Source organism: Kitasatospora sp. NPDC048365, assembly GCF_043200835.1.
Classification (GTDB): Bacteria; Actinomycetota; Actinomycetes; order Streptomycetales; family Streptomycetaceae; genus Kitasatospora; species Kitasatospora terrestris.
This window is the reverse complement of sequence record NZ_JBICYJ010000028.1, coordinates 1-115,343: the sequence shown is the minus strand read 5'-3', so window position 1 is coordinate 115,343 and position 115,343 is coordinate 1. Positions and strand designations below refer to the sequence as shown.

80 protein-coding genes and 1 tRNA gene (1 of these 81 running past the window's edge) are annotated in these 115,343 nt (G+C 74.3%); 54 read left to right on the top strand and 27 right to left on the bottom strand.

The features are described 5' to 3' along the window. The 9 genes from ACGFX4_RS26485 to ACGFX4_RS26445 form a co-directional block, all read left to right on the top strand. Nucleotides 1-564: the final stretch of an MFS transporter gene (locus ACGFX4_RS26485; protein ID WP_393079109.1), read on the top strand. The gene continues 693 nt to the left of window position 1, outside the view; the window shows 564 of its 1,257 coding nt (coding positions 694-1,257); its start codon lies off the left edge, out of view; it ends in the stop codon at nucleotides 562-564. A gap of 155 nt (nucleotides 565-719) precedes the next feature. Then, the gene (locus tag ACGFX4_RS26480) at nucleotides 720-1,715 is read left to right on the top strand and encodes a TauD/TfdA family dioxygenase (protein ID WP_393079107.1); all 996 of its coding nucleotides are present in this window, start codon (nucleotides 720-722) and stop codon (nucleotides 1,713-1,715) included. Continuing rightward, nucleotides 1,712-2,695, top strand: coding sequence for a TauD/TfdA family dioxygenase (locus ACGFX4_RS26475; protein ID WP_393079104.1), 984 nt, complete (start codon nucleotides 1,712-1,714; stop codon nucleotides 2,693-2,695). The genes ACGFX4_RS26480 and ACGFX4_RS26475 overlap by 4 nt, the downstream gene beginning before the upstream one ends. A gap of 178 nt (nucleotides 2,696-2,873) precedes the next feature. Next, nucleotides 2,874-3,698: a thioesterase II family protein gene (locus tag ACGFX4_RS26470; RefSeq protein WP_393079101.1), complete on the top strand. Its 825-nt coding sequence runs from the start codon at nucleotides 2,874-2,876 to the stop codon at nucleotides 3,696-3,698. Between the two features lies 1 nt (nucleotide 3,699). Then, complete coding sequence (locus ACGFX4_RS26465) at nucleotides 3,700-9,540, top strand: amino acid adenylation domain-containing protein (RefSeq protein WP_393079099.1); 5,841 nt, start codon at nucleotides 3,700-3,702, stop codon at nucleotides 9,538-9,540. A 60-nt stretch (nucleotides 9,541-9,600) separates the two neighbouring features. Beyond that, nucleotides 9,601-11,382, top strand: a complete 1,782-nt coding sequence (locus ACGFX4_RS26460; RefSeq protein WP_393079096.1) for a fatty acyl-AMP ligase — start codon at nucleotides 9,601-9,603, stop codon at nucleotides 11,380-11,382. Then, the gene (locus ACGFX4_RS26455) at nucleotides 11,379-13,118 is read left to right on the top strand and encodes an acyl-CoA dehydrogenase family protein (protein WP_393079093.1); all 1,740 of its coding nucleotides are present in this window, start codon (nucleotides 11,379-11,381) and stop codon (nucleotides 13,116-13,118) included. Before ACGFX4_RS26460 ends, ACGFX4_RS26455 begins: the two co-directional genes overlap by 4 nt. After that, on the top strand, nucleotides 13,115-14,842 hold the full coding sequence (locus ACGFX4_RS26450) for an acyl-CoA dehydrogenase (protein ID WP_393079091.1): 1,728 nt from the start codon (nucleotides 13,115-13,117) through the stop codon (nucleotides 14,840-14,842). The genes ACGFX4_RS26455 and ACGFX4_RS26450 overlap by 4 nt, the downstream gene beginning before the upstream one ends. A 34-nt stretch (nucleotides 14,843-14,876) precedes the next feature. After that, nucleotides 14,877-15,134 carry an acyl carrier protein gene (locus tag ACGFX4_RS26445; RefSeq protein ID WP_393079089.1) on the top strand — a complete coding sequence of 86 codons (258 nt, stop codon included), beginning with the start codon at nucleotides 14,877-14,879 and terminating at the stop codon, nucleotides 15,132-15,134. A gap of 80 nt (nucleotides 15,135-15,214) precedes the next feature. Here the strand turns inward: ACGFX4_RS26445 and ACGFX4_RS26440 are convergent, their stop codons facing one another. Next, complete coding sequence (locus ACGFX4_RS26440; RefSeq protein WP_393079087.1) at nucleotides 15,215-15,976, bottom strand: BTAD domain-containing putative transcriptional regulator; 762 nt, start codon at nucleotides 15,974-15,976, stop codon at nucleotides 15,215-15,217. Nucleotides 15,977-16,514: 538 nt separating this feature from the next. Between ACGFX4_RS26440 and ACGFX4_RS26435 the strand changes: the two genes are divergently transcribed. From ACGFX4_RS26435 to ACGFX4_RS26415, 5 genes are all read left to right on the top strand, one after another. Continuing rightward, complete coding sequence (locus ACGFX4_RS26435; RefSeq protein WP_393079125.1) at nucleotides 16,515-19,529, top strand: BTAD domain-containing putative transcriptional regulator; 3,015 nt, start codon at nucleotides 16,515-16,517, stop codon at nucleotides 19,527-19,529. A gap of 62 nt (nucleotides 19,530-19,591) precedes the next feature. Next, nucleotides 19,592-20,623: a 2,3-diaminopropionate biosynthesis protein SbnB gene (sbnB, locus tag ACGFX4_RS26430; RefSeq protein WP_393079084.1), complete on the top strand. Its 1,032-nt coding sequence runs from the start codon at nucleotides 19,592-19,594 to the stop codon at nucleotides 20,621-20,623. Between the two features lie 9 nt (nucleotides 20,624-20,632). Beyond that, on the top strand, nucleotides 20,633-21,622 hold the full coding sequence (sbnA, locus tag ACGFX4_RS26425; RefSeq protein ID WP_393079082.1) for a 2,3-diaminopropionate biosynthesis protein SbnA: 990 nt from the start codon (nucleotides 20,633-20,635) through the stop codon (nucleotides 21,620-21,622). 40 nt (nucleotides 21,623-21,662) lie between these two features. After that, nucleotides 21,663-22,184, top strand: coding sequence for a YbaK/EbsC family protein (locus tag ACGFX4_RS26420; RefSeq protein ID WP_393079080.1), 522 nt, complete (start codon nucleotides 21,663-21,665; stop codon nucleotides 22,182-22,184). A gap of 112 nt (nucleotides 22,185-22,296) precedes the next feature. Further along, on the top strand, nucleotides 22,297-22,503 hold the full coding sequence (locus tag ACGFX4_RS26415) for a hypothetical protein (protein ID WP_393079077.1): 207 nt from the start codon (nucleotides 22,297-22,299) through the stop codon (nucleotides 22,501-22,503). Nucleotides 22,504-22,574: 71 nt separating this feature from the next. Here ACGFX4_RS26415 and ACGFX4_RS26410 read toward each other — a convergent pair whose 3' ends face one another. From ACGFX4_RS26410 to ACGFX4_RS26400, 3 genes are read right to left on the bottom strand one after another with little or no spacing between them, the layout of a single operon-like run. Further along, the gene (locus ACGFX4_RS26410) at nucleotides 22,575-24,596 is read right to left on the bottom strand and encodes a dipeptide ABC transporter ATP-binding protein (RefSeq protein ID WP_393079075.1); all 2,022 of its coding nucleotides are present in this window, start codon (nucleotides 24,594-24,596) and stop codon (nucleotides 22,575-22,577) included. After that, nucleotides 24,593-25,495, bottom strand: coding sequence for an ABC transporter permease (locus tag ACGFX4_RS26405; protein ID WP_393079073.1), 903 nt, complete (start codon nucleotides 25,493-25,495; stop codon nucleotides 24,593-24,595). Before ACGFX4_RS26405 ends, ACGFX4_RS26410 begins: the two co-directional genes overlap by 4 nt. Then, nucleotides 25,495-26,478: an ABC transporter permease gene (locus ACGFX4_RS26400; RefSeq protein ID WP_393079071.1), complete on the bottom strand. Its 984-nt coding sequence runs from the start codon at nucleotides 26,476-26,478 to the stop codon at nucleotides 25,495-25,497. The genes ACGFX4_RS26405 and ACGFX4_RS26400 overlap by 1 nt, the downstream gene beginning before the upstream one ends. Nucleotides 26,479-26,737: 259 nt before the next feature. Between ACGFX4_RS26400 and ACGFX4_RS26395 the strand changes: the two genes are divergently transcribed. The 4 genes from ACGFX4_RS26395 (at nucleotide 26,738) to ACGFX4_RS26380 (ending at nucleotide 32,838) form a co-directional block, all read left to right on the top strand. Continuing rightward, complete coding sequence (locus tag ACGFX4_RS26395) at nucleotides 26,738-28,438, top strand: ABC transporter family substrate-binding protein (protein WP_393079068.1); 1,701 nt, start codon at nucleotides 26,738-26,740, stop codon at nucleotides 28,436-28,438. Nucleotides 28,439-28,827: 389 nt separating this feature from the next. Then, on the top strand, nucleotides 28,828-29,976 hold the full coding sequence (locus ACGFX4_RS26390) for a low temperature requirement protein A (RefSeq protein ID WP_393079122.1): 1,149 nt from the start codon (nucleotides 28,828-28,830) through the stop codon (nucleotides 29,974-29,976). Nucleotides 29,977-29,985: 9 nt separating this feature from the next. Continuing rightward, the gene (locus ACGFX4_RS26385) at nucleotides 29,986-30,624 is read left to right on the top strand and encodes a pentapeptide repeat-containing protein (protein ID WP_393079066.1); all 639 of its coding nucleotides are present in this window, start codon (nucleotides 29,986-29,988) and stop codon (nucleotides 30,622-30,624) included. 162 nt (nucleotides 30,625-30,786) lie between these two features. Beyond that, nucleotides 30,787-32,838 carry a phosphocholine-specific phospholipase C gene (locus ACGFX4_RS26380; RefSeq protein ID WP_393079063.1) on the top strand — a complete coding sequence of 684 codons (2,052 nt, stop codon included), beginning with the start codon at nucleotides 30,787-30,789 and terminating at the stop codon, nucleotides 32,836-32,838. A gap of 69 nt (nucleotides 32,839-32,907) precedes the next feature. On the opposite strand, the gene pflA is transcribed toward ACGFX4_RS26380, so the two are convergent. The 3 genes from pflA to adhE all read right to left on the bottom strand — a co-directional run bounded on the left by pflA (nucleotide 32,908) and on the right by adhE (nucleotide 38,679). Continuing rightward, complete coding sequence (pflA, locus tag ACGFX4_RS26375; protein WP_393079061.1) at nucleotides 32,908-33,681, bottom strand: pyruvate formate-lyase-activating protein; 774 nt, start codon at nucleotides 33,679-33,681, stop codon at nucleotides 32,908-32,910. A gap of 25 nt (nucleotides 33,682-33,706) precedes the next feature. After that, nucleotides 33,707-35,947, bottom strand: coding sequence for a formate C-acetyltransferase (gene pflB, locus ACGFX4_RS26370; RefSeq protein ID WP_393079060.1), 2,241 nt, complete (start codon nucleotides 35,945-35,947; stop codon nucleotides 33,707-33,709). Nucleotides 35,948-36,060: 113 nt separating this feature from the next. Further along, nucleotides 36,061-38,679 (bottom strand): bifunctional acetaldehyde-CoA/alcohol dehydrogenase, encoded by a 2,619-nt coding sequence (adhE, locus tag ACGFX4_RS26365; protein ID WP_393079057.1) that lies wholly within the window; start codon nucleotides 38,677-38,679, stop codon nucleotides 36,061-36,063. 259 nt (nucleotides 38,680-38,938) lie between these two features. Between adhE and ACGFX4_RS26360 the strand changes: the two genes are divergently transcribed. Beyond that, nucleotides 38,939-39,148: a hypothetical protein gene (locus ACGFX4_RS26360; RefSeq protein WP_393079055.1), complete on the top strand. Its 210-nt coding sequence runs from the start codon at nucleotides 38,939-38,941 to the stop codon at nucleotides 39,146-39,148. 98 nt (nucleotides 39,149-39,246) lie between these two features. Here the strand turns inward: ACGFX4_RS26360 and ACGFX4_RS26355 are convergent, their stop codons facing one another. Next, nucleotides 39,247-42,447, bottom strand: a complete 3,201-nt coding sequence (locus tag ACGFX4_RS26355) for a S41 family peptidase (RefSeq protein ID WP_393079053.1) — start codon at nucleotides 42,445-42,447, stop codon at nucleotides 39,247-39,249. 253 nt (nucleotides 42,448-42,700) lie between these two features. Here ACGFX4_RS26355 and ACGFX4_RS26350 point away from each other — a divergent pair, with 253 nt between their 5' ends. Together ACGFX4_RS26350 and ACGFX4_RS26345 are read left to right on the top strand one after the other, a co-directional pair. Next, the gene (locus ACGFX4_RS26350; RefSeq protein WP_393079051.1) at nucleotides 42,701-44,380 is read left to right on the top strand and encodes a chitinase; all 1,680 of its coding nucleotides are present in this window, start codon (nucleotides 42,701-42,703) and stop codon (nucleotides 44,378-44,380) included. A 119-nt stretch (nucleotides 44,381-44,499) separates the two neighbouring features. Continuing rightward, nucleotides 44,500-44,880, top strand: coding sequence for a VOC family protein (locus ACGFX4_RS26345; RefSeq protein ID WP_393079049.1), 381 nt, complete (start codon nucleotides 44,500-44,502; stop codon nucleotides 44,878-44,880). 65 nt (nucleotides 44,881-44,945) lie between these two features. Here ACGFX4_RS26345 and ACGFX4_RS26340 read toward each other — a convergent pair. Together ACGFX4_RS26340 and ACGFX4_RS26335 are read right to left on the bottom strand one after the other, a co-directional pair. After that, a tRNA-Lys gene (locus tag ACGFX4_RS26340) sits at nucleotides 44,946-45,019 on the bottom strand. 26 nt (nucleotides 45,020-45,045) lie between these two features. Beyond that, nucleotides 45,046-45,819: a hypothetical protein gene (locus ACGFX4_RS26335; protein ID WP_393079047.1), complete on the bottom strand. Its 774-nt coding sequence runs from the start codon at nucleotides 45,817-45,819 to the stop codon at nucleotides 45,046-45,048. A 291-nt stretch (nucleotides 45,820-46,110) separates the two neighbouring features. On the opposite strand from ACGFX4_RS26335, the gene ACGFX4_RS26330 reads away from it, so the two are divergent. Continuing rightward, entirely contained in the window at nucleotides 46,111-47,691 is a 1,581-nt protein-coding gene (locus tag ACGFX4_RS26330) for a Na+/H+ antiporter (RefSeq protein ID WP_393079045.1), read from the top strand. Nucleotides 47,692-47,917: 226 nt separating this feature from the next. Next, a complete protein-coding gene (gene pgi, locus ACGFX4_RS26325; protein WP_393079042.1) occupies nucleotides 47,918-49,579 on the top strand; it encodes a glucose-6-phosphate isomerase in 1,662 nt (553 codons plus the stop codon). A gap of 12 nt (nucleotides 49,580-49,591) precedes the next feature. Here pgi and ACGFX4_RS26320 read toward each other — a convergent pair whose 3' ends face one another. Beyond that, nucleotides 49,592-49,873, bottom strand: coding sequence for a hypothetical protein (locus ACGFX4_RS26320; RefSeq protein WP_393079039.1), 282 nt, complete (start codon nucleotides 49,871-49,873; stop codon nucleotides 49,592-49,594). 172 nt (nucleotides 49,874-50,045) lie between these two features. Between ACGFX4_RS26320 and ACGFX4_RS26315 the strand changes: the two genes are divergently transcribed. From ACGFX4_RS26315 to ACGFX4_RS26265, 11 genes are all read left to right on the top strand, one after another. Then, nucleotides 50,046-51,110 carry a 3-oxoacyl-ACP synthase III family protein gene (locus ACGFX4_RS26315; RefSeq protein ID WP_393079036.1) on the top strand — a complete coding sequence of 355 codons (1,065 nt, stop codon included), beginning with the start codon at nucleotides 50,046-50,048 and terminating at the stop codon, nucleotides 51,108-51,110. Then, the gene (locus ACGFX4_RS26310; protein ID WP_393079034.1) at nucleotides 51,107-52,999 is read left to right on the top strand and encodes an HAD-IIIC family phosphatase; all 1,893 of its coding nucleotides are present in this window, start codon (nucleotides 51,107-51,109) and stop codon (nucleotides 52,997-52,999) included. Before ACGFX4_RS26315 ends, ACGFX4_RS26310 begins: the two co-directional genes overlap by 4 nt. Continuing rightward, the gene (locus ACGFX4_RS26305) at nucleotides 52,989-53,231 is read left to right on the top strand and encodes an acyl carrier protein (protein ID WP_345697218.1); all 243 of its coding nucleotides are present in this window, start codon (nucleotides 52,989-52,991) and stop codon (nucleotides 53,229-53,231) included. Before ACGFX4_RS26310 ends, ACGFX4_RS26305 begins: the two co-directional genes overlap by 11 nt. Beyond that, complete coding sequence (locus ACGFX4_RS26300) at nucleotides 53,228-53,986, top strand: 2-oxo acid dehydrogenase subunit E2 (protein ID WP_393079032.1); 759 nt, start codon at nucleotides 53,228-53,230, stop codon at nucleotides 53,984-53,986. The genes ACGFX4_RS26305 and ACGFX4_RS26300 overlap by 4 nt, the downstream gene beginning before the upstream one ends. Beyond that, entirely contained in the window at nucleotides 53,983-55,233 is a 1,251-nt protein-coding gene (locus ACGFX4_RS26295) for an FAD-dependent monooxygenase (protein ID WP_393079029.1), read from the top strand. Before ACGFX4_RS26300 ends, ACGFX4_RS26295 begins: the two co-directional genes overlap by 4 nt. An 80-nt stretch (nucleotides 55,234-55,313) precedes the next feature. Then, on the top strand, nucleotides 55,314-61,538 hold the full coding sequence (locus tag ACGFX4_RS26290; RefSeq protein ID WP_393079027.1) for an SDR family NAD(P)-dependent oxidoreductase: 6,225 nt from the start codon (nucleotides 55,314-55,316) through the stop codon (nucleotides 61,536-61,538). Nucleotides 61,539-61,580: 42 nt separating this feature from the next. Then, nucleotides 61,581-70,565 (top strand): SDR family NAD(P)-dependent oxidoreductase, encoded by an 8,985-nt coding sequence (locus ACGFX4_RS26285; RefSeq protein WP_393079026.1) that lies wholly within the window; start codon nucleotides 61,581-61,583, stop codon nucleotides 70,563-70,565. A gap of 16 nt (nucleotides 70,566-70,581) precedes the next feature. After that, nucleotides 70,582-73,041 (top strand): beta-ketoacyl synthase N-terminal-like domain-containing protein, encoded by a 2,460-nt coding sequence (locus ACGFX4_RS26280; RefSeq protein WP_393079024.1) that lies wholly within the window; start codon nucleotides 70,582-70,584, stop codon nucleotides 73,039-73,041. Next, nucleotides 73,038-74,090 (top strand): DUF5988 family protein, encoded by a 1,053-nt coding sequence (locus tag ACGFX4_RS26275; protein WP_393079022.1) that lies wholly within the window; start codon nucleotides 73,038-73,040, stop codon nucleotides 74,088-74,090. Before ACGFX4_RS26280 ends, ACGFX4_RS26275 begins: the two co-directional genes overlap by 4 nt. A gap of 9 nt (nucleotides 74,091-74,099) precedes the next feature. Next, on the top strand, nucleotides 74,100-74,276 hold the full coding sequence (locus ACGFX4_RS26270; protein ID WP_393079020.1) for a hypothetical protein: 177 nt from the start codon (nucleotides 74,100-74,102) through the stop codon (nucleotides 74,274-74,276). Between the two features lie 151 nt (nucleotides 74,277-74,427). After that, nucleotides 74,428-75,033, top strand: coding sequence for a response regulator transcription factor (locus ACGFX4_RS26265; RefSeq protein WP_345697210.1), 606 nt, complete (start codon nucleotides 74,428-74,430; stop codon nucleotides 75,031-75,033). Between the two features lie 15 nt (nucleotides 75,034-75,048). Here the strand turns inward: ACGFX4_RS26265 and ACGFX4_RS26260 are convergent, their stop codons facing one another. The 4 genes from ACGFX4_RS26260 to ACGFX4_RS26245 all read right to left on the bottom strand — a co-directional run bounded on the left by ACGFX4_RS26260 (nucleotide 75,049) and on the right by ACGFX4_RS26245 (nucleotide 80,429). Further along, nucleotides 75,049-76,287, bottom strand: coding sequence for a sensor histidine kinase (locus ACGFX4_RS26260; protein ID WP_393079018.1), 1,239 nt, complete (start codon nucleotides 76,285-76,287; stop codon nucleotides 75,049-75,051). 110 nt (nucleotides 76,288-76,397) lie between these two features. Further along, nucleotides 76,398-77,849: a SagB family peptide dehydrogenase gene (locus ACGFX4_RS26255; protein WP_393079016.1), complete on the bottom strand. Its 1,452-nt coding sequence runs from the start codon at nucleotides 77,847-77,849 to the stop codon at nucleotides 76,398-76,400. Between the two features lie 37 nt (nucleotides 77,850-77,886). Next, entirely contained in the window at nucleotides 77,887-80,187 is a 2,301-nt protein-coding gene (locus ACGFX4_RS26250; protein ID WP_393079013.1) for a TOMM precursor leader peptide-binding protein, read from the bottom strand. Continuing rightward, nucleotides 80,184-80,429: a hypothetical protein gene (locus ACGFX4_RS26245; protein WP_393079011.1), complete on the bottom strand. Its 246-nt coding sequence runs from the start codon at nucleotides 80,427-80,429 to the stop codon at nucleotides 80,184-80,186. The genes ACGFX4_RS26250 and ACGFX4_RS26245 overlap by 4 nt, the downstream gene beginning before the upstream one ends. 239 nt (nucleotides 80,430-80,668) lie before the next feature. On the opposite strand from ACGFX4_RS26245, the gene ACGFX4_RS26240 reads away from it, so the two are divergent. From ACGFX4_RS26240 to ACGFX4_RS26205, 8 genes are all read left to right on the top strand, one after another. Then, complete coding sequence (locus tag ACGFX4_RS26240; protein WP_393079009.1) at nucleotides 80,669-81,487, top strand: BTAD domain-containing putative transcriptional regulator; 819 nt, start codon at nucleotides 80,669-80,671, stop codon at nucleotides 81,485-81,487. Nucleotides 81,488-81,520: 33 nt separating this feature from the next. Further along, a complete protein-coding gene (locus ACGFX4_RS26235) occupies nucleotides 81,521-82,783 on the top strand; it encodes an acyltransferase domain-containing protein (protein WP_393079006.1) in 1,263 nt (420 codons plus the stop codon). A 37-nt stretch (nucleotides 82,784-82,820) separates the two neighbouring features. After that, complete coding sequence (locus ACGFX4_RS26230; protein ID WP_393079004.1) at nucleotides 82,821-83,087, top strand: acyl carrier protein; 267 nt, start codon at nucleotides 82,821-82,823, stop codon at nucleotides 83,085-83,087. 158 nt (nucleotides 83,088-83,245) lie between these two features. Further along, a complete protein-coding gene (locus tag ACGFX4_RS26225) occupies nucleotides 83,246-85,024 on the top strand; it encodes an acyl-CoA dehydrogenase (RefSeq protein WP_393079001.1) in 1,779 nt (592 codons plus the stop codon). Between the two features lie 74 nt (nucleotides 85,025-85,098). Beyond that, nucleotides 85,099-85,929, top strand: coding sequence for a 4'-phosphopantetheinyl transferase family protein (locus ACGFX4_RS26220; RefSeq protein ID WP_393078999.1), 831 nt, complete (start codon nucleotides 85,099-85,101; stop codon nucleotides 85,927-85,929). A gap of 13 nt (nucleotides 85,930-85,942) precedes the next feature. Further along, on the top strand, nucleotides 85,943-86,746 hold the full coding sequence (locus ACGFX4_RS26215; protein WP_393078996.1) for a BTAD domain-containing putative transcriptional regulator: 804 nt from the start codon (nucleotides 85,943-85,945) through the stop codon (nucleotides 86,744-86,746). Nucleotides 86,747-86,774: 28 nt separating this feature from the next. Then, nucleotides 86,775-91,040 carry a hypothetical protein gene (locus tag ACGFX4_RS26210; RefSeq protein ID WP_393078994.1) on the top strand — a complete coding sequence of 1,422 codons (4,266 nt, stop codon included), beginning with the start codon at nucleotides 86,775-86,777 and terminating at the stop codon, nucleotides 91,038-91,040. Between the two features lie 26 nt (nucleotides 91,041-91,066). Next, entirely contained in the window at nucleotides 91,067-91,852 is a 786-nt protein-coding gene (locus tag ACGFX4_RS26205; protein ID WP_393078992.1) for a DUF2785 domain-containing protein, read from the top strand. Here the strand turns inward: ACGFX4_RS26205 and ACGFX4_RS26200 are convergent. Beyond that, entirely contained in the window at nucleotides 91,849-92,055 is a 207-nt protein-coding gene (locus tag ACGFX4_RS26200) for a dTMP kinase (RefSeq protein WP_393078990.1), read from the bottom strand. The genes ACGFX4_RS26205 and ACGFX4_RS26200 overlap by 4 nt on opposite strands. Nucleotides 92,056-92,210: 155 nt before the next feature. Beyond that, nucleotides 92,211-92,654, bottom strand: coding sequence for a hypothetical protein (locus ACGFX4_RS26195; RefSeq protein WP_393078988.1), 444 nt, complete (start codon nucleotides 92,652-92,654; stop codon nucleotides 92,211-92,213). A 341-nt stretch (nucleotides 92,655-92,995) separates the two neighbouring features. Between ACGFX4_RS26195 and ACGFX4_RS26190 the strand changes: the two genes are divergently transcribed. From ACGFX4_RS26190 to ACGFX4_RS26155, 8 genes are all read left to right on the top strand, one after another. Continuing rightward, on the top strand, nucleotides 92,996-94,012 hold the full coding sequence (locus ACGFX4_RS26190; protein WP_393078986.1) for a ketoacyl-ACP synthase III family protein: 1,017 nt from the start codon (nucleotides 92,996-92,998) through the stop codon (nucleotides 94,010-94,012). Nucleotides 94,013-94,257: 245 nt separating this feature from the next. After that, nucleotides 94,258-95,529 (top strand): beta-ketoacyl-[acyl-carrier-protein] synthase family protein, encoded by a 1,272-nt coding sequence (locus ACGFX4_RS26185; RefSeq protein ID WP_393078983.1) that lies wholly within the window; start codon nucleotides 94,258-94,260, stop codon nucleotides 95,527-95,529. Continuing rightward, entirely contained in the window at nucleotides 95,526-96,758 is a 1,233-nt protein-coding gene (locus ACGFX4_RS26180) for a ketosynthase chain-length factor (protein WP_393078980.1), read from the top strand. The genes ACGFX4_RS26185 and ACGFX4_RS26180 overlap by 4 nt, the downstream gene beginning before the upstream one ends. 208 nt (nucleotides 96,759-96,966) lie before the next feature. Beyond that, nucleotides 96,967-97,230, top strand: a complete 264-nt coding sequence (locus tag ACGFX4_RS26175; RefSeq protein ID WP_393078977.1) for an acyl carrier protein — start codon at nucleotides 96,967-96,969, stop codon at nucleotides 97,228-97,230. A 172-nt stretch (nucleotides 97,231-97,402) separates the two neighbouring features. Beyond that, nucleotides 97,403-98,422, top strand: a complete 1,020-nt coding sequence (locus ACGFX4_RS26170; protein ID WP_393078975.1) for an acyltransferase domain-containing protein — start codon at nucleotides 97,403-97,405, stop codon at nucleotides 98,420-98,422. A 128-nt stretch (nucleotides 98,423-98,550) separates the two neighbouring features. Beyond that, on the top strand, nucleotides 98,551-99,333 hold the full coding sequence (fabG, locus tag ACGFX4_RS26165) for a 3-oxoacyl-ACP reductase FabG (RefSeq protein WP_393078972.1): 783 nt from the start codon (nucleotides 98,551-98,553) through the stop codon (nucleotides 99,331-99,333). Nucleotides 99,334-99,354: 21 nt separating this feature from the next. Continuing rightward, nucleotides 99,355-100,314 (top strand): aromatase/cyclase, encoded by a 960-nt coding sequence (locus tag ACGFX4_RS26160; RefSeq protein WP_393078969.1) that lies wholly within the window; start codon nucleotides 99,355-99,357, stop codon nucleotides 100,312-100,314. Between the two features lie 110 nt (nucleotides 100,315-100,424). After that, nucleotides 100,425-101,162: an SDR family NAD(P)-dependent oxidoreductase gene (locus tag ACGFX4_RS26155; RefSeq protein WP_393078967.1), complete on the top strand. Its 738-nt coding sequence runs from the start codon at nucleotides 100,425-100,427 to the stop codon at nucleotides 101,160-101,162. A 95-nt stretch (nucleotides 101,163-101,257) separates the two neighbouring features. On the opposite strand, the gene ACGFX4_RS26150 is transcribed toward ACGFX4_RS26155, so the two are convergent. From ACGFX4_RS26150 to ACGFX4_RS26140, 3 genes are all read right to left on the bottom strand, one after another. Further along, nucleotides 101,258-102,550 (bottom strand): acyltransferase family protein, encoded by a 1,293-nt coding sequence (locus ACGFX4_RS26150; protein WP_393078965.1) that lies wholly within the window; start codon nucleotides 102,548-102,550, stop codon nucleotides 101,258-101,260. Nucleotides 102,551-102,683: 133 nt separating this feature from the next. Continuing rightward, a complete protein-coding gene (locus ACGFX4_RS26145) occupies nucleotides 102,684-104,186 on the bottom strand; it encodes an MFS transporter (RefSeq protein WP_393078962.1) in 1,503 nt (500 codons plus the stop codon). A 122-nt stretch (nucleotides 104,187-104,308) separates the two neighbouring features. After that, entirely contained in the window at nucleotides 104,309-105,853 is a 1,545-nt protein-coding gene (locus tag ACGFX4_RS26140) for a class I adenylate-forming enzyme family protein (RefSeq protein ID WP_393078960.1), read from the bottom strand. Between the two features lie 207 nt (nucleotides 105,854-106,060). Between ACGFX4_RS26140 and ACGFX4_RS26135 the strand changes: the two genes are divergently transcribed. Then, entirely contained in the window at nucleotides 106,061-106,513 is a 453-nt protein-coding gene (locus ACGFX4_RS26135; protein ID WP_393078957.1) for a nuclear transport factor 2 family protein, read from the top strand. A gap of 59 nt (nucleotides 106,514-106,572) precedes the next feature. On the opposite strand, the gene ACGFX4_RS26130 is transcribed toward ACGFX4_RS26135, so the two are convergent. The 7 genes from ACGFX4_RS26130 to ACGFX4_RS26100 all read right to left on the bottom strand — a co-directional run bounded on the left by ACGFX4_RS26130 (nucleotide 106,573) and on the right by ACGFX4_RS26100 (nucleotide 113,344). Beyond that, on the bottom strand, nucleotides 106,573-107,688 hold the full coding sequence (locus tag ACGFX4_RS26130; protein ID WP_393079119.1) for an acyl-CoA dehydrogenase family protein: 1,116 nt from the start codon (nucleotides 107,686-107,688) through the stop codon (nucleotides 106,573-106,575). 66 nt (nucleotides 107,689-107,754) lie between these two features. Beyond that, nucleotides 107,755-108,258: a flavin reductase family protein gene (locus tag ACGFX4_RS26125; protein WP_393078955.1), complete on the bottom strand. Its 504-nt coding sequence runs from the start codon at nucleotides 108,256-108,258 to the stop codon at nucleotides 107,755-107,757. Between the two features lie 5 nt (nucleotides 108,259-108,263). Further along, nucleotides 108,264-109,037: a cyclase family protein gene (locus ACGFX4_RS26120; RefSeq protein ID WP_393078952.1), complete on the bottom strand. Its 774-nt coding sequence runs from the start codon at nucleotides 109,035-109,037 to the stop codon at nucleotides 108,264-108,266. Between the two features lie 118 nt (nucleotides 109,038-109,155). Next, complete coding sequence (locus ACGFX4_RS26115; RefSeq protein ID WP_393078949.1) at nucleotides 109,156-109,689, bottom strand: DUF1772 domain-containing protein; 534 nt, start codon at nucleotides 109,687-109,689, stop codon at nucleotides 109,156-109,158. A gap of 185 nt (nucleotides 109,690-109,874) precedes the next feature. Then, entirely contained in the window at nucleotides 109,875-111,323 is a 1,449-nt protein-coding gene (locus ACGFX4_RS26110; RefSeq protein ID WP_393078946.1) for a DHA2 family efflux MFS transporter permease subunit, read from the bottom strand. Further along, a complete protein-coding gene (locus ACGFX4_RS26105; protein WP_345697182.1) occupies nucleotides 111,320-111,496 on the bottom strand; it encodes an MbtH family NRPS accessory protein in 177 nt (58 codons plus the stop codon). Before ACGFX4_RS26105 ends, ACGFX4_RS26110 begins: the two co-directional genes overlap by 4 nt. A 36-nt stretch (nucleotides 111,497-111,532) precedes the next feature. Continuing rightward, nucleotides 111,533-113,344, bottom strand: coding sequence for a non-ribosomal peptide synthetase (locus tag ACGFX4_RS26100; RefSeq protein WP_393078943.1), 1,812 nt, complete (start codon nucleotides 113,342-113,344; stop codon nucleotides 111,533-111,535). A gap of 166 nt (nucleotides 113,345-113,510) precedes the next feature. Here ACGFX4_RS26100 and ACGFX4_RS26095 point away from each other — a divergent pair, with 166 nt between their 5' ends. From ACGFX4_RS26095 to ACGFX4_RS26085, 3 genes are all read left to right on the top strand, one after another. Continuing rightward, entirely contained in the window at nucleotides 113,511-113,903 is a 393-nt protein-coding gene (locus tag ACGFX4_RS26095) for a hypothetical protein (protein WP_393078940.1), read from the top strand. A 97-nt stretch (nucleotides 113,904-114,000) separates the two neighbouring features. Then, on the top strand, nucleotides 114,001-115,035 hold the full coding sequence (locus ACGFX4_RS26090) for a ketoacyl-ACP synthase III family protein (RefSeq protein WP_393078937.1): 1,035 nt from the start codon (nucleotides 114,001-114,003) through the stop codon (nucleotides 115,033-115,035). Between the two features lie 37 nt (nucleotides 115,036-115,072). Next, on the top strand, nucleotides 115,073-115,343 hold a 271-nt coding region (locus ACGFX4_RS26085), incomplete at its 3' end, for a carboxyl transferase domain-containing protein (protein WP_393079116.1).

The following is a 115,343-nucleotide window of genomic DNA, read 5'->3' as shown; positions in this document are numbered from 1 at the left end:
CAGCGCTTCATGCGGGCCGCGGTGGCGCTGGTCGCCGGCACCAACGTGCTGTTCCAGATCATGGGCCTGACCCTGGTGGTGACGGTCGAGCGGGCCGGCGGCTCGCCCGCCGTGCTCGGCGGGATCGGCGTGGTCTCCGGCCTCGGCGGCATCCTCGGCGCGCTCTCCGGCTCGTTCTGGATGAAGCGCTTTTCGCCCTCCGCCATCATGACCGCCGCGTTCGCCCTCTGGGCGGTGCTGATGGCCTCGGTCGCGCTCACCGCCAACCCCTTCGCGCTGGCCGGCCTGTACGCCGGGATGAGCGGCGTCGGCGCCGCGATGAACGTCACCGCCGGCGTCTACCAGGCCCGCATCTGCCCGGACGAACTCCAGGGCCGGGCCGCCAGTTTCGCCGTCCTCGCCTCCTCCGGCGCCAACTCGCTGGGCGCCCTCTCGGCCGGCTTCCTGCTGGCCGCGCTCGGCCCCGCGCACACCGCGCTCGGCGCGGGCGCTGTGATGGCCCTGATCGTCCTGCTGGCCCTCGCCAGCCCCGCCGTCCGCAGCGGCCGGGAGATCATCGGCTGACAGCTCCCCCCGAACGCCTCCACGGGCACCGGTCGCACCCGCGACCGGTGCCCGTTCGCATGCCTACGGCCCGCCCGATAGGCGGGATACAAGGAAAAGATAGGCCGCCTTGGAAGGGTCGGGCGTGCACGGCCCCTACTGGAGAGAGAAGACAGATGAACGCGGATCTGAACTGGCGGCCGCTGGAGATCGGACCGTCCGACACCGGCACCGCGGCCTCGGCCGAGGGCCTGGCCGCCCACCTGCGCGCCTTCGGCGACCTCGAGGGCCTGCTGGTCCAGGAGAAGGCCGTGATCTTCCGGGGCTTCCACGTCGCCCCGGGCGAGCTCGACGGCGTCCTCGACCTGCTGCTGCCCAACCGCCTCGCCTACGTGCACGGCAACTCCCCGCGCACCAAGGTCGGCAAGAACGTCTACACCTCGACCGAGTACCCGCAGGAGTACACCATCTCGATGCACAACGAGATGTCGTACGCCCACCAGTGGCCCGCCCGCCTCGCCTTCTACTGCGAGATCGCCGCGGAGACCGGCGGCGCCACCCCGGTGGTGGACGCCCAGCGCTGGCTGGAGTCGCTCGACGACGAGGTCCGCGAGGCCTTCGCCGGCGGCGTCCGCTACACCCAGAACCTGCACGACGGCTACGGCCTCGGCAAGAGCTGGCAGCAGACCTTCGAGACCGAGGACCGCGACGCCGTCGAGGAGTTCCTCGCGAACGCCGAGGCCGGCTGGGAGTGGAAGAAGGACGGCACGCTGCGCGTCACCCAGCTGCGCCGCGCCACCACCAAGCACCCGGTGGACGGCACCGAGGTCTGGTTCAACCAGGCCGACCAGTGGCACGTGGCCGGCCTCGGCGACGAGACCGCCGCCACCCTCGCCAAGATCCTCCCCGAGGAGGACCTGCCGCAGTCCGTCACCTTCGCAGACGGCCGCCCGATCCCCGCCGAGTACGTGCTGCAGATCCGCGACCGCGGCCTGGAGAACGCCGTCGACTGCGACTGGCGCACCGGCGACCTGATGCTGATCGACAACGTCATGGTCGGCCACGGCCGCCGCCCGTTCACCGGCAAGCGCCGGGTCCTGGTCGCGATGAGCAACAGCGAGGCGGACGCCGCCCGCGCCGCCGAGCTCCAGGCGGCGGTGAGCGCCGCATGACCACCGCCGAGGCCCCGGCGTCGGCCGACCTGCTGCCCTACCTGGTGGAGCACACCGAGGGCGGCCCGGCGCTGACCGAGCTGATCACGGCGCAGCGCGAGGAGCTGCGCCGCCGGCTGCTGATCGACGGCGCGCTGCTGCTGCGCGGCTTCCCGGTCGACGGCGTGGCCGGCTTCGAGGACGCGGTCCGCGCGCTGTCCGGCGAGCCGCTGAAGTACACCGAGCGCTCCTCCCCGCGCTCCACCATCGCCGGGAACGTCTACACCTCCACCGACTACCCGCCGGACGAGGAGATCTTCCTCCACAACGAGAACTCCTACCAGGCCAGTTGGCCGCGCCTGCTGTACTTCTACTGCGACGTGCCGGCCGAGACCGAGGGCGCCACCCCGCTCGCCGACATCCGCGAGGTGTACCGCCTGGTCGACCCGGCGGTCCGCGAGGAGTTCGAGCGGCGCGGCTGGCAGGCGGTGCGCAACTTCCACCCGCAGTTCGGCGTGGAGTGGCGCTCGGTCTTCAACACCGAGGACCGCGCGGCGATCGACGCGTACTGCGCCGAGCGCGGCATCCGCACCGAGTGGACCGGCGACGACGGGCTGCGCACCATCGCCACCCGGCAGGCCGTGCACGTCCACCCGGAGACCGGCGACCGGGTCTGGTTCAACCACATCACCTTCTTCCACCACACCACGCTGGCCGCCGAGGTCTCCGAGGGCCTGCTGGAGCTGTTCGGCGAGGAGGGCCTGCCCACCAACACCTACTACGGCGACGGCGCGCCGATCCCGCGCGAGGTCATGGACCACCTGCGGGACTGCTACCGCAAGGCGTCCCGGCGCTTCGACTACCGGCAGGACGACATCCTGGTGGTCGACAACATGCTGGCCGCCCACGGCCGCGAGCCGTTCACCGGGCCGCGCCGGATCGCCGTGGCGATGACCGACCTGTACGACCCGGCCACCGGCCGCGGCGTCCTGGGTTATTAGGGGCTGTCCGACAATTCCCGCCGGGCGGCCGCCGCCGGAGCACGCACCTCGCCGGCTTCTCGTCGGTCGCAGATGATCCGCATCAACTCCCTCCTCGGCACCGCCGATGCACGCACTCCAACGACGCCCGCTGATCCGACGCGAATTGTCGGACAGCCCCTACAGGAGCCGGACCCCCATGCTGTCGCACCGCCCCGCCCCGAAGACGTCCCCCTGGCTGCGGACCTTCCTGCCGCGCCCGGGGGCCGCCGTCCGCCTGGTCTGCTTCCCGCACGCCGGCGGCGCCGCCAGCTCGTTCCGCGCGCTGGCCGGACTCCTGCCCCCCGAGATCGAACTGACGGCCGTTCAGTACCCGGGCCGGCAGGACCGCTACCAGGCGCCGTTCGTCACCGACATGGACGAGCTGGTCGCGGAGATCCACCAGGAGCTGGCCGGCCGCCTCGACCGGCCGACCGCCTTCCTCGGGCACAGCATGGGGGCCACCGTCGCCTACGAGACCGCGCGGCTGTTGCGCCCGCGCTTCCCCTCGCCCCTGCTCGCGCTGTTCGCCTCCGCCCGCCGGGCCCCCGACCGGTGCCGCCCCACCGGCCTGGACTTCACCGACGACGCGGTCGTCCGCGCCTTCATCCGGGAGCTCGGCGGGGCCGGTGCCGACCGGCTCGACGACGAGGACGACCTGTGGCAGCTCACCCTGCCGATGCTGCGCAACGACTTCCTGCTCGCCGAGGCCTACCGGCACCGGCCCGGGCCGCCGCTCAGCTGCCCGATCGTGGCGGTCTCCGGTGACGGGGACAGCCGCTGCACCCTCGACGAGGCCCGGCACTGGTCCGGGCACACCATCGGGGCCTTCGAGGCCCACGCGCTGCCCGGCGGCCACTTCTACACCGAGGAGTGCCCCGACCGGCTCGCGGCCCTGCTGACCGGCGCCCTGGCCCGGTACGGCGCACCGGTGCCCGCCGACCCCCTGCCCGCCCTGCCCGCCGACGTCCTCGTGGAGAGCTGAGATGTCCCACCCGTACACCGCGCGCCTGCCGCTCACCGCGGCCCAGGCCGGGGTCTGGGCCGCGCACCAACTCGACCCCTCGGAGCGCCGGTTCACCATCGGCGAGTACCTGGAGATCCCCGAGCCGATCGACCCGGCCACCCTCGCCGAGGCCTGGCGGATCACCGTCTCCGAGTGCCAGGCGCTCCAGGTCCACGCCATCGGCGAGGACGAGACCGGCCTGTGGCAGCTGGTCGACCCGGCCTCCGCACCGCCCTGCGCGCACCTCGACTTCTCCACCCTGCCCGACCCGGAGGCCGCCGCCCGCGCCTGGCTGCGCGCCGACCTCGACCACCGCGCCGACCTCTCCTTCGGGCCGCTGTCCTCCGCGACCCTGCTCCAGCTCGGCGAGCGGCGGTTCTGGTTCTACCACCGCTACCACCACGTGGTCGCCGACGGCATCGGCTACTCCCTGGTGCTCGGCCGGCTCGCCGCCGTCCACCGCGCCCTGCGCGCCGGGCAGCCGGTCGGCGACAGCCCGTTCAGCCCGCTCGCGGTCCTCGTCGAGGAGGACGCCGCCTACCGCACCTCCGCCCAGTACGAGGAGGACCGCCGCTACTGGACCGAGCGCCTCGCCGACCGGCCGATGCCCGCCCGGCTCACCCGCCGCACCCTGCGCACCGAGCCGCCCGCCGACCTGCTCGCCTGGGAGCGGGCCCAGCGGATCCGCACCGAGGCGGTGTTCAGTGCCGCCACCATGCAGTCCGTCCGGGCCGCCGCCCGCCGCGGCCGGACCAGCTGGCTCACCGTGCTGATCGCCGTCACCGCCGCCTACCTGCGCCGGATGACCGGCCAGGACGACATCCTGCTCGCCCTCCCGGTCGCCGCCCGCACCACCGCCGCGTCCCGCCGCACGCCCGCGATGGTCACCAACACCGTCACCCTGCGCCTGGACGTACCCGCCGGGGCCACCCTGGACGGGCTGCTGCCCGCGGTGGACGCCGAGATCCGCGCCGCCCTCGCCCACCAGCGCTTCCGCCACGAGGACCTGCTCGCCGAACTCGGCCTCTCCGGCAGCGACGTCGGCTTCCTCGGCGCGATGGCCAACCTGATGTCGCACAACCCGTCGCTCAGCTTCGGCGACCTGCCGATCGTCCCGACCAACCTCTCCTCCGGGCCCGCCCCCGACCTGACCTTCTCGGTCCAGGACCGCGGCGACGGCGGCGAGGGCGCCAAGCTCGCCTTCGACGCCAACCCCGGCCACTTCGACCGGGAGGAACTGCTCGGCCACCGCGACCGCTTCCTGCGCCTCGCCGAGGCCGCCCTCGCCGCCCCCGGAACCCCGATCGGCGACCTGGAACTGCTCGGCGCCGACGAGCGGCAGCGGCTGCTGGTCGACTGGAACGACACCGCGGCCGACAACGAGGCCGTCTGCCTGCCGGCGCTCTTCGAACGCGCCGCCGCCGAGCACCCGGACGCCGTCGCGGTCTCCCAGGACGGATCGTTCCTGACCTACCGGCAGCTCGACGAGGTGTCGGCCGAGCTCGCCGGACGGCTGGCCGCCCGGGGCATCGGACCGGAGGACTACGTCGCCGTCGCCGTGCCGCGCTCGCCGCTCTCCATCGCCGCCACCCTCGCCGTGCTGCGGGCCGGCGCCGCGTACCTGCCGATCGACACCGGGTACCCGGTCGAGCGGATCGCCCAGATGGTCGAGGACGCCGCCCCCGCGCTGGTCCTCACCACCGCCGAGGCCGCCGACCGGCTGCCCGCCGACGCCCCGCGGCTGCTGCTCGACACCGCCTCCGACGGGACCGTGGCACCGGTCCGTGCGGCCGACCCCGCCAACCCCGCGTACCTGATCTACACCTCCGGCTCCACCGGCCGCCCCAAGGGCGTCGCCGTGCCCCACCAGGGCATCGTCAACCTGGTCCTGGACCACGTCCACCGCCTGCGGACCGGCCCCGGCAGCCGGGTCACCCAGCTCCTCTCACCCGGCTTCGACGCCGCCGTGCAGGAGATCTGGCCCTGCCTCGCCTCCGGCGCCGAACTCGTCCTCCCGCCGCGCGACGGCGTCCCCGTCGGCGCCGACCTCGCCGACTGGCTCGCCGACCGCCGCGCCACCCACATGACCCTGCCCCCGGTGCTGCTCACCGCCATGCCCGAGGCCCACCTCCCCGACCTGCGCTCCATCGTGGTCGGCGGCGACACCACCGAACCCGAGGTGATCCGCCGCTGGGCACCCGGCCGCGAACTGCGCAACCACTACGGGCCGACCGAGATGAGCTGCACCGTCTCCGGCTCCGACCCGCTCACCGGCGACGAACTGCCGCCGATCGGCCGGCCGATCCGCAACACCCGGCTGCACGTCCTCGACGACGCGCTCGCCTTCGTCCCGGCCGGCGTCACCGGCGAGCTGTACGCCACCGGCGCCGGCATCGCCCGCGGCTACCTCGGCCGGCCCGGCCAGACCGCCGAACGCTTCCTGCCCTGCCCCTACGGCCCGCCCGGCAGCCGGATGTACCGCACCGGCGACCTGGTCCGCCGCCGCCCCGACGGCCGCCTCGACTTCCTCGGCCGCGCCGACGGCCAGGTCAAGGTCCGCGGCTACCGCATCGAACTCGGCGAGATCGAAGCCGTCCTCGCCGCCGTCGACGAAGTCGCCGACGTCGTCGTCACCGCGCACGGCACCCGCCCGCAGGACCGCAAGCTCGTCGCGTACGTCACGGCCGCCGACGGCCGCGACCTCGACCCGATCGCCCTGCGCGCCCACCTCGCCCGCATCCTGCCCGACTTCATGGTGCCCGCCGGCATCGTCGTGCTCGCCGAGCTCCCCGTCACCCCCAACGGCAAGGTCGACCGCAAGGCGCTGCCCGCACCCGACTTCGACTCGCAGACCTCCGCCCGCGCCGCCCGCAACCCGCGCGAACAGCTGCTGTGCGAGCTGTTCGCCGAGGTGCTCGGCGTTGCCGCGGTCGGCGTCGACGAATCCTTCTTCGACCGCGGCGGCGACTCCATCCTCGCCATCCAACTCGTCGCCCGGGCCCGGCAGTCCGGCCTGCGACTGAGCGCCGGCGAAGTCATGCGCCACCGCACGCCGGAAGAGCTCGCCACCGTTGCCCGCAGCGACGACCAGGCCACCGCCGAAGCGGACGGCGCCGGAATCGGCCCCGTCGAACGGACCCCGATCACCGGCTGGCTCGCCGACCTCGCCGGCGACGTCCGGGCGGTCACCGGTTTCAACCAGTCGGTGGTGCTGCGGACCCCCGCGAACGCCGACCCCGCCACCCTCGCCGCCGCGCTGCAGGCGCTCACCGACCACCACGACGCGCTGCGGATCTCGCTCGCCGAGGACTGGACGCCGAGCGTCCGGCCGGTCGGCGCGGTCACGGTGAAGGTGCGTCAGGCCCTGTCCGGCGCGGACCGCCGGGCCGAGGCGGCCGCCGCCCGCGACCGGCTCGACCCGCGCGGCGGGTCGGTCCTGGAGGCGGTCCTGTTCGACGGCGGCGAACTGCTCGTCGTCGCCCACCACCTCGCCGTCGACGGCGTCTCCTGGCGGATCCTGCTCGCCGACCTGGCCACCGCCTGGGCGGCGCTCGCCACCGGCGCCCGGCCCGTCCTGCCGCCGGTGGCGACCTCGCTGCGCACCTGGGCCGGCCGGCTCGCCGCCACCGCCCCGCAGCGCCGCACCGAACTCCCCGCCTGGCAGGCGATCGAAGCCACCCCGGACCCGGGCTCCGCCGACCTCCCCGCCGGCCCGCTCCACCAGCTGACCCGCACCGTCCCGCCCGCCCTCGCCGCCCGCCTCCTCACCGACCTCCCCGCCACCCTCAAGGCCGGCGTCGACGAACTCCTCCTCACCGCCCTCGCCACCGCCGTCCCCACCTGGCGCACCGAACGCACCCACCCCGCTGTGCCCGGCGCGGCCGTGCTGATCGACCTGGAGTCGCACGGGCGGCAGGAGGGGGCCGTGGGCTCGCCCGCGGTCGACCTGTCGCGGACGGTGGGGTGGTTCACCGCCGTGCATCCGGTGGCGTTGCGGGCGGATCCGGCGGGTGACCGGGCGCGGTCGGTGAAGCTGGTGAAGGACCAGCTGCGCGCGGTGCCCGGTGACGGCCTGGGCCACGGCCTGCTGAAGCAGCTGGACGGCGCCGACGGCCTCGGCGGTGTCACCCCCGAGCTGGCGTTCAACTACCTGGGCCGGTTCCCGGCGGGCACCGGCGCGGACTGGGAGATGCTGCCCGGTGACGGCCCGCTGGTCGACGGGTTCGACCCGCGGATGCCGGCGGCGCACGCGCTGGAGATCACGGTGATCGCCTACGACCGGGCGGACGGCCCGGAGCTGCGGCTGACCTTCGGCTGGCCGGTGGACCGTTTCACCGAGGCGGAGGCCGCCCGGCTGGCGGACCTCTGGCTGGCGGAGCTGGCGGCGCTGCCCTCCCACGCGCCCGGTCTGGTGCCCACGGACGTGCCGCTGGTCGGCCTGGACCAGGCCCGCCTGGAGGCGCTGGAGGCGGCCCACCCGGGGCTGTCGGACGTCCTGCCGCTGACCCCGTTGCAGGAGGGGTTCCTCTTCCACACGCTGATCGACGGCCGGGAGAGCGACGCGTACCTGACCCAGCTGGTGCTGGACCTGGACGGCCCGCTCGACCCGGTGGCGCTGCGCACGGCCGCCCGGCGCCTGCTGGACCGCCATCCGGCGCTGCGCGCGGGGTTCGTCCACGAGGGTCTGCCGCACCCGGTGCAGGTGGTCCGCGAGGGCCTGGAGCTGCCGTGGTCGGAGGGGGACGTGTCCGCCCTCCCGGCGGGCGAGCGGGAGGCGGAGCTGGAGCGCCTGACCGCGGCCGAGAAGGACCGCCCGTTCGACCTGGCGGTGCCGCCGCTGCTGCGCGTGCTGCTGCTCCGCAGCGGTGAGCGCAGCCACCGCCTGGTGCTGACCAACCACCACATCCTGTGGGACGGCTGGTCGACGCCGGTGCTGCTGGGTGAGCTGTTCGCGCTGCTGGGCGGCGCGGAGCCGGGTCCGGCCCGGCCGGTCGGGGAGTACCTGGGCTGGCTCGCCGGGCAGGACGTGCCGGCGGCCCGCGAGGCGTGGACGGCGGCGATGGCCGGTCTGTTCGAGCCGACCCACCTGGTGCCGGACGCGGCGCACACCGACCCGGTGCCGCAGCGCCAGCTGCGGGTGGAGCTGCCGGAGGAGTTCACCGCCCGGCTGACCGGGCGGCTGCGTTCCCTCGGGGTGACCGTGAGCACCCTGGTGGAGGCGGCGTGGGGCGTCTTCCTGGCCCGTACGACCGGCGCGGACGACGTGGTCTTCGGGACCTCGGTCTCCGGCCGGGACGCCGAACTGCCGGGCGTGGAGCGGATGGTGGGCATGCTCACCAACACCCTGCCGGTCCGGGTGGCGCTGCGGCCCGAGGAGACCCTGGCCGAGTTGCTGGTCCGGCTGCAGGACGAGCAGAACGCGCTGACGCCGCACCACCACCTGGGCCTGGCGGAGATCCAGCGCGCGGCGGGTCTCGGCCCGCTCTTCGACACCACCACGGTCTGCCTCAACTACCCGCTGGACCTCGCGGCGCTGGAGCCGCTGCTGCCGGCCGGGCTGCGCCTGACCGGGCTGGACGCCCGGGACGGCACCCACTACCCGCTGCGGATGGCCGTCATCCCGGGGCCGCGGCTGCGGCTGTGGCTCGGGCACCGGCCGGACTGCTACCCGGAGGAGGAGGCGGAGCAGTTGCTCGCCCGGTTCCGCCGGCTGCTGGAGGCGTTCGCCGACAGCCCGGACACGCCCGTCGGGGAGATCGACATCCTCACCGCCGAGGAGCGGATGCGGCTGCTCGTCTCCTGGGGCGGCTACGGCGACTGACGCCGCGCCCGGCGCACCCACAGACGTTCCCCCGTACCCACACCACCGAGAGAGACGGTCATGACCACCGACTTCTTCGGCCACCGCAACGTCGGCGAGGCCTTCGCCGCGCGGGTGGCCGCGCACCCGGACCGGGTCGCGCTGACCATCCACCTGGGCCCGCACGGCCCGGAGCCCGAGTCGCTGACCTTCGCCGAGCTGGACCGCCGGTCCCGGCTGCGCGCCGCCGAGCTGGCCGAGCGGCTGGCGGTGGGGGAGCGGGTGCTGCTCGCCCTGCCGACCTCCAGCGAGTTCGTCGAGACGTACCTGGCCTGCCTGATGGCCGGCCTGGTCGCGGTGCCGGTGCCGGTGCCGGGCGGTTCGGCGCACGCCACCGCGCGGGTCGCGGCGATCGTCCGCGACTGCACCCCGGGCCTGGTGCTGACCACCCGCCGCGACCAGCTGGACCTGAGCGAGTGGTTCTTCGCCCAGGGCCTGGAGGTGCCGGTGGAGGCGGTCGAGCGGGTCGCGGACGGCGAGGCGCCGGCCGGCCCGCTGCCGGTGACCGGGCCGGACACCCTGGGCGTGCTGCAGTACAGCTCGGGTTCGACCGGTACGCCGAAGGGCGTGATGCTCAGCCACGGCAACATCATCGCCAACGCCGAGGCGTTCTCGGTGGACGGCGGGTTCGGGCCGGACTCCCGGTTCGGCAACTGGATCCCGCTCCACCACGACATGGGCCTGTTCACGCAGTTGACGACCGCGCTGCTGCTGGGCGCGTTCAGCGCCCTGATGCCGCCGGCCGAGTTCGTGAAGCGCCCGGTGGAGTGGCTGCGGATGATGGACCACTACCGGATCACCACCAGCGCCGCCCCGAACTTCGCCTTCGACCTGTGCCTGCGCCTGGTGAGCGACGCGCACCTGGCCGAACTCGACCTGTCCTGCCTGACGTTCGTCGCCAACGGCTCGGAGCCGATCCACGGCCCGACGCTGCGCGCCTTCATCGAGCGCTTCGCCGCGGCGGGGCTCGCGCCCAACGCGATCGCGCCCGGCTACGGCCTGGCCGAGGCGACGGTGTTCGTCTGCGCCAAGGCGCCCGAGCCGAACCCGAACATCCTGACCATCGACGAGGCGGCCGCCGAGCGCGGCGAGATCCGCACCGCCGCCGAGGGCCGCGAACTGGTGGGCCTCGGCCGGCCGGGCGGCTTCGAGTCGGTGATCGTCGACCCGGAGTCCCGCCGCGAGCTGCCCGAGGGCCGGGTCGGCGAGCTGTGGCTGCGCGGGGCGAGTGTCGGTTCCGGCTACTGGAACCGCCCGGAGCTGACCGGGCCGGTGTTCGGCGCCCGGATCGAGGGCGGCGACGACCGGGTCTGGATGCGCACCGGCGACCTGGGCACGCTGATCGACGGCGAGCTGTTCGTCACCGGCCGGCTGAAGGAGATGCTGGTGGTGCGCGGCCGCAACCTGTTCCCGCAGGACCTGGAGCAGGAGGCGCGCTCCGCCCACCCGGCGCTGGTCGGCTTCTTCGGCGCGGCGTTCGCGGTGCCCGCCCCGGACGAGCGGATCGTCCTGGTGCACGAGGTCAGCCCCAAGGTCCGGGACGCCGAGCTGCCCGCCGTGGCGAGCGCGGTGAAGCAGGGCCTGACCGGCGCGCTGGGCGCCCCGCTGCGCAACGTGGTGCTGGTGCGCCGCGGTTCGGTCCGCCGGACCACCAGCGGCAAGATCCAGCGCACCACCATGCGGGAGCTGTTCCTGTCCGGTGAGCTGACCGCGGTCCACGCCGACCTGGAGCCGGCCGTCCGGCTGCTGGCCGCCGCCGAGCCGGTCGCGCCGGCCGCCGTCGTCCTGGGCGGTGCCGCATGACCGAGCCGACCCTGCCCGCCGCCGGCCGCCCCGACCAGGAGCTGGACGCCTGGCTGGCGAAGACCGTCCCGGCCGGCGTCCTCGCCGAGCTGGACCGCGCGGAGGAGTTCCCGGCCGGGATCCTCGACCTGCTCGACGAGTTCGACCTGCCCGCGTACTACGTCCCGATCGAGGACGGCGGACTGCTGGACGACCACGAGGAGCTGCTGCGGCTGTGGCGCTCGCTCTCCCGGCGCGACCTGACGCTGACCGTCGCGCACGGCAAGACATACCTGGGCGCGGCCCCGGTGTGGATCGCCGGCGACGCGGCGCAGCGCCGCGAGCTGGCGGCCGCCGTGCTCGGCGGCGCCCGGGTCTCCTGGGGCCTGACCGAGCCGGGCCGCGGCGCCGACCTGCTGGAGAGCACCACCACCGCGGTCCGCACCGCCGACGGCTGGCGGCTGGACGGCGTGAAGTGGCCGATCAACAACGCCACCCGGGGCAGCCGGCTGACCGTGCTGGCCCGGACCGGCGAGGGCGGCGGCGGCCGGGCGCTGAGCCTGCTGCTGGTCGACAAGGAGAAGCTGGCCCCCGGCTCCTTCCGCACCCTGCCGAAGGAGCGCACCCACGGCATCCGCGGCGTGGACATCTCCGGCATCGAGTTCACCGGCGCCGAGCTGCCCGCCGACGCCCTGCTGGGCGCCGAGGGCGGCGGCGCGGAGACGGTGCTGCTCGGCCTCCAGCTGACCCGCACCATGTGCGCGGCGCTGTCGCTGGGCGCGGGCGAGCAGGCGCTGCGGATCACCACCCGGTTCGCCGCCGAGCGGATCATCCAGGAGCGCCCGCTGGCGGACCGCCCGCAGGTCCGCTCGGTGCTGGCCCGCAGCGCCGCGCTGCTGGCCGCCACCGAGGCGGCCGCGCTGACCGCCGCCCGCTCGGTGCACGCCCTGACCGGCGAGCTGAGCGTGATCTCCGCGGTGGTCAAGAGCCTCGCCCCGACCCTGGTCGACGGCCTGATCGGCGAGCTGGCCGAGCTGCTGGGCTCGCGCTCCTTCCTGACCGCCGAGTACGCGGACGGCCTGTTCCAGAAGGTCTGGCGCGACCACCAGATCGTCGCGATCTTCGACGGCTCCACCCCGGTCAACCGCAACGCGCTGGCCCACCAGTTCCCCCGGCTGGTGCGCGGCTTCGCGGCCGGTACGGCGGACGCCGCGGCGCTCGCCGAGACCGCCGCGGTCGGCACCGCCCCGCGTCCGCTGGACCGCGGCGCGCTGTCGCTGCTCTCCCGGACCGGCTGCTCCACCGTCCAGTCGCTGCCCGCGCTGGTCGAGGAGCTGGCGGACGCCGGCGCCCCGGCGGGGCTGCTGGCGCAGGCCCGCGAGCTCACCGCCGCCGCCGACCGGCTGCACTGGCTGCTGGCCGAGGTCCGCCCGGCCGCGCACCCGCCGATCGAGGTGTACGAGCTGGCGGCCGGCTACGAGCTGCTGTACGCCGCCGCGGCCACCCTGCGGCTGTGGCACGCCACCGCCGACCAGCACGAGGGCGAGCCGCTCTGGGCGGACGGCCTGTGGGCCCGCGCCGCGCTGCGCGAGCTGCTGGCCCGGCTGGCGCCGCTGACCGGCGCGACACCGGCCGCCCCCGCCGAGGACGACCGGCGGATCACCGACCTGCTGGTGGACGCGGTGGTGGCCGCCGCCCGCGACGGCGCGCCGATCACGCCGTTCGGCACGGCACTTCCCACGGAGGACCGCTCATGACCACCGCCCCCACCGCCCCCGCCGGCACCGCCCTCGCCGCCGACCGGCTGGACGCCGCCCTCGGCGACCCCTGGGACGAGGCCAACCCGGTCGGCTTCACCGGCATCCTGGCCGCCGACGAGCGCCAGGAGATGTTCGCCGAGGGGGAGGCCCGCCTGGACGCCTTCCGGATGAACGCCGAGTTCGTCCCGGCCCGGCACGGCGGCCGGCTCACCCAGGTCGACCGGCTGGCCGCCGCGCTGCGCACCCTGTGGCGCCGCGACCCCTGCCTGGGCCTCGGCTACGGCTTCTCCTCGTTCATCGCCTCGGTCAACGTCTGGAGCGCCGGCGACGAGGAGCAGCAGCGCACCGCCGCCGGGCTGCTGCTGGACAACCGCAAGATCGCCTCGGTGTACCACGAGCTGGCGCACGGCAACGACTTCGCGCACGCCGAGTTCTCGGCCGCCCCGCGCGCGGGCGGCGGCTGGCTGCTCAACGGCACCAAGGAGGTGGTGACCAACTTCCGGCGGGCCGACGCCCTGGTGCTGTTCGCCCGCACCGACCCGGCCCGCGGCTCGCGCAGCCACAGCCAGTTCCTGGTCCGCAAGGACGGCCTGCCCGAGGGCGCGCTGGAGTACCTGGACCGCTTCCCCAGCTCCGGGATGCGCGGGGTGCAGCTCGGCGGCGGCCTGTTCACCGACTGCCCGGTGCCGGACGACGCGCTGCTCGGCACCCCCGGCCGGGGCATCGAGACCGCGCTGAAGTCCTTCCAGCTGACCCGCAGCGTCATCCCCTCGATGTGCGTCGGCCCGCTGGACACCGCGCTGCGCAGCACGCTGGCCGCCGCCCTGGAGCGCCGGCTGTACGGCGGCGCGGTCGCCGACCTGCCGTACGTGCGCTCGGTGCTGGCCCGTTCCTTCGCCGACCTGCTGGCGGTGGACGCCTTCTGCACCGTGGTGATCCGCGCGCTGCAGGTGCTGCCGGAGGAGACGGCGGTCTTCGCCTCCGCCTCGAAGTACCTCAACTCCCGGCTGCTGCTGGACGCCTTCGAGGAGCTGCGCTCGGTCCTCGGCGCGCAGTCCTACCTGCGCGGGGGCCGGTACGGGATCTTCCAGAAGATGGCCCGGGACGTCGCCCCGGCGACCTTCGGCCACGCCTCGCGCTCGGCCTGCCTGGTGACGATCCTGCCGCAGCTGCCCCGGCTGGCCCGGCGGTCCTGGTTCTCCGACCCCGGGGCCCCGGCCGACCTGTTCGACATCGGCGGCGAGCTGCCCGACCTGGACTTCGACCTGCTGGCGGCGGGTTCGCCCCGCTCCGACCGGCTGGCCGGCACCCTGGTGGAGATCGCCGACCGGCTGGGCGGCGAGGGCCCGATCGGCCGGCTGGCCGCCCGCTTCCGCGCGGAGCTCTCCGAACTGCGCACCGAGTGCGCCGCCTTCGCACCGCAGGACCTGGCGATCGGCGCCTCCCCGGCCGCGTACGCCGCCGCCGGCCGGTACACCGTGCTGCTGGCCGCGGCCGCCTCGCTCGGCGTCTGGTGGCACGGCCGCTCGGCCGGCGAACCACTGCTCGGCGACAGCGAGCTGGTGGCCGTCCTGGACCGCCTCGACCGGCGCCTTCCCGGCGCTCCCGTGCTCACCCCGGCCGAGCGGGCCGAGGCCGAGCAGTCCCTCTACGAGCAGGCCGTGGCGCGCTTCGAACAGCGCCGCCTCTTCGACCTGACCGCACGTCACATCCCCGGCTGAACCCGGCCCACCCACCGAAACCAAGGAGACATCCATGTCCACCACCACCCTGCAGTCCGCCGAGCAGATCCGCGGCTGGCTGGTCGAGCGCGTCGGCTACTACCTGCAGCGCCCGGCGGAGGAGATCGACCCGGCGGTCGCGCTCACCGAGTACGGCCTCGACTCCGTCTACGCCTTCGCGCTCTGCGGCGACATCGAGGACACCCTCCGGCTGTCGGTCGACCCGACGCTGGTCTGGGACGTCAACACGGTCGACGCGCTCGCCGAGCACCTCTCCGGCCTCGCGAACTGAGCGGGAAAACGAGCCCGGGCGGGCCACCGGCCCGCCCCAACCCCCGTTCGTACAGCAAAAACCCCGTTGGTCGTACCGCCTCAGGACGCCAGCTGCTGCGGCATCAGGGTGCGCACCTCGCCGGTGAGCACCGCCTGGTAGGTCCGGGCCAGCAGCAGCCCGGGCTCCACGCCGAGCTCCTCGGCGAGCAGCCGGCGCCCGTCCAGGTAGGCGGTCAGTGCCTCCGCCTGCCGGTCCGAGCGGTACAGCGCGGTCATCAGCAGCGCCCGGAAGCGCTCCCGCATCGGGTGGTGCCGGACCAGGCCGGTCAGCTCGGAGACCAGCTGGCGGTGCCGGCCGAGGATCAGCTCGGCCTCGATCCGGGACTCCAGCGCCTCCAGCCGGAACTCCTCCAGCCGCGGGCGCTCGGCGAAGACCATGTGGTCGGTGGTGTCGGCGAGCGCCTCGCCCCGCCACAGCGCCAGCGCCTGGCCGAGCCGGGCCGCGGCCAGCTCGTAGTTCTGCACCCGCAGGGCCCGGTGGCCCTCGTCCGAGAGTCTGCCGAACTCGCGGTAGTCGTACGCGACGTGCTCGGCCATCAGCTGGTAGCCGGTGCGGATTCTGACCAGTGGCACGTCCGGTCCGAGCCGGCGGCGGATCCGCGAGGCGTAGGTGTGGATCTGGGCCGGTGCGGTGCTCGGCGGGTTGGTGTCCCACAGCATCCGGCCGAGGTGCTCGTCCGAGAGCGCCCGGCCGTCGGTGAGCAGCAGCGCGGCGAGCATGGTCCGCTGCTTGCTCCCGCTGAGGGCGTCTTCGTGCTCGCCGGTCCGAACACGGACCGGGCCGAGGATCCGGAACTCCATGACAGCCTTCTCTCTTCCCGACGGTGGGTGCGGCCGGCGAGGGCACTCGCCGACCCGACACCGCCAGGCTAGGAATCGGCCGCATCGACTTTTTATCGGCCGATTATCGATCCCCCCGAACGGACATCGGCCTCCCCCCACCGCCCCACTGTGAGGAAGAGCTGAATACGCGGGCTATGCGGCTTCGGTCAGGGTGGTTGAGCGCGTGTCGAGCGAGGTCTCGTAGGTGATGGGACTGCGCCGGCCGGACGGCTGTGTCGTCGGAGGTGAGGGTGAGGGCTTTCTTAGCGCTTCCTGAAGATCGCCCCGAAGGGCGTTCCGGCAGGTGGGAGGGCCATATGCTCATCTCTGCCCGATCGGTGGACGACCCTGTTCGATAAGGAGTGCGTCACCACGGGTGTGGAGCTATCGTGTGGGGCTGATGGGGCCTTCCTCCGTGGACGGTCCCATCGGTCTGCCACGGGGGCAGGTTGGTGCATGCTGGATCGACCTTGGGGGCTGGGCTTTGCTGTCTTTCGGAGTGCTCGGCCCATTGTCCGTGACCTGCGAGGACAGGCAGCTTCCGATCGGCGGTCCCCGGCAGCGGACCATCCTCGCGTTACTCCTGCTCTCCCCCGACCGGATCGTTCCGGTCGACACGCTGGTGGACGCGGTCTGGCAGGGGAGCCCCCCGGCGACCGCCCGCACCCAGGTGGCGATCTGCATCGCCGCACTGCGCAAGACCTTCAAGTCCGAGGGCTGCGGTGAGGACGTCATTTCCACCGCCCACCCCGGATACCGGCTGAACACCGCCGGCCACCGGCTGGACCTCCTCGACCACCAGCGGCTGTCCGCCTCCGCCGCCGAGGCGGCCCGCGCCGGGCGCGGCCCGGAGGCCGCCGAGGCCGCCCGGCAGGCCCTGGACCTGTGGCGCGGCCCGGTCCTGCACGGGGTGGTCGGCCGTCGGGTCGAGGACGAGGCGCAGCGGCTGGAGGAGCTGCGGCTCGCCGCGTACGACGAGTTCGCCATCCTCCAGCTCGGCCTCGGCCGGCACCGCGAGCTGATCCCGCAGCTGGCCGCGCTGGTCCGCGAGTACCCGCTGCGGGAGAGATCCCGCCAGTCGCTGATGCTGGCGCTGTACCGCGGCGGCCGCCGCGCCGAGGCGACCGAGGTCTTCCGGGACGCCCGCCGGCACCTGATCGAGGAGCTGGGCCTGGAGCCCGGCCCGGAGCTGCAGGGGCTGCACGACGCGATCCTGCGCGACGACCCCTCGCTGGCCACGCCCGAGCAGGCCGCGCCGCCGGCGCCCGCCGAGCCGCCGGCCGCCCCCGCCGAGCGGGCCGAGCGGCCCGAGGAGCCGGAGCCGCTGCCCCCGCACCGGCCGCGCGAGGCGGTCGCCCCGCCGCCCTCCGACCTCCCGCCGAACATCCCGGCGTTCACCGGCCGGGCCGCCGAACTCGCCGCCCTGGACGACCTGCTCACCGAGCGCACCGACGACGAGCCGCCCGCGGTCGCCTTCATCACCGGCGTCGCGGGGGTCGGCAAGACCGGCCTGGCCGTGCACTGGGCGCACCACGCGGCCCGGAACTTCCCCGACGGCCGGCTCTTCGCCGACCTCTGCGGCCACGACCCGGACCACGAGCCGACCTCCGCCAACGAGGTGCTCGGCCGCTTCCTGCGCAGCCTGGGCGTGCCCGCCGAGCAGATCCCCACCGAGCAGAACGAGCGGATCTCGCTGTACCGCAGCCTGCTGGCCGGCCGCCGGGTGCTGCTGGTGCTGGACAACGCGCGGACCTTCGCCCAGGTCCGGCCGCTGCTGCCGGCCAGCGGCGGCTGCACCGTGGTGGTCACCAGCCGCGACCCGCTGGAGCAGCTGGTGCTGCGGCACGGCGCGGTCCGGGTCCACCTCGGGGTGCTGACCGCCCAGGAGGCGGGCGAGCTGCTGCGCCGGATCGTCACCGGCGACCGGCTGATCACCGACCCGGAGCCGGCCCGCCGGCTCGCCGAGCTCTGCGACCACCTGCCGCTGGCGCTGCGGATCGCGGGCGCCCGGCTGGCCTCCAAGCCGCACTGGACGGTCCGCCAGCTGGTCGCCCGGCTGGGCGACGCCAAGCGCCGGCTGGACGAGCTGACCCTCGGCGAGTCCCAGGTGCGGGCCAGCTTCGCGCTCAGCTACCGCTACCTGCCCAGCGACGCCGCCCGGCTGTACCGGCTGCTCGGCATCCTGGAGGTCCCGGACTTCACCACCTGGGTCGGCGCGGCCCTGCTCGACTGCGACGCCTTCGAGGCGGAGCGGCTGATCGAGGCGATGGTCGACGCCCAGCTGCTGGAGGTGGTCGGCACCGACGCCACCGGCCAGATCCGCTACCGCTTCCAGAACCTGCTGCGGCTGTACGCCCGCGAGCTCGCCCAGCAGTTGGAGGACCGCGACGAGCAGGCCGCCGCCCTGGACCGGGCGCTGGCCGGCTGGCTGACCGTGGCCGAGCGGGCGCACCGCAAGGAGTACGGCGGCGACTACGGGCTGATCCACGGCACCACCCCGCGCACCCCGGTCGACCCGGACCTGCTGGACGAGCTGACCTCCGACCCGCTGGCCTGGTTCGAGGCCGAGCGCCGCTCGCTGAGCGCGGTGGTCGAGCACTCCGCCCGGCTCGCCCAGGGCGAGGGCAGCGGCCGGGGCCTGGACGAGCTGGCCTGGGACCTGACGCTCTGCCTCGGCGTGCTCGGCGAGACCCGCAACTACAGCGAGGAGTGGCGGCGCTGCTGCGACCACGCGCTGGCCGCCACCCGGGCCTGCGGCAACCCGCGCGGCGAGGGCGCGGTCCTCGCCGAGCTCGGCGGGCTGCTGGTCCAGCAGCTGCGGATGGCCGAGGCCCGGGCCTGCCTGGAGCCGGCGATGGAGATGCTGGAGCGGATCGGCGAGAAGCACGGCTGGGCGCTGGCGCTGGCCCGGCTCTCCGCCGTCGACCGGCACCTGGGCGACTACCTGCGGGCGGAGCGCCGGCTGCGCGAGGCGCGCGAGGTCTTCCACCAGGTCGGCGACGCCTCGGCGGAGGCGCACGCGGTCAACAACCTGGCCCACCTGGCCCTGGAGCAGGGCCGGACCGAGGAGGGCGTCCGGCTCGGCGAGGAGGCGGTGGTGCTGGCCCGCCGGATCGGCGAGAACCGGGGGCTGGCGCAGGCGGTGCACCGGCTCGGCCGGGCGTACCTGACGGTCGGCCGGCTCGCCGAGGCCGAGCTGATGCTCGCCGAGGTGGCCCGGATCGTCCGCGCCAAGCAGGACCTGGTCGGCCTGTGCTACGCGCTGCTCGGCCTGGCGGAGATCCGGATCAGGGACGGCCGGCCCGAGCAGGCCGAGGACGGCCTGAACGAGGCGCTGGCCGTGCTGGAGACCCTGGACAGCCCGCTGGTCGAGGGCCGGGTGCACCTGGTCCGCGGCGAGCTGCAGGACGTCCTGGGCCGGGCCGCCGAGGTCAGACGGACCCTGGAGCAGGCCCGCGACGCCTTCGCCCGGGCGGGCTCCCGGTCCTGGCAGGACCGGGCCGAGGCCGCGCTGCTCGCCCTGGATTCTTGAGCCCCGGCCGATATTTTTTCGATTATGTAATTCTGATAGAGCAACGACATAGCTTCGGCCGCATGTCTACGCTTTCCGTTCCGTCGTTCTCCGTCATCGGCGGCGCCGAGGTGCAGAACGCCCTCGAAGGCCGGCACAAGGAGATCGCCGACATCATCGAGTCGGCTTATCTGCTGCACGGCCGCGGCGATACCGTCAATCCGCCCTCCTATTTCCTGCGGTTCCCCGACCGGCCGAGTTCCCGCATCATCGCGCTGCCCGCCTCGGTCGGCGGGGAGTTCGGGGTGGACGGCATCAAGTGGATCTCCAGCTTCCCGGACAACGTGGTGGCCGGCATCCCGCGCGCCTCGGCGGTGCTGATCCTCAACGACCGGACCACCGGCTACCCGGTGGCCTGTCTGGAGAGCTCCATCATCAGCGCCACCCGGACCGCCTCCTCCGCGGCGCTGGCCGCCGACCGGCTCACCGCCGGCCGGGAGCGCCCGCGCCGGATCGGCTTCGTCGGCACCGGCCTGATCGCCCGCCACATCCACGCCCACCTGCTCGGCACCGGCTGGGAGTTCGACGCCGCCGGGATCTTCGACCTGTCCGCCCAGCACGCGGCCGGCTTCGCCGACTATCTCGGCCGGACCTCGGGGAGTGCCGGGATCACCGTGCACGAGTCCGCCGAGTCGCTGATCCGCGGCAGTGACCTGGTGGTCTTCGCCACCGTCGCCGGCACCCCGCACGTCCACGACCCGGCGTGGTTCGAGCACAACCCGCTGGTGCTGCACGTCTCGCTGCGCGACCTGGCCCCCGAGGTGGTGCTGGCCGCCGCCAACGTGGTCGACGACGTGGAGCACTGCCTCAAGGCGGACACCTCCCTGCACCTGGCCGAGCAGCGGCTCGGCCACCGGGAGTTCGTCGACGCCACGCTGTACGACGTGCTCACCGGTGACTGGACGCCGCCCACCGACCGGCCCGTCGTCTTCTCGCCGTTCGGCCTCGGGGTGCTCGACCTGGCGCTCGGCAAGCACGTGCTCGAAACCGCCCGCGCGGCGGGCTCGGGCACGGTCGTCGACGGCTTCTTCCACGAAGTGCGGCGCTACGGTTAAGGAGACACAGTGCCGGTCATCTCCAACCCGCAGGATTTCAACGAGGACGAGCTCTTCCTCGACCTGCGGGCCTCCCTCGGAATTCCGCTCTACGTCAAGTGTGAAGGGCTGAATTTCGCCGGATCCATCAAGCAGAAAGCCGCCGTCGCCATGGTCGAGGCGGCCGAGAGGTCCGGGCTGCTCGGCCCGGACTCGATTCTGGTGGAATCCTCGTCCGGAAATCTCGGGGTGGCGCTCTCGATGGTCGCCGCGAGCCGCGGGTACGGATTCCTGTGCGTCACCGACTCCCGCTGCAACCTCGCCACCCGGCGGCTGATGGAGGCGTTCGGCGCCCGGGTGCACACCGTCACCGACCCCACCCCGGACGGCGGACTGCTCGGCGCCCGGCTCGACCACGTCCGCCGGCTGCTCGCCTCCGACTCCCGGTACGTCTGGCTCAACCAGTACCTCAACCCCAGCAACTGGCAGGCGCACTACCGCACCACCGCGCCCGCCATCGCCCGGCAGTTCCCCGGCCTCGACGTGCTCTTCGTCGGCGCCGGTACCACCGGCACGCTGATGGGCTGCGCCCGCTGGTTCCACGAGCACCGGCCGCACGTGCGGATCGTGGCCGTGGACAGCGTCGGCTCGGTGATCTTCGGGACCGAGCCGGGCACCCGGATGATCCCCGGCCTGGGCGCGGGGGTCAGGCCGCCTCTGCTGGACGAGTCCTACATCGACGAGGTGGTCCACGTCGCCGAGCTGGACACCGTCCGGACGTGCCACCGGCTGGCCGCCCGCGGCTTCCTGCTCGGCGGCTCCACCGGCACGGTGGTCAGCGCCGCCGACCGGTGGCTCGCCGAACAGCCCGGCGGCGGCCGCGACCTGACCGCCGTCGCGATCTCCCCGGACCTCGGCGAGCGCTACCTGGACACCGTGTACCAGACCAACTGGGTCCAGGAGCTGTACGGGCCCCAGGCCCTGGAGTACACCGCCGGCGTCGTCCACGAACCCGCCTGAGCGGCACACCCGCCCACGACCCAGAAGGAGGTGGTACCGGATGGCCGAGGCGACCGCCCTGCTGACCCGGCCCGCCGAGGCCGCCCCGCCGGCCGAGGACCTGCTGCTCGACCTGCTCGCCGGCGCACCGCACCGGGTGATCGACCACCCGGCCGAGGGCCGCACCGACCTCGCCAGCGCGCTGCGCGGCCACCCGCTGGGGCAGGCCGCCAAGTGCATCGTCACCCGGGTGAAGCTGCCCGGCCGGGCGGTGCGCTACGGCCTGGCCGTGGTGCGCGGCGACCACCGCGTCGACCTCGGCGCGGTGGGCCGGATCCTCGGCGGCACCAAGGCCGGCTTCGCCGACGCCGGCACCGCGGAACGGCTCACCGGCTGCGTCAGCGGCACGGTGGTCCCGTTCTCCTTCCACCCGGAGCTGCGGCTGCTGGCCGACCCCGGACTGCTCGACCAGGAGGAGATCTACTTCAACGCCGCCCGTCTCGACCGCTCGATAGCGCTGCCCACCGCGGCCTATCGGCGGCTCGCCGACCCCCGGGTCGAGCCCATTGCGGAGGCCATATAACCGCAGGTCAGAGGGCGAAAACGGATCGATAAGGGACCGAAGCCGCCGCTCCATACCTTCATTCCCGGCGGGCAACGACGACGCCACACACCAAACGGGAGAGACGGTTCAGATGACCTTCATCGGCAGCACCTTCGCGCAGCGTGTCAGCGTCCTCGTCCTCGTGCTCGCGGCCCTGGTGGGCATCGGCGCGCTGACGGCCTCGCACGGCGGCTCGGTGCTGGCCGGTGACGTCACGACCACCACCACGACCACCACGAACAGCACCCCGACCACTCCGCCGGCCACCCCCAACGGCGGCAACCAGGACTGGGTGTGACGCCTCCCCAGCGCCGCACCCCCTGCTGAGCCCCTCGGATCTCCCCCGACCGAGGGGCTCCGCCCTTTGCGTCAGCCCTGCTGCGGGTGATGGCAGGCGGCGACGTGGTCCACCCCGGGCCCGGCCGGCTCGGCCGCCGGTGACTCCCGCTCGCAGCGCGCCCGGTCCGCCGGGTCGCCCAGCGCCGCGTAGACCGGGCAGCGGGCCCGGAACCGGCAGCCCTCGACCCGCTCGCGCGGCGACGGCGGGTCGCCGGGCAGCAGGATCCGGCTCCGGCCCCGCTCCGCCGTCGGATCGGGCAGCGGCACGGCCGACAGCAGCGCCCGGGTGTACGGGTGCCGGGGCCGCTCGAACACCTCGGCCACCGCGCCCGCCTCGACCGTACGGCCCAGGTACATCACGCTGACCCGGTCGGCCAGGTGGCGCACCACCGACAGGTCGTGCGAGACGAACAGGTACGCCAGCCCCAGCTCGGCCTTCAGCCGCTGGAGCAGGTTGAGCACCCCCGCCTGGATCGACACGTCCAGGGCCGACACCGGCTCGTCCAGCACCAGCAGCCGCGGTCGCACCGCCAGCGCCCGGGCGATCGAGATCCGCTGCCGCTGGCCGCCGGAGAACTGGTGCGGGTAGCGCCCGGCGTGGTCCGCCTCCAGGCCGACCTGGCGCAGCAGTTCGGGCACCCGGCGGTCGATCTCCGCCCGCTCGGCGCCGTGCGCCCGCAGCGGCTCGGCGACGATGTCGCCGACCGGCATCCGCGGGTCCAGCGAGGCCATCGGGTCCTGGAAGACGATCTGCACGGCCCGCCGCAGCTCCCGGACGCCGGCCCGGTCGAGGCCCGCGACGTCGCGGCCGAGCAGCTCGATCCGGCCGCCCTCGGGCCGCCGCAGGCCCAGCAGCTCGTACAGGGTGGTGGACTTGCCGGAGCCGGACTCGCCGACCAGCCCGAGGGTCTCCCCGCGGCGCACCGCCAGGTCGACGCCGTCCACCGCGTGCACGGTGCCGACCCGCCGCTTGAAGACGGCGCCCTTGAGCACCGGGAAGGTCTTCACCAGGCCGTCGACCCGCAGGATCTCCTCGCCGGGCGGCTCGGCGGCGGGCACCGGCGGCACCGGGTAGACCTCCTCGGGCCGGGGCCCGCGCACGGCCAGCTCCTCGGAGCGGACGCAGGCCGCCAGGTGCCCGTCCGCCCCGGCGAGCGGCGGCTCGGCGGTGCGGCAGCGGTCCTCCACCAGCGGGCAGCGCGGCGCGAACGGGCAGCCGGTGACCGTGCCCGGCGCGGGCGGGCTGCCGGGGATCGGCACCAGCGGCCCGCCCCGCCCGTCCAGCCGGGGCACCGCCCCGATCAGCCCGAGGGTGTACGGGTGCCGGGGCCGGGCGAAGAGCTCGTCCACCGGCGCGGTCTCCACCACCCGGCCCGCGTACATCACGGCGACCCGGTCGGCCGTCCCGGCGATCACCCCGAGGTCGTGGCTGACCAGCACCAGCGCGGCGCCGGTCTCCCGCTGCGCGGTGCGCAGCACGTCCAGCACCTGGGCCTGGATGGTGACGTCCAGGGCGGTGGTGGGCTCGTCGGCGAGCAGGATGTCGGGGTCGTTGGCGATCGCCATGGCGATCATCGCGCGCTGGCGCATGCCGCCGGAGAACTCGTGCGGGAAGGCGTCCAGGGCCTTGTCCGGGGCGGGGATGCCGACCAGGTCGAGCAGCTCGGCGGCGCGCCGGCGGGCGGCGGCGCGGTCCAGCCGCCGGTGGATCCGGATCGCCTCGGTGATCTGCTCGCCGATCCGGTAGACCGGGGTGAAGGCGGAGAGCGGGTCCTGGAAGACCATGGCGACCCTGCGGCCGCGCACCTTGGCGAGTTCGCGGCCGGGCAGGCCGACCAGCTCGCGGCCCTCCAGCCGGACCGAGCCGCGCACCCGGGCGGCCTTGGGCAGCAGGCCGAGCACGGCGAGCGCGGTGACCGACTTGCCGGAGCCGGACTCGCCGACGATGCCGAGGGTCTCGCCGCGGCGCAGCGTCAGGTCGACGCCGCGGACGGCCGGGGCGTCGCCGAAGTCGACGGCCAGGCCGCGGATGTCGAGGAGGGGGGTGGTCACGTGCCGCTCCGGTCGGAGGTCGGGTCGAGGGCGTCGCGCAGTCCGTCGCCGATCAGGTTGACCGCGAGGACGAAGAGCACCAGCAGCCCGGCGGCGAAGTAGAACAGCCAGGGGAAGACGGGTGCCTGGTCGGTGCCGGCGGCGAGCAGGGTGCCGAGCGAGACGTCCGGCGGGCGGACGCCGAAGCCGAAGTAGGAGAGCGCGGTCTCGCTCATCACCGCGCCGCCGACCGCCAGGGTGGCGTCGATGATCAGGAAGGAGGAGACGTTGGGCAGGATGTGCCGCAGGACGATCCGCAGCGGTGCCACGCCCATGTAGCGGGCGGCCCGGACGAATTCGCGGTCCCGCAGGGAGAGCGCCATGGAGCGGACCACCCGGGCGGTGACCATCCAGTTGAACAGCGCCAGCAGCAGCACGAAGGCCGGCCAGCCGGCGCCGCGCAGCTTCGGCGAGACGATCGCGATGACCAGGAAGCTGGGGAAGATCAGCAGCAGGTCGACCAGGAAGATCAGCACCCGGTCGGTCCAGCCGCCGAAGTAGCCCGCGCAGGCGCCGACCAGGCCGGCCAGCCCGGTCGACAGCAGGGCCACCAGCAGGCCGATCACCAGCGACTTCTGCAGCCCGCGCAGGGTCTGCGCGAAGACGTCCTGGCCGATCCCGTTGGTGCCGAACCAGTGCGCGGCGGACGGCGGCTGCCGGATCGCCGTGTAGTCGGGCGCGGCGTAGTCGTACGGCGTCAGGTACGGGCCGAGGAAGGCCAGCGCGAACAGCAGCAGCACGATCGCGCCGCCGACCAGCACGCCGCGGGCGGCCCGCAGCCGGGCCAGCACCAGGCGCAGCCGGCCGGTCGGGACGGCGGGGCGCGGTTCGGCGGGGGCGGTGGGGAGGACGGCGGTCATCAGTACCTGACCCTCGGGTCCAGGGCGGCGTGCAGGGCGTCGGCCAGGAAGCCGGCCGCCAGCACCGCCACGGCGGCGAACAGGTTGACCGCGACCACCGAGTTGACGTCCTGCTCGTTGATCGCCTGGATGAACCACTCGCCCATGCCGTGCCAGGCGAAGATGGTCTCGGTGAAGGCCGCGCCGGTGAGGATCGCCAGGAAGTTGTAGGCGAACATGGTCGACATCGGGATGATCGCGGTGCGCAGCCCGTGCCGGAGCAGCGCCCGGCCCCGGGTCAGCCCCTTGGCCTCGGCGGTGCGCAGGTAGTCGGAGCCGAGCACGTCCAGCATGGTGGAGCGCTGGTAGCGGCTGTAGGTGGCCAGCCCGCCGAGCGCCAGCGCGAGGGTGGGCAGCAGCAGGTGCAGCCCCCAGTCGGCCAGGTGGGCGCCGGCGCCGCCGGTCAGCCCCGGGGTCTCGTACCCGACGAAGGGGACCACCTCGTGCCCGGCGGCGTCCTTGGCGGCGATCGCGCCGTTCTTCAGGAAGAGGGCGACCAGGAAGACCGGCATGGACAGCAGGACGAAGGAGAGCACGGTCAGCGCCCGGTCGGAGAAGCGGTACTGGCGGACCGCGCCGAAGGCCCCCGCGGCGACGCCGAGGACCATGCCGAGCAGGCTGCCGAGCAGCAGCAGCCGCAGCGAGACCCAGATCCGGCGGCCGAACTCCTCGTTGACGGAGGTGTCGTGGATGGTCCGCCCCAGGTCGCCGTGGAGCAGCAGGCCCTCGGACCAGGTGGCGAAGCGCTCCACCACCGGGGTGCGGTCGTTGATGTTGAGCGCGGTCAACTGCCGGTCCACCGAGGCGGCGGACGGCCTGGGCTGCTTCGCCTCGAAGTAGGTGCGCGGGCCGAGGGCGGCCGAGGAGAGCGCGTACGCCAGGAAGACGGCGGCCACCAGGAGGACGGCGTAGTAGCCGAGACGCTTGGCGAGATAGCGAATCACTTCGCACACCTGCGGTACATGGTCGTATGCCTTCGGTCGGGTGAACGGGCAGGTCAGAGTTTTGCAGCGGACTGCTGACGGGACATTGCGGAAGTGTTGCGCAGCGTTTCCGTCTGATCAGGAATGAACTCCGGTATCTGGTCGTGGTGTTGTTTCACTGTTAGCTTCTCCGGGCAGGGCATCCACTTGAATGCCCACGTTCAACTGTCGCCACACCTGACAGCCCGCCACTCCTCGACAACCCCCTGGGGGCACCCTCATGAGCGCATCGACCACCACCCGCAGACTGGGCCGCGCCGCGGCCGCCGCCCTCGCCGTGGCGCTGGCCGCCACCGCGTGCGGCTCCGGCTCCGGCGGCTCCGGCGACGTGGCGAAGAACGTGGTGCCCACCCAGGACGCCGAGGACAACAACCCCCAGCCGGTGGAGAACATCAAGGACGGCGGCGAGTTCCGCCCGCCGCTGCAGCAGTGGATCACCCAGTGGAACCCGTACCAGGTCGACGGCACCTACGGCGACGCGGTCGAGATCATGGGGTACCTGGAGGCCAAGCTCTTCCGCAGCGACGCCAAGGGCGTCTTCCACGAGGTGCCCGAGTACCTGCAGTCGGCGAAGGTCACCTCCACCTCCCCGCAGGTGGTCACCTACAAGCTCAACCCCAAGGCCAAGTGGTCGGACGGCAAGCAGCTGGGCTACCAGGACTTCAAGGCGGTCTGGGAGGCGTCCAACGGGAAGAACGCCGCGTACAACCTCTCCGACTCCTCCGGCTACGAGCAGATCTCCGCCGTCGAGCAGGGCGCCGACCCGACCGAGGTCAAGGTCACCTTCGGCGAGCCGTACGCGGACTGGCAGAACCTCTTCAACCCGCTGCTGCCCGCCTCCGGCCTGTCCACCCCGGAGGCCTTCAACGAGGGCTGGGTGGAGAAGGTCCCGGTCTGGGGAGGCCCGTTCAAGCCCGGCACCCTGGACAAGGCCGCACAGACCATCACCCTGGTCCCCAACCCCGACTGGTGGGGCCCGAAGCCCAAGCTGGACCGGATCACCTACCGGGTGCTGGCCTCCCCGGCGATCACCCAGGCCTTCCTCAACAACGAGGTGGACTACGCGAGCGCGGGCGTCGCCTCCTCGTACGGGCAGCTCAAGGATGCCAAGGACGGCGTGATCCGCACCGGCACCCCCTGGGACGAGGTGCACATCTCCTTCGGCGGCAACGGCGCGCTGGCCGACCAGGGGGTGCGCCAGGCGCTCGGCAGGGCACTGGACCGGGCCGCCCTCATCAAGATCGTGAACCAGGGCGTGCCGGTGGAGTTCAAGCCGCTCGGCAACCACCTCTTCATGACCAACCAGAACGGCTACCGGGACAACGCCGGGGACTGGGTGAAGTTCGACCCGGCCGCCGCCAAGGCCCTGCTGGACAAGGCCGGTTGGAAGGAGGGCGCGGCCGGTCAGCCGCGCACCAGGGACGGGCAGCCGCTGGAGCTCCACTACGTGCTCAGCGACGGCTCCACCCAGGCCCAGGTCGACATGGCCACCGCCGTGCAGAACATGCTCCAGCAGGTCGGCGTGAAGCTCTCGGTCGACAAGGTGCCCAGCAAGGAGTACTTCACCAAGTACGTCAACCAGGGCAAGTTCGACCTGGCCAGCTGGCGCAACACCGGCTCCTTCCCGCTCTCCAAGGGCGTCGCCAACTACCGCGCCCCGCAGGGCGACAACGTCTTCGGCAACTTCTCCAAGCTGGCCACCCCGGAGATCGACGCCCTGCTGAAGAAGGCCGCCGCGACGCTCGACCCGGCCGAGGCCGCCAAGCTCTACAACGAGGCGGACGTGAAGATCTGGGAGCTCGCCCACACCGTCGAGCTCTACCAGCGGCCCAGCATCGTCGCGGTCCGCAAGGGACTCGCCAACTACGGCGCCGGAAGCCTCGCCGACACCGACATCACCAAGGTCGGCTGGCAGAAGTGACCCGCGTCCCCCCGGGGACGACGAACAGCAGGCGGCACTGGCGGACAGCGCGGTGATCGCGAGGAGTTCAGGCAGACGGACGCGGGGAGCGGCGGTCCCGCCCCCGTGTCCGCTCCATCGTCCTTGACCTTCCGCGTTGCCCGCAGACCGCCCGTGTCGTCGTTCCACTTCCGGAGGGAATCTAGCGGGCCGATCGGGGCGGACGGGACAACGTGCACAGGCGCGTCCCAGGTGTCACCCGGTTCGCGCACTACGCCGTCAACTCTGCCTGACGATTACTCATATCGGGTGGAACCGGACGCTTCGGCGTGCCGTGTCGCTTGCGGGCGGCCGGGCCGGAGCGGTGCCAGGATCACCCCGTGACCGAACCCTTCCAGGTGCTGCGCCCGATGCGTGCCCGCAGCCGCGACGAGGACCACCGGGCCGCCACCCCGCTGGAGCTCTTCTTCGACCTCTGCTTCGTCGTCGCCGTCGCCCAGGCCGGCAAGCAGCTCGCCCACGCCGTCGCCGAGGACCACGTCGGACACGGCGTCTACGGCTACTTCCTGGCGTTCTTCGCCATCTGGTGGGCCTGGATGAACTTCACCTGGTTCGCCTCCGCCTACGACTGCGACGACGTGCCGTACCGGATCACCACCCTGGTGCAGATCGCCGGCGTCCTGGTCCTCGCGGCCGGCGTGCCGCGACTGTTCGACCAGCAGGACCTCACCCTCGCGGTGGTCGGCTACCTGCTGATGCGGCTCGCCATGGTCACCCAGTGGCTGCGCGCCGCCCGCTCCGAGACCGGCGGCGCCCGCACCATGGCGCTGCGCTACGCGGCCGGCATCACGGTGGTCCAACTCGGATGGGTCGCCGTGCTGTTCGTCCCCGAGGGGGCGGCCCGGACGGCCGTCGTCCTGCTCTGCATCCTCGCCGAACTCGCCGTCCCCGCACTGGCCGAGGCCAAGGTGCAGTCCAGCTGGCACCCGCACCACATCGCCGAACGGTACGGGCTGTTCACCATCATCGTGCTCGGCGAGACCGTCGCCGCCGCCACCGTCGCCATGCAGACCGCCCTCGACGAGCACGAGGCCCTCGACGAACTGCTGCCGATCGCCGGCGGCGGCCTGCTGATCTGCTTCGGCGCCTGGTGGATCTACTTCGCCGAGCCCATCCACCAGCACCTGCGCTCCAACCGCCAGGCGTTCCTCTGGGGCTACGGCCACTACCTGGTGCTGGGCTCCGCCGCGGCGGTCGGCGCCGGCCTGGAGGTCGCCATCGAGCACGCCGTGGGCCAGGCCCACCTCTCCGCCGCCGCCGCCACGGCGGCCGTCACCGTGCCCGCCGCGCTCTACCTGCTCACCGTCTGGGCGCTGCACTCCCGGCACGTGAAGCAGGGCGCCGCCCAGGCCGTCCTCCCCGTCTCGGCCGCCGCGGTGCTGGCCTGCACCGCCCTCGGCCAGGCCGGGGTGCTCGCGGCCGGCCTGGTGGTCGCCGCCACGGTCGCCGTCGGCACCGCCCTCGCGGTGCGGGGGGCGACTGTCCGAGGCCGTCCGTAGGATGCGGTGGTGCAGCTCGAAGACCTTCCGTACGCCCACCTGCTCCAGCCCCACGCGGGCCCGCTGCGCGCCGACGCGCGCTACGACACCGTCCACTTCGACGGCCCGCAGAGCGGCTCCGCCACCGGCGCCCGGTTCCTGGAGTGCGCCTTCACCGGCACCGCCCTGGACGGGGCGAAGCTGCGGACGGCCGCCTTCAACGAGGTCTGGGTGCAGGGCAGCCGCTGGGTCGCCTGCGACCTCGCGGACAGCGACTGGCAGGACTCCCGGCTGGAGGGCACCGTGCTGGCCGGCATCGCCGGGTACGGCTCGGCGCTGCGCCGGGTGGTCTTCCGCCAGTGCAAGCTGGAGGCGGTCAACCTGCGCGGCGCGACCCTGCGCGACGTGGTCTTCGAGGACTGCCTGCTGCGCGACGTGGACCTCGGCTCGGGCGCCGGGCTGACCGACGTCTCCTTCCCCGGCTCCACCCTGGAGGAGGTCCGCCTCGGCGGCTCGCAGCTCAAGCAGGTCGACCTGCGCGGCGCCGTCCGGATCGACCTCCCGGACGCCGCCCGCGGCCTGGCCGGGGCGATCGTCTCGACCGGCCAGCTCTTCGACCTCGCGCCCCAGTTGGCGGCTGCCCTGGGCATCGAGGTCAAGGATCGTTAACCCGCCCGCCGCTCGGCGATGACTCGGTGAACAGTCCAACAACCCTTGACGCAAAGTCATAGCCATACGGCCCGACCTGCGTGAAGATGCTCGGCGTTCGATGGCGTGAGCACAACGTGTGTGAACAACATCATCACCGGGTCGAAGGGACGGACGGGTCGGATGGCTGCTCTGAGTCGTAGGAAGTTCATGGCGCTCTCGGCGAGCGCCGCCGCGGGTGCGGCAGTGGCGGGTACCGGCGCGGTGGCGGGCTCGTCCCCGGCCGCGGCCGCGGGGCTCTCCACCACGGGCACGATCACCGATGCGAAGCACATCGTGATCCTGATGCAGGAGAACCGCAGCTTCGACCACTACTTCGGGATGCTGAAGGGCGTCCGCGGCTTCGCCGACCGCAGCGCGATCCAGATCGCCGGCGGCTACAGCATCTTCAACCAGCCGAACGGCCTGTCCCGCCAGTACCCGTGGCAGTTCAGCCTGACCAAGCCGGCCGGCGGTGCCGACCCGGAGCGCCTGGCCCAGTGCAACGGCGACCTGGCGCACGGCTGGTCCGACCAGCACAAGGCGTGGAACAACGGCAAGCTGGACTCCTGGGTCTCCGCCAAGGGCAACGTCCGCACGCTGGGCTTCCTGACCCGCCAGGACATCCCGTTCCACTACGCGCTGGCCGACAACTGGACCATCAACGACGCGTACCACTGCTCGGTGATCAGCGCGACCGGCCCGAACCGCACCTACCACTGGTCCGGCCAGATCGACCCGGCCGGCACCGCGGGCGGCCCGGCGTACGACGGCGGCGACGAGAGCGGCCTGCGCTGGCAGACCTACGCGGAGGCGCTGGAGAACGCCGGCGTCAGCTGGAAGGTCTACCAGAACGCCGCCGACAACTACGGCGACAACGCCCTCGCCTACTTCACCGCCTTCACCTCGGCCCCGGCGGGCAGCCCGCTCGCGGTCAAGGGCATGGGCTCCGTCCCCAAGGTCACCGGCAGGACCCCGGACGACATCGTCGCCGCCATCAAGGCCGACGTGCTGGCCGGCACCCTGCCCCAGGTCTCCTGGATCGTCCCCGACCAGGGCTCCTCCGAGCACCCGTACTCCACCCCGGCCGACGGCGCGCACTTCGTGCACAACGTGATCGACGCGCTCAACGCCGACCCGAACGTCTTCAACTCGTCGATCATGTTCCTCAACTACGACGAGAACGACGGCTTCTTCGACCACGTCCCGCCGCCGGTCGCCCCGGCCGGCACCGCCGGCGAGTTCTACAACGGCACCAGCATCGGCCTCGGCTTCCGCGTCCCGATGATCGCCATCTCGCCCTGGACCCGCGGCGGCTGGGTCAGCTCCGAGGTCTCCGACCACACCTCGGTGCTGCGCTTCCTGGAGAAGTGGACCACCGCCATCGGCAAGCCCGCCGGCTGCGTCAACATCTCCGACTGGCGCCGCAAGGTCTGCGGTGACCTGACCGGCATGTTCGACTTCGCCAACCCGGTGTACGGCCTGCCCGCGCTGCCCGACACCTCGCAGACCATCGGCATGTCCGCCTGCGGCCCGCTGCCCAATCCGGCGCCGATCGACAACAAGCTGCCGCTGCAGGAGGCCGGCACCCGCCCGGCCCGCGCCCTGCCGTACCAGCCGGTCGCCAACCTGGACCACCTGGAGTTCGGCTCCGGCGGGGTGATGAAGGTCTGGCTGAAGATGACCAACCAGGGCACCGCCACCACCCACTTCGCCGCGTACGTCAACGCCTACCGCTCCGGCGGCCCGTGGCAGTACACCGTCGACCCGGGCGGCTCCACCAGCGACTTCTTCAACTGCGGCACCAACTTCGGCAACGGGCCGTACGACCTGTCGCTGGTCGGCCCCAACCGCTTCCTGCGCCGCTTCAAGGGCGACGCGACCAAGGCGGGCAAGGACGTCGCGGTCACCACCTCGTACGCGGCCGCGCCGGACACCGGCAAGCTCGCGCTCTGGTTCAAGCTCGCCAACACCTCCGCCGCCGCGGTGACCTTCACCGTCACCTCCAACGGCTACCGCTCGGACGGCCCGTGGACCTACACGGTGCCCGCCGGCGGCTCGGCGAACGACTACTTCAACGTGGTCGCCTACGCCAACGGCTGGTACGACTTCACCGTCACGGTGAGCTCGGACAGCAGCTGGTCGCAGCGCTTCACCGGCCACCTGGAGAGCGGCGCGGCCTCGATCAGCGGCTGACCCGGCCACGCGGCGGACGGGCCGGGGATCGGCGGCGATCCCCGGCCCGTCCCCCCGTCTCCGGGCTCCTCAGATCGCGTTCAGCCCGTGCGCGGCGAAGACGTCCCGCGCGGCGCCGACCTGTTCGACGGTGGGGGAGGGGGTGTCGGCCAGGGTGAACTCCCGGCCCAGCGCCGCCCACTTGGCCGCCCCCAGCTTGTGGAAGGGCAGCACGTCGACCCGCGAGACGTTGCCGAGCGAGGCGGCGAAGGACGCCACCCCCTCGACGTTCTCCACCGGGTCGGTCAGCCCCGGCACCAGCACGAACCGCACCCAGACGTCCTTGCCGAGGTCGGCCAGGCGCCGGGCGAAGTCCAGGGTCGGCTCCAGCGGCCGCCCGGTGACCCGGCGGTACAGCTCGCGGTCCCAGGACTTGATGTCCAGCAGCACCAGGTCGACGTCGGCCAGCAGCCCGTCGCTCGCCCGCGCGCCGAGGAAGCCGGAGGTGTCGAGCGCGGTGTGCATCCCCAGGTCGTGCTTGAAGCGGTGGAACAGCTCGCCGGTGAACACCGGCTGCAGCAGCGGCTCGCCGCCGCTGACGGTGGCCCCGCCGCCGGAGGCGTGGATGAAGGTGGTGTACTTCGCGGCCTCCGCCACCACCTCGTCGGCGGCGGTGCGCCGGCCGTTGCGCATCGCCATGGTGTCGGGGTTGTGGCAGTACAGGCAGGTCAGCGGGCAGCCGGCCAGGAAGGTGACGAACCGGGTGCCCGGCCCGTCCACCCCGGTCGACAGGTCCCAGGAGTGCACCGAGCCGGCGACCTGCGGGCCGAGCGGGATGTCGGTGCCGAGCAGTACCGCGGTCATGGCAGGGCCTCCTGGCCGGTGGGGATCAGAGGGACGCGTGGAAGGTGCGGGCGATCACGTCCAGCTGCTGCTCCCGGGTGAGCCGGACGAAGTTCACCGCGTAGCCGCTGACCCGGATGGTCAGCTGCGGGTAGTCCTCCGGGTGCTCCATCGCGTCCAGCAGGGTGTCCCGGTCGAGCACGTTGACGTTCATGTGGAAGCCGTCGGAGGCCGTGTAGCCGTCCAGCACGCCGGCCAGGTTGCGCACCCGCTCCTCGGGGGTGCGGCCCAGCGCGTCGGGCGTGACGGTGTTGGTCAGCGAGATGCCGTCCTCGGCGGAGGCGTACGGCAGCTTGGCGACCGACAGCGCGGCGGCCACGTAGCCGTGGCTGTCCCGCCCGTTCATCGGGTTGGCGCCGGGGGAGAACGGCTCGCCGGCCCGCCGCCCGTCCGGGGTGGCACCGGTCTTCTTCCCGTAGACCACGTTCGAGGTGATGGTCAGCACCGACTGGGTGTGTTCGGCGCCCCGGTAGGTGGGGTGCTTGCGCACCTTGCGCATGAACTCCTCGACCAGCCACACCGCGATCGCGTCCGCCCGGTCGTCGTTGTTGCCGTACGCCGGGTACTCGCCCTCGACGACGTAGTCCACGGCCAGCCCGGTCGCGTCGCGGACCGGCCGCACCGTCGCGTACCGGATCGCGCTCAGCGAGTCCGCGGCGACCGCCAGGCCCGCGATGCCGCAGGCCATGGTGCGCCGCACGGCGCGGTCGTGCAGCGCCATCTCCAGGCGCTCGTAGGCGTACTTGTCGTGCATGTAGTGGATCACGTCGAGGGCGTGCACGTAGGTGGCCGCCAGCCACTCCATCTGCTCGTCGAAGCGGGCCACCACCTCGTCGTACTCCAGGACGTCGGCGGTGATCGGGCCGGTCTCGGGCCCGACCTGGACGCCGGACCGCTCGTCCCGGCCGCCGTTGATCGCGTAGAGCAGCGTCTTGGCGAGGTTGACCCGGGCGCCGAAGAACTGCATCTGCCTGCCGACCTCCATCGCGGAGACGCAGCAGGCGATCGCGGTGTCGTCGCCGAAGCGCGGCCGCATCAGCTCGTCCGACTCGTACTGCACGCTGGAGGTGTCGATCGACACCTTGGCGCAGAAGTCCTTGAAGCCCTGCGGGAGCCGGGGCGACCAGAAGACCGTCATGTTGGGCTCGGGGGCGGGCCCGAGGTTGTAGAGGGTCTGCAGGTAGCGGAAGGAGGTGCGGGTGACCAGCGGGCGGCCGTCGCTGCCGATGCCGCCGATCGACTCGGTGACCCAGGTCGGGTCGCCGGAGAACAGCTCGTCGTACTCGGGGGTGCGCAGGAAGCGGACGATCCGCAGCTTGACGATGAAGTCGTCGACCAGCTCCTGGGCCTGCTCCTCGGTGAGCACGCCCGCCGCGAGGTCCCGCTCCAGGTAGACGTCGACGAAGGTGGAGGTGCGGCCGAGCGACATCGCCGCGCCGTTCTGCTCCTTCACCGCCGCCAGGTAGGCGAAGTACAGCCACTGGATCGCCTCGCGCCCGTTCGACGCCGGGCCGGAGACGTCGTACCCGTACGCCAGCGCCATCGCCTTGAGCTCGCCCAGCGCCCGGATCTGCTCGGCGAGCTCCTCGCGCTCGCGGATCACCTCCTCCAGACGGGAGGCGTCGGCGGGCAGCGGGTCCAGCTCCGCCTTCTCCGCCAGCTTGGCCTCGATCAGCCGGTCCACGCCGTAGAGCGCGACCCGGCGGTAGTCGCCGATGATCCGGCCCCGGCCGTAGGCGTCCGGCAGGCCGGTGACGACGCCGGCCTTGCGGGCGGCCCGGATCTCCGGCGTGTAGGCGTCGAAGACCCCGGCGTTGTGGGTCTTGCGGTACACCGTGAAGACCTTCTCCAGCTCCGGGTCGACCGGGTAGCCGTACGTCTCCAGGGCGCCCGCGACCATCCGCCAGCCGCCGTTGGGCATGATCGCCCGCTTCAGCGGGGCGTCGGTCTGCAGGCCGACGATCAGCTCCCGGTCCTTGTCGATCCAGCCGGGCGCGTGCGCGGTGATGGTGGACGGGACGTCGTGCGCGACGTCGTACACGCCCTTGGCGCGCTCCTCGGGGAAGCGGTCGGTGATCTGCCGCCACACCGCGAGGGTCCGCCCGGTCGGGCCGGCCAGGAAGGCGCCGTCGCCCTCGTACGGGGTGTAGTTCCGCTGGATGAAGTCGCGGACGTCGACGGCCTCCTGCCACCGGCCGCCCTCGAAGCCGTCCCACGCGCTCTTCATGGTCCTCAACTCCCGCCTCGGATGCCCGCTGCAGCTATTGTGAATCCGTTCACAAGGCCGTGCGGGCTCGAAAAGTCCTCTGCTGCAGGGACCTCGGTCCCTCGTTCCCCCGGTCAGGCGGCCTGGTCGCCGTAGTACGCCTGGCGCATCAGCTGCTGCATGTCGTCGAGCATCGGCATCCGCGGGTTGGCCGGCGCGCACTGGTCCTCGTACGCGTTCATCGCCTGCTGCGGCAGCGCCGCCAGGAACGCCGTCTCGTCCACGCCCGCCTCCTTGAAGGAGCGCGGGATCCCCACCCGGTCGCGCAGCTCCTCCACCGCCCGGGCCAGCGACTCCACGCCCTGCTCCGGGCTGTCGGCCGGCAGGCCGAGCATCCGGGCGATCTGCTGGAAGCGCTCCGGCGCCACGTACGTCCGGTACTTCGGCCAGCTGGTCACCTTGGACGGCGCCGCGCCGTTGTACCGGATCACGTGCGGCAGCAGCAGCGCGTTGGTGCGCCCGTGCGCCACGTGGAAGGTCGCGCCCAGGGTGTGCGCCATCGCGTGCACCACACCCAGGAACGCCGAGCCGAACGCCATGCCCGCGATGGTGCCGGCGTTGTGCATCTTCTCCCGCGCCACCGGGTTGTCGGGGCCCTCGGCCACGGCCTGCTCCAGGTTCTCGAGGATCAGCCGGATCCCCTGGAGCGCCAGCCCGTCGGTGAAGTCGTTGGCGTAGACCGACACGTAGGCCTCGATGCAGTGGGTCAGCGCGTCGAAGCCGGAGTCCGCGGTCACCGCCTTCGGCAGGTCGGTGGTCAGCGCCGGGTCGACGATCGCGACGGACGGGGTGAGCGCGTAGTCCGCCAGCGGGTACTTCTGGCCGCTCCCGGTGTCCGTGATCACCGCGAACGGGGTGACCTCGCTGCCCGTCCCCGAGGTGGTCGGGATGCACACCAGCTTGGCCTTCTCGCCCAGGTCCGGGAAGGCGAAGGCGCGCTTGCGAATGTCGAAGAACTTCTCCTTCAGGTCCGCGAACTCCACCTCCGGGTGCTCGTACATCAGCCACATCACCTTGGCCGCGTCCATCGGCGAACCGCCGCCCAGCGCGATGATGGTGTCCGGCCGGAAGCCGCGCATCAGCTCCGCGCCCTTCTCCACCGTCTCGATCGACGGGTTGGGCTCCACGAAGTCGATCACCCGGGTCTCCACCGGCTCGGTGCGCCGCAGCAGCATCGAGCGGACCCGCTCCAGGTGGCCGATCTCCACCATCGTCCGGTCGGTCACGATGACGACCTTCCGGGCGCCGCGCATGTCCGCCAGGTACTTGATCGAGTTGCGCTCGAAGAAGATCTTCGGTGGGACCTTGAACCACTGCATGTTGGTGTTGCGCCGCCCGATCCGCTTGATGTTGAGCAGGTTCAGCGCCGACACGTTGCCCGACACCGAGTTGTGGCCGTAGCTGCCGCAGCCCAGCGTGAGCGAGGGCATGAAGGCGTTGTAGACGTCGCCGATGCCACCCTGCGAGCTCGGCGCGTTCCAGATCACCCGGCACGCCTTCACCGCGTGCCCGAACTCCTCGGCGAACGCCGCGTCCTCGGTGTGCACGGCGGCCGAGTGGCCCAGGCCGTGGAACTCCACCATCTGCGTCGCCAGCCGCAACCCCCCGGACCGGGTCTCCGCCCTCAGCACGGCCAGCACCGGGCAGAGCTTCTCCCGGGTGAGCGGCTCGTCCTCCCCGACGGACCCGACCTCGGCCAGGATGATCGAGGTGTCCGCCGGGACCTCGAAGCCCGCCGCCTCGGCGATCCGCACCGGCGACTGCCCGACCACGGCGGCGTTCAGCTCCGCCCCCGCGCAGTTGCGCTCCTCGCCGACCCCGAAGACGTACCGCTCCAGCATCGCCTTCTCGGCGGGCGAGGCCAGGTACGCCTTCAGCTTCCGGAACTCGGCGAGAGCGGGCGCGTAGATCTCCTGGTCCAGGATCACCGCCTGCTCGGAGGCGCAGACCATGCCGTGGTCGAAGGACTTGGAGAGCACCACGTCGTTGACCGCCCGCTGCAGGTCGGCGCTCTTCTCGATGTACGCCGGGACATTGCCCGCGCCCACCCCCAGCGCCGGCTTCCCGCAGCTGTACGCCGCCCGCACCATCGCGTTGCCGCCGGTGGCCAGGATCGTCGCCACCCCCGGGTGGTTCATCAGCGCGCCGGTCGCCTCCATCGAGGGCCGGTCGATCCACTGCACGCAGTGCGCGGGCGCGCCCGCCGCGATCGCCGCGTCCCGGACGATCCGGGCCGCCTCGACGGAGCAGCGCTGCGCGGCGGGGTGGAAGCCGAAGACGATCGGGTTGCGGGTCTTCAGCGCGATCAGCGCCTTGAAAATGGTGGTCGAGGTGGGGTTGGTGACCGGGGTGACCCCCGCGACCACGCCGACCGGCTCGGCGATCTCCACGATCCCGTCGATCTCGTCCCGGCGGACCACGCCGACCGTCCGCATCTGCGCCATCGAGTGGGTCACATGCTCGCAGGCGAAGACGTTCTTCACCGCCTTGTCCTCGAACACGCCCCGGCCGGTCTCCTCCACCGCGAGCCTCGCCAGCCGGGTGTGCGCGGCCAGCGCCGCCAGCGACGCCTTCCTGACGATGTGGTCGACCTTCTCCTGGGTGAATCCGTGGTACTCCTGCAGGGCCTTCAGCCCGTTCTGCACCAGGGCGTCGACGGCGGCTTCGGCGGACGCGGCTTGCTCGGTTGCCATGCTCGCTCACCTCGGAGATCTGCGGTGGTGGGTCCATCTGCTGACGGATCCACCCTCTGTCGGCGGGTGATGAGGCGGCTACGGGCCTTCGGCGGCTCGGCCACGGGACCTACGACCCCTTTCCGCCTGACACAGGGCATGTGGCCGTTTCGGCCAAGTCCGGGCCGGGATCCGCCGGACGGGTGACGGGTCGGGGTGCGGCGACCGGGTGCCGGTGACATGTTGGTCGGGAAGGGGACGGCCCACCCGAGGAGGAGACATGGGCATCTTCGACAGGTTCCGCCACAAGGCGCAGCCGGCGGACGCCGACCCGGCCCAGCGTGCGGCGCTCGCCCACGACGAGGCGGCCGACGCGTTCGGCGACAGCACCGAGAAGGCCCGCCAGAGCGCCGAACGCGACGCCGAACTGACCGAGCAGGACCGCCAGGCGGCCCGCGACATGACCGCCGAGGGCGATCCCTGGGACTAGCTTTCGTACAAGGGCATCGCCAACAGGGGCGCGAGGGACTGCGCGACCAGCCATGCACTCACGTAGAGCGGTGGCTGGTCGCGCAGTCCCTCGCGCCCCTATTGGCGAGGTGGTAGCGGGGGTCGCTGGAGGTCCGGCCGCGGGGCGTTGCGGGGCGGGGGTTCGGCCGCGGGGTGGGTGGCGAGGAGTTCCAGGGCGAGGCGGGTCGCGGCGCGGAGTTCGGTGTGCTCGCCGGTGGCCCAGTCGTGCGGGGTGCGGACGACCTCGACGTCGGGTTCGACGCCGTGGTTCTCGACGGTGAAGCCGATGCCGCCGGTGAACCAGGAGGCGTTCTTGGGGACGGAGATCTGGGTGCCATCGCCGAGGGCGTGCCGGCCGGTCATGCCGACCACGCCGCCCCAGGTGCGGGTGCCGACCACCGGGCCGAGCCGCAGTTCCTTGATCGCGGTGATGATCACGTCCCCGTCCGAGCTGGTGGCGTGGTCGGCGAGGGCCACCACCGGGCCGCGCGGCGCGTCGCGCGGCCACCGCACGGGCTGCCGTCCGCGGGTGAAGTCCCAGGCCAGGACGCGTCGGGCGAGCTTCTCCAGGACCAGCTCGGAGACGTTCCCGCCGGCGTTGCCCCGGACGTCGAGCACCAGTGCCGGCCGGTCGAGCTCGCGCCGCAGGTCGCGGTTGAACTGCGCCCACCCGGAGCCGCCCAGGTCGGGGATGTGCAGGTAGCCGCACGTCCCGTTGCTGAACTCGCGGACCAGTTTGCGCCGTTTGGCCACCCAGTCCTGGTACCGGATCGGCCGTTCGTCGGTCAGCGGGGTCACCGCGATCCGCCGCAGGGTGTCGCCGCGGCGCAGGGTCAGTTCGACGGTGGTGCCGCCGGTCCCGGCGAGCAGCGGCAGCGGCCCGCGGACTGGGTCGAGCGGCCGGCCGTCGACGGCGAGCAGCTCGTCGCCGTCCTGGACGCCGTACCCGGCCAGCGGGGCGCGGGCGCGCGGGTCGGAGGACTCGCCGGGCAGCACCCGGTCGACCAGCCACCGGCCGTCGGGGTCGCGGTGGGCGCCCGCGCCGAGCAGGCCGAGCGGCTGCTGGGCGAGGGCGGGGCCCTCGCCGCGCCGGGAGGGGGTGACGTAGGCGTGCGAGGTGCCGAGTTCGCCGAGGAGTTCGCGGAGCAGGTCGGCGAAGTCGTCGGGGGAGGCGATCCGGTCGAGCAGCGGGGCGTACTGGTCGACGAGGCTCGGCCAGTCCAGGCCGCACATGTCGGCGTCCCAGAACTGGTCGCGGACGATCCGCGCGGCCTCGTGGTAGGACTGCCGCCACTCGGCGGGCGGGTGGACGGTGTGGGTGATCCGCCGCAGGTCGACCGGCAGCGGTGAGCCCGGGGCGGCGAGCGGGTGGAGCTTGAGCGTGCCGGCGGAGAAGACGGAGATCGCCGAGCCGTCGCCGGAGACCGCGAAGCCGTCCAACTGGTCGACCAGGGTGGTGCGTTTGCCGCGGGCCAGGTCGAAGTACTCCAGCGCGGGCCGCCCGGAGGTCTCCTCGGGGTTGGCGAAGGTCTGGCCGAGGGCGCCGGAGATCGGCCAGCGCAGCCAGATCACGCCGCCGCGCACGGCGGCGGTGGCGGAGTACTTGGAGGCGATCACCGGGAAGGGCACCAGCCGCCGGGTGAGGCCGGTCTCGTCGACCCGGACGGTGCCGTCGCCGGTCGCCTCCTCCGGGTCGAGGCCGACCGGCGGCCGGCCCTCCACGGGGGCGGCGAACGGGGAGGGGGTGTCGGCGGCCAGCGGCACCAGGTAGGGGCGGCAGCCGAGCGGGAACGAGAGGTCGCCGGTGTGCACGTCGTGCACCGGGTCGAAGCCGCGCCAGGAGAGGAAGACCAGGAAGCGGCCGTCCCGGGTGAAGACCGGGTGCTCGTCCTCGAACCGGCCGTCGGTGACGTTGATCGCCCGCTCGGGGGTGTCGACCCGGGCGAGCTGGATGGTGCGCAACGAGCGCCCGGCCACCGGCTGGGACCAGACCACCCACTGCGCGTCGGGGGAGAAGGCGGGGCTGGAGACCGGCCCGTACGGGGACGCGGCGAGCGGGGTCACCTCCCCGTCGGCGGTGCGGACCAGCAGCAGCCGGCCGTCGGAGCAGGCGACCGCCAGCAGGGCGCCGTCGGGGGAGGAGGTGAGCTCCAGGACCCGGCCGAGGCGGCCGGCGGCGATCCGGCGGGGCGGGGTCTCGGCGCCGTCGCGGGCGGGCAGCGGGGCGATCTCGACGGCGTCCTCGCCCTCGGCGTCGGTGACCCAGGCGACCTGGCCGCTCCAGCCGAGCACGGCGGGCAGCCGGCAGCGCACGCCGGGGGTGTCGGCGAGCGCCCGGGCCGGGCCCTCGCGGTGGGTGAGCCAGTAGAGGCTGCCGCGGACGTTGACCACGCCGGCCCGGCCGGTGGCGTCGCAGGCGAGGTCCTTGACGTTGTTGGCGGCGGAGACCTGGTACGGGCGGCGGCCGGCCCGGGAGCCGCCGAGCGGGACGTCCAGGCGGCGCGGGGCGGGGGCGTTCAGGTCGTCCAGCAGCCACAGGTCGCCGGCGTGCTGGTAGACGACCCTGGTGCCGTCCGAGGACGCCTCGCGGGCGTAGTACGCGGCGTGGTCGGTGTGCCGGCGCAGGTCGGTGCCGTCCAGGGCCACCGAGTAGAGGTTGCCGACGCCCTCGTGGTCGGAGAGGAAGGCGACCCGTCCGCCGACCGGCATGGGGGAGGCGAGGTGGCCGGGCAGGCCGGGCAGCAGCTGGGTGCGGTCCAGCCAGAGCCGGCCGGTGGCGCCGCCCCGGTAGCGCTTCCAGGCGGCGGGCTCGTGCGGGGCGGCGGCGGTGAGCAGCACGGTGTGCTCGGCACCGACCTGGGCGTCGGCGACCGGGCCCCAGGGCATCCGGCGGGCCGGTGCGCCGTCCGGGGGCAGCTCCCAGGCCCAGGTGTAGTGCGCGAAGGGCTCGTGGAACGAGGTGACGGCCAGCACCTCGCCGTTCGGCAGCCAGCCGCGCACCCGGGTGTCCTGGCTGCCCCAGAAGCTCAGCCGGGCCGATTCGCCGCCCTCCACCGGGGCGGTGAACACCTCGGGGGTGAGCGCGGCCCAGCTGGTCCAGGCGACGGTGGTGCCGTCCGGGGAGAGCCGGGGGTTGCCGACCCGGGTGCGGTCGCAGCTGATCCGCCAGGCCCGGCCGACGGTGCCGTCGGGTGCCAGGGGCGCGGCCCAGACGTCGTCCTCGGCGGTGAAGGTGAGCAGGCCGCCGCGCAGGTGGGGGTGGCGCAGGTATCCGGGCACCTCTCCATGGTTCGGTCTGCCGCGGCGCCGGGCAACCGGGGCACGGCCCGTCGGGAGGGCACCGGCGGAGGGCGGTGCCGGAGGGCCGGCCAAGTCGCTTCCGAGCCGGTTCCATTGACATCCGGTCGCGGATTCGCTTCATTGGTCCAGTCCAATTGAGGGAGCGTGCCGGTGTGCGGCGGCGCGCCCCTCGGCCGACCCCACCTGGCCCTGGACGTCCCCCACACCTGATCGAGGCAGGAGCATCCCCACAATGCGTACTCCCCGAAAGCGGCTGGTCGCCGCCGGTACCGCCTGGGCCGTCGCGGCCGCCGGTGCCGTCGCGCTCAGCTTCGGCCTGGCCCCCGCGGCCTCCGCCGGCGAGTTCCTGGTCAACGGCGGCTTCGAGAGCGGCCAGCTCGGCCCCTGGAGCTGCACCGGATCCACCGGAAGCGTGGTCACCGGACAGGCCCACACCGGCACTTACGCGCTGGCCGGCGCCGCCTCGGCGAGCGACAGCGCCCAGTGCACCCAGACCGTCACGGTCGCCCCCAACACCACCTACACGCTCAGCTCCTGGGTCAAGGGCGCGTACGTGTACCTCGGCGTCAACGGCGGCACCTCCACCTGGACGCCCAGCACCGGCGGCGCCTACCAGAAGCTCTCCGTCAGCTTCACCACCGGCGCGAGCCAGACCAGCGCCACCGTCTTCACCCACGGCTGGTACGGCCAGGGCACCTACTACGCGGACGACGTCTCGCTGGACGGCCCCGGCGCGCCCACCGCCTCCCCGTCCCCGTCCGGCACCTCCTCGTCGCCGTCGCCCTCCGCGTCGGCCTCGACCTCCGCCTCCCCGTCCACCTCGGCGTCCGCCTCCACCAGCGCCTCGCCGTCCACCTCGTCCTCGCCGACCGCCCCGCCCGGCGGCGGGCTGCCCGCCCACGCCCTGGTCGGCTACCTGCACGCCAGCTTCGCCAACGGCGCCGGCTACGTGCGGATGGCCGACATCCCGGCCTCCTGGGACGTGATCAACCTGTCCTTCGGCGAGCCGACCTCGGTCACCTCCGGCGACATCCGGTTCAACCGCTGCCCGGCCACCGAGTGCCCGACCGTCGAGTCCGACGCCGACTTCAAGGCCGCCATCCAGGCCAAGCAGGCCCAGGGCAAGAAGGTGCTGATCTCGATCGGCGGCCAGAACGGCCAGGTCCAGCTCACCACCACCGCCGCCCGCGACGCCTTCGTCTCCTCGGTCTCCGCGATCATCGACAAGTGGGGCCTGAACGGCCTCGACATCGACTTCGAGGGCCACTCGCTGTCGCTCGCCACCGGCGACAACGACTTCAAGAACCCGACCACCCCCGTCGTGGTCAACCTGATCTCCGCGCTGAAGACCCTCAAGGCCAAGTACGGCCCGAACTTCGTGCTGACCATGGCCCCGGAGACCTTCTTCGTCCAGCTCGGCTACCAGTACTACGGCTCCGGGCCGTGGGGCGGCCAGGACCCGCGCGCCGGCGCCTACCTGCCGGTCATCTACGCGATGCGGAACGACCTCACCCTGCTGCACGTCCAGGACTACAACTCCGGCTCGATCATGGGCCTGGACAACCAGTACCACTCGATGGGCAGCGCCGACTTCCACATCGCCATGACCGACATGCTGCTCAAGGGCTTCCCGGTCGCCGGCAACACCGCCAACATGTTCCCCGCCCTCGCCCCGAGCCAGGTCGCGATCGGCATGCCCGCCAACAGCTACGCCGGCAACGGCTACGTCGCCCCCGCCGAGGTCAACAAGGCGCTCGACTGCCTCACCAAGGCCACCAACTGCGGCACCTACGGCGCGCCGAAGGCCGGCGCCCAGCCCAACCTGCGCGGCCTGATGACCTGGTCCATCAACTGGGACAGCTACCAGGGCAGCCGCGAGTTCTCCAAGAACTTCGACGCCTACTTCGGCTGATCCACCGCACGACCCGCATGACCGTACGTAGCGGGCCGGACACCCCCGGGTGGCCGGCCCGTCGGCGTTCGCGGGCCGGACGGACCGCTCCTAGCCTGGTCACAGGAGGTGATGGCGAAATGTTGGCAGACGCACCGCTGCTCGCAGTCATCCCGGTGGCGGACATCGAACGGGCCAAGCGCTTCTACCGCGACACCCTCGGACTCACCCTCACCCGCGAGAACGGGCCCGACGTGGGCTTCAGCTGCGGAGGCACCGAATTCGGCATGTACGAGACGCCCTACGGCGGCCAGGCCCAGCACACCCTGGCCAGCTGGAAGGTGGACGACCTCGACACCGAGATGGCCGAGCTGCGCCGCCGCGGAGTCGTCTTCGAGGAGTACGACCTGCCCGAACTGAAGACCCTCGACGGAGTCGCCGAGGCCGACGGCATGCGGGCCGCCTGGTTCAAGGACACCGAAGGGAACATCCTGTGCGTCAACGAGGTGCGGGCGGCCTAGGGCAGCCCGGAGCCCGCACGGCGAAGGCCCCCTCGCGAGAAGCGAGAGGGCCTTCGGCCTGTCTGTGCGCCGCCAGGGACTCGAACCCCGGACCCGCTGATTAAGAGTCAGCTGCTCTAACCAACTGAGCTAGCGGCGCCTGCTGACGAAGAGAACATTACCTGGTCAGCGGCCGAAACTCACAATCGGCTCCAGGACGACAATGCCGCGGGGGCGGCCGGTGGCGGCCAGCTGCAGGGCGCGGGCCGCGCGGGCCAGCGGGAGGACGGCGGCGACGTCCGGACGCAGCTCGTACTCCTCCCAGAGCTCGACCAGCGAGAGGGGGTGGGCGGGGGGTCCGGCGGGGGTGGCGGTCGTGGCCGTCCGGGGGATCTCCAGCGGGGGAGGGGCGGCACCGATCAGCAGCACGGCGTCCGGGGTGTCGGGGAGGCCGTTGGTGGGACGGGCGCCGAGGGCGCGGAGGTGGGCGTGGTCGTGCGGGGCCGCGACGGCGAGGACCTCGACCCGCCGGGTGAGGGCGAGCTGGACGGCGAGGGGGCCGTCGCCGCGACCCGCGCCCGCGACCAGCAGGCGCTCGGCGGGGCGGAGGGCCAGCGCGTCCAGGGCCGGTTCGACGGTGCGGGCCGCTCCCGCGAGGGCGCAGGCGTGCGCCCAGGGGAGGCCCGGCGGGAGGTAGGTCAGACGGGCGCAGTCCACGGCGACGTACTCCGCCCACGTACCGGCCGGCGCGTCACCGAGCACCCGGTCGCCCACCTCCAGGCCGAACGACGCCGCCCCCAGCTGGCACACCACCCCGGCCAGCCCGCCCGCGCCGGGGGCCGTCGGCGCCACCTCCGCGACCCGTACCCGCACCAGCACCTGCCCGGGCCCCGGCCGCGGCGCCACCACCTCGCGCACGACCACCGCCCCGGCGGGCGAGGAGGGGAGAGCGGCGAGCATGGGCCTCCTTGGTGGGTCGGCGGGTCTTGACGACCGCCTGCGGCGGGCTTCGGAGGCACCGCCTCCGGCGAGTGCGCCTGCGGCGCGGGCTGGGGTGGCCGGATCTGCCTCCTTCGGTGGTACGTCCGGCGGGCCTTCGGCCAGTGCTCCCCCGGCGGGGTGCCGGGTTCGCCGGCTGCGGTGGGGTTCGGGGTGGGTCCGGCGAGTTGGGTGGGGTGGGGTGAATGGTCACATTTATGCTGATCCGCGGATCGGGGGGCCGCATTCCGTACGGTTGGGAGGACCTGCTCCGTGGCTCAGCTGTCGCTGCTCTTCCTGGTGCTGCTCGCCTCGGTGGTCACCATGCCGCTGGCCCGGCGGAGCGGGGTGCCGCAGCCGGTGCTGATGACGCTGATCGGGATCGTGATGGCGCTGGTGCCGCAGATCCCGAACGTGTCGGTGAACCCGGAGCTGATCCTGCCGCTGGTGCTGCCGCCGCTGATCTTCGCGGTGGCGCGGCGCTCCTCGGTGCGGTACTTCAAGGCGAACATCCGGTCGATCCTGCTGCTGGCGGTGGCGCTGGTGATCGTCACGACGACGGCGGTGGCGGGCACGTTCTCGGCGCTGGTGCCGGGGGCGCCGGTCGCGGCGGCGGTGGCGCTCGGCGCGCTGGTGTCGCCGCCGGATCCGGTGGCGGCGGTGGCGGTGGCGGGTTCGGTGGGGTTGCCGCGCCGGCTGGTGGCGGTGCTGGAGAGCGAGGGGCTGTTCAACGACGTGACGGCGATCGTCATCTACTCGCTGGCGGTGGAGGCGGTGGTGGACCACGACTTCTCGATCGAGGGGGCGGCGCTGCGCTTCGTGCTGTCGGCGGTGGTCGCGGTGGTGGTCGGGGTGGCGCTGGGCTGGGCGAACACCAAGCTGGCCGGGTTGTTGGACGATCCGACCCAGCAGGTGGCGCTGAACCTGCTGGTGCCGTTCGCGGCGTACGCGCTGGCGGAGGAGGCGCACGGCTCGGGGGTGCTCGCGGTGGTGGTCTGCGCGCTGTACCTGGCGGACCGGGCGGCGGACGCCGACGAGGTGTCGTACCGGTTGGTGGGCAACGCGTTCTGGGAGATCGTCGAGACGCTGGTCACCGGGGTGGCGTTCGGCCTGATCGGGCTGGAGCTGGCGACGGTGCTGGCGGACGTCAAGAACAGCTGGCGGGGGATGCTGGGCGACACCGCGGCGGTGATCGCGGTGGTGGTGCTGCTGCGGTTGGTGTGGCTGCTGCCGGCGGCGTGGGTCTCGCGGCGGTTCAGCCACGGCGAGGAGGACAACCCGGTGTCCTGGCGGGAGACGCTGGTGCTGTGGTGGTCGGGGATGCGCGGGGTGGCGACGGTGGCGCTGGCGCTGGCGATTCCGCTGACGGTGCACGGCGGCGGGGCGTTCCCGGAGCGGGCGGAGATCATCTTCGTGGCGTTCGGGGTGGTGCTGTTCACCCTGCTGGTCCAGGGTCTGACGCTGCCGTGGGTGGTGCGGCTGCTCGGTCTGGACACCGGTTCCGACGCGCACGAGAAGGCGGTGCGCGAGCTGTGGTGGCGGGCCGCCAAGGCGGGACTGGTCCGACTCGGTGAGCTGGAGCGGGCGGACGAGCTGCCGGCCGAGCTGGTCGAGCGGCTGCGGGAGCGTCAGCACGACCGCCTGGCCCGGCTCTGCCCGGAGAAGTACGAGGAGGAGGAGGCGCTGGAGGCGAAGCAGCGCGGCGAGAAGTGGCGGGAGGCGTTCGCGGTCGAGCAGGAGATGATCGCCGCCTCGCGCCGCGAGGTGCTGGTCGCCCGCAGCGAGGCCGGCGGCGACCCGGAGGTGGCGGACCAGGTGCTGCGCCGGCTCGACCTGCAGTCGGCCCGCAAGTGAGGCGCGTCCGGGTGGTCGGCACGCGAAGGTCCGCGGGTGGACGTCGACAAGTGCGGTCCCCGGTGGTGACGGTCCGCAGGTGACGGCCGTGGAGGACATAGGGTGGGCGCGGGCAAGGCCGTCAATGGAGTCGGCAGCACCTCTCGTACCACCGCCGGCCTTCGCGCACCCTCCCGCTCGGCCCTGCCGGTACACGCCACTTCCGGACGACACAAGGAGACCACCGATGTCGGAGACCCCTGCCAGCGGTCGCATCCCCCTGGACCGGACCCCGCAGTGGGCCGCTCTCGGCAAGCACCGGGCAGAGTTCGGCGAGCAGCACCTGCGTGAGCTGTTCGCCGCCGACCCCGAGCGAGGGAAGCGCTACACCCTGCGGGTCGGCGACCTGCAGGTCGACTACTCCAAGCAGCTGGTGAACGACCGCACCCTGGAGCTGCTGCGCGAGCTGGCCGCCGCCACCGGCGTGGCCGGGCTGCGCGACGCGATGTTCCGCGGCGAGAAGATCAACATCACCGAGGACCGGGCCGTCCTGCACACCGCGCTGCGCGCCCCCCGCGAGGCCGTGATCGAGGTCGACGGCGAGAACGTGGTGCCCGCCGTGCACGCCGTGCTCGACAAGATGGGCGCCTTCTCCGACCGCGTCCGCAGCGGCGAGTGGACCGGCCACACCGGCAAGCGGATCCGCACCGTCGTCAACATCGGCATCGGCGGCTCCGACCTGGGCCCCGCGATGGCGTACGAGGTGCTGCGCTCCTACTCCGACCGCGGCATCGACGTCCGCTTCGTGTCGAACGTGGACGGCGCCGACCTGCACGAGGCGCTGCAGGGCCTGGACGCCGCCGAGACGCTCTTCATCGTGGCGTCGAAGACGTTCACCACGATCGAGACCATCACCAACGCCGAGTCCGCGAAGGCGTGGCTGCTCACCGGGCTGGGCGCCGGCACCGACGCGGTCGCCAAGCACTTCGTCGCGCTGTCGACCAACGCCCAGGGCGTGTCCGACTTCGGCATCGACGTGGCCAACATGTTCGAGTTCTGGGACTGGGTCGGCGGCCGCTACTCGTACGACTCGGCGATCGGCCTCTCGCTGATGATCGCCATCGGCCGGGAGCAGTTCCGCGAGATGCTGGACGGCTTCCACCTGGTCGACGAGCACTTCCGCACCGCGCCGTTCGAGCAGAACGTGCCGGTCCTGCTCGGCCTGCTGGGCGTCTGGTACGGCGCGTTCTTCGACGCGCAGTCGCACGTGGTGCTGCCCTACTCGCACTACCTGTCGAAGTTCGCCGCGTACCTGCAGCAGCTCGACATGGAGTCCAACGGCAAGTCCGTGGACCGCGACGGCAACCCGGTGAACTGGCAGACCGGGCCGGTGGTCTGGGGCACCCCCGGCACCAACGGGCAGCACGCCTACTACCAGCTGCTCCACCAGGGCACGAAGGTCATCCCGGCGGACTTCATCGGCTTCGCGAAGCCGGTCGCCGACCTGCTGCCCGGACTGGTCGCCCAGCACGACCTGCTGATGGCCAACTTCTTCGCCCAGACCCAGGCACTGGCCTTCGGCAAGACCGCGGAGGAGGTCGCGGCGGAGGGCGTGCCGGCCGAGCTCGTCCCGCACAAGACCTTCAAGGGCAACCACCCGACCACCACCATCCTGGCGGGCGAGCTCAGCCCGTCGGTGCTCGGTCAGCTGATCGCGCTGTACGAGCACAAGGTGTTCGTCCAGGGCGCGATCTGGAACATCGACTCCTTCGACCAGTGGGGCGTGGAGCTCGGCAAGGTGCTCGCCAAGCGCATCGAGCCGGTCCTGCTGACCGGTGAGGGCACCGCGGCGCTCGACAGCTCGACGGCCGCCCTGGTCGCCGAGTACCGGGCTCTGCGCGGGCGGTAACCGGACGACGGCTCAACGGCCGCCCAGCAGCGAAGGGACGCTGCTGGGCGGCTTCGTCGTTCCCGGGGCCGGGACGGTCGGCGGCGGGGCCTGCGGGGGGCGGTGCTCCGGGCCGAGGGTCGCGGTGAAGAAGAGGGCGCCGAGCAGCACGGACAGGAGTGCGGCGGCGGCCAGGCCGGGGAGGACACGGCGGCGGAGGGCGGCGCGGCGGTGGGCGCGGAGCGCGGCGCGTTCGCCGGCGGCGAGCTCGGACTCCCAGTCCGCCCAGTCCTGCCGGTGATCGTCGCTCGCCATGGCCGCGGAGACTAGCAGGCCGTCCCGGGGCCGCCGCAAGAGCGCCGCGCCCGGTCCCGGCGCGGGGACCAGCGGGAAGCCGTCGTCGAGTGAGTGGCCCTCAAGTGCCCCACAAGTGCCGGAACCTACGTTCGAGCACACTCCGACGGATCCCAGACAAGGACCTGATCCCTTGAGAATCATCGGCCTCAGCGAGGTGCTCCCGGGCGAACCGGTCACGAACCGGGACATGGCGGAGCGCTTCGGCCTGCACGAGAAGTGGCTCGACCGGATGACCGGCAACCGCGGCCGCCACTTCTGCGAACCCGACAGCCCCGAGGGCACTCCGAAGAACACCGGCGACCTGGCCACCGCGGCCGGCGAGCGCGCCCTCGCGGACGCCGGCGCCGACCCGTCCTCCATCGACTTCCTGATCCTCACCACCGGCTCGCCGGACCACCTGATGCCGGCCACGGTCAACCTGGTGGCGGACCGGCTGGGCCTGAACGACCTGCCGACCTTCCAGCTCAGCTCGGGCTGCGCGGGCGCGCTGCAGGGCCTGTACACGGCCCGCGCGATGCTGGCGGGCGGCCTGCGGCGCGGCCTGGTGATCGGCGCGGACAGCGTGGTCAAGCTGTGGCCGGCGGACCGCGCGGTGGGCCGGATCAGCCCGGCGGAGCTGGCCAACTTCGCGCTGTTCGGCGACGGCGCCGGCGCCGCCGTGGTGGACGCCGGGGACGGCCCGGGCCTGGCGGTCGAGCACCTCGTGCTGCGGGCCACCGGCAAGGGCCGGGAGCCCGCCCAGGTGGTGCGCTGGTACGGCGCGGACGGCGCGCCGATGGTCGAGGGCCCGGGCGGCAAGACGGTCCGCGAGCCGATGGGCCAGGAGGACTACAAGGCGATCGAGGCGGGCGTCCCGGTCCTCGCCGACGCCGTGCTGCAGGAGCTGGCGGCGCTGACCGGCTGGCCGGTGGGCGAGGTGGAGCACATCCTCACCCCGCAGCTGAACGGCGTGATGACGGAGCGGATCCGCGAGCACCTGGGCGTCCGCCCGGAGCAGGCGGTGTCCTGCGTCGCGGACACCGGCAACAACGGCAACGCGCTGCCCTTCATCCAGCTCCACCGGGCGCTGCGGCGGATCGAGGCGCAGGGCCGGGCCGGCGACCGGGTGCTGGTCACCGCGATCGAGTCCTCCAAGTGGATCGTCTCCGGCCTGGCGCTGCGCTGGCTGCCGGCCGCCGGGGAGGTGGCGGCATGACCGTCACCGCCACCACGCCGCTGGCCGAGCTGCGCGCCCTCAAGCGCGCCGGGCTCGGCGGGCAGGCGCCGCGCGTACGGGAGCTGCTGGCCGAGCTGCGGGCCGCCGGGGACCCGCTGGACCTGGAGGCGGCGGGCAGCCTGCTGGCCGGCCGGGCGGCCCGGGAACAGCTGGCCGACTCCGGGGCGTTCACGGCCCGGCCGGTCGCGCTGCTCGGCAGCTCCACGCTGGACGCGCTGCCGCCGCTGCTGACCGCGACGCTGCTCGCGGACGGGGTGCTGCCGGAGATCCGCTCGGCGGGCTTCAACCAGTGGCGGTTCGAGATCCTGGCCGGCGCGCCCACCCTGAAGGACCTCCGGCCGCAGGTCACCGCCCTGCTGCTGGACGAGGCGGCGGTCTTCGACGGGGTCGCCGACCGGCTGGACCCGGCCGAGATCGAGCGGCGCTGCGCCGCCCTGCCCGCCGAACTGGCCGGCTGGGCGCGGGCCTGCCGGGAGACCCTGGGCGGCCTGGTGGTGCTGGCCACCGTGCCGCTGACCCCGCTGACCCGGGACCGGCGGGTGGACTACCCGGGCAAGGCTCGGCTGGCCGCCGCCTGGCACCGGATGAACGCCGCGATCCTGGACCTGGCCGCGCCCGCCGACTCGGTGCTGGTGCTGGACCTGGACGGGGTCGCCGCGCACGGCCGGGGCGGCGCGGTCCGGGCCGGCGACCGGATGCGGCACGCCGCCGGGCAGGCGTACGCGCCGGAGTTCCTGGCCGCGTACGCCGAGGAGCTGGGCCGGGTGGTGAGGGCCGGGCTCGGCCGGGCCGCCAAGTGCCTGGTGCTGGACCTGGACCACACGCTGTGGGGCGGCGTGGTCGGCGACGACGGGGTGGCCGGGCTGCGGCTCGGCGGCGCGTACCCGGGCTCGGCGCACCGCGAACTGCAGGAGCTGGCCGCTGATTTGAAGCAGCAGGGGGTGATGTTGGCGGTCTGCTCGAAGAACGAGGAGACGATCGCCCGGGAGGCGGTCGACACCCACCCCGAGATGGCGCTGCGGACCGGCGACTTCGTCGCCTTCAGCGCGAACTGGCAGCCCAAGCCGGGGAACGTGGCCGCGATGGCGGAGCGGCTGAACATCGGCGCGGACGCGATGGTGTTCGTCGACGACAACCCGGTGGAGCGCGGCCTGATGCGCGAACTGCTGCCGCAGGTCGCCACCGTGGGGCTGCCGGCCGACCCGGCCGGGTACGCGGCGGTGCTGGCGGCCCGGGGCGACTTCAACGTGCTGAGCCTCACCGAGGAGGACCGCACCCGCACCGAGCTGTACCGGGCGCGCGCCGCGCGGGCCGAACTCGCCGACACGGCCGGATCGTTGGAGGACTACCTGGCCGGGCTGGAGTCCGAGCTGACGGTGCAGCCGCTGGACGGGCTGAACTCCGCCCGGATCGTCCAGCTCTTCGGCAAGACCAACCAGTTCAACCTGACCGGGCGCCGGTTCACGGCCGACGAGGTGGCGGGCGGCGGGCTGGACTTCTTCGCCGCCCGGCTCACCGACCGGTTCGGCGACAACGGGCTGATCGCCGCGCTCGCCCTCGGCCGGGACGCCGACGGCGCCCGGACGGTGGAGAACTTCGTGCTCAGCTGCCGGGTGTTCTCCCGCCGGGTGGAGACCGCGCTGCTCTCCCTGGTGCTGCGGGCCGCCGCCGCCGAGGGCGCCGGCGAGGTCCGCGCCCGGTACGTGGAGACCGCCAAGAACCGCCAGTTCGCCGGCTTCTACCCGGACCACGGCTTCGCCGCGGCGGGCGAGGAGCCCGGGGCGTACCGGCACACCCTGCGGGAGCTTCCCGAGCTCCCCCGATGGATCCGAATCAACGGGCAACAGGAGGCTTTCCGTGTCGTCTGACCAGGTGGTGAGAGAGGTCGTCGCCCAGCTGCTCGACCTCGACGAGGACGCCCTGTCGATGGACCAGCCGCTCGCCGACATCGCCGAGTGGGACTCGGTCAACGCCCTGCGGGTGCTGGTCTACCTGGAGCGCGAGCTCGGCGAGCCGGTCGACTACGACCGCTTCATGCGGGCCGAACTGCTCGCCGACCTGGCCGCGCTGGTCGAGGACGTCCGGGCGGCGGCGGGATGAACGCCGTCGTCACGCCCTTCCCGACCGCCCGGCGCGGCACCCTGACCTTCCTGCGCGACGCCCGGTCCACCGCCCACGTCCACCTGCTGACCGACGTCGACGCCACCGCGCTTAAGGCCGCCCGGACATCCAGCGGCGGCAAGCTGAGCTACGCCGCGTTCGTGGTCAAGGCGGCCGCCGAGGTGGTCGCCGACTGCCCGCCGGCCCGCTCGGTGCTGCTCGGCGGCCGCCGGCCGCGGCTGGCCACCGTGGACCAGGTCCACGCCAAGGTGCTCTTCGACAAGTCCCTGGACGGCACCCGCTGTGTCGCCTCCGGGATCGTCCCGTCCGCCCAGGCGCTCACCGTCGAGGAGATCCAGACCGCCCTCGACACCTACAAGGACGCCGAACTGGACGACCCCGAGGGGCCGTTCCGCAACCTGCTGCGGGTCGCGAGGCTGCCGCTGCCGGTGGCCTGGCTGGCGTACCGGGCGGCCACCCGCGACCCGGTGCGCCGCACCGAGCTGCAGGGCGTCTTCTCGGTCACCTCGGTCGGCCACGAGCCGGTCCGGGCCATCCTGCCGATGATCACCGGGGCGCTCGGCTACGGCGTCGGCCGGATCGCCGACGTCCCCGTCGCGGTCGACGGCGAGGTGCGGATCGCACCCCGGCTGACCCTCTCGCTCACCTTCGACCACCGCCTGCTGGACGGCGCGCTGGCCTCCGACCTCCTGGCCCGCACCAAGGACAGACTCGAACACGTGGAGCTCCCATGACCAGCACCAGCACCACCGACGTCCTGATCGTCGGCGGCGGCCCGGCCGGCGCCCTGCTCGGCGCGCTGCTCTCCCGCCGCGGCATCCGCACCGTCCTCGCCGAGAAGCAGACCGGCCTGGAGCGCGACTTCCGCGGCGAGACCCTGGCCGCGCCGAGCGCGGTGGCGCTGCGGCAGCTGGGCTTCGGCCCGGCGCTGGAGCGGCACGGCTACCTGGAGACCACCGGCGTCACCATGCGGATGGAGGGCCGCCGGGTCTTCTCGCTGGACTACGGCCGCTTCCCGATCAACACCCTGCCGATCGACATCCCGCAGCCCGCGCTGATCGGCATCTTCCAGGAGGCCGCGCAGGCCGAGCCGGTCTTCGAGTACCTCTCCGGCACCACCTGCACCGGCCTGGTCGAGCAGGACGGCAAGGTGCTCGGCGCCACCTTCAAGCAGAAGGACGGCACCCGGCTGGAGATCCGCGCCCGGCTGGTGGTCGGCGCCGACGGCCGCTTCTCCAAGGTCCGCAAGGCCGCCGGGCTGGAGGCCCTGATCACCCCGATGGAGCGGGACTTCCTGTCCTTCAAGCTGCCCCGCCCGGGCGACTGGGGCCGGCAGGCGGAGCTGGTCGTCGACCGCGACAAGCACCTGGTGGTGCTGCCCACCTTCCCCGACTTCCTGCGGGTCGGGCACAACCTGCCCAAGCGCGGCCTCGGCGAGCTGCGGTCCGCCGGCTTCGAGGCCTTCCGGGACGGCATCGCCGCGATCGACCCCCGGCTGCGCCCGCTGCTGGAGACCCACCTGACCTCCTGGGAGGACACCTCCTTCCTGGAGATCTTCACCGCCGAGCTGGACCGCTGGGCCAAGGACGGCCTGGTCCTGATCGGCGACGCCTCGCACACCGTCACCCCGATCCTCGGCCAGGGCGTCAACCTCGCCATCCAGGACGTGGTCTGCCTCGCCCCGGTGATCGCCCGCGCCCTCACCCGGACCGGCGCCACCGTGCCCGAGGCCGTCTTCGCCCGCTTCGTCACCGAACGCCGCGCCCACAAGCGGCAGGTGACCAAGTACCAGCGGATGCAGGAGGCGGCGCTGGCCCAGTCCGCACCGCTCCCGGTCCGGCTCCGCCGGGCCCGGTTCCGCGCACTGGACGCGCTGCCGGTCAAGTACCGGGTCTTCGGCCGGGTGATCAACGCCCCGCACCCCGTCGACCCGGCCGACCGGCGCACCGGCGTCGAGCACGTCGAGCCCGCCCGCGCCTGACCCCGCCCGCGCCCGGCCGTCCCCCGAGCACGGCCGGGCGCCCGCCACGCTCCCATCACCGACCAGAGGTTGACACCACCATGTCCGAGCAGACCCGTGACCCCGAGCAGCCCATCGCCATCGTCGGCATGGCCGCCCGCCTCCCCGGAGCACCCGACGTGGACAGCTTCTGGCGAGTGCTGGTGGAGCGCGTCGACGCCATTCGGCCCGTCCCGCCGGAGCGCTGGGACGCGAGCGCCCAGCTCGACCCGGAGAAGTCCGTCCAGGCCGTCGGCGGCTTCCTGGAGGGCGTCGACCGGTTCGACCCGACCTTCTTCGGCATCTCCCCGCGCGAGGCCGAGGACATCGACCCGCAGCAGCGCCTGGTGATGCAGGCCGGCTGGCGCGCCCTGGAGGACGCCGGCACCCCCGCCGCCGCCCTGCGCGGCTCGCGGACCGGCGTGTACGTCGGCGCGTCCTGGCACGACTACGAGATCCTCCGCAAGGACCGCGGCGAGGGCGCCACCCAGCACAGCCTGGTCGGCAACGCGCTCGACGTGATCGCCGCCCGGCTCTCCTACTTCCTCAAGCTGCGCGGCCCCAGCCTCACCGTCGAGACCGGCTGCTCCTCCTCGCTGGTCGCCCTGCACCTCGCCGGGCAGGCGCTGCGCCGCGGCGAGATCGACGGCGCGGTGGTGGCCGGCGTCAACCTGATCATGTCCCCGGACGTCTCGGTCGGCCTCACCCACTTCGGCGGCCTCTCCAAGGCCGGGCGCTGCCACGCCTTCGGCGCCGCCGCCGACGGCTTCGTGCGCGGCGAGGGCGTGATCGCGCTCTACCTGAAGACCGTCGAGCAGGCCGTGCAGGACGGCGACCGGATCCACGCCGTGATCGCCCGCACCGCCGTCAACAACGACGGCGGCGGCGACAGCCTGGTCACCCCCAACCCCGACGGCCAGATCGACCTGCTCCGGCAGGCGTACGGCGACGGCACCGTCCCGCTCGACAAGCTCTCGTACATCGAGGCGCACGGCACCGGCACCCTGCGCGGCGACCCGGTCGAGGCGCGCGGCATCGGCACCGTCCTCGGCCAGGCCCGCGACCGCGCCCTCGGCCCGCTCGGCGTCGGCTCCGCCAAGACCAACGTCGGCCACCTGGAGGCCGCCGCGGGCATGGCCGGCCTGGTCAAGGCGGTGCTCTCGCTCAAGCACCGGCTGGTCCCGCCGAGCCTGCACTCCGAGGAGCTCAACCCCGACATCCCGTTCGAGGAGCTCAACCTGCGGGTCGTCCGCGAGCCGCTGGAGCTGCCCGCCGAGGGCGAGCTCTACATGGGCGTCAACTCCTTCGGCTGGGGCGGCACCAACGCCCACGTGGTGCTGCGCAGCGCCCCGCCGGTCGAGCCGGCGGCGGACGAGGACGACGGCGCCCCGGTGCTGCTGCCGCTGACCGCCCAGCACCCCGAGGCGCTGCGCGCCCTGGCCGCCGAACTGGCCGGGGCACTGCCCGCCGACCGGGCCGGACTGCTGGCCGCCGCCGACACCCTGGGCACCCGCCGGGACGCCTTCCCGCTGCGCGCCGCCGTGGTGGGGGCGGACGCGCAGGAGCTCGCCGAGGGCCTGCGCGGCTACGCCGGGAACCCCGAGGCCGAGCTGCCCGGCGTGGTCACCGGCCGGGCCCGCACCCGCGGCCGGACCGCCTTCGTCTTCCCCGGCCAGGGCTCGCAGTGGGCCGGCATGGGCCGCGAACTGTACGGCCACGACCCGGTGTTCACCGCCACCGTGGACCGCTGCGGCGAGGCGCTGCGCCCGTGGTTCGCGTGGGACCTGGCCGCACTCGTGTCCGGCGCCGCCGGCGACGAGTGGACCACCCGGATCGACATGCTGCAGCCGGTGCTCTGGGCGATGTCGCTGGGCCTCGCCGAGCGCTGGCGGGCCTGTGGCGTCACCCCCGACGTGGTGGTCGGCCACAGCCAGGGCGAGGTCACCGCCGCCACCTTCGCCGGCATCCTCTCGTACGAGGACGGCGCCAAGGTGATGGCCCGCCGCAGCGCCATCGCCCGCCGGACCTCCGGCAACGGCCGGATGCTCGCCGTCGACCTCGACGTGCCCGGCGCCCACCGGGCCCTGGAGGGCTTCGAGGAGCAGGTGTCGCTGGCCGTCAACAACGGCCCGTCCTCCTGCGTGCTCTCCGGATACACCGACGCGGTGCTGATGCTCAAGGAGATCCTGGAGGCGGAGGGCACCTTCTGCCGCCTGGTCAACGTCGACTACGCCTCGCACAGCCCGCAGATGGACGAGCTGCGCGAGGACCTGCTGGCCGCCCTCGCCGACGTCGCCCCGCGCGCCGGGGAGATCGGCCTGATGTCCACCGTCCGGGTCGAGCCGCTGACCGGGCCCGAGATGGACACCGCCTACTGGGTGGACAACCTGCGCCGCCCGGTGCTGTTCGCCGACGCGATGGGCCGGCTCTTCGACGAGGGCGTCACCCACGTGGTGGAGATCAGCCCGCACCCGATCCTCGCCCCCGCCGTCGAGCAGCTCGCCGCGCTGCGCGCCGAGCCGCCCGCGGTGCTCTCCACCCTGCGCCGCGAGCAGGGCAGCCGCACCGACCTGCAACTCGCCCTCGCCCGCGGCTTCGTGGCCGGCCTGGAACCGTTCGTCCGCCGCTCGGCGGGGGAGTTCGCCGCCGTACCCGGCTACCCGTGGCAGGAGGAGAGCTACTGGGGCGCCCCCGGCCGCGCCCGCACCGGCGGACAGCGCGGACTCGAGGTCGAGCTCACCCCCGGCGCCTTCGAACAGGACAGCTGGCAGGGCGCGCTGGAGATCTCCACCGCCGACCTGCCGTGGCTCGCCGACCACAAGGTGGACGAGGCCGTGGTGCTCCCCGGCGCCGCGATGGCCGCGCTCGCCCTCTCCACCGCGTACGCCCGCACCGGCGCCGTCCCGGGCACCGTCGCCTCGCTCGCCTTCCACCGCGACCTCACCCTCGGCGCCGACGAGACCGCCCGGCTCGCCGTGCTCTGGCGCGACGACATCACCGAGGGCGGCAGCTTCACCCTGCTCTCGCTGCCCGCCGGCACCACCGGCTGGACCGAGCACGCCACCGCCCGGCTCCACCAGCGCCGCGCGGACCAGGTCGCCGCCCCGGCCTTCCCGGCCGCGCTCGCCGAGGACGAGCCGCTCCCCGCCGAGGACTTCTACGCCGCCTGCGCGGCCCGCGGCCTCCACTACGGCCCCTCCTTCCAGGGCCTGGACGGCGTGCACGTCGCCGACGACGCCGCGCTCGGCCGGGTCCGGCTGCCCGAGCGCTGCCGCGCCGGCGCCCGCCCGCACACCTTGCACCCGGCGCTGCTGGACGCCGCCCTCCAGGTCTCGCTGACCCTGGAGGACGACGGCCACACCGTCGTCCCGGTCTCCGTCGACGCGATCCACCTGCTGCAGGACCTCGCCGAGCCGGTCGTCGAGGTCTGGTCGTACGCCGTCCGCCGGGAGACCGGGCTCGTCGACCTCCACCTGTACGACGCCGAGCGGCAGCCGCTCGCCGTCCTCGCCGGACTGCGCCTGCAGCGCCTGGAGAGCGGCCCCGCCGAGGTCTCCGACGCCGAGCGGCTGCACCGGCTGCGCTTCCGCCCGCAGGAGCGCGCCGCCGACACCGAGGCCGGCGAGGGCCCGTGGCTGGTGGTCACCGCCGCCGACGACCCGGCCGCCGACCGGCTCGCCGAGGCGCTGGGCGCCGGCGCGGTGCTCGGCGCCGCCGACCGGGACGAGGCCGCGCTCACCGCGGCGCTGCGCGCCGTCGCGCCCGCCGAACTGGTCTTCGCCGCCCCCGCCACCGCCGCCGGCCTGCCCGCCCAGCGCGCCGGGCTGCTCGCCCTGACCGCGCTGGTCCGGGCCGCCACCGCGCTGGCCACCCCGCCCCGGCTCACCGTCCTCACCCAGGACGCCCAGGCCGTCGCCCCCGGCGACCACCCCGACCCCGGCGCCGCCCTGTACTGGGGCTTCACCCGGGTGCTGCGCCGCGAACACCCCGAACTGCGGCCCGCCCTGCTGGACGTCGCCGCCGGGCAGCTCGCCGCGGCCGCCGCCGAGCTGGGCTTCGACGAGGGCGAGGACCAGGCCGCGCTGCGCGACGGCGTCCGGTACGTCGGCCGGCTGGTCCGCGGCGAGGACGAGGACGAGGACCGCGCCGCGCCCGCCTGGCGCACCCCCGAGCAGCCCTTCCGGCTGGTGCCCGAGAAGCCCGGCTTCTGGGACGGACTCGCCTTCAAGCCGCTCACCCGCCGCGCCCCGGCGCCCGGCCACGTCGAGGTGCGGGTCGGCGCCGCCGCGCTCAACTTCATCGACGTGATGAAGGCGATGGGCACCTACCCCGACTCCTCGGCCGGCGCCGACCTGCTCGGCGGCGAGTGCGCCGGCACCGTCACCGCCGTCGGCGAGGGCGTCACCGGCGTCGCGGTCGGCGACCGGGTGGTGGCCTGCGTCTTCGGCTCGATCGCCTCGTACGTCACCGTCCGGGCCGAGCACACCCGACCGGTGCCCGCCCACCTCACCGACGCGGCCGCCGCCGCGCTGCCGCTGGTGCTGGCCACCGCCTGGTACGCGCTCGACGGCCTGGCCGGGCTGGAGCAGGGCGAGAGCGTCCTGATCCACTCCGCCACCGGCGGACTCGGCCTCGCCGCCGTCCGGATCGCCCGGGCCCGCGGGGCCCGGGTGATCGCCACCGCCGGCAGCGCGTCCAAGCGCGCCTACCTGCGCGGCCTCGGCATCGCCGACGTCTTCGACTCGCGGGACCTGGAGTGGGCGTCGCAGACCCTGGCCGCCACCGGCGGGCGCGGCGTCGACGTGGTGCTCAACTCGCTGACCGGCGCGGCGATCCCGCTCGGCCTGGAGGTGCTGGCCGAGGACGGCCGGTTCATCGAGGTCGGCAAGAAGGACATCTACGCCGAGCGCTCGATCAGCCTGGGCGCCTTCCGCAAGGGCATCACCGTCGCCGCCGTCGACCTGGCCGGCCTGATGGACCGCCGCCCGGCCCGCTTCGCCAAGCTGTTCGCCGAGGTCTGGGACCTGGTCGCGGCCGAGGAGATCGAAGAACTGCCGGTCAACGCCTACCCGTTCACCGAGGCGGCGGAGGCGCTGCGGGAGATGTCGCGCGGCAGCCACATCGGCAAGTTCGTGCTCCGCGACCCGGCCACCGTCACCGCCGTCGCCCCCGAGCCGCTGCCCGGCGGTCGGTTCCGCGCCGACGGCACCTACCTGCTCAGCGGCGGCCTCGGCGCACTCGGCCTCTCGCTCGCCGAACACCTCGCCGCGAACGGCGCCGGGGCGCTCGCCCTGCTCGGCCGTTCCGCGCCGTCCGAGGACGCCGAGAAGCGGATCGCCGCCCTGCGCGAGCACGGCACCCTGGTCGAGGTGGTGGCGGCGGACGTCGCCGACGCCACCTCGCTGTACGTCGCACTGGCCCGGGTGCGCGCCGAACTCCCGCCGCTGCGGGGCGTGTTCCACGCCGCCGGTCTGCTCGACGACGCCACCGTGCTCAACCTGCGCCCCGAACAGCTGGAGCGCGTCCTCGCCCCGAAGGTCGACGGCGCCCGCAACCTGGACGCCGCCACCGACGGCGACCCGCTCGACCTCTTCGTGCTGTTCTCCTCGGCCGCCGCGCTGATCGGCAACGCCGGCCAGGCCGCGTACGCCGCCGGCAACGCCTACCTCGACACCCTCGCCGAACAGCGGCGCCGGCGCGGACTGCCCGCGCTCAGCGTCCAGTGGGGCCCGTTCGAGGAGATCGGCCTCGCCGCGCAGGACGCCAACCGCGGCGCCCGGCTCGCCGAACGCGGCATGGGCGGCTTCACCGCCGACGAGGCCTGGGCCGCCCTCGGCCGGCTGCTGGAGCGCGGCGGCGAGCAGGTCGTCGGGTACGTCCCGCTCAACCTGCGCCAGTGGTTCGACGCCTACCCCGACACCGCCGCCCTGCGCAGCTGGCAGGTGCTCCGGGAGGCCTCCCGGCAGGGCGGCAACGCCACCGGCGGCGGCGAGTTCCGCAGCGCGCTGCTGGCCGCCGCCGAGGACGAGCGCCCCGCGCTCGCCGAGCAGAAGGTCCGCGAACTGGCCGGCCGCGTGCTGCGGCTGGACCCGGCCGCGATCGACCGGGAGACCCCGTTCAAGGCGCTCGGCCTGGACTCGCTGATGGGTCTGGAACTGCGCAACCGCCTGGAGGCCGCGTTCGGCCTCAAGCTCTCGCCCACCCTGCTGTGGACGTACGGGAGTTCGCGCGCCCTCGCCGAGGTGCTGTGCGACCGGCTGGCGGAGGAGCCGGCCACCACCGCCTGAGCTCCGGCCAACCACTAGCTCACGAGGACTGTGAGAACACCCATGGAACCCAGCAAGACCACCGTGACGCCACTCACCCGGGCGATGGAGACCATCAAGCAGCTGCGCGCCCAGCTGGACGCCGCCGGAGACCGCCAGCCGCTCGCCGTCGTCGGCGCCGGCCTGCGCCTCCCCGGCGGGATCACCGACCTCGACGGCTACTGGCGGGCCCTGCGTGACGGACGCGACCTGGTCCGCGCCCGGCCGCCGCAGCGGCTCGCCCCGTTCGCCGCCGAATGGGCCGAACTGCCCAACCAGGGAAGCTTCCTGGACGAGGTGCTCGACTTCGACGCCGACTTCTTCGGGATCAGCCCGCGCGAGGCCCGGGCCGTCGACCCGCAGCACCGGCTGCTCCTCGAAGTCGCCTGGGAGGCACTGGAGGACGCGGCCCTGCCCCCCGCGCGGCTCGGCGACGCCAAGGTCGGCGTCTGGGTCGGCATCACCGGCGGCCAGGACTACCGCGACTGGCAGACCGGCGACCTGGACGCCTACTGGGCCACCGGCAACGGGCACAGTTTCGCGGCCGGCCGGATCTCGTACTGCCTCGGCCTGACCGGGCCGGCGGTGGCCGTCGACACGGCCTGCTCGTCCTCGCTCGTCGCCCTGCACCAGGCCGGACAGGCACTGCGCCGCGGCGAGGTCGACGTGGCGCTCGCGGGCGGCGTCAACCTGGTGCTCTCGCCGGGCTCCACCCGGATCATCGAGCAGACCCGGTCGCTGTCGCCCGACGGGCGGTGCAAGGCCTTCGACGCGCGGGCCAACGGCTTCGTCCGGGGCGAGGGCTGCGGGATCGTCGTGCTGAAGCGGCTCGACCGGGCGCTCGCCGACGGCGACCGGATCCACGGCGTGGTGGCAGGATCGGCCCTCAACCAGGACGGCCGGTCCTCCGGCTTCACCGCGCCGAACGTGCTCGCGCAGACCGCCCTGCTGGAGGCCGCCCTCGCCGACGCCGGACTGACCGCCGCCGACATCGGCCTGGTCGAGGCGCACGGCACCGGTACGTCGCTGGGCGACCCGATCGAGATGGACGCCGTCCTCGACGCCCTCGGACGGAAGAACGGCGGACGCCCGCTGCACGTCGGGTCCGTGAAGGCCAACCTCGGCCACCTGGAAGGTGCTTCGGGCGTCGCGGGCGTGCTGAAGGCACTGCTGTGCGTCAAGCACGGCGAGGTGCCGCCGCTGGTGCACTTCCGGACCCTCAACCCGCGGATCGACCTCGACGGGACGGCGGTCACGCTGTCCGGCGAGGTCGCGGAGTGGGGGAGCGGCGGACGGTACGCGGGTGTGAGCTCGTTCGGCATGATCGGGACCAACGCGCACGTGATCGTCGGGCCGGCGGAGGGCGCCGGAGCGGTCGCGGCGGTGGAGGTGCGGGGCTTCGACCTGTCCGCCCGGACCGAGTCGGCGCTGCGCGAGCTCGCGGGCGAACTGGCGGCAGTGGCCGTGGGATTGGACGACCGGGGGTACCCGGCGTTCGCGTACACGGTCGGAGAGGGGCGGACGCGGCACGAGGTCGCGGTCCGGATCGCCGCCGCGACCGCGGCGGAAGCGGCGGACGCACTGCGGGCCGTCGCCGAGGGCCGCGAACACCCGGCGGTCGGCGCGGCCGACGGCGAGGGCTGCGCGCCGCTGCCGCGCCGGGTGATCGACCTGCCGCACTACCCGTGGCAGCGCACCCGGCACGCGCCGGAGGGCTACGACGCAACGGCCTCCGGCGGGGAGGGTGTTGCTCCCGCCTCCGGCGGGGACGGTGTTGCTCCCGCCTCCGGCGAGGTTGTCGGGGACCGCGTGGGTTCCGCCTCCGGCGGGGTGCCGGTGTACGAGGTGGGGTGGGAGCCGGTCGAGGTGACCGGGGCGGGTGCCGGTGGCACGGTGGTGCTGGCGGGTGGCGACGTCCAGGTGCTGGCGTTGCTGGCCACGCAGTGGCAGGCGCTGGGGCACCGGGGTGTGCTGCTGGGCGCCGAGCTGCCGAGCCTTGCGGGGCTGCCCGGGTTGCCGGGTTGGGAGAGCGCCGCGCTGCCGGTCGGCGACGCGGCGTGGGGCGACTTCTGGGCGGCGCGGACCGAGGAGGGCCCGTTCACGCTGGTGCTGGCGCCGCGGGCGACGCCGCTGCCGGAGCGTCCGGAGGGCGCGGACCCGGCTGCGGACGGTGCGCGGCTGCTGGCGGAGGTGACCGTCGCGGTGCGGGCGCTGGCCGCGTCCGGGCGGGACGGCCGGGCGTTCGCGCTGACCCGGGCGGTCCGGCGGGTGTCCGACGCCGACCCGGTGGCGGCGGCCGACCACGGGCTGCTGCACGGGTTGCTGCCGGTGCTGGGCCTGGAGTACCCGTCGCACTGGGGCGGCGTGATCGATCTTCCGGCGGAGCAGGGCGAGGCGGACGCCCGGACGGCGCTGGCGCTGGCCGTGAACGGGACGGCCGGGACCTCGGGCGGTGCGGGCTCCGCGGCCGGGACGGCGCCGGGCGGTGCGCGGGCCGAGGACCTGCTGGCCGTGCGGGCCGGGGCGGCGTTCGGGGCGCGGCTGCGGGCGGTGGACGGGTGGCGGCCGGAGCTTCCGGTCGACCCGGACGCCGGGTACCTGATCACCGGCGGGGCCGGTGGCGTGGGCCGGGCGGTCGCGGAGGACCTGGTGCGGCGCGGGGCGCGGCACCTGCTGCTGGTGGGCCGTACGCCGTTGGAGCGGATGCCGCAGGCGACCGCGGACTGGCTGGCGTCGCTGGCCGCGGGCGGTGTGACCGCGCTCTACCGGTCCGCCGACTGCGACCGCTACGAGGAGCTGGCGGCGGCCCTGGCCGCCCCCGGACTGCCCGCTCTGCGCGGTGTGGTGCACGCGGCGGGGACGCTGCCGCTGGGCCCGCTGGCGGCGGCGGACGCGGAGGCGTTCGCGCAGGGCCTGCGCGGCAAGTTCTCCGGCGCGTGGTGGCTGCACCTGCTGACCGAGGGCCTCGACCTGGACTTCTTCCTCACCACCTCGTCCGCGTCCGCGCTGTGGGGTGCGGACGGCCGGGGCGCGTACGCCGCCGCGAACGGCGGGCTGGACGCGCTGGCGGCGTACCGGGTGGCGGCGGGGCGGCCGGCGTCGGCGGTGGCGTTCGGCGCGTGGGCGCTGGACGGCATGGCGGACGAGGACGGCCGTCGGACGCTGGCCCGGATGGGCCTGGCGGACCTGGACGGGGTGACCGGCTGCTCGGTGCTGACGGCGGCGACGCCGGGCGGCTCCGGGCAGGTGCTGGCGTGCCCGGTGGAGTGGCCGCGCTTCCTGGAGGTGATGGAGGCGACCCGGGCGCGGGCGCTGTTCGCCGAGGTCGCGGCGGAGGACACCGTCGGGATGGAACTTCCGCCGCTGCGCGAGGAGTTGCTGGCGCTGCCCGAGCAGGCCCGGGCCGCTGCGGCGGCCGTGCACGTGGGCCGGACGCTGACGGCCGTGCTGGGCCACGCCGAGGGGCACACCGTCCCGGCCGACACCGGGTTCTACAACCTGGGCCTGGACTCGATCATGGCGGTCGACCTGGCCCGTGACCTGTCGCTGGCGTTCGCCGTCGACCTGAAGGTCGCCGAGATCTTCAACTATCCGACGGTGGAACAGCTTTCGGCGCTGGTCGCGGCCCGGGTGGCGGACGCCCCGGCAGCGGCGCCGGCACGCACCGCCGGCGCGGGCACCGGAGCCGTACGGTCCGTGGCGACCGACGCGGACGCCGGGGCCGTCGCGATCCCGCAGGGGTACGGCAGCGAGCCGATCGCGATCGTCGGCATGGCGGGCCGCTTCCCCGGCGCCGACTCGGTGGAGGAGCTGTGGCAGCTGCTCGCCGAGGGCCGGGACGCGGTCGGCCCGGTGCCGGCGGACCGCTGGGACGGTGCGGCGCTGCACTCGGCGGACCCGCTGTCGACCGGGACGGTCTCCACCGACCAGGGCGGCTTCCTGTCCGACCTGGCCCGGTTCGACGCGGCGTTCTTCGGCGTGCCGGCCCGGGAGGCGGAGAGCCTGGACCCGCAGCACCGGCTGCTGCTGGAGGCGGCGTGGCACGCGCTGGAGGACGCGGGCAGCGACCCGCGCGCCGTGCGCGGATCGCGGACCGGCGTGTTCGTCGGGATCAGCAACTCCGACTACGCCCGGCTGCTGGAGCGCGGCGGACTCCGCGACCTGGACGCGTACTTCGGCACCGGGACGGCGCTGAACGCGGCGGCCGGCCGGCTGGCGTACACGCTCGGCGCGAACGGCCCGGCGCTGGCCGTGGACACCGCGTGTTCGTCCTCGCTGGTCGCGCTGCACCTGGCGGTGCGTTCGCTGCGCAGCGGCGAGAGCGACCGGGCGCTGGCCGGCGGGGTGAACGTGATCGCCTCGCCGGAGTGCTCGGTGGCGGTCAGCCGGGCGCACATGCTCTCGCCGGACGGCCGCTGCAAGACCTTCTCCGCCGAGGCGAACGGCTTCGTCCGGGCCGAGGGGGTGGGGGTGCTGGTGCTCAAGCGGCTCTCCGACGCCCGTCGGGACGGCGACCGGGTGCTGGCCGTGGTGCACGGCACGGCGGTCAACCAGGACGGCGCGTCCTCCGGCCTGACGGTGCCCAGCGGGCGCGCCCAGGAGGCGGTGATCCGGGACGCGCTGGCCGACGCCGAGCTGCCCGGCTCGGCGATCTCCTACCTGGAGGCGCACGGCACCGGCACCTCGCTCGGCGACCCGATCGAACTGGCCGCCGCCTGGGCCGCGCTGGGCCCGGAGCGGCGTCCGGGCGAGCCGCTGCACCTGGGCTCGGTGAAGAGCAACATCGGCCACTGCGAGTCGGCCTCCGGCATCGCCGGCGTGATCAAGACGGTGCTGGCGCTGCGCCACCGCCGCCTGCCGGCCAGCCTGCACGCGGAGAACCTCAACCCGCACGTGCCGTGGGACGAGATGAACGTCCGGGTGGTCGACGCACTCACCCCGTGGCGCACCGGCGACCGGCCGCGCTTCGCGGGCGTGTCCAGCTTCGGTTTCAGCGGCACCAACGCCCAGGTGATCCTGGGCGAGGCGCCGGAGACCGCCGAGCGGTCGGCCGCCGAGGGCCCGTACCTGCTGCCGCTCTCCGCCCCCGACGGGGCCGGCCTCGCCCGGCTCGTCGAGCGGTGGACCGAGCGGCTGGCGGAGGCCGGGGACGAGGAGCTGCCGGGCCTGGCCGCCACGGCGGGCGCGGGCCGCGCGCACTTCCCGGTCCGCCGCGCCCTGCTCGGCTCCACGGCCGCCGAGCTGCGCGCCCAACTCGCCGACCTGACCGTGCCGGGGGCACAGGACGCGCCGAGGATCGCCTTCCTGTTCTCCGGCATGGGCAGCCAGTACTTCGGCATGGGCCGGGAGCTGTACGAGAGCGAGCCGGTGTTCCGGGACGCGATCGACACCGCCGACCGGACCCTCGCCCCGCTGCTCGGCACCTCGCTGCTGGACCTGATGTTCCACGGCGCCGACGAGTCGCTGATCGACCAGACCCGGTTCGTCCAGCCGACCGTCATCGCCCTGGAGCTGGCGCTGGTCGCGCTCTGGGAGTCGTGGGGCGTCCGGGCCGCCGCGGTGACCGGCCACAGCGTCGGCGAGATCGCCGCGGCGATCCACGCCGGGGTGCTGGACCTGGAGGCGGGCCTGACCCTGGTCGCCCACCGGGCCCGGCTGATGCACTCCACCGAGACCGGCGCGATGCTCTCGCTGGCCGCCCCGCCGGAGAAGGTCACCGGCTGGCTGGCCGGCTCCGAGTGCGACCTGGCGGCCGTCAACGGGCCGAAGTCCGTGGTGGTGGCGGGCCGTCCGGAGGCGGTCGAGCGGATCGCGGTGCTGGCCCGCGCCGAGGGCGTGATGGCCCGGCAGCTGACCGTCTCCACCGCCGCGCACTCCCGCCTGATGGACCCGGTGATCGCCGAGTTCTCCGGCATCGCCGAGGGGCTGGCGTACGGCCGGCCGCGGATCCCGGTGATCTCCAACCTCACCGGGCGGCTCGCGACCCCGGCCGACCTGGACGCCGCGTACTGGGCCCGGCACATCCGGCAGCCCGTGCTGTTCCACCAGGGCATGGGCGAGCTCGCCGAGCTCGGCGTCGACCTGGTGCTGGAGGTCGGCCCCGGCCGCACCCTGGCCAACCTGATCTCGGCCGCCGGACTTCTGCCCGCCCGGGGCGGCGCGGCCTCGCTGGTGCGCGGCGCCGGGGACCGCTCCCGGATGCTCGCCGCCGCCGCCCACCTCTACCGCAACGGGCAGGACCTGGACTGGGCGAAGGTCCAGGCCGGCACGGACCGCACCGGGGCTCCCCGCTACCCGTTCGCCGACACCCGGTACTGGACCGCGGTCGAGCCCGCCGCCCCGGCGGCCCGGCCGGCGGCCCGGCGCCACTGGGGCGACGAGCTGCGCTCGCCCGCCCTGCCCGGCCGGGTGTTCTCCTTCGAGCGCTCCGCCGAGTTCCCGCCGTACCTGACCGACCACCGGATCGACGGCATCGTGCTCACCCCGGCCTCCTCGCACCTGGCCACCCTGCTCTCGGCCGTCGCCGGGGACGGATCGCCGCTGGCGGTGGAGGACTTCATCTGCCCGCGCGGCCTGGTGATCAAGGACGGCGAGCAGTACGAGGTGCAGCTCGGCCTCGGCACCGGGACGGACCCGAAGCAGCTCACCGTGCACAGCCTGGTCGACCCCGAGCGCGGCGCGTGGACGCACCACCTGTCCGCCCGGACGGCCGACCCGGCCGCCGGCGCGCCCCGCCCGGCCGTGGATCGGCAGGCGTTCGTCGAGCGGGCCGAACGGCACATCGGCGGCGAGGAGTTCTACGCCTACTTCCGCGAGCTCGGCTACACCCTCGGCCCGTCCTTCCGCTGGATCGCCGACATCTGGCTGGACGGCGAGGAGGCACTGGTCCGCTACACCACCCCGCCGGTGGCCGGGGACGACCTGGGCAACTACCAGCTGCACCCGGGTCTGATCGACTCGGTGTTCCAGTCCATCGCGGGCTTCATGGTGGACGGCACGGCGGTCAAGGCGCCCAGCGTGGCCATCCCGTTCGCCGCCGCCCGGCTGGCCTTCCCGGGCCGTCCGGTCACGGGGGAGGAGCTGTGGGGCCACGTCCGGGTGCTGCAGGCCGCGCCGCTGGACCGGGGCCGGCTCCAGGTGGAGACCGCCGACCTGCACCTGTTCACCGCGCGCGGCGAGGACCTGATGGTCGCCGACGGCTTCCGGGTCCGCAACGCCCCGCTCACCACGCTGCGGCAGTCGCTGCGGCGCGGCGTGCCGCACGCCTACGAGCTGGGCTGGATCCCGCAGCCCGGCGGCCCGGCCGCGGCCCCGACCGGCGCCCGCGCGCTGCGGGTGCTGGGTGGAGCCGCGCTGACCGCCGAGCTCCGCGCGGCCGGTCACGAAACCGACTCCGAGCGGCCCGAGTTGGTCGTCGACGCCCGGTTCGCCGAGCTGCCCGACCAGGTGGACGCGGCCGCCGCCGAGCGCGCCGCGCAGGAGCTCGCCGAGGCGCTGCGCACCGCGCCCGCCGACGTCCCGTACGCCGTGCCGGTGGACGGGCGCCCGGCGGCGGCACCGCTGCGCGCCGCGCTGTGGGGCCTGCTGGCCGCCCTGGAGACCGAGCAGCCGGAACGCCGACTGGTGCGGATCACCCTGGGCGCCGGGCAGCGGCCCGGGCAGCTGGCCACCGCCCTGGCGGCGATCGCGGCGGACGGCCCGGCCGACACCCGGATCACCCTGGACGCCGAAGGCACCACCGTGGCCCGGCTGCTGACCACCGGCGACCTGCCGGCCGAAGAGGGCTTCACCGGCGGCGCGCTGGTCACCGGCGGGCTCGGCGCGCTCGGCCTGAGCGTCGCCGAGCACCTCGCCGGGCAGGGCGCGGCGGCGATCACCCTGGTCGGCCGGTCCGCGCCGGACGAGGCCGCGCAGGCGGTGATCGACCGGCTGACCGCCGAGGGCGTCCGCGTCCAGGCGGTGTCGGCGGACGTCACCGACCCGGCGGACTGCGCCCGCGCCGTCGCCGCGGCCGAGCGGCTCGCCCCGCTGACCGGCGTGTTCCATCTGGCCGGCGCCACCGCCGACCGGGCCTTCGACGGGCTCACCCCGGAGGACTTCTACCGGGTGTTCGCCGCGAAGGCGGGCGGCGCCGACACCCTGGCGGCCGCCGTCCGGGACAGGGAGCTCACCACCTTCGTGCTGTTCTCCTCGGCCGCCGCCACCCTGGGCTCGGCCGGGCAGGTCAACTACGGTGCCGCCAACGGCTACCTGGACGGCCTGGCCGAGCGGCTGCGGTCCGAGGGGGTGCCCGCCACGGCGGTCGCCTGGGGCCCGTGGGTGCCCACCGCGAAGGGCGGCATGGCCGACTCGGCCGCGCTGGCCCGGGCCGCCGGCAAGCTCGGCGTCCGCCCGCTGGACGACACCACCGCGCTGCCGCTGCTCGCCCTGGCGATGACCGCCGAACGCCCCCACCTGCTCGCCGTGGACGCCGACTTCGGCCGCTACGCCGAGCGGCTGGCCGGGCACCCGGCGGGCGGCCTGTACGCGGGCGTGGCCGGTGCGACGGCCACCGACACCGCGCCGCAGCCCGCCGCCGAGGAGCGCCCGCGCGGCTGGCTGCGCGAGGAACTGGCCCACCTCGACGCGGACGACCGCGAGGAGCGGGTCCGCGAGGTGGTCCGGAAGCTGGCGGGCGACACCGTCGGCGACCACTCCGCCGTCCGGGACGACCTCGGCTTCGAGGACATCGGCCTGGACTCCATCATGGCGATCGACCTGAGCGCCCTGGTCGCCCACGCCGCCGGCGCCGACCTGCCCGCCACCGTCTCGATCGACTACCCGACCGTCGCCGAGATGGCCCGCTACCTGACCGGGCTGATCGCCCCGGCCGAAGCGGCCCCCTCCCGGCCGACCGCCGACACGCCCGACACCCCCGACACCGACCGCACCACCGACGAGGACGCGGACGAGCTCTCCGACGACGAGCTCATCGCCGCCGTACGGCGCGACCTGGCCATGGAACTGTGAGGTTGAGCTGGAGACCATGGATACCGACTTCCGAACCCTCTTGCAGGACCAACTGAAGCTCTCCCGGCGGCTGAAGGCCCGGATCCGGGAACTGGAGGAACAGCGCGGCGCCCCGCTGGCCGTGGTCGGCACCGCGCTGCGGCTGCCCGGCGGGCTCACCACCCCCGAGGCATACTGGGACTTCCTGCTCGGCGACGGCGACGCCCTCTCCGGGATCCCCGAGGACCGTCCCGGCCTGCGCGCCGTCTACGACGAGCGCCCGGACCGCCCGGGCCGCAGCTACGTCGACCGGGCCGGCTTCCTGGCCGACGTGGCCGGCTTCGACGCCCCGTTCTTCGGCCTCTCCCAGCGCGAGGCGACCGCTCTCGACCCGCAGCAGCGGCTGCTGCTGGAGACCGCGTGGGAGGCGATGGAGCGGGCCGGGGTCGCCGTCCGCCGCCAGGACCGGCTGAAGGCCGGCGTGTTCGTCGGCATCATGTCCTCGGAGTACGTGGAGCGGATGGCCGCGCCCGAGGACAAGACCGGCATCGACCCGTACTACGGCACCGGCGGCGGCCACGCGATGGCCGCCGGGCGGATCTCCTACGTGATGGGCTTCACCGGCCCCGCGGTCAGCGTGGACACCGCCTGCTCCTCCTCGCTGGTCGCCCTGCACCTGGCCGCGCAGAGCCTGCGGCGCGGCGAGTGCCGCTACGCGGTGGTCGGCGGTGCCAACCTGGTGCTCTCGCCCGACCTGATGGTCTCGCTCTGCCAGAGCAAGGCCCTCGCCCCGGACGGGCGGTGCAAGACCTTCACCGCCGACGCGGACGGCTACGGGCGCGGCGAGGGCGTCGGCGCGGTGGTGCTGATGCGCCTGGACGAGGCCGAGCGCGAGGGCCGCCCGGTGCTGGCCGTGCTGCGCGGCACCGCCGTCAACCACGACGGCGCCTCCTCCGGCCTGACCGTGCCCAACGGCCCGGCCCAGCAGGAGGTGCTGCGCGCCGCGCTGGCCGACGCCGGGGTGGCCGCCGAGGAGGTCGGCTACGTCGAGGCGCACGGCACCGGCACCTCGCTCGGCGACCCGATCGAGGTCGGCGCGCTGGACGCGGTGCTGGGCACCGGCGCCGACGGCCGGCCGGAGCCGCTGCTGGTCGGCTCGGTCAAGTCGCGCCTGGGGCACCTGGAGGCCGCCTCCGGGCTGGCCGGTCTGATCAAGGTGGTGCTGATGCTGCGGCACGGCCGGATCCCGGCCGCGCTCGGCTCTGCCGACGGCGAGCTCAACCCGCTGATCCCGTGGGACCGGGTGCGGGTCGCGGTCGAACGGCAGAGCCGCGACTGGCCCGCCGCGTACCCGCGGCAGGTGGCAGGGCTGAGCGCGTTCGGGATGAGCGGCACCAACGCCCACGTGGTGCTGGAGGCCTACCGGCCCGCCACCGAGCAGACCGAGCGGACCGACCGGACCGGGCAGACCGGGCAGGCCGGGCAGGCCGAGCGGGTCGGGCAGGTCGGCGAGGCCGGCCGGACCGAGCTGGTGACGCTCTCCGCCAAGCACGCCGAGAGCCTGGCCGCCCTGGTCCACCAGGCGGCCGGCCGCCTGGCCGGGGCCGGCGCGGAGCAGCTCGCCTCGCTCTGCCACACCCTGCGCGCGGGTCGCACCCCCTTCGAGCACCGGATCGCGGTCACCGGCCGCACCGGCGCGGAGCTGGCCGCCCGGCTGCTGACCGGGCTGGAGCGCGGCGGCGCGGGGGACCGGTCCGTCGGCACCCCGGTGCCCCGGCTGCGGGTGGTCCCGGGCTCGCCGGAACTGGCCGCCGCCGTCGACGCGCTGGCCGCCGCCCACCCGGAGCTGGTGCCGGACGGCGGGCAGCCCGAGGAGCGCCTGCGGGAGCTGCTGAAGCAGCTCGGCGTCCGGACCCGGCCCGCGCCGGCCGGCCCCGGGGCGACGGCCCACCCGGCGGAACTGGACTGGGAGGGCGGCACCTTCCCGCTGGCGGACGCCGACCCCGACCGGGCGCCCGCCCTGCTGGCCACCGCCCTGGCGGAGCTGTACACCGCCGGCGCCGACCTGCGGCTGGACGCGCTGCGCCCGGCTGGCGCCCGGGTGGTCGGCGACCTGCCGACGTACCCGTTCCGCCGCCGGCGGCTGTGGATCGAGGAGCGCACCCCGGCGGCCGGCGCCGCGCCGGAGCCGGTGGCCGAGGTGGCGACCGGACGGGGCCAGGAGCGGGCCGCGGTGGTGGAGTTCCTGCACGCCGGGCTGCGGGAGATCCTGCACGCCCAGGAGGCGCTGAACGACCGGGAGACCTTCCTGGAGCTGGGCGGCGACTCCTTCATCGCGATGCAGCTGACCCTGCGGATCGAGGAGGCGTACCGGATCGAGGTGCCGCTGGAGGAGTTCCTGGAGGACGTGCCGCTGGCCACGCTGTTCGAGCGGCTGGCCGACCACGTGCTGGCCGCGGGCCAGGCCGTCGCGGCCGGCGGGGCGCGCTCCGCATGACCGGGACCGCGACCGCGACCGCGGCGCCGGCCCGTCCCCGGGTGGTGGAGGAGCCCGCGCTGCGGGTGATCGCCTTCCACCACGCCGGGGGCTCGGCCGCCGTCTACCACCCGATGGCGCGCTGGCTCCCGGCCGACTGGGAGCTGCTGCTGGTGGACCTGCCCGGTCGGGGCAAGCGCCACCAGGAGGAGCCCGAGCCGACCCTGGACGGCGCGGTGGCCGCCGTGCTGCCGCAGCTGGAGCCGTGGCTGGACCGGCCGTTCGCGCTGTTCGGCCACAGCCTGGGCGCCCTGGTGGCCTTCGAGGCGGCCCGGGCCCTGGAGGCGGCCGGCCGGCACCCGCACTGGGTGGGCGTCTCCGGCCGGGTCGCGCCGAGCTTCCAGGCGCACACCCGGCGCGGCCTGTACCGGCTGGGCGACGCCGAGCTGCTGGACGAGCTGCTGGCGATGGGCGGCACCCCGGACCGGATCCGCGAGGTCCCCGAGTTCGTGGAGCGCTTCCTGCGCACCAGCCGGGCGGACCTGCGGGCCGCCGAGTCGTACGCCCCGCACCCCGACCGGCGGCCGCTGGCCGCGCCGCTGACCGCCTTCCACGGCTTCCAGGACCCGTGGGCGCCGACCGCCATGGTGGCGGCCTGGGAGCGGGAGACCACCGGGGCCTTCCGCCGGGTCGGCTTCCCCGGCGGGCACTTCTACTTCCTCGGCGGGGCCTTCCCGGAGCTCGCCCGGGCGGTGGCCGCCGAGGCGCGTGAGCCGTTCTCCAGCGGCCTGCCGCACGATCCGGACAGCCAGGCTGTCCAGCCCGACGCACAGCCCTGGGTGAGGAGGAGTCAGATGACCCAGAACAGTCCGAACGCCGTTCTCGTCGGCGGACCGGAGGCCATCCCCGAGGACCAGCGCATCCGGTACGTCCCCGACCGCGACGGCAAGGTGAAGGTGCCGTGGCGGGCCGGCTACGAGCACTTCGTCGCGACCGCCGACCGCCGCACCGTGGGCGGGTCCGAGCTGGGCGTCTTCGCCTGGGCCGGCCGCACCGCGATCGCGGAGTAGGGGCCGGCCATGGCGAACAGCGACGCTGCCCCGCGGGCGCTCTGGTCCCGCGTCGTGCGCGAGCTCTACCGGATGCTGTCCAACGCCGGCTCGGTGCAGTACGCGCTGCCGATGCCGCCGGTCGAGGAACCCGCCGCGGCGGATCCGCGGCCGGCACCGGTCCGGGAGCGCGTCCCGATTGGCTGACGGACCGTCACCCCATCGTCGGGGCACCGGGAAGCGTTCGTCCCGGTGCCCCTTCGTCTTGGGCGAACTCCCAGGATTTGGTGGTAGAAACTGAGGCGCGGCCCCGGGATCGGCGCCGTATCACGGGGGCGGTTCGAACGGGGTTTTTGCGGTGATCAAAGTCATGCTCGCCGAGGACATGAACATGGTGAGAGGTGCCCTGGTGGCGCTGCTCCGGCTGGAGCCGGACATCGAGGTCGTGGGCGAGGTGGCATCGGGCGACGAGATCGTCCCGCGTGCCCTGGAATGGCGGCCCGACGTGGCCGTGGTCGACATCGACCTGCCCGGCGTGGACGGGCTGACCGCGGCCGGCCGGCTGCACCAGGAACTCCCCGGCTGCCGCTGCCTGGTGCTCACCAGCCTGGGCCGGCCCGGCAACCTGCGCCGGGCGCTGGCCGCGCATGTCGCCGGGTTCATCCTCAAGGACGCCCCGCCGGACCAGCTGGCCGAGGCGATCCGCGGGGTGGCCCGCGGCGGCCGGGTGATCGACCCGCAACTGGCGCTCGCCGCCTGGGACTCGGCGGAGAACCCGCTCACCGCGCGGGAGTGCGAGGTGCTGCGGATGGCGGCCAGCGGCGCGGAGGTCTCGGAGATCGCCCGCGGCCTGTTCCTGTCGCCCGGCACCGTGCGCAACTACCTGACCACCGCGGTCACCAAGCTCAACGGCCGCAACCGGGTGGACGCGATCCGGATAGCCGAGCAGGCCGGCTGGCTGTGACCGGCGGCGGGTGACTCAGGCCGCCGAGGCGGCCGGCGCGGTGCCGTCCACGGCGTCGCCCCGGCCGCCCGGCAGCGGCACCCGGGCCTCCAGCTGGAAGCGGCCGTCGGCGCGCACCCCGGCGGTCAGCCGCCCGCCGAGCGCGGCGACCCGGGCGCTGAGGCTCTCGATCCCGGTGCCGTGCCGGCCCGGCGGGTCCTGCGGGGCAGGCTGCACGCCGTCGTTGACGATCCGCAGCCGGACCGCGCCGTCCCGCTGGTCCACGGTGATCCAGCAGTGCTCGGCCTTGCTGTGGCCCAGGACGTTGGTGATGCCCTCGCGCAGCACGGTCGCCAGCACCGTGTTCACCCCGGGCGGCAGCGGGTCGTGCGCGATCTCCATGCTGACCTCGATGTCGGCCGCGGCCAGCACCGACCGGCCCGAGCGGGACTCGTCGGCCAGCGACATGTCCCGGTAGCCGCTGGCCACCACCCGCACGTCGGAGAGCGCCTGCCGGGAGATCTCCAGGATCTCGACCAGCTCGTCCCGGGCCCGGCTGGGCTGGCTGGTGACCAGCCGCCGGGTCAGCTCGCTCTTCAGCGTGATCGCGGACAGGCTGTAGCCGAGCAGGTCGTGCAGGTCCTGGGAGAAGCGCAGCCGCTCCTGGGCGACCGCCAGCCGGGTCAGCTCGGCCCGGTTCTTCTTCACCTCGACCACCAGCGCGGCCAGCCGGATCAGCCCGTAGACGATCAGGCCGGTGATGGTGGTGGAGACGGCCGTGTACGAGACGTCCAGCAGCTGCGGGGTGTACAGCTCCTGCAGCGCGGTCGCGCCGGCGACCACCACGCAGAAGCCGGTCCACGCCCACGGGCCGACCAGCAGGGTCAGCAGGTTGCCGGCGAAGAAGCCGGGCATGCCGATCCAGGTCGGGCCGAACAGCGGGAAGGGCAGGAAGACCAGCACGGCCTCCAGTGCCAGCACCCCCAGCGCCGCCCGCGAGCGCGGCGCGGGCGCGTACGGGGTGAAGTGCAGCAGCTGCAGGGCGAGCAGGGTGCCGACGCTGACCAGGAAGACCACCAGCTGGGCGGCGCTCGGCTGGACGCTCAGGGTGCGCAGCCCGGCGAGCGCGGCGAACCCCGAGAACACCACGGTGACCACCGCACGGGCCAGCAGCGGGGCGGGCTCGGCGAGGTCACCGGAGGGTGGTGCGAGGGTGCCGTGCGCCGGTCTGGCGGCGGGCTCCGAACGGGTGGCGGCGGTCAACCGGCGTGGCATGTCTCCCCCGAGCGCAGATGTCGCAAGCGAGCCCATGCTAGCCGCGAGGGCGCGATGGATCTGGTGTTCCAACCGATCGGTCTCGGCCGTTCCCCGCCCGGTTGGGTCGTTCACCCACCGCGGTGACCTGCTCCGATCACGAACTCCCCGACGCTGGACTCGATCCGCCAGTCCAGCCCGAAGGCCCGCGCCGAGGACTCGATGTCGCCGAAGGCCACCGGGTGCGGGGTGAGGCCCATCGCGGTGGCCACCAGCGACAGGGTCTGCTGCACCACGCCGACGTGCCGGAGCGTCGCCGCGTACGCCATCCCGCGGTAGATCCACGAGGTCCGGCCGAACCGGGCGGTGAGGGTGATCAGCACCGGCGGCGGCGCCGGCAGCCCGGCGGCGATCTGCGCCGTGCCCAACAGCTCGACCACGTCCGACTCCTGACGGTTGATCAGGGTGAGCCGGTGGTCCAGCGGGTCGTAGTGGTGGATGCCGCGCGGCAGGCCGGGGCACTCGCCGACCACCACGTACAGCTCCAGTTCGTACAGCGAGCCGGTGGACGGGTACGGCCGGTCGCTCACCGGGTACGGGTCGGCGGCGCCGTGCTTGCCCACCCCCAGCGAGCGCACCCGGGCCGCCCGGTACAGGAGTTCGCCGAGCTGCTCGGCGGTCGGCGGCCGCTCCGGGCCCGCCTCGGCGGCCGGCCGCTCCGCCTCCAGCACCGCGGTGAACCGCCGGTCGCCGGCCAGCAGCCGGTCCATCGCCGGGCGGTGCAGGGCGATCCGCGGCCCGGCCGGCGGCGGTTTGACGGCCGGCTCGGCCGGGCCGCGCGCGCCGTGCGGGAAGACCGCGCCGTACGGGCCGTCGTGCCGGCCGAGCCGGCTGCGGGTGTGGAACAGCAGGTCGGCCTCGGCCCACAGGCCCAGCACCGGGTCGCTGTCCTCGGCGAACCGGGCCGGCCCGCCCGCCGGGTCGGGCTCGCCCGCCACCACCGTCCCGGCCGCCGTGAGGTGGGCGACCAGCTCGGCGGCCAGCACGGCCGGCAGGCCGAGCGCCGCGGCCAGCTGCTCCGGGGTGGCCGGACGGGTCAGCGCGGCGGCCAGCGCCACCGCGTCCGGGTGGTGCAGCAGCACCCGGTGCAGGGCCAGCGGCGACTCCAGCACCGCACCCTCCGGTCGGGCCGCCAGCGCCGCGAACCGGGAGAGCCGGTGGGGCCGTCCCGGATCCGCCGCCGGCAGCCGCAGGGCGGCCTGCCCGGAGACCGGCACCAGCGACAGCAGCGGCCCCTGGCCGGTGGCCGCGGCCACCGAGTGCACCAGCACGTGGTGCAGCTGCTCCAGCACCTCGGCCAGCCGCCGGTGCTCGGCGCTGCCCGGCACGTTCTCCAGCGAGACCGGGCCGAAGCCCATCCGGCGCAGCGACTCGCGGACCACCCGGCCCGGTCGCTCGATCCGCAGCTCGCCCCACGGGCTGACCACGGTCAGGGCGTCGCCGGCCGGGTCCTGCTCGACCAGGGTGTCCTCGCGCAGCGAGACGAGCCGCACCGGAGCCAGGGACGCATCGGATCGGGGCACGGCGAGGGCTCCTCGTGGGGGTCGAGCGGGGTGCTGCTCAGATGAAGATCGGAATCGGATTGAGCCGTTCGTACGGCGTGGGCCGGGCCAGCCTGCCCAGCCGCACCGGGACGTCGTACAGGCGGCCGGGGGCGAACCGGGCCCAGAAGTGCCGCAGCCCGGGGACGATCACCTTGACCACCGGCAGGCCCAGGTCGGGTCTGGTCTGGTCGAGCACCAGCAGCTCCATCCCGCGCTCCTCGACCAGCCGTCGGACGTGGTGCAGGTCCTCGCGCAGGTCGCGGCGCGGCCGGTACGGGTGGTCGGCGGGGCGGATCGCGGCCGCGGCGGGGTCGGGCACCAGGTGGGGCTGGTCACCCGTGGTGCAGTGGCGCCACCAGCGTAGGGCCTCGGCGTCGCCGCCCGCGTACCCGGTGCCGTCCGGGCGGGCGCCGAGCACCGCCGGGAGGAGCTGGTTGACCTCGGTCAGCGCGCGGCGCAGGGCCAGGCGCGGGTCGAAGTGCGCGCCGAAGCCGAACACGATGTCCTCGGCGGGCTTGTCGGTGCGCCGGGAGAGCGCCACCACGGTCGGGACGCCCAGGTCGGAGGTGACGTCCAGGGCCCAGACCTCGCGGCCGAGTTCGGCGTGCACCTCGCGCAGCTGCTCGGTCCAGGGGTCGGCGAAGGCGTCCAGGTCGATGCCGGGCTGCCGGGTGCGGTTGTACCACCAGAGGGCGACCGCGTCCCGCTCGACCAGCTCCAGGAAGCCCTGCAGGACGGCGTCCTCCAGGCTGCTGCCGGCCGCGTTGCCGTTGGAGTCGGCGTGGCACGGCGCCTCGCCGGGCTCCTTCGGCGCGCCGAAGTACAGCGCGGCGGTGGGCAGCAGCCGGTGCCGGCCCTCGGTGACCGACCAGACCGGCGACCAGTCCAGCACCCGGTCCGGGTCGAACGGTGCCGGGACGTGCTGGAAGCCGTTGTGCCGGGCGTTCCACCCGGCCCGGTCCGCGTACTGGCGCTCGTCGAACAGCAGCCAGCCGGACGGGTCCAGGGCCCGCTCGCCGAGCGAGCGCAGGCTGCCGCGCAGGCGCGGCTCGTCCCCGTGGAAGTGGCCGCTGTGCCGCTCCACCGCCTCGCCGAGCGCGCTCACCCGGCCGTGCAGCTCGGTGACGCCCTTGCCGCCGTTGCTGGAGCGCAGCCCGGCCCGCAGCGCGCCCAGGCTGTGCGCGCCGACCGCCAGGTTGGAGCCGGCCAGGAAGGAGTTGAGGAAGGCCGGGCCGCGCGGGTCGCGGCGGATCTCCTTGACCACCCCGGTCACCGGGCTGATCAGGTGGCCGTACCGCTCCAGGACCTGCTCGGGGGGCAGCGCGCGGTGCCCGCCGCCGTCCAGTCCGGTCTTCGGCCGGGAGGCGAACTCGACCGGCCGCCACTGCCGTTCGGCCATCAGCCCGGGGTCGCCGCAGGCCCGGCACTGCGGGCGGGCGGGCAGCGGGTGGTGGCGGCCGGCCATGGTCAGGGTGTCCAGCGTCCACACCGCCTGCTGGGACGGATCCCGCCAGCCCGCCAGCCACTTGGCGGCCTCCAGCGCCACCAGGTGGGCGGCCAGCGCGGACAGCGCGGCGAGCCCGGCGGCCGGCCGGGCGGCCGGACCGGCCTCGCCCAGGGTGTGCTGGACGTGCGCCTCGGCCCGGCGGTGGCCCCACAGCCGGTGCGCCAGGCAGGACCAGCAGGCGCCGCCCGGCCGGAACACCGGCCCGATCCACACCTGCCGGCCGTACGGGCGGGCCAGCAGCCAGGGGCGGCCGGCGGCCAGCCGGTCCGCGTTCACCGCGGTCAGCTCCGGGTCCAGGTAGTCGTCGGCCAGCACCACCGTCAGGTCGGCCTCCGCCGGGTCCGCGGTGACGGTCAACCCGGCGGTCAGTAGGGCCTGTTCGGCCTCGGACCGGTCGGTGCGGCCGAGCGCGGCCAGGTGCACCCGGCCGGCCGCGGTCCGGGCCGCGGCGATCGCGCCGTCCAGGCCCGCGGACTCCCAGTACGCCAGCTCGGACTCCTCGGCCGCGGGCGCGCCGGCCGGGCGCAGGGCCACCAGGCCCTCGTCGGCCAGCCGCCCCATCAGGGCGCCCAGCCGGGCGGGGGGAACGTTCGGCGCCGCCTCGCGCAGCAGCGTCTCCAGGTCCCGGGTGCCGTCGAGCAGCGGTGCCAGGGCCTCCATCTCGGGGCCCTGCACCGCCGTCACGCCGTCCTCCGAGAACAGGTAGGTGGCCTCGCCGACCACCACGACGGGCCGCAGGTGGCGGCGGAATCCGACCAGCGGCGAGGAGCCGGTGCTCCGCGCGGCGGTGTTCCCCCCGGGCGCCGTCATGCCGCGGCGAGCCCGGCGCGGCGGACGGCGACGGCGGACAGGCCCGCCAGGGCGTCGGCCGGGTGCGGCTCCGGGTCCGGGGCGACGCACAGGCCGACCGACAGGGCCAGGACCGGGGTGTCGGCCAGCGACCAGCGGTCGAAGGCGTCGATCGTCAGGTCCATCGGGGACGCGTCGGCGGCCACCGGCAGGGCGGCGGTGAGCAGCGACCGGAGGTCGGCGGTGGATCCGAGGTCGGACATGGGGTGCACTCCACTCTGCTTTCGGGGCGGGGCGGTGCTCTGGCCGGGGCGGCCATCGCCAGCATTCTGAGTTCGGCCGGCGCGCCCCCGCCAGTGGCCCGCTCACGCCGTCGGCATGAGAAATTCACGGATCCCGCATGCGGAACCTCATCCCCACACCGTGAGCCCGGCACTGGTCGCCGAGGACCCCCGCTTGACACCCTTTCGGGAAGTTCCATGGCCGGATGGGGGAGTATCCGATGCAGGTCAAGGTTCTGGGCCCTTTGGAGGCCACGGAGTTGGGAGAGTCCATCGTCCCGACCGCGGGAAAACCCAGGCAGGTGCTGGCGCTGCTCGCGCTGTGCGCCGGCCAGGTGGTGCCCGCGACAGTACTGATGGACGAACTGTGGGGCGCGGACCCGCCGCGCAGCGCGCCGACCACGCTGCAGACGTACATCCTGCAGCTGCGCCGGCGCCTGGACTCGGTGTTACGGGCCCACGGCCCGCGCACCGCGAAGGACGTACTGCGCACCCAGTACAACGGCTACGTCCTGGAGATCCGCCCCGAGGAGCTGGACGTCCAGGAGTACGAGCGGTACGCCGCCGCCGGCTTGCAGGCGCTGGACGCGCACGACGACGAGGCCGCCTCGCGGCTGCTGGGCACCGCGCTCGGCTGCTGGCGCGGACCGGTCCTGGTCGACGTGCAGGCCGGCTCCCGACTGGCGATCGAGGTGATGAGACTGGAGGAGAGCCGGATCGGCGTACTGGAACGGCGGATCGACGCCGACCTGCGGCTCGGCCGGCACCACGAGCTGCTCAGTGAGCTCGCGGTGCTGTCCGTGCAGCACCCGTGGCACGAGAACCTGCACGCCCAGCACATGCTCGCGCTGTACCGGTCCGGCCGGCAGTGGCGCGCGCTGGACGTCTTCAAGCGGCTGCGCGCCACCATGGTCGACGAGTTCGGCCTGGAGCCGTCCGCCAGACTCCAGCAGCTGCAGCAGGCGATCCTCGCCTCGGACCCGATGCTCGACGACCCGGGCCGCCCGGGCGAGGGCCGGGTCGGCCGACTCGCCGTCTGACCGCCCCGCCGATCCCCACTGAGGAGCTGATTCATGCTGCCCGGAATCGGACCCGCCCCGGGGCGGGTACCGCGGCTGATGCTGTGGTCGGCCGCGGACCCGGCCGAGGAGGAGGCCCTGCGCGCGAGCCTGCGCCGCTGGATCAAGGCCCGCGGCGACCGCGGGTTCGACGGGGTCGCCGACGCCTGGGGCGCGCCCGCCGACGGACCGGCCCGCGGCGCCCTGGTCGCGGCCGGTGCCACCGAGGCGCTGGCCGCCCTGGACGGCCTGCGGCCCGGTGCGCTGCGCGGCGCGGCCGCCGGCCCCGACCCGGTGGCGCTGCTGCTGCCGGGCCAGGGCGCCCAGCACCCGCGGATGGCCCACGGCCTGTACGGCGTGGAACCGGTCTTCACCGAGGCCGTCGACGAGGTGCTCGGCCTGCTCGGCGCGGACGGCCCGGCCGCCCGGGCCGACTGGCTGTCCGAGACGCCCCGGCTGCCGCTGGACGACGTCCGGCGCACCCTGCCGCTGGTCTTCGCCGTCGACTGGGCGCTCGGCCGCCTGCTGCACTCCTGGGGAGTGCGGCCGGCGGTCCTGCTCGGCCAGGGCATCGGCGAGCAGGCCGCCGCCGCACTCGCCGAGGTGATGCGGCTCGCCGACGCGGTGGACGTGGTCCGCGAGCAGGCCGACTGGCTCGCCCGGACGCCCGAGGGCGGCATGCTCGCGGTCGCGGCCGGCCCGGACACCGTCCGCCGCCTGCTCACCGCCGGGGTCACCGTCGCCGCGGTGAACGGGCCCGACCAGACCCTGCTCGCCGGGGAGACCCGGCAACTCGCCGACTCCACCCGGGCGCTGGCCCTGGCCGGGCTGACCGCGATGAAGGTGCGGGCCGGTGCCGCGTACCACAGCCCGGTGGTCGCCTCCGCCTGCCGACGGGCCGCCGAGGTCTACCGGCGGATCGACCTGCGGGTGCCCGCCGTCCCGCTGTACTCCGCCACCACCGGCGGGCCGCTGCCCGCCGAGCTGGCCGTGGACCCGGAGTTCTGGGCCGGACAGCCGTCCCGGCCGGTCCGGCTGGAGTCCGCGCTGAACGCGCTGTTCGCCACCGGACCGCACCTGTGCGTGGAGTGCGGCCCCGGCCAGGGCCTGAACGCCCTGGTCCGCCGCCACCCGCGGGCCCGCGGCGGCGCGGTCTCGCTGCTCAGCGCCCGACCGCGCAACGCCGAACACGACCGGCGCAGCGCACTCACCGCCGCCGCCCGGCTGTGGACCGCCGGGCACGAGATCGACCTGACGGCCGTCCACCGGCTCGGCTGAGCCGTCCGGCCCACGGAACGGAGAGGAGAGCACCGCCATGCCCGAGCCCCCCATCACCCTGGCCGAGGTCGCCGCCGTCTTCGCGGCGGTCGACGGCGGCGAGGGCGTCCCGCTCACCGAGGAGGTCCTCGACCTCAGCTTCTACGACCTCGGTCACGACTCGCTGACCGTCCTGCAGGCGCTCGCCGTGCTCGGCGACCGGTACGGCGTCCACGTCGGCAAGGAGCTGGTGGTGGACGCCGAGACACCCCGGTTGCTGCTCGACATCCTGCAACGCCTGGCGGACTGGTCCCGCAGCGCCTGACCGGCCGGCCGGGCCGGTCGGTCCGCGGCGCCTGAGTGGATCTCCAGCACGCACCGAGCCAGTCTCCAACGGCCCGGTTCACAGTCGCAGCCAAGTGCCCTCGTCGGACAGGTGTCCGAACACGACGACGGGCAGGGACGCAACGACTGGGGGAAGCCGTGACGGATCTGCTGGACCGGACCGACCCGCAGGCCCGGGGCTCCCGCGAGGGCCGGACGGCCCGCCGCGCCGAGATCCTGGCCCGCCTCGGCGAGATCGAACACCACCTCGGCGACCCCTGGGACCGGCACAACCCGGTCGGGTTCGCCGCCCTGCTGGCCGCCGACGACGCCGCCGAACTGCCCGCCGAGGCGCTGCGCCGCTACCACCGGCTCGGCATCAACGCCGAGTTCGTGCCCGCGGACCTCGGCGGCCGGCTCGCCGGACTGGACGCCCTCGGCCTGCTGCTGCGGCCGCTGTTCCGCCGCGACGTCACCCTCGCCGTCGGCGGCGCGCTGACCTCCTTCATGGCCTCCATGATGATCTGGCTGAACGGCGACGAGGCCCAGCAGAGACGGGCCGCCGACACCCTGCTCGACGGCGGGGTGATGACCATCGCCTTCCAGCAGTTCGCGCACGGCAACGACTTCGTCAACGACGAGTTCCGGGCCGCCCGCACCCCCGCCGGAACGGTGATGAGCGGCCGCAAGGCCGCCGTCAACAACGCCGAGCACGCCGACCTGCTGGTCGCCTTCGCCCGCACCGGGCCCGGCTCCGACGACAGCAGCCACACCCTCCTGCTCACCGCCCCCGCCGAACTCCCGGCCGGCCGGGTCCGCTACACCGGCCGCTACCGCACCGACGCCGTCCGCGGACTGCGGATCGCCGGACTCGAGTTCGACGACTGCCCGGTGCCCGAGGACGCCGTGGTCGGCGGCTGGGGCCGGGGCATCCCGCTCGGCCTGCGGGCCTTCCCGGTCACCCACGCCACCGTGCCCTCCATGGTGCTCGGCCTCGCCGACACCGCGCTGCGCACCGCCACCCGCTTCGCCCTGGAGAAGGGCGCGTTCAGCCGGCCCGTCACCGAGGTGCCGATGGCCCGCAACGCCCTCGCCGGCACCTTCGCCGACCTGCTGGTCTGCGACAGCCTCGCGCTCGCCGCCACCCGCGCCCTGCACCTGGTGCCCGAGCACTCCAACGTGCTCTCCGCGGTCGCCAAGTACCTGGTGCCCAAGCTGGTCGGCGAAGCGCTGTACCACCTCTCGGTGGTGATGGGCGACGCCTTCCACACCCGCAGCGGCGACCACGCGATCTTCCAGAAGCACGTCCGCGACCTCGCCATGGTCACCTTCGGCCACGTCAGCAGCGCCGTCTGCCAGGCCACCATCGCCCCCTGCCTGCCCGGCATCGCCGCCGCCCCCTGGACCGCCGAACGCGCCGCCCCCGACGCGCTGTTCCGCCCCTACGGCCCGGTGCCGCCGATCGACGCCGAACGGCTGGCCGGCTTCGGCGGCGAGGACGGCCTGTGCGCCTACGCCGTCCGCGCCGCCGCCGGCGGACTCCGGGTCGAGGACGGCGAACTCGGCGCGGTCCTGCGCGAGCAGGCCGCCGTACTGCTCGACGAACTCGCCGAGATCCGCGCCGCCGCCCTCGAACTCGACAGCGGCGACGGACAGTTCACCGCCTCCGTGCGGGCCTTCCCGCTCACCGACCGGTACGCCCTGGCACTCGCCGCGGTCAGCTGCCTCGGCGTGTGGCTCAACGCCGACGCCGAGCACGAGGCCTACAGCGCCCGGCCCGAATGGCTCGCCCTCGCCCTCGACCGGCTGCTGCGCCGGCTCGGCCGCACCACCGCACCGCTGCCCGCCTCCGTCGAGGCCGCGCTCTGCGAGGAGGTGCTGCGCCGCGCGGACGAGGACCGCAGCTACGACCTCTACGACGTCCGGCTCGCCGGATGAGCCCGGCCGCCGGACCCGCCCCCGTGCCCGCGGCGGCTCCGGCCGGCGACGCCGCGCGGTCGAGGTCGCTCCCGATGCCGCACCTGGTGGTCGGCCCGCAGGGGCCCTGGGGCCCGCTGCGGCGCGACATGACACGGCACGGCGTCGCCCTCGCCTACGGCTCGATCGCCGACTGGCGCGCCCGGCTGCCCGGCCCGCAGGACGCCGCCGCCCTGCGCGAGCTCCTCGGCCGCGACTGGGACCGCTACCGGGCCGCCGCCGGCCGCCCCACCGGCGAACGCTTCCTCGCCACCCGGTCCCTGCTCAAGTACCTCGCCGCCACCGCCGTCGGCGCCGACCCGCGCGACCTCGAACTCGGCTACGCCCTCACCGGCCGGCTCTACGTCCGCGGCTGCGACCAGATCGACCTCAACCTCAGCCACACCGGCGACCTGATGCTGGTTGGCCTCACCTCCCGCGGCACCATCGGCGTCGACGTCGAACTCCTCGACCGCCGGCTCTACGGCGGCGGCGGCGAGGCCCGGATGTGCACCCCCGCCGAGACCCGGCTCCTGGAGGCCACCCCCGAGGAGCACCGGAACCTGCGGCTGGTCCGTCAATGGACGCTCAAGGAGGCTTATACCAAGGCACTGGGTCAGGGACTGTACTTTCCTTTCACGGAGTTCGGCTTCCAGGTCGACGAGAACCCGCCCCGGCTGCGCCGTGCCGACGGCTCACCGGCGGACAGCGACAGCTGGTCCTTCCGCTCGCTGCGGGTCGGTGAACGCCACCTCGCCGGCCTCGCCCTGCGCGACGGAGGCCTCGGCCGTACCGCCGACACGCGGGTGACCACCGCGCTGGACGCGTCCACCCTGGGCGCCGTCCACCGGGCGCTGAGGGCCACCGGCCCCGCTGGATCTGTCTGAGAGGAACGCACGCATGGACATACGGACAGGCGTACTCGGACCGCTGACCATGACCGTCGACGGCACCTCCGTGGTGCCCACCGCCGCCAAACCGCGCAAGGTGCTCGCCCTGCTCGCGGTCCGCGTCGGCCAGGTCGTCCCCGTCCCCGTCATCCTGGAGGAACTCTGGGGCGGCCACCCGCCCGCCAGCGCCCTCACCACCCTGCAGACGTACATCCTGCAACTGCGCCGCCTGCTCGACGCCGCCCTGCCCGCCGGCGTCTCCGCCAAGCGGGTCCTGCGCACCGCCTTCGGCGGCTACCAGCTCGACATCGACCCCGACACCACCGACACCGCCGCCTTCGAACGCTATGGCGCCACCGGCATCCGCGCCATGGACCTCGGCGACCCCGAGACCGCCGAACGCCTGCTCAGACAGGCGGCCGCGGTCTGGCGCGGCCCCGCCCTGGTGGACGTCGAGATCGGCCCCCGCCTGGAGGCCGACGTCCGCTACCTCGAAGAACGCCGGATGGCGATGCTCGAACGCCGCATCGACGCCGACCTCGCCATCGGCCGGCACACCGAACTGCTCAGCGAACTGGCCGCGTTGACCTCCGAGCACCGGCTCAACGAACGGCTCTGCGAGCAGTACATGCGCGCCCTGCACCGCTGCGGCCGCTCCGTCGACGCCCTCAGCGCCTACCGCCGGATCCGCCGCGACCTGGTCGGCGAACTCGCCCTCGAACCCGGCCCCGGCCTGCGCGAACTCGAACGCGCCATCCTCGGCGCCGCCGCCGTCCCCACCGCCGCCCGCGGCCGCGCCCAACTCGTCCCGTAGCCGCCGCCGCTGTCGCTACGCTCGCGGCATGGCGTGGTTCGAAGAGCTCAACTCGCTGGAGCAGCGGGCGCTGACAGCGACGGGACGCAACCGCAGCGACGCGATCCGCAAGCTCGGGTTGAGGAAACAGACCGTCTCCGGCTGGTTCGGCCAGACCGTCGCGCCCGACTTCGACACGGTCCGGCCGCTGATCGAGCTCTACCTCGGCTGGGCCGCCGAACCGGCCGACCGCTGCGACTGGAAAGACCTGCACGAGGCCGCCCGCGGCTCCCGCCGCTCCGCCGAACCGGAGGACGGGGGCTGGGCGGACCTGGTCCGGGCCCACCCGCTCTGGACGTACGTGGCCGACTCGGCGGCGCTGCGCGAACAGTCCGCCCGGCTGGCAGGAGAGTTGGGCCGCGCATGGTCCACGGCCGGGAGTGGCGACCCGTGGCACGACCCGGCCCTCCCCGGCCGCTGGCTGGACCGGGTCGGAACCCTCGCCAGGTGGGCCGACCTGCGCGAACTCGCCGCCGCCGAAGCCGCACTGCTCACCCTCGTCCCGCTGCTCCACCTCGCCCACCAGCGCGCCACCGCCGACGCGCTCACCCCGCTCGTCAGCCCCGACACGCTCGGCGCGGACGCCCCGGCCGGACCCGAACGCGGCTCCTTCCGCGGCTACCTGCTCGGCCACCCCTGGCTGGTCCGCCGCGCCGAGGCCCCCGAACTCCCCGGTCGCCGCCCGGCCGCGCACGAGATCGGCCACTGGCTGCTGCGCCGGTGGGTCCTGGAGAAGCGCCCGGTCGACCCGTCCGTGGTGACCGACCTGCTCGGCCCGGCCGAAGGGGACCTCCGGGTGGTCCTCGACCGGCGCCGGACCGGCGCGCTGCTGCGCGTCCTGCGCTTCGGCCCGGCCCGGCTCGCCGACGACGACGCCCTCGAACTCGCCCTCGCCGAACACCTGGACCTGCCCGGCGCGCACCGCGACGAGGCGATCCGCCCCCGGTTGCTCGGGCTGCTGCTCGCCCTCGCCCGGCCGCTCGCCCTGGACGCCGCCGACCTGCCCACCGTCCTGGTCGAACACCTGGGCGTTCCGCACGGCGTCGAACTCGACTCCGTCCGAGCCAGGTTGGGCCAGGCCAGGTGGCACCGGGAGGGTCCCGGCGCCGTTCCGCGCGACTGCGTCCTGGAAGCCTTCGGCGACGACCCCGCCACCCTGCTCGCCCTGCGCGACCACGTCGACGCCGTCGACCTGACCCTGCGCGCCGTCCACCGTGCGGCCGCGCGCCACGACGCGCTCGCTCCGCTCCGGTCGCTGCCCACCGGCGCGATCGCCCACCGCGTCGAACCCGCTCCCGGCCACGGCCGCGCCGCCGGGTTCAGCGCCCGCACCGCCCGCTTCACCGTCGACGAGCGCCGCCTGCGCGAACTGCTGATGGGTGACCAGCTCTACGGGGATCCGCAGCTCGCCGTTCGCGAGCTGTACCAGAACGCCCTCGACGCCTGCCGCCACCGCCGTGCCCGGATCGAGTACCAGTTCCGCTCCCAGGGCCTGGACTGCCCGCCCGACGCCTACCGCGGCGAGATCACCTTCGTCCAGGGCACCGACGACAGCGGCCGCCCGTACCTCGAGTGCCGGGACAACGGCGTCGGGATGGGGGAGGAGGAACTGTCGGGCGTCTTCTCCCGGGCCGGCCTCAGCTTCACCGGCACCGAGGAGTTCGCAGAGGAGCAGGCCGAGTGGGAGCGGTACGGCATCCGGATGTTCCCCAACAGCCGCTTCGGCATCGGGGTGCTCAGCTACTTCATGCTCGCCGACGAGATCCGGGTCACCACCTGCCGGATGCACCGCCGCCGCGGCCCGGGCCCCGTCCTGCGCGCGACCGTCGCCGGCCCCGGCCACCTCTTCCGCATCGAATACCCCGAGCAGCCCGCTCCCACCCCGCACACCGCCGTCCGGCTCTACCTGCGCGACGGCGCGCTGACCCGCTCCTGCGTCGAGGTGCTCCAAGAGCTGGTTGCCGTCTCCGAGTTCACCCTCAGCGCCGAGGACTGGACGGCCGATCCCCCGAGGACTGCCCGCTGGCACCCGTGGCGGTACACGGGAGCGGGGCGCCGGCTCCAGCCGAACGGCAGGCGCGAAGCCGTCCTGGTCCACACAGCGATGCAGCCGGACGGCCACGTCATCTGGGCCGACCGGCGAGGTGAGGTCCTGGTCGACGGAATCCGTACCTCGGGGGTCCGATCGTCGGAGCAGGGCGACAGGGCCACCTGGATCCATGCCGTGGTGAACCTCTGCGGACCCCATCAGGTGGCGCTCTCGGTCGACCGGAAGACCATCACCGAGGATGTGTCCGACCGCGTCTCCGCGCTGCTCCGCGGCAGCGTTGCCGAGCTGATCGGCTCCCGCGAACCGCTGGTCGACCTGGACTGGATCGCGGCTCAGGACTATGACGTCGCGGACCTGGTGGTTCGGGAGGCAGTGACCCAGCAGCGGAAGGTGCCGATCAACCGGCGCGTCGTCGATCTCGGCGCGGCGGGGTTCTTCGCCCCCGACCTCCATCTGCTGGATCCCGACCACAGCGGGAGGGGGCGGGCCGAAGAGCAACGTCGGCGCGGGATCGATCGGCACCAGGCGTTCCTGATTCAGGACCACCTGTTCCTCTGGCGGCTGATCGGTCTCGACCTGCTCGGAGAGTATCCGCAGCTGGCGGACCTGATCGACCTCCGAAGCCTCGGACCGGTCGAACCGGCCCTCCCGTCCGACGCCCGGTTCCTGGCGATCGACAGCAGCTGGGACGGGGCATATTCCACCAAGCAACTGGTCGTTCTTCAGGGGTCCGAGGACGACGGCTCCTGGCTTTCGCCCCAGGACGCCGAACGGCTCGCCGTGCTGGGCCTGCGGCCCGCCGGCGAGTTCGACGATCTCGACAGGAAGCTGCTCGGAGCCGGAACGGCCCTCGGGACGGAGGAACCTTCACACATCGACGTCGCCGGTCTGCTCGATCTGCACCGTCTGGTCGGGTGCGGCTTGCGTGAGCTGGCGGACCGTCTACGCCGTCTCGGCTGTCAGGTGGATCTTCCCGACGCGGTGCCCGACTGGCCCGACAACGTCGATCTCACCCTTCTCACCGACTCGGCGATCGCTGTCGGTCGATGGCCGGACGTCGGCTGCCACGTCGGGCTGTCCCAACTCGTGTTCGCGAGCGAGCTGACCGGGCTCACCTTCGACCACATCGTGCGACGCCTCTCCCGTTACGGATACCACTGCGCGCCGCATCCGCCCGGGTCGGCCGCCGCTCGGGAAGGGGACTCCGCGCTGTTCAGCCAGGACGGCGACGGCCTGCCGCCCTGGATCGACTCCGAGCGGCCAGTGGACGCCCTCCACCTTCTGCTGGTGGCCCGGGCGCAGGCACTCGAACCGGCGGACGTGGCCGCAAGGCTCACCGCCTACGGACTCGAGGTCGCCGACCTCTCCGCGCTGGAGATCACCGGACGGATCGACATCGCGCTGTTCACCGTACGTTTCGACGGCAGCTCGCCCCGGCTCGACCCACGCCGACCCGTCCCCGCCCGACACGTCGTCAGGGCGGCCGACAGGTGCGGGATCCCCATCCCCGTGGTGCTCCGACAGCTGGGCGAGCTCGGTTACCGGACGCCCGAGGGTCTGCACCATCTCACCGAGGCGGACGCGAGGTTCCTCGACGTCCTGTGTGAGGTGGACGGCCACGGCGGTGGCGGCGGCGACTGCATCGACATCGCCGCCGTCCAGCACCTCGCGGGCAGGCTCGGCCTTCAGGACGCCGAGGTCGTCGACCGGTTGGAGAGGTTCGGCCTCACGGTGCTCCACGGCAGGGCACTCGCGCCGGACGCGCCGCCCGCCGACCTCAACCTGCTCAGTCGGGGAATCGACCGGAAGGCCCCCTGGTACCGCCCTGGAGAGAAGGTCCCGTACAGCCATGTGGTCCGCTGCGCGCTGACGCTCGGCCTGCCTGTCGAGCAGATCGCCGAGCAGCTGCGTGCTCACGGTCTCGACGTCCGGGTCCCGGCCGGTGACCGGCCCGGCCGGGACGACCTGGTGCTGCTCAGCGTCGAGCTCGACGGACTCAACCCGTGGCTTCCGGTGGACGCACGGGTGACGCTCGGGCGGCTGGCCGCCGCCGCCCGGGCGGTCAACCGGCCGCTGGGCGAGGTCGCCGCGCGGATGTGGGTGCTCGGTCTCCAGGTCGGTGACCCGGAGGAGATGGTCGCGGCCGCGTTGGAGCGGGTGCCCTGGCGGCGGGGCGAGGGCGGTCGGAATTCGGAGGCACGGTAGGCCCGGGCGTGCCTACTGTGCGGTCCGTGACCGATTGGGATGTGATCGAGGCGAACGGCTGCGCCGTGCCCGCGGACCGCCGGCTGGACGACCTGGTGGGGGAGCTCTCGCTGGCCCTCGCCGACCCGGATCCGCTGGTGCGGGACGGGACGCCGTACAGCGTCCTGGCGACGTGGATCGAGCGCGGGGTGATTCCCGAGGCGCGCCGGCTGGAGCTGGGCGACGAGATGGCGGCACGGTTCGGCCACCCGGAGGTCCAGGCGCGGACGTTTGCGCCGCTGGTGCTGGACATGCTGGTGGCGCGCGGTGATCTCCGGTCGGCGTGGGTGGACGCGTTCGAGCGGTGGTACCCGGGGGAGACCGATCTGCGCGGCCGCGACGCGGGGCTCGGCTGGCTGCACGCCGCCGCGCACGGCGCCGACCTGCTCGCCCGCCTCGGCCTGCGGCCGGAGGTGGCGCCGGAGCGGATGCTGGCCCTCGCCGCGGCCCGCTTGACCGCGCCGACCACGTACGTCTTCGACCAGCTGGAGGACGACCGCCTCGCCCGGGCGATCGGCCGCGTGCTGACGCGGCCCGACCTGTCCGAGCGGCAGGCCGTCGGCTGGCTCGATGCGGTCGAGGTCCGGTTCGGCGCCGACAGCATCGCCACCCCGGTGCCCGCCGAGGTCACCAACTGCCTGCGGACGCTGCGCCTGCTGTACGTCCTGGCCGACCGCGGTGTGCGGGCCGACCAGGACGCGGTGCCGCTGCCGCTGCGCGAGGCGGTGAAGTCCCGCCTCGCGCAGGTGCTGGACCGGATCGTCCGGCGTTAGCGGCGGGTGCCCGTCAGGGCGGTGCGCAGCCACGCGGTCTGGGTGGTCAGCAGTTGGACCGCGCGGTCGGCGCCGCCCGGCAGGAAGGGCAGGAACAGGTACGCGGGGACGGTCGCGACGGCGATCACCAGGAGCGGGATCAGCGCGAGGGCGAGCAGGACGACCCGCTGCGAGGCGGCGAGTTGGTGGAGGAACGGGAGCACGTCGGTTCTCCTCTGACGACTGGTCGGACGTTGTGGTACCAGCGTCAGGGCGTCCGGCCGGCAGGCAGAAGGTGTCTCGGACTCCGGACAGTCCGAGGCTGCCGAGCCGCAGGCCGGGACGGGTGTCCGAGTGTCCGGGTCCGAGGTGCCGTGGATCAGCTGCTGACGGCGGGGAGGCAGGTGAGGGTGCCGGTGTGGGACTCGCCGCCGCGGTGGCCGTCGCCGAGGCTGTAGGACCAGTAGGTGCGGGCGGTGCGGGTGCGCATGTCCTGGACCAGGCTGATGGTGAGGTCGTCGGCCTCGATCCAGTTGGCGAGCCAGACGCCGGTGGAGACCTGGGCGAGGTCGACGGGGACGGTGGTGACGTGGCCGACCTCGCCGCCGGTGTCGCCGGCGGCGATGATCGTGCCGGTCAGCGAGGTGCCGTCGGCGGCGTAGTCGAATCTCATCACCAGGCCGTCGTCGAGGGTCAGTTGCAGGGATCTGCCGAGCGGCGTCCGGCAGGCGTTCGCGCTATCGGCGGTGTCGGTGGCGGCGGCGGTGGTGCCGGCGGCGAGGACGGCGGCGAGGGCGAGCGGGGCGAGGGCGCGGAGCTTCACGGTGGTGGTCCTCAGGTGACGGGGACGGGCGGGTGCGCGCAGGGTCGCGGCGGCCGCTGGAGGCGGGGTGGAGGAGCGAACGCCGTTGTCCTCCAGCCGACTTCGAGGGGGCCCTCGCACAGTGACCGGGCCGGCCGCGCCGCAGGGTGCGGATCCGGCGGCACTACCCGGGCGTGTTCCGCGAACAGCGGGCCGTCCGGGCGGCCCGGCCGGCCCGTCATGAGCGGGGCGCGGCCGGCGGTTCAGCGCCGGGGCGGCGTGCGGGGGACCACTCCGCCGTCCGCCCCGGGCGCCGCACTGCGAGTCAGGCCACCGCGGTCCGTTCCCTGGAGGGGCTCAGCGTGAAGTACGACGACATCTATCTGGCGGGTCACGGCGCCAGCCTGCCGCCGGCGAAGCCGGTCGCGGAGGCGGTGGCCGAGGGTCTGCTGGACCCGGAGACCGCGCGCCGGACGAAGGCGGAGGCCGTCGTGGTCTCGGACGGCCGGTCCGGCCCGGAGTTCGCCGCCGAGGCGGCGCGCGCGGCCCTGGCGGCCACCGCGCCGGGTCTCGCGGACCGGGTGGACCTGCTCCTGCACGCGACCGTGTACCACCAGGGCCACGACCTGTGGGCCCCGGCGTCGTACGTGCAGCGGGAGGCGCTGCGCAACTCCTGCCCGGCGATCGAGATCCGCCAGCTGTCGAACGGCGGCATGGCGGCGCTGGAGCTGGGCGCCGGCTACCTGAGCGGGGTGGAGGGCCGCGAGGCGGTGCTGCTCACCGCGGGCGACCGGTTCGCCCCGCCGGGGTTCGACCGGTGGAACGGCGATCCGGGAACCCTGTACGGGGACGGCGGTTCGGCGCTGGTGCTGTCGCGGCGGGGCGGGTTCGCCCGGCTGCGCAGCCTGGTGACGCTGTCCGACTCCGAGCTGGAGGGGATGCACCGCGGCGACGACCCGTTCGGCGCGGCGCCGTTCGAGCACCGGCCGGTGATCGACCTGGAAGTCGCCAAGCAGGCGTTCGTCGCCCGGCACGGGGTGTCCTGGTGCGTCACCCGGGTGTCCGGGGGACAGCACGCCGCGGTGAAGGCGGCGCTCGCCGAGGCGGACGTGCGGCTGGAGGACATCGACCGCTTCGTCCTGCCGCACCTGGGCCACCGCCGGCTGTCGGCGGCCTTCTTCAAGCCGTTCGGCATCGACCCGGAGCGCTCCACCTGGCCGTGGAGCCGCGCGGTCGGCCACCTGGGCGCCGCCGACCAGTTCGCCGGGCTCGGCCACCTGGTGGCGAGCGGCGCGCTGCGGCCCGGCGGGCTGGCCCTGCTGCTCGGCATCGGCGCCGGGTTCAGCTGGTCGGCCGCCGTGGTGGAGGCGACCGCCTGACCCGGGGCCGCCGCCCCCCCCCGCCTGACCCTGGGGCCGCCGCCCCCCGCCTAACCCCGGGGCCTCCGCCCCCGTCCGACCGCGGGTGTGCGGCACCGCCCGGGACCGGGGCTTCCAGGGCCTCTCCAGGCGGCGTCCAGCCCCTGCCCCCACCCTCGTCCCACTGCCCAAGTCCGCTCCGGCCCAGCCGCCCTGCCGAAAGGGAAGGACCACGTGAACCACATCGAGACGTCCGGGAGGCGGCCGTGACCCGACGGGTCGTCATCACCGGCCTGGGGGCCGTCGCCCCCGGCGGGATCGGGGTGAAGGCGTACTGGGAGCTGCTCACCGCGGGCCGCTCCGCCACCCGCACCATCACCCACTACGACCCGTCGCCGTTCCGCTCCCGGGTCGCCGCCGAGGTCGACTTCGACCCGGCCCGCGAGGGGCTGAGCCCGCAGGAGATCCGCCGGCTGGACCGGGCCGCGCAGTTCGCCGTGGTCGCCGCCCGCGAGGCGCTGGCCGACAGCGGCCTGGACACCGGCGCCCTGGACCCGGGCCGGATCGGCACCAGTCTGGGCAGCGCGGTCGGCTGCACCACCAGCCTGGAGCGCGAGTACGTGGTGGTCAGCGACGGCGGGAAGGCCTGGAACGTCGACCACCGCTACGCGGTCGCCGACCTGTACCGGCACTTCGTGCCCAGCTCGATGGCGGCCGAGGTGGCCTGGCAGGCCGGCGCCGAGGGCCCGGCCGCGGTGGTCTCCACCGGCTGCACCTCGGGCCTGGACGCGCTCGGCCACGCGGTCGAGCTGATCCGCGAGGGTTCGGCGGACGTCATGGTGGCGGGTGCCACCGAGGCGCCGATCTCGCCGATCACCTCGGCGTGCTTCGACGCGATCCACGCCACCACCCCGCGCAACGACGACCCGGAGCACGCCTCCCGGCCGTTCGACCGGACCCGCAACGGCCTGGTGCTGGGCGAGGGTTCGGCGGTGCTGATCCTGGAGGAGCTGGAGTCGGCCCGCCGCCGCGGCGCGCACGTCTACGCCGAGATCGCCGGCTTCGCCTCGCGCTGCAACGCGTTCCACATGACCGGCCTCAAGCCGGACGGCCGCGAGATGGCGCAGGCGATCACCGCCGCGCTGGCCGAGGCCCGGCTGGCGGGCACCGCGCTGGACTACATCAACGCGCACGGCTCCAGCACCAAGATGAACGACCGGCACGAGACCGCCGCGTTCAAGCTGAGCCTCGGCGACCACGCGTACGCGACGCCGGTCAGCTCGATCAAGTCGATGATCGGCCACTCGCTCGGCGCGATCGGCGCCCTGGAGATCGCCGCCTGCGCGCTCGCCATGGAGCACAACGTGGTGCCGCCGACCGCCAACCTGCACGAGCCGGACCCGGACTGCGACCTCGACTACGTCCCGCTCACCGCCCGCGAGCACCGCACCGACGCGGTGCTCAGCGTCGGCAGCGGCTTCGGCGGCTTCCAGAGCGCCATGGTGCTGGCCCGCCCGGAGAGGAGCAACGCGTCGTGACCGCCACCCCCACCGCCGCCCGGGCCGTGGTGACCGGCCTGGGCGTCACCGCCCCCAACGGCCTCGGCACCGAGGAGTACTGGGCCGCGACCCTGGCCGGGAAGAGCGGCCTCGGCCGGCTCACCCGCTTCGACCCCGCCCAGTACCCGGCGAAGGTGGCCGGCGAGGTGCCCGGCTTCACCGCCGAGGAGCACGTCCCCAGCCGGCTGCTGCCGCAGACCGACCACATGACCCGGCTCGCCCTGACCGCCGCCGACCAGGCGCTGCGCGACGCCGATCTCAGGCCCGGCCAGCTCGACGAGTACGGCATGGGCGTGGTCACCGCGGCCTCCGGCGGCGGCGTCGAGTTCGGCCAGCGCGAGCTGCAGGCGCTGTGGGACAAGGGCAAGGAGTACGTCAGCGCGTACCAGTCCTTCGCCTGGTTCTACGCCGTCAACACCGGGCAGATCTCCATCCGGCACGAACTGCGCGGCCCCAGCGGCGTGCTGGTCACCGAGCAGGCCGGCGGGCTGGACGCGCTCGGCCACGCCCGGCGGCACGTCCGCAAGGGCACCCCGATGGTGGTCTCCGGCGGTGTCGACGGCGCGCTCTGCCCGTGGGGCTGGGTGCCGCAGATCGCCACCGGCCTGCTCTCCACCGCCGACGACCCGACCCGCGCCTACCTCCCGTTCGCCGCCGACGCCGGCGGCTACGTGCCCGGCGAGGGCGGCGCCATCCTGGTCGTCGAGGACGAGCGGTCGGCGCGCGGGCGCGGCGCCCGGCAGGTGTACGGCGAACTCGCCGGCTACGCCGCCACCCTGGACCCGCGGCCCGGCTCCGGCCGACCCCCCGGCCTGCGCCGGGCCGTGGAACTCGCCCTCGCCGACGCCCGGTTGGCGCCGTCCGACGTCGACGTGGTGTTCGCCGACGCCGCCGGCGTGCCCGAACTCGACCGGGTCGAGGCCGAGGTGCTGGCCGACCTGTTCGGCCCGGAAGGGGTCCCGGTCACCGCGCCGAAGACCATGACCGGCCGGCTGTTCGGCGGCGGCGCCGCCCTGGACGCCGCCACCGCGCTGCTCGCCCTGCGCGACGGCGTCGTCCCGCCCACCGCGCACGTCGCCGCACCCGCCGAGGCCCACCGGATCGACCTGGTCACCGGCGGCCCGCGCGAGGCCCGGCTGCGCACCGCCCTGGTCCTGGCCCGCGGCTACGGCGGCTTCAACGCCGCCATGGTGCTGACGGCGCCCTGACCCCCGAGACCCACCGAAGGACCCTCGAAGGACCCCCACCGAGTACCCACCCGCCGCGGCGACCGGACCCCCACCCGGAGACCGCGACCCCGGGGCCGCCGCCCCACCGGCGACCCCGAACCCGGGAGCCGGGAGCCCGCCGACGACGTCGGGCCCCCGGACCCCGGCTCCCGCACCCTCATCCGCAGACCGAGAGGACCGAACGACCATGGCCATCCTCGAACTCGCCGACCTGACCCGCCTGCTCCAGGAGAGCGCCGGCGCGGACGAGTCCATCGACCTCAGCGGCGACGTCCTGGACTCGTCCTTCTTCGACCTGGGCTACGACTCGCTCGCCCTGCTGCAGGTCGTCGGCGTCATCCAGCGCGAGTACGGCGTCACCCTGCCCGACGACGCCGTCGCCGCCGAGACCCCGCGCGAGTTCCTCGCCCTGGTCAACGGCGTCCCGGCCACCGAGACCGCCGTCGCCTGACCCGCAGGGCCCAGCTGACCCGCAGGGCCCACCTGATCCACCAGGCCCACGACCCGGCCCACCCGGCCCCGACCCCTGTCCACCACGGCGCACCCCCCTCGGCCGCCTTCGCCCGTCCCCGGGCGGGGGCGGCCGCGCCGCCGTGCCCGCAACCGTCCCAGGAGGAGCGAGAATGACCGCCACCCCCGCCCGTCCGCGCCCGGTGGCGCTGCTGCTGCCGGGCCAGGGCGCCCAGCACGCCCGGATGGCGCACGGCCTGTACCGCACCGTCCCCGCCTTCACCGACGCCCTCGACGAGGTGCTCGACCTGCTCGGCCCGGACGGCGCCGCCGTCCGCACGGACTGGCTCGCCGAGCAGCCGGCCGTCCCGCTGGACGACGTGCGCCGCGCCCAGCCGCTGCTCTTCGCCATCGACTACGCGCTCGCCCGGACGCTGCACGCCTGGGGGGTGCGGCCCGCCGCGATCCTCGGCCACAGCGTCGGCGAGGCGGTCGGCGCGGTGCTGGCGGGCGTCCTGCCGCTCGCCGACGCGGTCCGGCTGCTCGCGGAGCGGATCGAGGCGATCGCCGACGCCCCGCCCGGCGGCATGCTGGCGGTCGCCGCCACCGCCGAGGCGGTCATCCCGTACCTCACCGAGCAGGTGGTGATCGGCGCGATCAACGGTCCGCAGCAGTTGCTGCTCGCCGGGCCGGACCCCGATCTCGCGGTCGCCGAGGCCGAGTTGATCGCCTCCGGGATCACCTGCATGCGGGCCAGGGCCACCTCGGGCTTCCACAGCCCCTCGCTGCGGCCGGCCTGCCGGCGCACCCTGGCCGGCTACGACGGCGTCGAACTGCGGGCCCCGCGGACGCCGTTGGTCTCCGGCTACACCGCGGGGGAGCTGTCCGCCGGGAGCGCGGTCGACCCCGGGTTCTGGGCGATGCAGCCGGCCGAACCGGTGCTCTTCGGGCCCGCGCTGGACGCGCTGCTCGCCCGCGGCCCGCACCTGCTGGTGGAGGCCGGCCCGGGGCAGGGCCTGAGCGCCCTGGCCCGCCGCCACCCGGAGGTCGGCGGCGGCCGCTCCGCCGTCGTCCCGCTGCTCGGCTCGCGGCCCCGCACCCCGGCCGACGACCTGCAGAACCTGCTCCGCGCCGCCCGCGCGATCGAGGCCGAGGGGCATCCGGTGAGCCCGTACCACCTCGCCCCCGCATGACCCGCCGCGGCGGCACCGGCGGCGGCGCGGGCGGCGGCACCGGGCGTCCAGAGCCCGTCCAGAGCGTCTCTAGCCCGTCCTGCGAGCCTCCGGACGTCACCGAGTCGTACCGCGAGAGGAGAGCACGGATGTCCGAGCAGCAGAGGGTCGCCCTGGTCACCGGGGGCACCAGCGGGATCGGCCTGGCGGTGGCCGAGACGCTGGCCGAGCAGGGCCACGCGGTGTTCCTGTGCGCCCGCGACGCCGACCGGGTCGACACCGTAGTGGAGAAGCTGCGCGGCCGCGGCCTGGAGGTGGCCGGCACCACCGCCGACGTCCGCGACGCCGGATCGGTGAAGGCGCTGGTGCAGGCGGCCGTGGACACCTACGGCCCGATCCACGTCCTGGTGAACAACGCCGGCCGCGGCGGCGGCGGCATCACCGCCGAACTCCCGGACGAGCTCTGGGACGACGTCATCGCCACCAACCTGACCGCCGTCTTCCGGATCACCCGCGAGGTGCTGACCACCGGCGGCATGCGCGAGGCGGGCCGCGGCCGGATCATCAGCATCGCCTCCACCGGCGGCAAGCAGGGCGTGATGCTGGCGGCGCCGTACTCGGCGTCCAAGCACGGCGTGATCGGTTTCACCAAGGCGCTCGGCCTGGAGCTCGCCACCGCCGGCATCACGGTGAACGCGGTCTGCCCGGGCTACGTGGAGACCCCGATGGCGGAGCGGGTGCGCCAGGGCTACGCCGCGCACTGGGGCACCACCGAGGACGAGGTGCTGGCGAAGTTCCAGGCGAAGATCCCGCTCGGCCGCTACTCCACCCCGGAGGAGGTGGCCGGCCTGGTCGGCTACCTGGCGGGCGACCTCGCCGCCTCGATCACCGCGCAGGCCCTGAACGTCTGCGGCGGGCTCGGCAACTACTAGGCACGGAGAAGGGAAGCAGCCGTGACCACCCCTACCCTGACCACCCACCTCACCCGGCACGAGATCACCGTCCCGGCCGCGCCGGAGCGGGTGTTCGCGCTGATCGCGGACGCCGACGGCTGGCCGAACGTGTTCGGCCCCACCGTGCACGCCGAGGTCGCCGAGGACGACGGCACCGAGCAGCTGCTGCGGATCTGGGCGACCGCCAACGGCGAGGTCCGCCACTGGACCTCGCGCCGCACCCTGGACCGCACCGCCCGTACGGTCGTCTTCCGCCAGGTGGTCTCCTCGGCGCCGGTCGCGTCGATGGGCGGCGAGTGGCTGATCACGCCGACCGCGGACGGCGGCAGCCACGTCGTGCTGCTGCACGACTTCACCGCCGTGGACGACGACCCGCAGGCGGTCGCGTGGATCGAGCAGGCCATCGACCGCAACAGCGCCGCCGAGCTGGCGGCGCTGGGCCGCGCCGCGCAGCCCGGCCCGGACGGCGAGGAGCTGCGCTTCACCTTCAGCGACTCGCTGCTGATCGAGGGCGCCGCGCAGGACGTCTTCGAGTTCCTGGACCGCGCGGACGCCTGGCCGCAGCGCCTGCCGCATGTGGCCCGGCTCGACCTGGTCGAGCAGGACGGCGGCGTCCAGCACATGGAGATGGACACCCGCAGCCCCGACGGCTCGCTGCACACCACCGTCTCGGTGCGGGTGAGCTTCCCGGAGCGCCGGACCCTCGTCTACAAGCAGGTCAAGGTGCCGCCGGTGATGACCGGCCACACCGGCCGCTGGGTGATCGAGCCGGAGGGCACCGGCGTCCGCGCCACCTCCTGGCACACCGTCACCCTGGACCCGGAGGGCGTACGCACCCTGCTCGGCGAGGACGCGACCGTCGCCGAGGCCAAGCAGAAGGTCCGGCACGCGCTGGGCACCAACAGCTCGACCACGCTGCGGCACGCCAAGGAGTTCGCCGAGCAGCGCCGCGCGCGGTGACCCGACCCCTCCGCGACAGCCACGCGTCGCCCCCGGCCGCCGGTGCGCCCGGGGGTTTCGCGCTGACCGCGGACGCCCGACCCAGAACCCATCCAGCAGGAGGCAGAACCATGACGGTCAAGGACAAGGTCGCGGTGGTCACCGGCGGCGCCAAGGGGCTCGGCGAGGCGATCGCCGAGACGCTGCTCGCCGAGGGCGCCCGGGTGGTGGTGGCCGGCCGGGAGGCGGCCGCGGCCGCCCCGATCCTCGAACTCGGCGGTGATCGGGCCCACTTCCATCCGGTGGACGTCCGGGACGCCGACTCGGTGGCGGCCCTGATGGCCGCCGCCCGGGAGCGGTTCGGCGGCCTGGACATCGTGGTTGCCAACGCCGCCGTCAACGCCCCCGGCCCGGTCGAGCGGCTCACCCCGGCGCAGTGGGCGGACGCGCTGGCGGTCAACCTGAGCGGCGTCTACCACTGCCTGCACGCGGCCGCCCCGCTGCTGCGCGCGCAGGGCTGGGGCCGGATCGTCACGGTCTCCTCCGCCCTGTCGCAGCGGCCGATGGCGGGCGCCTCCGCGTACTGCGCGACCAAGGCGGCGGTCGAGGCGCTGACCCGGGTCGCCGCCCTGGAGCTGGCCGACGCCGGGGTGACGGTGAACTGCGTGTCGCCGGGCATCACCGACCGGGGGATGAGCCGGGCGCTGGCGGCCGACGAGCGGATGTGGAACATGTTCCTGCCGAAGCTGGCGGCGGGCCGCCCGGGGCGCGGCGAGGAGATCGGCCGGGTGGTCGCCTTCCTGGCCGGCGAGGAGGCCTCGTACGTCAACGGCACGGTGGTCGAGGTCAACGGCGGGATGCGGCACTGAGCCCGGCCGGCTGTCCGGCCGGCCGACGCCGAAGCCCCCTCCGCCGTTCCGGGCGGAGGGGGCTTCGGCGTTCCCGGCGTTCCGGTGTGCCGGTGTCAGATGCCGATCGGTGCGGGCTTCTCGCGCTCCGGTCCGGTGCCGGTGGCTCCGGTGCCGGCCGCCCCGCCGGAGACCGCCGTGGTGTCCACCCGCAGCGGGACCAGCTCGGTCCGCCCGGTCCCGGTTGCGGTCTTGCGGCGGCCGCGGGTGAGCACCCGCATCATCGGCTGCTCGACGCCGCGGTGCACCGCCCAGCCGAGGCCCAGGGCGACCGCCAGCAGCACCAGGTAGGCGGCGAGCAGGAGCCAGACCGGCACCGGGGCGTCCCGGTCGGCGGTGGCGCCGAGGGCGACGGCGAGCGGCTTCACCGTCGAGCCGAGGCCGATCAGCACCAGGAAGTGCACCAGGTAGAAGGCGTAGGTGAGTTCGCCCAGCTTCGCGGCCCGCCGCCCCCGCACCGGCGACCAGCTGCCGGCCAGGTCGGCCTGGGCGAGCGAGGCGATCAGGATCGCGACCGGGATCTCCACGCCGCCGACCAGCTGCAGGTAGCCGTCCAGCCACAGCTCGTTGGCGTATCCGGCGGCGAGGATCGCGAACGCCCAGCCGGCCGGGATCCGCGGCCAGGCGCGGCGCCGGACCAGGATCGCGATCGAGACGCCGGCCAGGAACTCCAGCAGCCGCATGCCGGGGAAGACGTTGGCGAACCAGCCGGTGAACGGGCCGCCGTACACGCTGGTGTCGACGAGCTCCTTGGCCGGCGGGTGGGCGACGGTGAACAGCCGGCCGACGATCGCGGGCAGCACCAGGGTGGCGAGGAACGAGGCGCCGGTGAAGATCTGCAGCGAGGAGGTCCGGGCCCGGTTCATCGCGCCGATCACCAGCGGGAAGACCAGGTAGAAGAAGACCTCGCAACTCAGCGACCAGGTCACCGGGTTGAGCGACAGCGAGTAGGTCTGGCTGGGGCTCCAGCTCTGCACCAGCAGCAGGTTGGCCAGGATCGGCTTCGGTCCGGGCAGCAGGCCGCCGCCGGCCATCAGCAGGGCGGCGAGGCCGGCGACCAGCAGGTGGCTCGGGTAGACCCGGGCGAAACGGCGGCGCAGGAAGCTGCGCACGGTGTCGGAGGGCCGCGCCGACCAGGTCAGGACGAAGCCGCTGAGCAGGAAGAACGCGCTGACGCCGGCCAGTCCGGTCCGGGTGAGCACGGTGTCCAGGACGTCCTGCAGCGGGCTGCCCTTGGACAGTTCGAGGTGGACGAAGTGCGTGGTGAAGACCAGCAGCGCGGCGAACCAGCGCAGGCCGGACAGCGACGGCAGCCGGTCGAACTGTCTGTGGGGAGGGGTGGTGGTCATGGGATGCGGCCTCTCCGTGGGGGCTCTGGGGTCCACGGAGCATCGCAGCGGGCCCTCGAATCGGGCTCGGGGCCGGAACGCGCCCGGGTGGCACGCCGTCGGCGTGCCACCCGGGCGGGTCGGAGCGGGCGAGTCAGTCGTCGACCGAGAGCGCCAGCTCCCGGTCGGCGCCGGCCGGGGAGGCCGACGCCGGTGCCTTCGCGGCGGGGGTCTCCGCGGCGGGAGCCTCCGCGACGGCGGCCTTCGGGGCGTCCTTGATGAACAGCGCCGCGATCGCGCCGAGGGCGACGATGCCCGCGCCGATCCACACGGCGGCGTGCATGCCGTCCACGAAGGCGGTCGGGCTGCCGTAGCCGCCCTGCGAGGTGAACACCGAGGCGAGCACCGCGATGCCGAACACGCCGCCCAGCTCGCGGATGGCGTTGTTGGCGCCGGAGGCGATGCCCTCCTCCTCGCGGCTGACCGCGCTGAGCGCCAGGTTGGCGGTCGGGCCGAAGAACAGGCCCATGCCGAAGCCGTTCAGCACGAAGCCGGGCACCAGTGCCGCGTAGCCGCCGGTGACGTCGGTGACCAGGGCCAGGTAGACCAGGCCGGTGGCCTGCAGGGCGAGGCCCAGGGTGACGATCAGCCGGCCGCCGAGCTTCTCGGCCAGCACGGCGCCCATCGGCGCGCCGATCAGGGTCAGGCCGGTCCAGGAGAGCATCCGCACGCCGGCGCCGAGCGCGCCCGCGCCCTGCACCTCCTGGAGGAACTGGGTGATCAGGAAGATCGAGCCGAACATGCCGAAGTACATCAGCAGCGACACCGCGTTGACGGCGGTGAAGGTCCGGTCGCGGAACATCCGCAGCGGCAGCATCGGCGCGGGGGTGCGGGTCTGCTGGACCAGGAAGGCGGCCAGCAGCACCACGCCGCCGACCAGGCTGCCCAGCACCTCGGTGGAGGTCCAGCCGGCCGCGTTGCCGCGGACCAGGCCGAGCACCACGCCGAAGAGGCCGGCGCTGGCGAGCACGGTGCCGAGCACGTCCAGCGGCCGAACCGGGCCGCGGCTCTCGGCCAGCCAGCCGGGGATCATCACCAGCATCACGATGCCGATCGGCACGTTCAGCCAGAAGATCCACTGCCAGGAGACCACGTGGATGATCAGACCGCCGATCACCGGGCCGAGGGCGACGGCGAGGCCGCCGATCGCGCCCCAGATGCCGAGCGCGCCGGCCCGCTTGTCCGGCGGGTAGGCGGCGGAGAGCAGGGTCAGGGTGAGCGGGAGGACCACCGCGGCGCCCAGGCCCTGCAGGGCGCGGGCGGCGACCAGCAGGCCGATGCCGTGGGAGAGCGCGGCCAGCACCGAGCCGGCGGTGAACACCGCGATGCCGGCCGAGAACAGCCGCCGGCGGCCGAAGCGCTCGGCCACCGCGGAGGCGGTGAGCAGCAGCACGGCGAAGGTCAGGGTGTAGGCGTTGACCGTCCACTCCAGGCCTTCGATGGTGGTGTGCAGCCCCTCGCGGATCTGCGGCAGCGCGGTGGTCACCACCAGGTTGTCGAGGGAGATCATGAAGAGCGCGACGCCGGTCACGATGGATGTCCGGGTCGGATTGCCATAGGTGGCCTCGCCCGTGGTCGGCGGGGAGTTGTCGGCCATCGAAAGACCTTTCGGTGTGGACCTGCCAGGATGACGGTTGATCCCGCTCCGAGCCTGCCGGAGCCGGCTGGAGCGGTACTCGAGTCCGGCCGGAGCGCCGTACGGCGGCCCGGCCGGAGGGGTCAGCGCACCCGCTTGCGCAGCGCGGTGCGGTCGACCTTGCTGTTGGGCAGCCGGGGCAGTGCCTCCAGGTACTCGGCCCGGTGCAGTTGCTGGTGGAGTCCCAGCAGTTCGTTGACCTCGGTGATCAGCCCGGTGGAGCGCTCGGCGCCGGGCCGGGTCACCACGAAGGCGACGGGGACGGTCTCCTCGCCGTCGGGGGCGTCGACCACGGCGCACTCGGCGACCTCGGGCCGCTCGGCCAGCACCGCCTCGATCTCGCCGGGGCAGACCAGCTCGCCGCCGCTGCGGAAGACGTCCCGCACCCGGTCCAGGAAGAACAGGTTCCCGTCCGCGTCGAGCCGGCCCACGTCGCCGGTGGACAGCCAGCCGTCGGCGTCCACCGCCTCGTCGGGCTGCTCCACCAGGTAGCCCTGCATCACGTTCGGTCCGGCCAGCTGGATCTCGCCGACCGCGCCGACCGCCAGCGGTGCGCGGGTCTCCAGGTCGACGATCCGCATCCGGCTGCCCGCCAGCGGGCGGCCGACCGAGCCCTGGCGCGGGGCGGCGGGCAGGTCCGAGGTGGCCAGCGAGGAGCTCTCGCACATGCCGTAGCCCTGCAGCACCGGCACCCCGAACTGCCCGGCCAGCGCCCGCAGGACGGCCGGGCGCAGCGGCAGCCCGCCGGTGGAGACCACCTTCACGGTGTCCAGCCGCAGGTCGACCAGGCCGGGGTGGTTGGCGAGCTGGATCAGCCGGAACGGCAGGGTGTAGAAGTGGCTCGCCCGGTACCGGTTCGCCGCCGCGAGCGAGTCGGCGACCTCGCCGCCGGAGAGCACGTGGGTGGCGCCGACCCGCATCGAGGCGTTCATGTGCATCGGGTGGTAGATCGGCAGGCCGTTGAGCACCACCGACTCCGCCGTCTGCCCGTGCGCGGTGGACAGCTGCACGGCGCCGGTCAGCAGGTTGCGGTGGCTCAGCCGGACGGGCTTGGGCATCCGGGTGGAGCCGCTGGTGAACAGCACGCACGCGGTCTGCTCGGTGAAGTCGCCCTCGGGCTGCGGGAGTTCGGGGTGGTCGCCGTCGAGCAGGGCGTGCACCGAGGGCACGCCGTCCTGCTCGGGGCCGATCAGCAGGACGTGCTCCAGCTCCGGCAGCCGGTCGCGCAGCGGCGCCAGCTTCTGCCACACCGCCGGGGTCACCACCGCGGCCCGGGCCCGGGACCTGGTCAGCACGTACTCCAGCAGCTCCGCCGGGTACAGCTGATTGGCCGGCGCCACGACGTGTCCGGCGCGCACGATGCCGTAGTACAGCGCCGGGAACTCGGCGATCAGCGCCGCCGACAGCAGCACCACCGAGCGCTCCCCGCCCAGCAGGGCCCGCAGGCCGCGGGCGTACCCGCTCGCCCGCCGGTCGGCCTCGGCGAAGGTGGTCACGCTCTCGTCGGGGACGACGACCGCCGCCCGGTCGGGGTGCGCGGCGGCGGCGCGGGCGAGCAGCCCGTCGACGCTGCCGCCGGGCACCGGCGGCAGCGGATCGCCGTGGCTGACGAAGGACGGCACGGTCACGGTTGCTCCTCAGGGCCGGGGGTTTCTGGTCGCCCCGGGCCCGGGCGGCCGGCGCGACCGGGACTCCGATCCTGGGCGCGCCGCCTCGACCCCCGCTGGACCGGCGCCTGAGCCCGGCCCGCGTCGATGCCGGCCCCAGCACGCCTCTAGCCCCCGCCCGCACGCTGGCTCCCGTCCGGCAACCGCAGAGGCGAGGAGAGGAACACCATGACGGAGCTGCTCGAGGCGGCGCAGGCGCTGCGCCCGGTGGACACCGGCCTGTACCAGGAGATCAGCCACTTCTACGCCCGCCACTTCCAGACCGTGGACTCCGGCGACGTGGCCGGCTGGGCGGGCGGCTTCACCGAGGACGGGGTCTTCGACAGCAACGTGCTGCCCGCCCCGGTCGTCGGCCGGGACACCATCGAGGCGGCCACCCACCGGAGCGAGGCCGCCCGCCGCACCACCGGCGTCCAGCGCCGGCACGTGCAGACCACCCTGGTCGCCGAGCAGGCCGGGGAGGAGATCCGCACCCGGGCGTACGTCATGGTGCTGGAGACCCTGCCCGCCTCGCCGACCACCGTCTACTGCGCGACCCTCTGCGAGGACGTGCTGGTCCGCGGCGCCGACGGCGGTCTGCTGATCCGCAGCCGCATGATCCTGCGCGACGACCTGCGCTGAGCACGGCACCGCGCACGACGAAGGGGCGGCCCCGAGGGGCCGCCCCTTCCGCGTTCCGGTCACACCGCGGAGAACGCGTACTCCGCGTACGCCGACGCCGCCGCGTCGAACTGCAGCACCACGTGGCCGGCCGCCGCGTACACGTCCCGCCAGGCCCGCTGCACCGGGTTGTCCTCGACCTGGGCGCGGGCCCCGCCGCCGCGCAGCAGCCGCTCGGCCGCCTCGGCCAGCAGGTCCGCCGCGACCGCGAAGTCGCGCGGGCTGCGGGCCAGCACCTCGGCCGAGTACGGGCCGGCGTCGGCCGCCTCGGCGGCCCGGCGCACCAGCAGGCCCGCCAGGTCGACCTCCGCGGCCGCCCGGGTGAGCGCCGTCTGCACGGCCGCCCGCTCCCGGGTCGGCCGGCCGGTCACGTCGTGCTTGGCGCAGATCCACCCGGTCCAGTGCCGCAGCGCGCCGCGGGCCGCGCCCAGCACCGGCGCGACGAAGGTCAGGCCGTTCACCAGCTTGTACGGCGCCAGGTGCGCGGGGGCCGTGCTGCCGACCGGCTCGCCCGCCAGCAGGCTGTCGTAACGGAAGGTCAGGTGCTCCGGCACCCGGACGCCGTCCAGCACCACGGTGTCGCTGCCGGTGCCGCTCAGGCCGACGTTCGCCCAGGTCGGCCTGATGTCGAAGCGGTCCCGGGGGACGGCGAAGAAGCGGAACTCGCGGCCGCCCGCGGCGTCCGTGACCAGCGCGCCGACGATCACCCAGGCGCTGCCGTGCACCCCGCTGGTGAACGGCCACTCGCCGGTCAGCAGCCAGCCCTCGGCGTCCTGCTCCACCCGGGCGCCGGGGGAGGGGACGATGCCCGAGGCGATCACGGTGTCCGGGCCGTCCGCCCACAGCTCGGCCTGGCCCTCCAGCGGCAGGTGCGCGCCGATCCGACCGGCGATCGCGTACACCGATGCGCACCAGGCGGCCGAGGCGCACCCCTCGCCGACCGTCGCCACCGCCTCGGCGAGCTCGGCGAAGGACCCGGCCGTCCCGCCCCAGCGGGCGGGCACCAGCCGCCGGGCGAACCCCGCCGCGACCAGCGCCTCCACGACCTCGGACGGCAGCCGCCGCGCCCGCTCCGACGCCAGCGCGTGGGCGGCCGCGACGTCCCGCGCCTCCACCGCCGTCAGGGTCCTCTCCACCGTCAACACGTCAGTCTCCTCTCGGTCAGCTGTCCGCTCCCCGGCCGGGGAGCGGGCCGTGCACGCTCAGCCCAGGACGGGCGCGGGCAGTTCGACGAACGCCCGGCGGTGGTACAGCAGCGGCTCGTCCGGGCCGGGGGTGACCCGTTGGACGGCGCCGATCAGGATCAGGTGGTCGCCGCCCGGCAGACGCTCGGTCAGCCGGCACTCCAGGGTGGCGGCGGCGCCGTCCAGCAGCGGCACGTCGTACAGCCCCCGCCGGACGCCGACCCCGTCGGCGAACTTGTCGACGCCGCGGGTGGCGAACCGCTCCGCGGTCCCGCGCTGCCCGCTGCGCAGGATGTGCACCGCGAACCCGGCCGCCCGCTGGAACGCCGGCCGGCACTCCGCGCCGAGGTCCAGGCAGACCAGCACCAGCGGCGGCCGCATCGACAGCGAGGTGAAGGAGGTCGCGGTGAACCCCCAGGGCCGGCCGGTGGTCGGGTCGGCGGTGGTCACCACGGTGACGCCGCTCGGCCAGCGGCCCATGGCCTCCCGCAGCTCACCCGGGTCGATCGGGTACGGCTGCACGGCGCTCACTCCGCCACGCGCGCGACGGCCCGGGTCCAGCCGGCCCCGGCCCGCGCGATCTTCACCGGGAAGCAGGTGACGGAGAAGCCGTACGGCTCGGGCAGCGCGTCGAGGTTGGCCAGCCGCTCGATCTGGCAGTACTCCTGCTCGCGGCCGGCGAAGTGCGCGGGCCACAGCACCGACCGGTCGAGGCTCTCCCGGTACCGGGTGATGATGTCGCCGAACGGGGCGTCCAGGCTGAACGCGTCGGTGCCGATCACCCGGACGCCCAGGTCGAGCAGGTAGCGGGTGGCGGAGCCGTCCAGGCCGATGAACTCGGTGAAGTAGCGCTTGGTGCCGGCCCAGGCGGAGGCGCCGGTGTTGATCAGGGCGATGTCCAGCGGCTGCGGGGCGTAGCCGATCCGGTCGAGCGCCTTGTGCAGGTCCTCCGCGTCGACGGTGGAGCGGCCGACGTCCCGGACGTCCAGGACGAACGCGGGCCGGTCGAACCAGTCGAGCGGCATCTCGTCGATGGTGCGGGCCGCCTCGCCGTCGGGGCGGGTGCCGTAGTGGGCGGGGGCGTCCACGTGGGTGCCGGTGTGAGTGGACAGGTACAGCATGTCGTTGGTGAGGAACTCGCCGCCGGGGAAGGCGTCCGGCGACAGGTCGATGCCGAAGTTCTTCCGCATCCCGTCGGTCATGTGCACCGCGCCCTCGACGGCGGACATCACCGTGTGGGTGACCGGTTCCGGCTCCCACAGCCGGGCGTCCACGGTCGAGGACAGATCGATCAGTCGCATGGTCAACTACCTCCGCGGGCAAGGGCGCCGACTGTCCCCGTGAGCCTGCGCGGAGCCGCTCGAACGCAACTGGAGCCGGCCCCGACCGGGGACCGGCTCCAGCAGTGGTGCGGACGTGTCAGCTGCTCAGCACCGGCACCGACGCGGACTCGTCGGCCCGCGCCTCGGCGCCCCGCTGCGGCGCGTACACGCACGCGGCGACCAGCAGGACCAGCGCCAGCGCGGACGCGGCGGTACGGATCGCGTGCAGGGTGTTCCAGCGGTCCTCGAAGGACTGCCGGGCGTGCAGGAAGTCGGCGGCGCTGTTGGTGGCGGCGGACGCCAGCTCGCCGTTGAGCGGGATGTTGCCGGTCGCGCTGACCACCACCGACACCAGGCAGCAGACGGCCGCCGCGCCGAGCAGCCAGGTCTGGGTGGTCGGCTGGAGCGGCTTGTGCAGCACGTAGGCGGTCACGGTGAAGACCAGCGAGCCGATGAACACCAGGAAGAACGGCACGCTGGGCACCACCTCGTTGAGGCGGCGCATCGCGGTCACGTACTGCTCGTCGCCGAGCCGGGCCAGGCCCCGGGTGACCACGACGGTGTAGCAGAAGCAGAAACCGGCGAACAGTCCGGTGGAGACCGCGGCCAGCAGCAGGACGATTCGGGACATGGCGGGTTCCAACTCCTCCGGGGGACACAGTGGTGGTCCCCATCCTGACCGCGCCGGACACCCCTCGTCGCGCCCGGCGGCGAGGTCGTGAGGAATCCACGGTTCCGCCCGTGAGAAGTGCCCGGCCCGCGCGAAGTGCCCGGCCCGGCCCCGGGAGGGGGACGGACCGGGCACCCGTGCGCGCGTCAGACCCGCACCGGCTCCTTCTCCTCGGCCTCCGCCACCGGCGCCGCCGCCGGACGGCCCCGGAAGGCGGTGAAGCCCAGCAGCAGGCTCAGCGCCATCCAGCCGAACAGCGTCGCCGCGCCCAGGTGCAGGCCGCCGGTCAGCGCCTCGTCCGCCGCCACGCCGCGACCCGCCAGCGCCGTGGTCCGGTGCTGCACCGCGGTCACCGCGACCGCCAGGCCCAGCGCGCCGCCGATCTGCGAGGAGACGTTCAGCAGCGCCGACACGGTGCCCGCGTCCGCCTCGGTGGCCTCCGCCGTGCCGACCACCGGCGTGGTGATCAGGCAGCCGACCAGGCCCACGCCGAGCAGCGCGGTGATCGGCAGCAGCGTGGTCCAGTACGAGGCGTGGGTGCCCACCGACACCAGCACCACCAGCATCACCACCAGCAGCGCGGTGCCGCCGACGTACGCGGCGCGCGGGCCGGTCCGCTCCAGCAGCTTCGGCAGCACCGGGGCGACGACCATCATCGCCAGGCAGGTCGGGATGTACGCCAGGCCGGTCCGCAGCGGGCTGTAGCCGAGCACGTCCTGCATGTACAGCGGCAGCAGGAAGAAGCACGGCAGGCTCAGCCCGCCGGTGAGCAGCTCGCCCAGGCCGCCCGCCAGCACGCTGCGCCGGCGCAGCAGCCGCGGGTCGACCAGCGGCGCGGCGCTGGACAGTTCGATCCGGGCGAACAGCGGCAGCAGCACCGCCGCGGCGGCGAACGCGCCCAGGGTCAGCGGGTGGGTCCAGCCGTGGTCGGTGGTGGAGACGATGCCGTACACCAGGCTGGTCAGGCCGAGCGTCGCGGTGACTGCGCCGGCGCCGTCCAGCGGCGGCCGCTTGCCCGGCTCCGGCCGGTGCGCGCCGACCAGCAGCAGGGCGCCGGCCACCAGCGCCACCCCGACCGGGACGTTCAGGTAGAAGGCCCAGCGCCAGCCGATCTCGACGATCGCGCCGCCGAGGATCGCGCCGACGCTCGCGCCGATCCCCAGCACCGTGCCCCAGACGCCGAACGCCTTCGCCCGCTCCCCGGGGTCGGGGAAGCTGGTCACCAGGATGGACAGCACCGCGGGGGAGACCGCGGCGGCCGCCACGCCCTGCAGGGCCCGGGCGGCCAGCAGCTGCCCGCTGCCGTCGGCGGTCCCGGCCAGCACCGAGCCGAGGGTGAAGAGCACGATGCCGGCCAGGAACATCCGGCGCCGCCCGAGCTGGTCGGCCAGCCGGCCGCCGAGCAGCAGCAGGCCGCCGAACAGCAGCACGTACAGGTTGGCCACCCACTGCAGTCCGGTGGTGGACAGGCCCAGCTCGCGCTGGACCTGGGGGGCCATCACGTTCACCACGGTGCCGTCCAGCGCGACCATGAACTGCGCCAGCGAGACGGTCACCAGCACCCACCAGCGGCGGGGGTCGGGAGCGGCGCTCACCGCGCGCCCTCCGTCCAGTGCTCGTCGACCCAGCCGACGGCGAGCTCCTCGGGGCCGGTGAACCCGGCCGGCCACCAGCCGGCCGGCGCCGGCAGGTCCGCCGGGTGCAGGCCGTACTGGCGGACTTCGTTGACCAGGACGGTCACCGCCCGGGGCGGGGTTCCGTCGCTCATGGCATGACTCCTTGGACTCGATCCGGAAGAGCGGGCCTACGCCGCGGCGATCCGCTCGATGACGGCGGCGGTGAAGGCGGCCAGCGTGCGGTGCTGCATCACCAGCCGGGTGGGCACCTTGACGCCCAGTTCGGTGCGCAGGCGGGCGGCCACCTGCATCGCGATCAGCGAGTGGCCGCCCAGGCAGAAGAAGTCGTCCTCGTCGGCGATCGCGTCGACCTTCAGCAGCTCGCGCCATGCGGCGGCGATCCGCCCGGCCGGGCCGGTGTCCTCGGCGGGCTCCTCGGCGGTGGGTGCGGCCGCCTCCTCGGCGGGCCACAGCGCGGCCAGCGCCGCGCGGTCCGCCTTGCCGGCCACGTTGCGCGGCAGCGCCGGCAGCAGGGTCCAGCCGGACGGCCGCATCCAGGACGCCAGGTGACGCTCGGCCCAGTCGCGCACCGGCGCGTCCGACCCGGTCCCGGCGGCCGGCTCGACGAAGGCGTGCAACTGCCCGTCCCGGTGCAGCACCACCACCGCGGCGACCGCCGGGGAGCCGCTCAGCACGCCCTCGATCTCGCCCAGCTCGACCCGGTAGCCGCGCACCTTCACCTGGTTGTCGGCCCGGCCGCGGTAGGAGACGGTGCCGTCCGCCGCCCGGCTCACCCGGTCGCCGGTGCGGTACATCCGCGAGCCGTCCGCCGCGTACGGGTCCGGCACGAACCGGGACGAGGTCAGGCCGGGCCGGCCCACGTAGCCGAGCGCCAGCTGCTCGCCGGTGACGAACAGCTCGCCGACCTCGCCGTCCGGCACCTCGGCCAGCCGCTCGTCCAGCACCCGCACCCCGGTGCCCGGCAGCGGCGCGCCCAGGTGCGGCTCCCGGCCGGAGACCACCGGGGTGGTCAGCACGTCGACCGTGGTCTCGGTCGGCCCGTACAGGTTGACCGCGTGCAGCACGCCCTCGTCGGCGAGCGAGCCCAACTCGGCCCACAGCGCGGGCGGCACGGCCTCGCCGCCGACCAGCAGCCGCAGGCCGGGCCGGTGCGCGCGGGCCACCTCGGTCAGCTCGGGCAGCAGCACCTGAAGGTGGGAGGGGGTGAGGTCGAACTCGTCCAGCTCCCGGTCGGCGACGAACCGGGCGAAGGCCTCGACGTCCCGGCGGGTCTCCTCGTCGATCACCACCACCGTGTCGCCGCGCAGCGCCCGCAGCCACTGCTGGACGGAGGCGTCGAAGGAGACCGACGCGTTCCAGCCCACCCGCAGTCCGGGGGCCCGGTACACCCCGGCCTGCTCCAGGCCCGCCAGCAGCGCGGCCAGGGCGCCGTGTGACACCTGCACGCCCTTCGGCCGGCCGGTCGAACCCGAGGTGAAGATCACGTACGCCGGGTGGCGCGGCCCCACCGGCACCGGCGCGGCCGGCGCCACCGCCGCCCAGTCCACCGTGTCCAGCGCCAGTACCGACGCGCCCACCGCCGACGGGAACGCCGACAGCAGCGCGGAGTGGCTCAGCACCGTCTCCACCGCGCCGTCCTCGGCGATCGCGGTCAGCCGCCGGGCCGGCTGCTCCGGGTCGAACGGCACGTACACCGCGCCGGCCTTCAGGATGCCGAGGATCGCCACCACCAGGTCCACCGAGCGCGGCAGGAACACGCCGACGGCCTGGCCGGGGCGGACGCCGAGCCCGGCCAGCAGGCCGGCCACCCGGTCGGTGCGGTCGTCCAGCTCGGCGTAGCCCAGCACCCCGTCCGGGCCGGCCACCGCCGGCCGGTCGGGCGCGACACGGGCGGCCGCGAGGAAGGTCGCCACCACCGGAATCCGGCCGTCGGGCCACTCCGGCGTGGCGAGCACGGGTCGATCGAGGGTCACAGTCATCGGGGGTTCAACTCCTCGGAAAACCGCTGCCGCGCGAGAACGGGCATGAAGCGGATCGTCACGGGGCAGGGTCGGTGCGCCGACTTGAGTCCTGCTCAAGCCGGGTGGGGGAGCATCACACTCGCCAGCGCACCGTCCACCATCAGCGAAGGGTCACCCGACCGCCGTGAAAGCCGTCCGAGTCCTCGCCGCCATCGTCTCCGCCGTCCTGATCCTGGAGCTGGGCCTCAGCTCGATCGCCGGCCTCCTGGGCATGGACGCCGGTTCCGACCACCTCTACGAGATGACCGGCCTCCACATCAGCCGCTGGGCGAGCCTCCTCAACGGCATCACCGACGGCGCCGCCGCCGCGGCCCTCGTCGTCGGCTTCCGCCGCCCGCGCTGGGCGGTCTGGGGAGGCCTCTACTTCGCCCTCTTCAACACCGTCCTGCTGGTCCTGCGCTTCCGCCACGGCCAGCACCTCGCCGACGTGACCGACACCCTGCTGTTCCTGGTCCTCTCCCTGGTGGTGGTCGTCACCCGTGCGGTCCAGAAGCCCGAGCCCGCCTCGGCGAGCTGACCCGGAAGGGGCCCTCCAGCGATGCTGTAGGGCCCCTTCCTAGCCTCCGGGTCCATCGGCCGTGACCGAACCGGCCGCCTGCACCCCAGGAGTGGCAATGCGTTGGGAGAACGTCTACGTCGCGGGCATCGGCACCTACCTGCCCGACGGGACCGTGACGGCGGCCGAGGCCGTCGCCGACGGCAGGTACGACGCGGCGAACGCCGAGGCCTCCGGCGTCCGCGCGGTGCGGGTGGCGGCCGACGACGAGCCGGGCCCGGTGATGGCGGCGAAGGCCGGCCGGCTGGCGATCGAGCGGGCCGGCGTCGCCGCCGAGGACATCGACCTGGTCCTGCACGCGTACGTCGGCCACCAGGGCCAGGAGCTCTGGAGCCCCGCGCACTACGTGCTGAACGAGACCGTCGGCGGCCGGGCCGCCGCGATCGAGCTGCGCCAGGGCTGCAACGGCGCGCTCGCCGCGACCGAGCTCGCCGCCTCGTACCTGGTGGCCCGCCCGGACACCACGGCCGCGCTGGTCACCACCGGTGACGCCTTCAAGCTGCCGCACATCGACCGCTGGTCCGCCGACGACCAGACCGTCTACGGCGACGGCGGCGCCGCGATCGTGCTCTCCAAGCGCGGCGGCTTCGCCCGGCTGCTCGCCACCGCGACCCGGTCCGAGCCGAGCCTGGAGCCGCTCTACCGCGGCACCGAGTGGACCGCCGCCCCGTTCGCCGAGGGCAAGCCGGTCGACCTGACCGCCCGCAAGGACTCCTGGCTGATGCGCAACGAGGACGCGTACGACGACGCCCTTGCGCTGATCAGCGAGAACTTCGCCGAGGTCCTCCAGGAGGCGCTGGCCGACGCCGGCACCACGCTCGCCGAGACCCAGTGGTTCGTCCACGCCAACGTCTCCCGCCAGATCGCCGAGTGGGGCTTCCACAAAGCGCTCGGCCTGGACGTCTCCACCACCCCGTACGAGTGGGGCCTGGACCACGGCCACATGGGCAACAGCGACCAGTTCATGGGCATCGACCACCTGATCGCGGAGGGGAAGCCGAAGGCCGGCGACAAGCTGGTCACCATCGGCGTCGGCATCGGCTTCATGTGGACGGTCGCCGTCCTGGAGTTCACCGAGACTCCCGCCTGGTGACCACCGTCGGACCGGACGAACGGGGAGAACCGTGACCATCACCGAGGACTTCATCACCACACCCGACCTGCGGCTGCGCACCGCCGAACTGCTGGCCGTCCGCGACTCCGTGCTGGCGGGCCCGGACCCCCGGGCCACCGAGGCCCAGCACGCCAAGGGCAAGCTGACCGCCCGCGAGCGGATCGACCTGCTCTTCGACCCGGGCAGCTTCACCGAGGTGGAGCCGCTGCGCCGGCACCGCGCCACCGGCTTCGGCCTGGAGGCGAAGAAGCCGCACACCGACGGCGTGGTGGTCGGCTGGGGCACCG

Bases quoted from the DNA above. Each gene is read 5' to 3' on its own strand.
- ACGFX4_RS26480 (WP_393079107.1), top strand. From the start codon at position 720: ATGAACGCGGATCTGAACTGGCGGCCGCTGGAGATCGGACCGTCCGAC.
- ACGFX4_RS26475 (WP_393079104.1), top strand. From the start codon at position 1,712: ATGACCACCGCCGAGGCCCCGGCGTCGGCCGACCTGCTGCCCTACCTG.
- ACGFX4_RS26470 (WP_393079101.1), top strand. From the start codon at position 2,874: ATGCTGTCGCACCGCCCCGCCCCGAAGACGTCCCCCTGGCTGCGGACC.
- ACGFX4_RS26465 (WP_393079099.1), top strand. From the start codon at position 3,700: ATGTCCCACCCGTACACCGCGCGCCTGCCGCTCACCGCGGCCCAGGCC.
- ACGFX4_RS26460 (WP_393079096.1), top strand. From the start codon at position 9,601: ATGACCACCGACTTCTTCGGCCACCGCAACGTCGGCGAGGCCTTCGCC.
- ACGFX4_RS26455 (WP_393079093.1), top strand. From the start codon at position 11,379: ATGACCGAGCCGACCCTGCCCGCCGCCGGCCGCCCCGACCAGGAGCTG.
- ACGFX4_RS26450 (WP_393079091.1), top strand. From the start codon at position 13,115: ATGACCACCGCCCCCACCGCCCCCGCCGGCACCGCCCTCGCCGCCGAC.
- ACGFX4_RS26445 (WP_393079089.1), top strand. From the start codon at position 14,877: ATGTCCACCACCACCCTGCAGTCCGCCGAGCAGATCCGCGGCTGGCTG.
- ACGFX4_RS26440 (WP_393079087.1), bottom strand. From the start codon at position 15,976: ATGGAGTTCCGGATCCTCGGCCCGGTCCGTGTTCGGACCGGCGAGCAC.
- sbnB (WP_393079084.1), top strand. From the start codon at position 19,592: ATGTCTACGCTTTCCGTTCCGTCGTTCTCCGTCATCGGCGGCGCCGAG.
- ACGFX4_RS26420 (WP_393079080.1), top strand. From the start codon at position 21,663: ATGGCCGAGGCGACCGCCCTGCTGACCCGGCCCGCCGAGGCCGCCCCG.
- ACGFX4_RS26415 (WP_393079077.1), top strand. From the start codon at position 22,297: ATGACCTTCATCGGCAGCACCTTCGCGCAGCGTGTCAGCGTCCTCGTC.
- ACGFX4_RS26405 (WP_393079073.1), bottom strand. From the start codon at position 25,495: ATGACCGCCGTCCTCCCCACCGCCCCCGCCGAACCGCGCCCCGCCGTC.
- ACGFX4_RS26395 (WP_393079068.1), top strand. From the start codon at position 26,738: ATGAGCGCATCGACCACCACCCGCAGACTGGGCCGCGCCGCGGCCGCC.
- ACGFX4_RS26390 (WP_393079122.1), top strand. From the start codon at position 28,828: ATGCGTGCCCGCAGCCGCGACGAGGACCACCGGGCCGCCACCCCGCTG.
- ACGFX4_RS26380 (WP_393079063.1), top strand. From the start codon at position 30,787: ATGGCTGCTCTGAGTCGTAGGAAGTTCATGGCGCTCTCGGCGAGCGCC.
- pflA (WP_393079061.1), bottom strand. From the start codon at position 33,681: ATGACCGCGGTACTGCTCGGCACCGACATCCCGCTCGGCCCGCAGGTC.
- pflB (WP_393079060.1), bottom strand. From the start codon at position 35,947: ATGAAGAGCGCGTGGGACGGCTTCGAGGGCGGCCGGTGGCAGGAGGCC.
- adhE (WP_393079057.1), bottom strand. From the start codon at position 38,679: ATGGCAACCGAGCAAGCCGCGTCCGCCGAAGCCGCCGTCGACGCCCTG.
- ACGFX4_RS26360 (WP_393079055.1), top strand. From the start codon at position 38,939: ATGGGCATCTTCGACAGGTTCCGCCACAAGGCGCAGCCGGCGGACGCC.
- ACGFX4_RS26350 (WP_393079051.1), top strand. From the start codon at position 42,701: ATGCGTACTCCCCGAAAGCGGCTGGTCGCCGCCGGTACCGCCTGGGCC.
- ACGFX4_RS26345 (WP_393079049.1), top strand. From the start codon at position 44,500: ATGTTGGCAGACGCACCGCTGCTCGCAGTCATCCCGGTGGCGGACATC.
- ACGFX4_RS26335 (WP_393079047.1), bottom strand. From the start codon at position 45,819: ATGCTCGCCGCTCTCCCCTCCTCGCCCGCCGGGGCGGTGGTCGTGCGC.
- pgi (WP_393079042.1), top strand. From the start codon at position 47,918: ATGTCGGAGACCCCTGCCAGCGGTCGCATCCCCCTGGACCGGACCCCG.
- ACGFX4_RS26320 (WP_393079039.1), bottom strand. From the start codon at position 49,873: ATGGCGAGCGACGATCACCGGCAGGACTGGGCGGACTGGGAGTCCGAG.
- ACGFX4_RS26310 (WP_393079034.1), top strand. From the start codon at position 51,107: ATGACCGTCACCGCCACCACGCCGCTGGCCGAGCTGCGCGCCCTCAAG.
- ACGFX4_RS26300 (WP_393079032.1), top strand. From the start codon at position 53,228: ATGAACGCCGTCGTCACGCCCTTCCCGACCGCCCGGCGCGGCACCCTG.
- ACGFX4_RS26295 (WP_393079029.1), top strand. From the start codon at position 53,983: ATGACCAGCACCAGCACCACCGACGTCCTGATCGTCGGCGGCGGCCCG.
- ACGFX4_RS26290 (WP_393079027.1), top strand. From the start codon at position 55,314: ATGTCCGAGCAGACCCGTGACCCCGAGCAGCCCATCGCCATCGTCGGC.
- ACGFX4_RS26285 (WP_393079026.1), top strand. From the start codon at position 61,581: ATGGAACCCAGCAAGACCACCGTGACGCCACTCACCCGGGCGATGGAG.
- ACGFX4_RS26280 (WP_393079024.1), top strand. From the start codon at position 70,582: ATGGATACCGACTTCCGAACCCTCTTGCAGGACCAACTGAAGCTCTCC.
- ACGFX4_RS26275 (WP_393079022.1), top strand. From the start codon at position 73,038: ATGACCGGGACCGCGACCGCGACCGCGGCGCCGGCCCGTCCCCGGGTG.
- ACGFX4_RS26270 (WP_393079020.1), top strand. From the start codon at position 74,100: ATGGCGAACAGCGACGCTGCCCCGCGGGCGCTCTGGTCCCGCGTCGTG.
- ACGFX4_RS26260 (WP_393079018.1), bottom strand. From the start codon at position 76,287: ATGCCACGCCGGTTGACCGCCGCCACCCGTTCGGAGCCCGCCGCCAGA.
- ACGFX4_RS26250 (WP_393079013.1), bottom strand. From the start codon at position 80,187: ATGACGGCGCCCGGGGGGAACACCGCCGCGCGGAGCACCGGCTCCTCG.
- ACGFX4_RS26245 (WP_393079011.1), bottom strand. From the start codon at position 80,429: ATGTCCGACCTCGGATCCACCGCCGACCTCCGGTCGCTGCTCACCGCC.
- ACGFX4_RS26240 (WP_393079009.1), top strand. From the start codon at position 80,669: ATGCAGGTCAAGGTTCTGGGCCCTTTGGAGGCCACGGAGTTGGGAGAG.
- ACGFX4_RS26235 (WP_393079006.1), top strand. From the start codon at position 81,521: ATGCTGCCCGGAATCGGACCCGCCCCGGGGCGGGTACCGCGGCTGATG.
- ACGFX4_RS26230 (WP_393079004.1), top strand. From the start codon at position 82,821: ATGCCCGAGCCCCCCATCACCCTGGCCGAGGTCGCCGCCGTCTTCGCG.
- ACGFX4_RS26220 (WP_393078999.1), top strand. From the start codon at position 85,099: ATGCCGCACCTGGTGGTCGGCCCGCAGGGGCCCTGGGGCCCGCTGCGG.
- ACGFX4_RS26215 (WP_393078996.1), top strand. From the start codon at position 85,943: ATGGACATACGGACAGGCGTACTCGGACCGCTGACCATGACCGTCGAC.
- ACGFX4_RS26210 (WP_393078994.1), top strand. From the start codon at position 86,775: ATGGCGTGGTTCGAAGAGCTCAACTCGCTGGAGCAGCGGGCGCTGACA.
- ACGFX4_RS26175 (WP_393078977.1), top strand. From the start codon at position 96,967: ATGGCCATCCTCGAACTCGCCGACCTGACCCGCCTGCTCCAGGAGAGC.
- ACGFX4_RS26170 (WP_393078975.1), top strand. From the start codon at position 97,403: ATGACCGCCACCCCCGCCCGTCCGCGCCCGGTGGCGCTGCTGCTGCCG.
- fabG (WP_393078972.1), top strand. From the start codon at position 98,551: ATGTCCGAGCAGCAGAGGGTCGCCCTGGTCACCGGGGGCACCAGCGGG.
- ACGFX4_RS26155 (WP_393078967.1), top strand. From the start codon at position 100,425: ATGACGGTCAAGGACAAGGTCGCGGTGGTCACCGGCGGCGCCAAGGGG.
- ACGFX4_RS26150 (WP_393078965.1), bottom strand. From the start codon at position 102,550: ATGACCACCACCCCTCCCCACAGACAGTTCGACCGGCTGCCGTCGCTG.
- ACGFX4_RS26145 (WP_393078962.1), bottom strand. From the start codon at position 104,186: ATGGCCGACAACTCCCCGCCGACCACGGGCGAGGCCACCTATGGCAAT.
- ACGFX4_RS26135 (WP_393078957.1), top strand. From the start codon at position 106,061: ATGACGGAGCTGCTCGAGGCGGCGCAGGCGCTGCGCCCGGTGGACACC.
- ACGFX4_RS26120 (WP_393078952.1), bottom strand. From the start codon at position 109,037: ATGCGACTGATCGATCTGTCCTCGACCGTGGACGCCCGGCTGTGGGAG.
- ACGFX4_RS26115 (WP_393078949.1), bottom strand. From the start codon at position 109,689: ATGTCCCGAATCGTCCTGCTGCTGGCCGCGGTCTCCACCGGACTGTTC.
- ACGFX4_RS26105 (WP_345697182.1), bottom strand. From the start codon at position 111,496: ATGAGCGACGGAACCCCGCCCCGGGCGGTGACCGTCCTGGTCAACGAA.
- ACGFX4_RS26100 (WP_393078943.1), bottom strand. From the start codon at position 113,344: ATGACTGTGACCCTCGATCGACCCGTGCTCGCCACGCCGGAGTGGCCC.
- ACGFX4_RS26090 (WP_393078937.1), top strand. From the start codon at position 114,001: ATGCGTTGGGAGAACGTCTACGTCGCGGGCATCGGCACCTACCTGCCC.